The organism is Janibacter terrae NBRC 107853, assembly GCF_001591405.1.
GTDB classification, from domain to species: Bacteria; Actinomycetota; Actinomycetes; order Actinomycetales; family Dermatophilaceae; genus Janibacter; species Janibacter terrae.
The window spans coordinates 1,235,818-1,349,200 of record NZ_BCUV01000007.1 but is presented as its reverse complement, the minus strand read 5'-3'; the positions used below and the strand labels follow the sequence as shown (position 1 = coordinate 1,349,200).

The window sequence follows — 113,383 nt, the reverse complement described above, 5'->3', positions numbered from 1 at the left end:
GGTCGCGAGGAAGTGCACCATCATCAGCACGTGGCCCGTGTGGGTGCTCATCGCCAGCTCGAAGAGCGGGCTGTAGTAGAAGATCGCCAGGCTGAAGAAGAAGAGCGCGGCCGCGACGGCCGGGTTGGCGAGCACCCGCAGGTAGGTCGAGTGGACGGTCGCGAGGACGAGCTCCCGGGGACCGAGGGTCTTGTCCCTGCGAGCCGGCAGCGCGCGCAGCGCCAAGGTGATCGGCGCCCCCGGCACCATGAGCAGCGGGGCGATCATCGCCACGCCCATGTGCTCGACCATGTGCCAGGAGAAGAGGAGCTTGCCGTAGACGGCCGGCCCCCCCGAGGTGAAGTAGACGAAGACGAGCCAGCCGGCCACCCAGCTGAGCGTGCGCAGCGTCGACCAGTGGTCACCGCGGGCGCGCAGCCGCAGGACCCAGCGCACGTAGACGAAGATCGCGATGGCCGCGACGGCCAGCCACAGCCAGTCCACCTGCCAGGCGGTGAGCCAGCTCGAGCCGGTCGGCGCCCCCGGGTCCGGGTAGCCGCTGAGGTCGTAGACGATCGCGTTCTCCGGAGCGGTGGGCGCGCTGCCGGGAGTCGGCGTGCGGCCCACCGCAACGCCCAGACCCATGGCGGCGGCCATGACGGCGACCTCGCCGACGGCCAGCCGGACGAAGGGGGCGACCCCCTCCGCGCCCGCCTCCAGGACGGCGATGGTCCGGCTGCGGTGCCACCAGCCCAGGGCGCCGAGCACGACGGCCGCGACGGTCTTGGCGACGAGGAGGACCCCGTAGCGCGACGCGAGCCCGCTGAGGTCACCGATGTTGATCCACGCGGCGAGCAGGCCCGAGCCGACGAGCAGGACGAAGCACCACGCCGCGATGCTCGAGTACCGACGGACCGTCACCGCGACGTGCGAGCCGAGCGAAGGGCGGACCACGAGGAGCGCGACGAGCCCGCCGACCCACACGGTCGCCGAGACGAGGTGGAAGGCGAGGGCGTTGACCCCGCTCATGTGGTCCAGGCTCGCCGACGAGTGCCCGGACAGGGCGAGGGGCAGCAGCGCCAGGACCGAGCCGCCGGCGCACCAGGCCAGGGCCCCCTTCGTCCTCGCCAGCGGGGCGGCGAGGGCCACGACGGCCACGACGAGCGAGGAGATGACCGCCGTGCGGGTGCTGTCGAGGTCCCAGACGAAGGCGGTGAGCTGCGAGACGTAGGCCGGGTCGGTGAGGGGGATGCCGGCCAGCGAGGCGAAGTCGGTGAGCAGGCGCCCGACGCCCGCGAGGAACCAGACGATCGCCGCCACGCCCGCGAGCTGGGCGAGCGTCTCGCGCCGAGCCGTCCTCGTCGTCTCCGGCACGAGGAAGGCACCGACCACGAGGGCACCGACGGTGACCGCGGCGGCCACGTCGTGGACGACCCGCAGCACCGGCAGCGACCAGCGCACGAAGGGACCGGGGTCGCCGAGCTCGAGCGGTGCCGCGCCGCCACCGAAAACCGTCGCGGCGAGGACCACCGCGACCGCCACGACCCCCAGGACCACCAGGGGGACGGGGGTGCTGCGGGGGGTGCTCGACGTGCTCGACATGCCCTCTAATCTAGGCAACGAGGGGGCCGGCGCCCGCATCGGTGCGCGGGGCCCCCTTCGTCGACCTGAGGAGGACCGGTGCCCACCACCCCACGCCAGCTGAGCCTGAGCGTCATCCGGATGCTGCGGATGCTGCACGCGACGCGTGCCCGCGCTCCACGCGTGCACCCCTCGGTCGAGCCGAGCCACCACTCCGTGCTCGTCGCGGTGCGCGACGCCCCGAGCCGCGTGGGCGACATCGCCGAGCGCAACCTCTCCGACGCCTCGACCGTGAGCCGGCAGGTGAGCCACCTCGTCGGCCTCGGGCTGCTGGAGAAGGTCCCGGACCCCGACGACGGCCGCGCCCAGCTCGTGGCCCTCACGCAGGAGGGCACGGCCCTGCTCGACGACCTCGTCGCCCGCCGCGAGGCCTGGTTCGGCGAGCTGCTCGCCGACTGGAGCGACGAGGACCTCGACGCCTTCATCGGGTACGTCGACCGGTTCTGCGACGCGGTCGCCGCGGACCAGCGACACCGTCCCTGAACCGCGCGGCGCAACCGGGCCCGTCCCCCCCTGCGTCTGGGATGATGTCCGCGTCGCACCGCCACCCAGGGGGATCCACCATGTCGCACCGCCGCGCCGTCCTCACGGCCCTCGCACTCAGCACCTCCGTGGCGCTCGCCGCCGCCCCGGCGACCGCCGTGCCGGGGGACGTCACCGCTCCCCAGCCGGTCGAGCTCGACGTCATCTGCGACGGCATCGGCGCCGACACGGTGACCGTCACCGGTGACCTCGCCGACGGCGGCACCGCGAAGATCGAGCGCGGACCGCTCCGGGTCGTCGGCCGCCCGGGCTTCACCGGCACCGATGCCGACGGCGACCGGGTCGCGGTCGCGCCGAGCGGCACGGGCACCACCTGCACCGTGCAGGAGCCCACGCGCGACGAGGCGCTCGACGAGGTCCTCCCCCGAGCCCAGGCCGCCAAGGCTGCGCCCACGGGCGACGTGACCGGCGCGCTGACCTTCACCGTGACCGTCGACGACTCCGTCGCCAAGGCCACGCGGGGCGTCGACTCGACGACCGCCGCGCAGGCCGCGCTCCCCTTCGAGTCCGAGCTGCGTCGCTACCTCGGTTCCCGCCCGGGCGCCGTCGGCGTCGCCGTCCGCCTGCCCGGCACCGGCCGCTCGTGGACCTACACCAAGACCTCGTCGCGCAATGTGACTGCCAGCATCGTCAAGGTGCAGATCATGTCCGCCGTGATGATCAAGGCGCAGGAGGCCGGCCGCGGGCTCACCTCCTGGGAGAAGTCGAAGATCGTCCCGATGATCCGCTACAGCGACAACAACGCGACGACGGCCCTCTTCGACCACATCGGTGGCCGAGCCGGCCTCGACCGCGCGGGCTCGCGGCTCGGCATGACCCAGACCTACGCCGACCCGTACAACCACTGGGGGCTGACGAGCACGACCGCCTTCGACCAGGCCCGGCTCATGGAGCACTACGCCCGCCCGTCGTCGGTCCTGAGCTACAGCAACCGGGTCTACGGCCTGAGCCAGATGCGCCAGGTCACCGCGAGCCAGGACTGGGGCGTGAGCGCCGGCCCGCCCGCCGGGACCGTCGCCCTGAAGAACGGCTGGCTGCCGCGCACCGACGGCTGGCACGTCAACAGCATCGGCTGGTCGAACTACGGCTCCGCCGACTACACGATCGGCGTCCTGACGCACGACGACCCGGGATCGATGGGCACGCAGATCTCGACGATCGAGGGCGTCTCGCGCATCGTCTACAAGAACCGGCTCTCGCTGCTGCCGAGCACCCCGCCCGCGCAGCGCGGCGCACGCGGTGACCTGGACGGCGACGGCAGGGTCGACCTCATGGGCACCTCCGGCACCGGACGGGTCTACGTCATGAAGGGCAACGGCAGCGACGACTTCGGCGGCAAGACCCTCGTGAAGTCCGCGCTCTCCGACGCCACCTGGTTCGGCCACGCCGGCGACGTCAACAGGGACGGTCGCTCCGACGTGCTCGTGCGCCGTGGCGACGGCCGGCTGCAGCTCATGTACGCGACGAGCACCGGTCAGCTCGGCGTGCTGAAGACGATCGCCACGGGCTGGGGCTCGTACACCGACATCGCCTCCGGTCTCGACGTCGACGGCAATGGCCGCCTCGACGTCGTCAACCGCAAGGTCGGCGGGTACGTCGACCACTACGAGCTGAGCGACTCCGGCACCCTCAAGCGGGTTCGCTCGATGGGTCGGCCGGCGCGCTACTACCCCAACGTCGAGCTCGTCCAGGACGTCGACGGCGACGGCCGGGACGACCTGCGCGGCATCGCCTCCGGCGGCCGGATGCGCACCTGGACCTCGCAGGGCACCTCGTGGAGCCAGACGGCCGCGACGAGCACCGGCTGGGACACGTACCGCACCGTGCTCGTCCCCGGTGACGTCAACGGCTCCTCGACCCACCAGGACGACATCGTCGCCGTCCTGCCCTCCGGTCGTGGACGGGTCTGGTACGGCGCGACGGGCGGCGGCCACACGAGCAGCTACCACGTCCTCTCGGAGGGCCTGGGCAACCTGCCCTTCCTCTTCTGACCCGGCCCCCTCCCTTCCCTCCCGATGCTGCATTCCCCTAGGGCAATGCAGACCTGAACCCGCATTGCCCTAGGGGAATGCGGGTTCAGGTCTGCGGGCTCGGACCCGGGCCCTGCGGGGGGTCAGGCCCAGAGGAAGGCGGTGCCGGGGTCGTGCAGGAGGGCCCCGACATCGGCGAGGAGCTTGGAGCCGAGCTCACCGTCGACGAACCGGTGGTCGAAGGAGAGCGCCAGCTGGGTCACCCAGCGCGGCTCGATCGACTCGCTGCCGTCCGCAGCCGTGACGACCCACGGCATGCGGCGGACCGCGCCGAAGGCGAGGATCGTCGCCTCGCCAGGGTTGAGGATCGGCGTGCCCGTGTCGACGCCGAAGACGCCGACGTTGGTGATGGTCGCCGTGCCGCCGCCGAGGTCCGCCGGCTGGGTGCGACCCTCGCGCGCCGTCGCGACGAGCCCGCCGAGCGCGGCGGCGAGGTCGTGCAGCGAGAGCGAGTCGGCAGCCTTGATGTTGGGCACGAGCAGCCCGCGCGGCGTCGCCGCGGCGATGCCCAGGTTCACGTCGGCGTGCAGCACGATCTCCTGCGCCGCCTCGTCCCAGCTCGCGTTGGCCTCGTGGTTGCGGCGCAGCGCCAGGCAGAACGCCTTGGCGACGAGCAGCAGGGGCGTGACCTTGACGTCCTTGAAGGCCTTGTCCCGCTTCAGCCGCTCGACCATGTCCATCATCGCCGTGACGTCGACGGTGACGAACTCCGTCACGTGCGGCGCGGTGAAGGCCGAGGCCACCATCGCCTCGGCGGTCGCCTTGCGCACACCCTTGATCGGGACCCGGACGTCCTGACCCGGCGCTCCGCGGCCCACCTGGCCCACCGCTCCCTGAGGAGCTTGCGCAGCAGCCGTCTCGACGGGGGCGGCCGACGCACCCGACGCCGCCGACTCGACGTCGGAACGGGTGACGATGCCCCCTTCGCCGGTGGGGGTCACCGACTGCAGGTCGACGCCGAGGTCCTTGGCGAGCTTGCGCACCGGTGGCTTGGCCAGGGCGCGGGTCTGCGCCCCGGTGAGCGGCGCCGGGGCCGCAGCCACGGGCGCCGCCGGTGGCTCGGGAGCCGGCGAAGGAGCCGCCTCCGCGGCAGGGGCGACGCCTCCCCGGCGGGCACGCCGACGGGTGCTGCCCGCCTTGGCGCCGTAGCCGACGAGGTTCGGCCCGGAGGCCTCCTCGGTCTCGCCCGGCGCGGCCGGGGCACTGGCCGGGGCCGCGCCGGCGACCTCGACCGAGATGATCGGGGCACCGACGTCGACGGTGTCGCCCTCGGCGACGAGGAGCTCGACGACGGTGCCCGCGAAGGGGATCGGGAGCTCGACGAGCGACTTGGCGGTCTCGACCTCGATGACGATGTCGTTGACGGCGACCTCGTCACCGACCTGGACCTTCCAGGTGGTGACCTCGGCCTCGGTGAGGCCCTCGCCGGGGTCGGGCAGGTTGAAGAGCTGGACGGCCACGGGGGTCCTCCTGGTCAGTGGGCGAGCGAGCGGTCGACGGCGTCGAGGACCCTGTCGAGGGTCGGGAGGAACTCATCCTCGAAGCGGCTGGGCGGGTACGGGATGTTGTACCCACCGACCCGGAGGACGGGCGCCTCGAGGTGGTAGAAGCACTCCTCCTGGATGCGCGCGACGATCTCCGCGCCCAGGCCGACGAAGGTGGACGCCTCGTGGACGACGACCGCCCGGCGCGTCTTCTTGACCGACTCGATGATCGTCGGCAGGTCGAGCGGGCTGAGGCTGCGCAGGTCGACGACCTCGAGGTCGCGGCCCTCCTCTTGCGCGGCCGCAGCCGCCTGGAGACAGGTCTTCACCATGGGGCCGTAGCAGAGCAGTGTCGCGTCGCTGCCCTCCCGGACCACTCGGGCGTCGTACAGACCGAGGTCCGGGGACCCCCCTTCGTCGATCTCGGTCTCGCCACGCTCGTGGTAGCGACGCTTGGGCTCGAAGAAGATCACCGGGTCGTCGGTGCGGATCGCCTGCTGGATCATCCAGTACGCGTCCGCCGCGTTGCTGCAGGAGACGACGCGCAGGCCTGCGGTGTGCGCGAAGTAGGCCTCGTTGGACTCACTGTGGTGCTCGACCGCGCCGATGCCGCCGCCGCAGGGGATGCGGATGACCATCGGCACCCGGAGGTGGCCGAGGGAGCGGGCGTGCATCTTGGCGACCTGGCTGACGATCTGGTCGAAGGCCGGGTAGACGAAGCCGTCGAACTGGATCTCGACGACCGGGCGATACCCGCGCAGGGCCAGACCGATCGCGGTGCCGACGATGCCGGACTCGGCGAGCGGGGTGTCGAGGACACGGTGCTCGCCGAAGTCCTTCTGCAGGCCCTCGGTGATGCGGAAGACGCCGCCGAGCTTGCCGACGTCCTCACCGAGGAGGACGACCTTGGGGTCCTCCTCCATGGCGCGGCGCAGCCCGGCGTTGAGGCCCTTGGCCAGGGACAGGCGGGTGCCGGTCATGCCCGGCCTCCTTCCTCGGCGAAGCCGGCGTGGTAGGCGATGAACTCCTCGCGCTCCGCGTCGACGAGCGGGTGCGGCTCGGTGTACTGGTGGTCGAACATCGTCGACAGCTCCGGGTCCGGCATCTCCTGGCAGGCCGTGCGGATCCGGGCGGCGACCTCGTCGGCCTCCGCGTCGACGGCGGCGAAGAAGTCCGGGTCGGCGTGGCCGCGCTCGGCCATGAAGCCGCGCATCCGCTTGATCGGGTCCTTGTGCTTCCAGATCTCGACCTCGGCGTCGCTGCGGTACTTCGTCGGGTCGTCGGAGGTCGTGTGCGCACCCATGCGGTACGTGTACGCCTCGATCAGGGTCGGGCCCTGGCCGCTGCGGGCCTTGTCGAGCGCGTGCTTGGCGACCGCGTAGCTGGCGAGCGGGTCGTTGCCGTCGACGAGGACGCCGGGGAAGCCGAAGCCGCGGGCGCGCTGGTAGGGCGGGATGATGAACTGCTTGTCGTTGGGCTCGGAGATCGCCCACTGGTTGTTCTGGACGAAGAAGACGACGGGGGCGTTGCTCACGGCCGCGAAGACGAGGGCCTCGTTGAAGTCGCCCTGGCTCGTGCCGCCGTCGCCGGTGAAGGCCATGACCGCGCAGTCGCGCTCGGGGTCGCCGGTGCCCACCGCGCCGTCGGCCGTGATGCCCATCGCGTAGCCGACCGCGTGGAGCATCTGGTTGCCGATGACGATCGTGTACAGGTGGAAGTTGTTCGCGTTGGAGTCCCACCCGCCGTGGTTGACCCCGCGGAACATGCCGAAGAGGCTCACCGGGTCGACGCCGCGGCACCAGGCGACGCCGTGCTCCCGGTACCCCGGGAAGGCGTAGTCGTGGGGGCGCAGGGCGCGGCCGGCACCGACCTGGGCGGCCTCCTGGCCGAAGAGGCTCGGCCACAGACCGAGCTCGCCCTGGCGCTGCAGCGCGAAGCCCTCGGCGTCGATGCGCCGCACGAGGACGAGGTCACGGTAGATCGTGCGCGCGTCCTCGCTCGTCATGTCCTCGACGATCTGCGCGTACGGCTCGTTGGTCGCGTTGGTCGCGAGCCGGTTGCCGTCGGCGTCGACGAACTGGACCATCTCCGGGTTGTCGTCGGAGAAGTGGCCGGTGATCGCCGACGGGGGCTTCGGGCCGCTCTCCGGCGAGGGCTCGAAGGCCCCGGCCATCTGGGTACCGGCGCGGCCGGTGACCTCGTTGTCACTCACGGTTGGTGCTCCCTTCGGCCCGGCACGGGGGTCGCCCGCACCGCGGCTGTGCTGCGTGCGGCGGGTTGTGACCCGAGCCACAGATCTCTGGTGGGGGCCAACCTAGCGTCTCACCCACTGGACACCAAAAGCGCTCGCGCGGGCTCACCGGGGAGGGCGTTAGGGTGCCGCGCATGGACACCCCGCGGCTGCGCCCCGCCCTCGACCAGGTCCCTGCGTACGTGGCCGGGAAGCCGCCCGTCCCCCGCGAGGGCCTCACGGTCTACAAGGTGTCGTCCAACGAGAACCCCAACCCGCCGCTCCCCTCGGTCGTCAAGGTCATCGAGGAGGCGGCGACGCAGGTCAACCGCTACCCGGACATGGGCGTCACGGCCCTCACCGACGCGCTCGCCGCCCACCTCGCCGTGCCCCGCGAGCAGATCGCGACCGGCACCGGCTCCGTCGGCGTGCTCGCCCAGATCATCCAGTCGACGTGCGACCCGGGTGACGAGGTCGTGTACGCGTGGCGCTCCTTCGAGGCGTACCCGATCGTCGTCGCGATCGCCGGTGCGACGTCCGTCCAGGTCCCGCTGACCGCTGACCACCGCCACGACCTCGACGCCATGGCCGCCGCGATCACGGACCGCACACGGGTCGTGCTCGTCTGCACCCCCAACAACCCCACGGGCCCGTCGGTGCAGCACGCCGAGCTCGAGGATTTCATCGCCAAGGTCCCGAAGGACGTCCTCGTCGTCGTCGACGAGGCCTACCTCGAGTTCGTCGAGGGCGAAGGGGAGGTCGACGGCCTCGACCTGCGCCGGCGGCACGACAACGTCATGCTCCTGCGCACCTTCTCGAAGGCCTACGGCCTGGCGGGCCTGCGCGTCGGGTACGCGGTCGCGCCGGAGCCGGTGGCCGAGGCACTGCGCAAGACCGCGACCCCCTTCGGCGTCAACCTCATCGCGCAGGCCGCGGCCATCGCCTCGCTCGAGGCCCAGCACGAGCTCGACGTGCGGGTCAAGGAGATCGTCGCCGAGCGCGGTCGGGTCCTGGACGCCCTGCGCGAGGCGGGCTGGGAGATGAGCGAGAGCCAGGCGAACTTCGTGTGGTTCCCGCTCGGCGCGCGGACGCCCGACTTCGTCGCGGCCTGCGGCGAGGCCGGGCTGTCGGTGCGCCCGTACGGCACCGACGGCGTACGGGTGACGATCGGCGAGCCCGAGGCCAACGACCGGCTCATCGAGGTGGCTCGGGCCTTCGGCCCCGCCTGATCCGGCCGGGAGGCTGCATTGCCCTAGGGGAATGCAGACGAACGGTCGGCGTGGGGTCCGGGCACGAAGGGGGGCTCACGCCGGCCCGGCCACCGCGACGGCGTCGCGGACGCGTCCGAGCAGGATCGAGGGATTGTCGAGATCGCCCCAGCCGATCCGCACGAAGACCCACCCCTCCGCCTCGAGCGCGGTCTGCCGCGCCAGCTGCGCCTGCATCACCTCGGGGCCGGTGTACTTGACCTCGCCGTCGAACTCGATGGCGACCTTGCGACCCCGCAGCGCGAAGTCGAGCCGGTACCAGCGACCCCCGGCCCGCACCCAGACCTGCGGGTCGTACTCCCATGCGCCCAGGCGCAGGACGGCGGCGGTCAGCGTCTCCCCCGGCGACTCGTGCCGGGGGTCGACGTGGGCCAGGGCACGACGCGCCGCCGCGACACCTCGCGTCCCGGACCGCACCCGGAGGCCCTCCTCGAGGTCGGCTACCGTGCACAGCCCGTGGCGGACTGCATGGTCCGCCGCCACGAGCGCCCCCGACGGGCTGTTGGCGGCGGCCATGCCCACGATCGCCGTCGCCGGATCGACGACCCGCACCCGGCCGCCCACCAGGGGCACGTCGATGAGTCGGCAGTCCGCCCCCTTCGCCGCGAACTCGCTGACGCGCACGCTGCGGCGGGTCCGGCCGTGACCAGCACCCAGGACCGCGATCTCGACGGTCGCGAGGTCGCACCGGGCGATCGGCATCCCGTGGAGGAGCACCGCGGAGACGCGGCAGGCCGCGGCGCCGTCCCCGAGGAGTCGCAGGTTGGCGGCCACGCGCAGGACGTGGCGCTCCTCGTCCGTCGCGTCCGGGCGGCACGAGTACCACCCCGGCGCCGGCCGCCAGATCAGCTCGCGGCGGACCAGGGCGGCCAGGTCGTGGCCGGAGATCGCTGCGTCATGGGCCTGCGCGGTCGAGAAGAGCGCCAAGTCCTGGAAGGCGGAGATGTCGACGTGCCGCGGTCTGGTGGGGGCCATGGACCCACCGTGGCCGAATCCCGAGTCACGCGCGGCGACTTGTCCACAGGCAGCCCCAGAGGGGTGCATTGCCCTAGGGGAATGCGGCCTCTGGCCGACCGCTCGTCTGCATTGCCCTAGGGGAATGCAGGGGTGCGGGGCCTCAGCGGTCGAGGTCCTCCTTGTCGGGGAGGACCCAGTTGAGGACCATCGAGACGATCGTGATGACGAGCGCGCCGATCACGGCGTCCCACCAGAAGTCGGTGATCTCGAAGCTCAGCCCGAGCGGCGAGGCGATCCACTCCGTCAGCTGCAGCAGGAAGGCGTTGACGACGAACGTGAACAGCCCGAGCGTGAGGACGATGGCGGGGAAGGCGATGACCTTGGCGATGGGCTTGACGACCGCGTTGACCAGGCCGAAGAGCAGCGCCACGAGGACGACCGTGGCGAACGTCGAGGCGAAGGTCGCCTCGTCCTCGGCGAGGACGATGCCGTCGATGAGCCAGGCGGCGACCCACAGCGCGACCGCATTGACACCCGTGCGGATGAGGAAGTTGGTCATGCACACCAGCATGGCAGGTGGGTGACGATCCGCACACGGCGCCGACGAGGCCGTCCGGCGCGTTCCGTGGGCCATACTTGACCGGCCGGTAACCAAGCGTCCGGCAGGCACGGCACTGCACGGAGGAGAAGAGATGAGTGGCGACGGCCGCCCCGACCGCCCCACGCGGCGACACGACCTGTGGGACGAGGCAGAGTCCTCCGAGACCTCCCAGACCTCGCAGACCGCCCGGACCGCGGAGCCGCCCCGCTCCCGCCGGGAGCACCGCGCGAGGACGAAGCGCTCCCGCCGCGGCTGGCTCGTCCCCCTCGCCGTCGTCCTCGTGCTCGCCCTCTGCGGTGGCGGCGCCTTCGCCGCCCTGCGCGGCGGAGACGACGTCGCCGGCTGCGGCGGCACGACGATCACGGTCGCCGCGACCCCCGAGATCGCCGGCCCCCTCGAGGAGGCCCTGGCCACGGTGAGCGCCCGGGACGAGTGCGCGGAGTTCGAGGTGAGCTCCACCTCCGCGGCACAGGCCGCCAAGGACATCAGCGAGGGCAACGCCCCCGACGTGTGGATCCCGGACAGCTCGACCTGGATCGACGCCGTCGACTCCAGCCGGTCGCGCGGCCAGTGGCTCGAGGGCCAGTCGATCGCCTCCTCCCCCGTCGTGCTCGCCGCGGGCACCGAGCTCGACGACGAGGTCGGCCCGGTCTCGTCGTGGGGCACCCTGCTCAACACGGAGGGCAGCGTGCGCATGGCCAACCCCGATGTCGACACCGCGAGCCGACTGGCCTTCCACGCCAGCCGGATCGGTCAGCCCGGCCGCATCGGCCTGGACACCGGCAAGCGCCTGATCTTCATGTCGCGCTTCGCCGCGCCCTCGCTCGACAAGCTCTTCGCCGACTACCGGGCGGACACCAGGACGTCCGAACCCTTCCCCGCGTCCGAGCAGCAGATCGCCGCGTTCAACGACGAGAACCCGAAGGTCGCCCCCCTTCGCGCCGTGATGCCGAAGAAGGGGACGCTGACGCTCGACTACCCGTGGATCATCAACCCGGCGCTCTCGGGCGAGGCCCTCAGGACCGCCGACAGTGCGCGGACCCGGCTCGGCACGCTCGAGGTGCGGGAGGCGCTCACCGAGGCGGGCTTCCGCGACTCCAGCGGTCGGGGCGGCCCCCGGGTCGACGGCCGCCCCGCGGCCGAGCTCACCGAGCTCGAGCCGCTCGACCGCGACGAACGCCTGGCCGCCGTCGAGCAGTGGGACCTCATGCGCACCGACATGCGCATGCTCGCGGTCATCGACGTCTCCGGCTCGATGGAGTGGGACAGCCCCACCCCCGGCCTGACCCGCTGGGACGTCACCCAGGGTTCGCTGCAGAAGGGGGTCGACATCCTGCCTGCGGGCAGCCAGGTCGGCGGCTGGATGTTCAGCAGCGACCTGACCAGGACCGCCGACCACCGCGAGCTCGCGCCCATCCGTCGGCTCGACGCCACGGTCGGCAGGGGCACCCAGCGCGACACCCTGCGACGGCTCGTCGGCGACGGTGACGAGTACATCGGCGGGGACACCGCGCTGTACGACACGATCTGGGCGGCCCACCAGAAGATGGTCAAGGAGTACGACCCGGACTACGTCAACTCGATCGTCGTCTTCACCGACGGGGAGAACGACGACCCCAACGGTGGCCTGAGCCTGAAACAGCTGCTGAGGAAGCTCGACGACTCCTACGACGCCGAGCGCCCCGTCCGCGTCATCACCATCGGGATGGGCGAGGCGAACCCCACGGCCCTGCAGAGGATCGCCGACGAGACCGGCGGCACGAGCTACATCGCCGAGACGCCGGGGGACATCGAGAGGGTCTTCGTCCAGGCGCTCCTGGCGCGTGGCCGCAGCTGACCGGAGTCACGGCTGAGTGACGGTCGCGGCGGGGTGCTCCCCGTTGGGACCGGCACGATGGCACGATGTCCCGCACCGGGCACGTACCCAGTGCCCCTCGTGCATCTGGAGGACCACCATGCGCCGTGCCCACGTCGCTCTCTTCACCACCCTCGCCCTCGGGACGGCTGCCCTGTCCGCGTGCGGTTCCGACACGCTCGAGGGCAGCGGGGGCGGGTCCGACTCCCCCACGTCGGCCGCCGAGGTCTCGGTGGACGAGGACGTCGCGTCGCTGGTGCCGGAGGACGTCAAGAGCAAGGGCACGCTCAAGGTCGGGTCCGACGCCTCGTACGCGCCCAACGAGTTCCTGGGTGACGACGGCAAGACCGTCGAGGGCATGGACGTCGACCTCTTCGACGCCGCCGCGGCGAAGATGGGCCTGAAGACCGAGTGGAGCAATGCCCCCTTCGACTCGCTGATCCTGGGCGTCACCTCCGAGAAGTACGACGTCGCGGTCAGCTCCTTCACGATCAACGACGAGCGGAAGAAGTCGGTCAACATGATCAGCTACTTCGACGCCGGCACGCAGTGGGTCACGACGAAGGGCAACCCGGCCGAGGTCGACCCCAAGGACCCGTGCGGCAAGACCGTCGGCGTGCAGAAGGGCACCGTCCAGCTCGACGAGCTCGAGGCGCTCAACAAGAAGTGCGACGACAAGATCAAGCTCGTCATCGAGCAGGAGCAGTCGAAGGTCACCGCGAGCCTCGTCTCCGGCAAGACCGAGGCGATGGCGGCCGACTCCCCGATCAGCCTCTACGCCGTCAAGCAGCAGGGTGACAAGCTCGAGGCGCTCGGCGAGACCTACGACTCCGCCCCCTACGGCATCGTCGTCCCCAAGGGCCAGGAGAAGTTCGGCGAGGCCATCGCCGCCGCCTTCGAGAGCATGAAGGAGGACGGTTCGTACGAGGAGATCCTCAAGAACTGGGGCAACGAGTCCGGCGGCATCGACGAGTTCGCCGTCAACCCCTGATGACCGCGGACCACAGCGTGAGAGTCCCCCCGACGCCCGGCGAAGGGGGGACCTCCGCCGCTCTCGACACGGGCCCGATCAAGGCCGTCCCCGTGCGCCATCCCGGGCGGTGGGTCGCCCTCGTGGTCATCGGCATCGTCTTCGCGATGATCATCAGCAGCTTCGTGACCAACGAGCGCTGGGACTGGCCCTTCGCCTTCCAGGTGATGAACTACAGCCCCGTCCTCGAGGGGCTGCTCAAGGGCACGATCCTCGCGACGATCGGCTCGATGATCATCGGGGTGAGCCTGGGCATCGTCATCGGTGTCATGCGGCTGTCGGACAACCCGGTGCTGAAGCTCGTCGGGTTCGCGTACACGTGGTTCTTCCGCGGGATCCCGCGCCTGGTGCTCGTCGTGCTCTTCGGTACCGGCATCGGCTACCTGTACCCGCGCTTCGACATCGGCCCCTTCCCCTTCAGCCAGCAGCTGGCCGGGGCGCTCGGGCTGAGCAGCGACCTCACGATCCTCACGCTCAACGTCAACGACATCAGCAACACGCTCATCTGGGGCATCATCGCGATGGGCCTGTCCGAGGCGGCCTACATGGCCGAGATCGCCCGCGCCGGGATCATGTCGGTCGACGAGGGGCAGCGCGAGGCCGCCGCCGCGCTCGGCATGAAGCCGAGCCTGTCGATGCGCCGGGTCATCCTGCCGCAGGCGATGCGGGTCATCATCCCGCCCACCGGCAACGAGACGATCGCGATGCTCAAGGACACCTCGCTGCTCATGGCTCTGCCCCTGAGCACCGAGCTGTTCTTCCAGGCGCAGGCCATCGGCAACCGGACCCTGAAGATCATGCCCACGCTCATGGCGGCCTGCATGTGGTACCTGGTCATCACCTCGGTCCTCATGGTCGGTCAGTACTTCCTCGAGCGTCGCTTCGGACGCGGCTACGGCAACACCGCCACGCAGACCTCGACGGACACGACGAGGACCCGCCTCATGGGTCTGACGATCGGAGGCGGCAAGTGAGCCAGCCACTCGTGCGCGCGGCGCAGGTCCGCAAGTCCTACGGCAGCAACGAGGTGCTCAAGGGCATCGACATGGACGTCGCGGCCGGTGAGGTCGTCTGCCTGCTCGGGCCGTCGGGCTCGGGCAAGACGACCTTCCTGCGGTGCATCAACCAGCTCGAGGACATCCAGGCCGGCCGGATCTGGGTCGACGGCGACCTCATGGGCTACCGCGACACCGGGACGCCGGACGCCTCCAAGCTGCACCGGCTCAAGGACAAGGAGATCGCCGCCCAGCGCCGGGAGATCGGCATGGTCTTCCAGCGGTTCAACCTCTTCCCCCACATGACGGCGATCGACAACGTCATGGAGGCCCCGGTCAAGGTGCAGAGGCGACCGCGGGCCGAGGTGCGCGCCGAGGCGCAGGAGCTGCTCGACAAGGTGGGTCTCGCCGACAAGGCGCACGCCTACCCCAACCAGCTCTCGGGCGGGCAGCAGCAGCGCGTCGCGATCGCGCGGGCGCTGGCCATGAAGCCCAAGCTCATGCTCTTCGACGAGCCGACCTCCGCCCTCGACCCCGAGCTCGTCGGTGAGGTCCTCGAGGTCATGCGAGACCTCGCCGGGCTGGGCATGACGATGATCGTCGTCACCCACGAGATGGCCTTCGCCCGCGACGTCGCCGACCGGGTCGTCTTCATGGACGACGGCGTCGTCGTCGAGCAGGGCGTGCCCAAGGACGTCATCAACAACCCGCAGCACGCCCGGACCAAGGACTTCCTCAAGCGCCTGCGCTCGGAGCACGAAAAGGTCGCCGAGGCGGCCGCGGAGCTCATCTGACGGCGGAGCGTAGGGTGACGCGGTGCGTCGCCTCCGGGGCCTGCTGGCCGACACCCGCCCCCTCCAGGTCCCGGCGTACCGTCGTCTCTTCACCGCCCAGATCGTCACGGTCATCGGGGCGCAGCTGACGGTCGTCACCGTCCCGGCGCAGATCTACTCGATGACCGGGTCGAGCGCCTACGTCGGGCTGACCGGGCTCTTCGGGCTCGTGCCCCTGGTGGTCTTCGGGCTCTACGGCGGCTCGCTGGCCGACCACTTCGACCGACGGCGGCTGCTCACGGTGACGACGTGGGGGCTGATCCTCACCTCCGCGGCGTTCTGGGTCCAGGCGGCCCTCGGCAACACCAATGTCTGGCTGCTGCTGTCGATCTTCTCCGTGCAGCAGGCCTTCTTCGGCGTCAACCAGCCGACCCGCTCGGCGGTGCTGCCGCGGATCCTGCCGGTCGAGCTGCTGCCGTCGGCCAACACCCTCAACATGACGGTCTTCACCGGCGGCGCGATCGCCGGGCCGCTCGTCGGCGGCGCGCTCATCCCCGTCCTGGGGTTCTCGTGGCTCTACCTCGTCGACACACTCTTCCTTTTCGCCACGCTCCGCGCGGTGATCTCCCTTCCGCCCCTGCCGGTCGAGGTCGTCGCCGGCTCCTCCCCCGGCGTCCGCTCGGTCGTCGACGGGTTCGCCTACCTCGCGACGCAGCCGGTGCTGCTCATGTCCTTCGTCGTCGACCTCATCGCGATGGTCTTCGGCATGCCCCGCGCCCTCATCCCGGAGATGGCCGACGTCGACTTCGGCGGCCCCGCAGAAGGCGGTCTGGCCTTCGCCCTCCTCTTCGCGGCCATGCCGATCGGTGCCTTCCTCGGCGGTGTGATGTCGGGCTGGGTCTCCCGGGTGGAGCGGCAGGGGCTGGCGGTCACCGCCGCGATCCTCGTGTGGGGCGGCGCGATCATCGGCTTCGGTGTCGCCGTCGCGCTGGCCGACGGCCTCGTCGTGCCGTGGCTGGCGATCGCGTGCGTGTCCTTCGCCGTCGGCGGCGCGGCGGACACGGCATCCGCGGCCTTCCGCTCGACGATGCTGCAGACCTCCGCGACGGACGCGATGCGCGGACGCCTGCAGGGCGTCTTCGTCGTCGTCGTCGCCGGCGGGCCACGCGTGGCCGACGTGCTGCACGGTCTCGTCGCCGGGGAGATCGGCACCGCGGCGACGACCATCGGTGGCGGCGTGCTCGTCATCGTGCTGACGCTCGTCGCGACCGCCGTCAGCCCGGCCTTCGTGCGGTACCGGGTGCCGCGGGCCTGACTGTTCGCTGACCGGGTCTTCATGCCCGGACCACGAAGGGGGAGCGTCTGGTTCACGCGGCCTGCCCGGTGGGTTCACGTCGCTGCGGGAACGTGCCGCCATGACCCTCTCCCGTCGCCACGTCCTCGCCGGCGGTCTCGCCGCCGGCACCATCGCCACGACCACCGCGGTTGCGTCCGCCGCCCCCGCCACCTCCCTCCTCGTCGCCACCGGACCGATCCGGGTCTCCCCCTTCGCCCTCGGGATCGCGTCCGGCGACCCGACCCCCTCGGGCGTCGTCCTGTGGACCCGCCTGGCGCTCGAGCCGCTCGCCGAGGACGGGAAGGGAGGCATGCCCAGCCGTGCAGTCGCCGTCCAGTGGGAGGTCGCGACCGACGAGGGGATGGGCCGCCCGGTCGCGCGCGGCACCGCCGTCGCCCGCCCCGAGGACGCACACGCCGTGCACGTCGAGGTCGAGGGCCTGCGTCCCGGCCGCGAGTACTGGTACCGGTTCCGCGTCGACGGCCACCTGAGTCCCGTCGGACGCACGCGGACCGCCCCGGCGCGGCACGAGCTGCCCTCGTCCCTGGCGATGTCCTTCGCGAGCTGCGCGCACTTCGAGGCGGGGTACTTCACTGCCTACCGCCACCTCGCCGACGACCAGCCGGACCTCGTCCTGCACCTCGGCGACTACCAGTACGAGGGCAAGGGCAACCCGACCGCGGTCCGCACCCACGCGGGCACCGAGACCGTGACCCTCGGCGGGTACCGGCTGCGGCACGCGCAGTACAAGACCGACCCCGACCTGCAGACCGCCCACGCCGTCGCCCCCTGGCTCGTCGTCTGGGACGACCACGAGGTCGACAACAACTGGGCGGCCGGCATCCCGGAGAACGAGCGCGCCGACCAGTGGAACGACACCCCCGAGCGCTTCCTCGCCCGCCGGGCCAACGCCTTCAGGGCCTACTACGAGAACATGCCGCTGCGCCGCTCCTCCCTCCCGAACGGCCCGGACATGCGGATCTACCGGCGGATGCAGTGGGGTCAGCTGGCCAACTTCCACATGCTCGACACCCGCCAGTACCGCGACGACCAGGCCTGCGGGGACGGGTGGGACACCAACTGCGCGGAGGCGAGCGACCCGAGCCGCACGCTCACCGGCGACGCCCAGGAATCCTGGCTGCGCGACGGCTTCTCCCGCAGCCGCGCCCGCTGGGACTTCCTCGGTCAGCAGGTCTTCTTCGCGCAGCGCGACGGCAAGGTCGAGCCGGAGCTGCTCCACGCGAGCAACGACAGCTGGGACGGGTACACCGGCTCGCGCGACCGGGTGACCCAGGCCTGGGTCGACGCAGGCGTGCGCAACCCCGTCGTGCTCACCGGCGACGTTCACAAGCACTGGGCCGCGGACCTCAAGGCCGACGACGCCGACCCCGACAGCGCCGTCGTCGGGACCGAGCTCGTCACGACGTCCATCACCTCGGGCGGCGACGGCAACGGGGCGTGGTCGGACCCGATCATCGCGTGGAACCCGCACCTGAAGTTCTCCGGCAACCAGCGCGGGTACGTGCGCACGAGCATCACCCCCACCTCGATGCGCGCCGACTTCCGCTCGCTCGACAGGGTGACGACCCGCGGCTCCGCGGTGCGGACCCAGGCGAGCTTCGAGCTCGCGGACGGCCAGCGGGGGCTGCAGCGGGTGGGGTGACCCCCCTTCGCTCGACCCGACAAACCTCGCCTTCGCAAGAGTTTCAAACTCTTGCGAAGGCGAGGTTTCTCGGGTCACCCGAGAAACCTGGGACGGACGAGGTTTGGACCCGCCCCGCAACAGGCGTACCGTCTACGACGATCTGTAGTACTAGACGTCGTAGGAGATGCGATGGACGTGCTCGACCTCGCGCGGTGGCAGTTCGCGATCACCACCGTGTACCACTTCTTCTTCGTGCCGGTCACGATCGGGCTGTCGGCGATCGTGGCCTGGTACCACTCGCGGTGGATCCGCACGCGCGACGAGGGCCACCTGCGGATGGCGAAGTTCCTCGGCAAGCTCTTCACGATCAACTTCGCGCTCGGGCTCGTCACGGGCATCGTCCAGGAGTTCCAGTTCGGGATGAACTGGTCCTCCTACAGCCGCTTCGTCGGGGACATCTTCGGTGCGCCGCTCGCGCTCGAGGCGCTGCTCGCGTTCTTCCTCGAGTCGACCTTCCTCGGCCTGTGGATCTTCGGCTGGGGACGCATCCCCGAGCGGTTGCACGCCGCGACGATGTGGATCGTGCACATCGGCACCCTGCTGTCGGCGTACTTCATCCTCGCCGCCAACTCCTTCATGCAGCACCCCGTCGGCTACCGGATCAACCCGGAGACCGGCCGCGCCGAGATGGCCGACTTCCTCGCGATCCTCACCAACAAGGTCCAGCTCGTCGCCTTCCCCCACGTCATCACCGCCTGCTACCTCGTCGGTGGCGCGCTCGTCATGGCCGTCGCGCTGCACAAGCTGCGCCTCCACCAGGCGAAGGGGGGACCCGACGCCGACCGCAGGATGTACCGCCACGCGGCCCGCCTCGGCGCCGTCGTCGTCCTCGTCTCCGGGATGGGCGTCGCGATCAGCGGTGACCTCCAGGGCAAGGTGATGACCGAGGTCCAGCCGATGAAGATGGCGGCGGCCGAGGCCCTGTACGACACCCCGCCCGCGGGCGAGTGCGCCCCCTTCTCCGTCCTGACCGTCGCCGGTCTCGGCGGCGAGGACCCCACGCACGTCATCGAGATCCCCTGCCTGCTCTCCTTCCTCGGCACCGGCAGCTTCGACGGGCAGGTCCGCGGCATGGTCGACCTCGAGAACGAGTACCGAGCGACCTTCTCCGACGGCGAGCTGACGCAGGCCGGCACCTACATCCCGCCGATCGCCATGACCTACTGGAACTTCCGGCTGATGATGGCCACCGGCTTCTTCGCCATGGCCGTCGGCGCGTGGGTCCTGTGGGCCACCCGCAAGGACCGTGTCCCGATGCAGCGCTGGGTCCAGGCCCTCATCGTGCTCACCCCGATCGCGACCGTGCTCGGCCACAGCTTCGGCTGGATCTTCACCGAGGTCGGTCGCCAGCCGTGGGTCGTCTTCGGCGAGATGGCCACGCACACCGCCGTCTCCCCGAGCGTGGGCAGCGCCGACGTGTGGACCTCGATGATCGTCTTCACCCTGCTGTACGGCGGGCTCGCGGTCGTCGAGGTCAAGCTCCTCCTGTCCTACATCCGCCGCGGCGCCGACCCCTTCGAGGAACCCCGCCTCGTCGAGGACGACGAGCCGCTCGAGTTCGCCTACTGACCCGGGAGCACCGACATGGATCTCATCACCATCTGGTTCGTCCTGCTGGCCGTCCTGTGGACCGGCTACCTCGTGACCGAGGGCTTCGACTTCGGGGTCGGCATGCTGCTGCCGGTGCTCGAGGGAGAGCACGACGAGGAGGACCGCCGCCGCACGATGCTCACGACCATCGGCCCCCACTGGGACGGCAACGAGGTGTGGCTGCTCACCGCGGGCGGCGCGACCTTCGCGGCCTTCCCCCACTGGTACGCCACGATGTTCTCCGGCATGTACCTCGCGCTGCTGCTCCTGCTCGTCACGCTCATCCTGCGCAACATGGGCCTGGAGTACCGGCACAAGCGTCACGACGCGGAGTGGGTGCGCCGCTGGGACCTGGCGATCGTCGCGGGCTCGTACATCGCCCCCTTCCTCGTCGGGGTGGCGCTCACCAACCTCGTCGCCGGCCTGCCGATGACCGAGCACACGATGGGCAGCACGCGGTACACGGAGTTCGACGGGTCGCTCCTCAGCCTGCTCACGCCGACCGCGCTGCTCGGTGGCCTCACCCTCACCGTCCTGTGCATGGCGCACGGCGCGCACTTCCTCGCGCTGAAGACCGACGGGCCGATCCGGGCCGAGGCGCGCGCGGTCGCGACCAGGGCCGGCCTCGTCTCCGCCGTCCTCGCCGTCGCCCTCTTCGCCACCCTCGGCCTGCAGCGCGGGACCGCCGGCTCGTGGGTGGTCGCGGGCCTCGCCGCCGTCGCGCTCCTCGCCGCCATCGCCGCCAACGCGAAGGGGGCGGAGGGCCTGGCCTTCACCGGCACCTCCGTGACGATCGGCCTGACCGTCGTGAGCTACTTCCTCATGCTCTTCCCCAACGCGATCAACGGTCGCGGGGACAGCGCCGACCTCACCCTCGACGCCGCCGCGAGCTCGCCGCTGACCCTCGAGATCATGACCTGGGCCGCGGTCGTCTTCACGCCGATCATGCTCGCGTACACGGCGTGGACCTACTGGGTCTTCCGCCGCCGCCTGACCGTCGAGCACCTGCCGCAGCGCGTCGAGGTGCACTGACGATGCGTCCCTTCGACCCGCGCATCCTCCGGGTGGTCCCGGCCACCCGGGGGCCCGTCGCTGCCCTCGCGGGCATCGGTGTGGCACAAGGCATCTCGACCATCGCGACCGCCTTCGCGCTGGCCGCACTCGTCGTCGCCGTCGTGCGGGGGGAGGCACTGCTCGAGCCGGCCCTGTGGACCGGCGGGCTGTTCGCCCTTCGTGCCCTGCTCGGTGCGGCCTCGGAGACGATCGCCGCCCGCTCGGGTGCGCTCGTCGCGACCCGGCTGCGGGAGCAGCTGCTCGCCGTCTGGCGCGAGCGGACGATCGACGAGCGGCCCTCCCGGGACGTGGCGCTCACGCTCGCGACCCAGGGCACGAGCACCGTCGAGCCGTACATCGCGAAGTACCTGCCCGCCCTCGTCTCGGCCGTCGTGGTGCCGCCGCTCGCGATCATCTGCCTCGTCGTCGTGGACTGGCCGAGCGCGCTCGTCGTCGTCCTCACGGTGTGGCTGCTGCCGCTCTTCGCGGCACTCATCGGCGCGACGACGCAGGAGGACACCGACCGCCGCTGGGGTGCGCTGACGGACCTGGCCGGGCACTTCCTCGACGTCATGCGCGGGTTGCCGACGCTCGTCGCGTACGGGCGCGCGGACCGACAGGTGGAGACCATCGGCACGGTGAGCCAGCGCCACCGCCGGGCGACGATGCGCACGCTCCGCCTGGCCTTCATGTCGGCCGCGGCGCTGGAGCTGCTCGCGACGATCTCGGTCGCGATCGTCGCGGTCGCCGTCGGCCTGCGCCTCACCCACGGCTCGATCGCGCTCTCGGTCGGGCTCACCGCGATCCTCCTCGCGCCCGAGGCCTACTGGCCGATCCGGCGCGTGGGGACGGAGTTCCACTCCGCCGCCGACGGCGCCGCCGCCCTCGAGGAGGTCCTCGCCGAGCTCGAGCCGCGCTCGTCCGGGACGGTGCGGGCGAAGGGGGGCGCGACGGGCGGGGTCGAGGTCACCGGCGTCGACTACACCTACCCGGGCACGAGGCACCGCGTCCTCCAAGGCGTCGACCTCACCGCCGGTCCGGGTCTGACGGTCGTCACGGGCCCCTCCGGGTGCGGCAAGACGACGCTGCTCGAGGTCATCGCGGGGATCCGCCGACCCGATGCCGGCGAGGTCCGCACGGGCGAGGTGCACCTCGTGACGCAGCGGCCCTTCCTCGGGGCCGGGAGCCTGCGGGCCAACCTGACGATCGCCGGGCCGGTCGACGACCACGAGATCTGGCGCGTGCTGCGCGAGGTCGGGCTCGACGGCGCCGTCGCGGCCCTGCCCGACGGGCTCGACAGCCCCATCGGCGACGACGGCTTCGGGCTCTCCGCGGGTCAGCGCGCCCGGCTCGTGCTCGCCCGCGCGCTCCTCTCCCCCGCGCCCGTCGTGCTCCTCGACGAGCCGACCGCGCACGTCGACCCCGCCTCCGCCGCTGCCATCGGCGAGGTCATCGCCGGTCTCGCCCGTCGACGCACGGTCCTGACCGTGACGCACCAGCCCGACCTCGTCGGCCGCGCAGCCGCGCACGTCCGCCTCGGGGAGCTGGTGGCCCGATGAGCCCGCGTCTGCCCCGCCCCCTTCGCCTCGACCGCGGACTGGTCGTCGCCGGCCTCCTCGGCGGTGTCGCCACCGCCTCCGGGATCGCCCTGACGACGACCTCGGGGTGGCTCATCGTCCGGGCCGACCAGCGACCCCAGATCATGCTGCTGCTCACCGCGATCGTCGCGGTGCGCACCTTCGGCCTGGCGCGCCCGGTCTTCCGCTACTGGGAGCGCCTGCGCAGCCACGACGCCGCGCTGGCCGACCTCGCCGAGCGGCGGACGGCCACGTACGCCGCGCTCGTCCCGCTCACCCCCGCCCGCCTCGGCTCGCGGGGTCGCGCCGACGTGCTCACCGGCGTCGTCGACGACCTCACCGAGGTCGTCGAGGCCTCGGTGCGCGTCACCGTCCCCGCGCTCTCGGCCCTGCTCGCCGGGGTCCTCGCCGCGGCGCTCACCGCGCTCGTCGACCCGCGTGTCGGGCTCGTCCTCGCTGGCATGCTGCTCGCCGCCGGCGCGACCGCGCTCGTCGCCGACCGGCTCGAGTCGCGGGCGCAGACCTCCGTGCTCGCGGCGCGGGCCGAGGCCGCCCGCGTCGCCCACCTCACCGCCGAGCACGCCGACGAGCTGCGCTCGATCGGGGGTGGCGCGACCGCCGACCGCTGGCTGGCGCAGGCGCACGAGCGGCTGCGCTCGAGCATCGCCCGCCAGTCGCGTGGCCGCTCTCTCACCGCCGCGCTGGTCCTCGTCATCACCGGCGTGGCCACCCTCGCCGCGGCGGCCCTCGCCACGACCTCGGGTGCCGACACCCCGGTCATGGCGCTGCTCGTCCTCGCGCCCGTCGCGACCGGCGAGGCCCTCGGCGTCCTCACCGACGCCACCCGCGCCCTCGCCCGGGCCCGGGCCTGCCAGCAGCGCCTGGACGCGCTGCTCGACCAGGAACCGGCGGTGGCAGGAGACGGGCGCCGGCCCGTGCACCTGCACTCCCCCGAGGCGACCCGGACCCGCGCACCGCGCCTCGAGCTGCGGGGCGTCACCGCGGGCTGGACCGGGGCCCGGACCGACCTCGGTCCGGTCGACCTCCTGGTCGAGCCCGGCGAGCACGTCGCGCTCACCGGGGCCAACGGCGCCGGCAAGTCCACCGTGCTCGCCGTGCTCGCCCGCCACCTCGACCCGACCGGCGGCACGTACACCGTCGACGGCGCCGACGTCGGGGGGCTGGCGCTGCAGGACGTGCGCGGGCTCTTCGCGATCGTCGACGACGAGCCGCACGTGCTCGCGGCGACCCTGCGCAACAACCTCGCGCTCGCGGCGCCGGAGGCGGACGACGAGGTGCTCGTCGACGCCCTTCGCCAGGCCGGTCTCGGCGCCTGGCTCGACGCGCTCGAGGACGGCCTCGACACGCGGCTCGGCACCCACGGGCTCGGCGTCTCCGGCGGCGAGCGCACCCGGCTGTCGATCGCCCGCGCCATCGCGAGCGGCCGTCCCGTGATCCTCCTGGACGAGCCCGTCGCGCACCTCGACCACCCGACCGCCGACGCGGTCCTCGCGGACCTGATGCGTCACGCGCGCGGTCGATCGGTGATCATGGTGACCCACCACGACGTCGGCCTGGACCGCATGGACCGGGTCGTCACCATCGAGCAGGAGGGGGCGTCCCGTGCCCAAGAACGCATCCCTGGGTGACCTCGAGCAGGCGATCATGGACGTGCTCTGGGCCGAGGACGCCGCGCTCACCGTCCGCGAGGTGCTCGACCGGCTCGCCGGCCGCGACCCCGCGTACACGACCGTGATGACCGTCCTCTCCCGCCTCGAGGCGAAGGGGGTCACCACCCGCGAGCGCGACGGCCGTGCTTGGCGCTACCGCCCGGCCTCGAGCCGCGAGTCGCTCACCGCCGAGGCCATGCGCAGCCCGTTGCACGACCTGAGCAGCGCGGACCGGCAGGCGGCGATCCTGCACTTCCTCAACGAGGCGAGCCCTGACGACCTCGCTGCCGTCCGCGAGGCCATGGCCGAGGTCGAGGCGAAGGGGGATCGCCCCCGACGCCGCGGCAGGGGTGCGGCAGACTCGCACGGGTGATCGCCGCCCTGCTGCTGCTGTGCGCAGCGGCACTCCTCACCGCACCTCGCCTGCTCGTGCGCATCGAGCGCCTGCGCCGCAGCCCGCGCGCAGCCCTGCTCGTGTGGCAGTCGCTCTCCCTCTCCGCGGTGCTGTGCCTGCTCACCGCCGCCCCCGTCGCGTGGCTGCGGCCCCACCCCCTGCCGACCGTCCCCGGGGTCGTCGTGCTCGTCGTCGCGACGATCGCCTCGACCGGCGTGCTCGTGCGGCTGCTCGGCAACGGCCACAGCGTCGGCACGCGGATCCGGGCCGCCCGCGCCGCGCACCGCCAGCTCGTCGACATCGTCGGCCGGCACGAGGGCGACCACACGCGGGTCCTGCCCTCCCACCGGCTGTCGGCCTACTGCGTCCCCGGCGCCGGCTCCCGGCTCGTCATCACCGAGGCCGCGCTCGCCGCGCTGCCCGACGACCAGCTCACTGCCGTCGTCTCCCACGAGGAGGCCCACCTGCGCGAGCGGCACGACCTGGTGCTGGAGTTCTTCACCGTGCTGCACACGGCGACCCCCGCGTGGTTGCGCACCGACGCGGCGCTGCGCGAGGTGGCCCTGCTCGTGGAGGTCCTCGCCGACCGCGCGGCCCGCGAGGAGGCCGGTGAGGTCGCGCTGGGTCGCGCGATCCTCTCCCTCGCCGAGGCCGCCGGCGCGAGCGAGCCGGGGGTCCTCGGGGTCAGCGCGGGCGCAGGCGCCGCCGCCACCCGGATCCGGCTGCTCGTCGCCGACGACCCGGCCCCGTGGCAGACGTTCGTGCTCTACGGCATCTGCGTCGCGGCCTTCGTCCTGCCGGCCGGGCTCGCGACAACCGTCGCGGTCAGCTGACCGAGGCTCCCCCCTTCGGCCCGGTCCTACTCGTCGTCGCGGGCGCGGACGGGCTGCCAGCGCACAGGACCGGCGCTCCCCTGCTGCGGTGGGCCCCACGTGCCACCGATGCTCGGGGGCGGCGGAGGGGTCGGGCGCGGACCGGTGGTCCCGTCGGGGTCGCTCGGCGCCCACGTGCTCTCCGACGCGCGCGGCTGGCCGAGGAAGTCCCCGTGCCGGCCGGCGCGCTCCGGCGGCGGCTGCGGGATCCCGTCGGAGCCGCCGGGTCGCTGCGGGACGGGCGGCGCACCCACCGCCGGCTGCCCGGTCGTGCCGAGGACGAAGTCGCGGATCGCCCCGCGCTCCTCGTGCCCGCGCAGCACCGCGAGCAGCTGCCGCTGCGCCGCCGGGTCGACCGCCCGGCCGGTCGCGGCGAGGTACGCGAGCAGGCCGAGGTCGCGGTAGTGCCGGTCGATCTCGCCGAGCTCAGCCCCTGCGCGGGCCTTGTCGAAGAAGCTCATGCGCGTCCCTTCGCTGCGGTGGCTGTCCCCCCTGCGTCATGGGGAGCTCTCACCCTAGATGCCGCCGGGCGCGCCCTCTACAGTTTGCAGGGTCGGCGCCCACAGGGGGACGCCGCGACTGCCGAAGGGGCCCACAGACATGCCGATCCACGGTTCGCTCTTCCAGGAGTTCAAGGAGGAGCAGAGCACCGACCAGTTCTCCCTCCAGAACAAGAAGCTGCTCAAGATCCAGATGGGCCACGGCCCGGTCATGGCCCGCACGGGCTCGATGGTCGCCTACCAGGGCGACATCCGTTTCGAGAACCAGGGCTCCGGCGGCCTGGGCAAGATGCTCAAGAAGGCCACCACCGGCGAGGGCGTCAACATGATGACCTGCTCCGGCCAGGGCGAGCTCTTCGTCGCCAACGAGGCGCAGGAGATCCAGGTGATGTACCTGGAGAACGACATGATCTCGGTCAACGGCAACAGCATCCTCGCGTTCTCCTCCTCCATCGACTGGGACATCCACCGCATCCAGGCCCGCGGCGCGGCGATGACGGGCGGCCTGTACAACGTCACCCTGCGCGGCAGCGGCTACGTCGCGATCACGACGAAGGGAGAGCCCGTCGCCCTCGACGTGGGCAGCGCGCCCACCTTCGGTGACGCCCAGGCGGTCGTCATGTGGACCGGTGGCGTCCGGATGGACATCAGGGTCGACACCGGCGGCCTGAAGTCGATGATCCGCGGCGGCACGGGCGAGACCTTCCAGATGGCCTTCGGCGGGCAGGGCTACGTGCTCGTCCAGCCGGCCGAGTCGGTCACCGACGGTGGCCACCAGAGCTCCGGCGGCGGGGGTGGCAGCAGCCTGTCCGACCTGCTCGGGGGCTGATCGGCGGCACCGCCGCGCACCACCCGGGGTCGATGGGAGAGAATCGGCGGCATGACTGACCTGCCCACCGCCGGGGACTCCGGCTGGAGCGACCCCGACACCCTCGGGGCGATCCCGCCCGTCATCGCCGTCACCTACTGCGGACACTGCGGCGACTCCGCCAACCGCGGCAACCACGTCCTGTGCCGCCAGCGGTTGGCCGTCGAGCCTCCCGTGCACTGCACGACGTGCCGACGCGAGCTCGCCGTGGAGCGCGACCGGTCCGGCTGGACGGGGACGTGCAAGAAGCACGGCGAGACGAGCGGGACGCTCGAGACCGCCTGATCAGCAGGAGCCGTCACCGAGGAGCTCGGTGAGGGCCGCCCGCATCGCGGCGACCTCGTCGCCCCCGATGCGGGCGGCCCAATCCTCCTCGACCTCGACGAAGAGGCGGCGGACGACGACCTGGGCGCACTCCCCCTTCGGCGTGAGGCTCACGACCCGGGCGCGCTGGTCCTCGTCATCGCGCCCGACGGCGACGAAGCCGTTGCGCTCGAGGTGGGCGATCTGCTGGCTCACCGCCTGCTTGGTCACGCCGCAGCGGTCGACGATCTCGCGCGCGCGGCGCGGTCCGTCGGAGAGGTGACGCAGGACGTTGCTGGAGTGCGCGAGCGAGAGGTGCTCGATCTCGGAGGCGCGTAGCCGGTCGTCGAAGTCGGCGACGAAGGCCGCCTGCGCCCTGGCGAGGAGGTTGACGAGCGGGGGTGCGCCGTCCGCGCCGGCGCAGGCTGCGGGGGCGAGCTCGTCGGGGGTCATGGGCCAAGAGTAGGGCATTGGTCAAGGACTTGACATTATCGAGGACGAGCGCGCACCCTTTCTCTGGTCAAGTGCTTGACCATCAAACTTTCCACCACCTGCGGGAGTCCCCATGAACGTCCTCGTCCTCGTCGGCAGCCTGCGCGCCGGCTCCACCAACCGCACCCTCGCCGAGGCGGCCCTCGCCCACCTGCCCGAGGGGTCGACCGCGACCGTCTTCGACCGCGGCGCCGAGCTGCCCCACTACTCCGAGGACCTCGACGTCGAAGGCTCCGTCCCCGCCGTCGCCGCCGACCTGCGCGAGGCCACCGCGGCCGCCGACGCGGTCATCGTCGTCACCCCTGAGTACAACGGCACGCTGAGCAGCGTCGTCAAGAACCAGATCGACTGGCTCTCCCGCCCCCGCGGCGAGGCGGCGATCCAGGACAAGCCGGCCATCGTCATGGCCGCCTCGGGCTCCCCCTACGCCGCCAAGTGGGCGCGCCAGGACGCCGTCCGCTGCCTCCAGGTCGCCGGCGCGGCCGTCGTCGAGGACACCTTCGGCCTGGGCGCCTCGTACGAGGCCTTCGCCGAGGGCAAGCTCGTCGACACCGACCTCGACACCGAGCTGCGCGGCCTCGTCGGCCGCCTCGCGCCGGTCAACGCCTGACCCGCACCGCACCGCCCGGAGCCCGCTCCCCCACCCGGGGGGCGGGCTCCGGGCGTCTGCATTGCCCTAGGGCAATGCAGACGGTTTTGCACTGAGGGAGCCAGAGTGCAAGACTGCACTCCATGAGCATCAGTGCAAAGACGGCGAAGGGGGACAGCCGCAGCGCGATCATCGCGGCCGCCCAGAGGCTGGCCGTCGACTGCGGGTACTCGGGGTTCACCTTCGACGACCTCGCCCGCGCGGTCGGGTGCTCGCGACGCACGCTCTTCAACCACGTCTCCTCCAAGGAGGAGGCGGTCCTCGGCGCCCTGCCCCACGTCACCGACGAGCAGGTCGAGCTGCTGCGCTCCGGCGGGCCGACCGGCGACCTGCTCGAGGACCTGACCCTCGTCGTCGTCGAGGCCCTCGGTGGCGACCAGGCGACCGCCGGCGACTGGCAGCGCCTCCACGACATCGTCCAGCGCAACCCCCAGCTCCACGAGCGGGTCCAGGCCCACGTCGAGGGGCTCGCCGACGAGCTCGTCGGCCACCTCACCACCCGCGAGGGCGTCACCCCCGACCGCGCGCGCGTCGCCCTCGCGATCGTCGGCGGCATCGTCGGCCGGACGATCCAGGACCTCATCGCCCGCCCGAGCGACGTCGACCTGTCGACCGGCGTCCACGCCAACCTCGCCACCGCCCGGGAGATCTTCGCCGCCCGGGGGTGACCCCCTTCGCCCCTGCACCGCCGGCCCCGACGACGAGGCCACCCGCCCTCACCACCGACGCCTCGAAAGGCACCCCCATGGCGCACGCCCTCTACCGGCTCGGCCGGACTGCGTACCGGCGCTGGCCGGCCGTCCTCATCGGCTGGCTCGTCGTCCTCATCGGGATCGGCGTCGCCGCCGGCACGCTGTCGAAGCCGCTGAGCGACAAGTTCACGATCCCCGGCATCGAGTCCGAGCAGACCCAGGAGCTGCAGCAGGAGCTCTTCCCCGGCACCCAGGACGCCTTCGACCGGGCCACCGGCACGGTCGTCGTCCAGGCACCCGCCGGTGAGCAGCTGTCCGACCCGGCCAACACCCGCGCCGTCGAGGCGCTGCTCGCGGACCTGCGCAGGGTCCCCCAGGTGGGCGACCCGGCGCAGCTGGTCAACCCCGTCACGGCGGCGAAGGGGGTCGAGAAGACCTACCTCGACAACGCCGCGAAGAACGGGCAGCCGGAGGCCGTGGCCCGGGCCGACGCCCAGGCGGTCTCACCGCTCACCGAGGACGGCCGCACCGGCCTCGTGCAGTGGACCTTCGACGTCGAGACCGTCACGGACGTCGAGCAGGAGAGCCGGGACGCGGTCCACACGGCCGTCGACGACGCCCGCGACTCCGGCCTGACCGTCGAGGCGACCGGCACCGGCATGCAGGGCATGCCCGAGATGGGCATGACGAGCGAGCTCATCGGCGTCGCCGTCGCGCTCGTCGTCCTCGTGCTGACCTTCGGCTCGCTCGTGGCCGCCGGCCTGCCGATCCTCACCGCGCTCGTCGGCGTCGGCATCGGCATCACCGGCATCACCGCGTCCACCGCCGTGTTCGACCTCGGCACGACGACCCCGATCCTCGCGTCGATGCTCGGCCTGGCCGTCGGCATCGACTACGCGCTCTTCATCCTCTCCCGCTACCGCACGGAGCTGCGGCACACGAGCGACCGTGAGCACGCGATCGGCCTGGCCGTCGGCCGCGCCGGCTCGGCCGTGGTCTTCGCCGGGCTGACCGTGATCATCGCGCTCGTCGCCCTCGCCGTCGTCAACATCCCCTTCCTCACCGCCATGGGCCTGGCCGCGGCCGGCACCGTCCTCGCCGCCGTGCTCGTCGCGCTCACCCTGCTGCCCGCCGTGCTCGGCGCCCTCGGCCGACGCGCCTTCGCCGGCCAGCTGCGCAAGGACCGGGCCGTCGACGAGGGCCAGCACGTCGACAATGGCGGCACCCGCTGGGCCGGCGCCATCGGCAGGCACCCGGTCGCCGCCGCCCTCGTCGCGGTCCTCGCCCTCGGCGCCCTGGCGGTCCCGGCCAAGGACCTGCACCTCGCCCTGCCGAGCGACTCGACGGCGGCGGCCGACACCCCGCAGCGCCGGGCCGCCGACCTGCTCACGGCCGGCTTCGGTCCCGGCCAGGAGGCCCGCATGGTCGTCGTCGTCGACGGTCGCGACCTCGAGGACCCGCGCCGGGCGCCCAGGGCCTACGGCGAGGTCGCGCAGTGGCTCGGCGACCTCGACGGCGTCACCAACGCGCAGGTCGTCGCGATGAACGAGGAGGGCACCGGCGCCCAGGTGATGGTCACCCCCGCCACCGGGGCGAGCGACGAGGCGACCGAGGAGCTGCTCCACACGATCCGCGACGGCATCGCCGCCCAGGAGGAGGCGACCGGCACGACGATCGGGGTCACCGGACTCACCGCGATCCAGACCGATGTCTCGGAGAAGCTGCAGGGTGCCCTCGTCCCCTACCTCGCGGTCGTCGTCGGGCTCGCCTTCATCCTGCTGATGCTCGTCTTCCGCTCCGTCCTCGTGCCCCTCACCGCGACGCTGGGCTTCGTGCTCTCGACCCTCGCGACGATCGGCGCGACGGTGGCGGTCTTCCAGGAGGGCGCCTTCGGCCTCGTCGACGGCGCACCGCTCGTGAGCTTCCTGCCGATCCTCATGATCGGCATCGTCTTCGGGCTGGCGATGGACTACCAGGTCTTCCTCGTCACCCGGATGCGTGAGGCCTACGTCCACGGCGACACCGCGCGCGAGGCCGTCGTCGACGGGTTCCGCCACGGCGCCCGCGTCGTCACCGCGGCCGCGCTCATCATGATCTCGGTCTTCGCCGCCTTCATGCTGCAGCCCGACAACCTCATCAAGTCCATGGGCTTCGCGCTCGCGACGGCCGTCCTGCTGGACGCCTTCGTCGTGCGGATGGTCCTCATCCCGGCGCTCATGTACCTGCTCGGGGACCGGGCCTGGGCGATGCCCGGCTGGCTCGACAAGGTGCTGCCGAACGTCGACGTCGAAGGGGAGGCCCTCACCGAGCGCACCTCCGCCCGGGACGCGGACGAAGACCTCGTCACGACGGGCTGAGCCAGCGTCCCCTTCGTCCACGACGACGTAGGATCGCCGGACGCACCGCACGAGTCGTCAGGGGGAAGCCATGGACCGCACGCGCGTGGCCGTCATGGGAGCCGGCAGCATCGGCTGCTACCTCGGCGGGTGGCTGGCCGCAGCCGCCGACGTGACGCTCGTCGGCCGGCAGGCCACCATGGCCGCGATCGACCGCGAGGGCCTGACCGTCACCGACCTGTCCGGGCGGACGCGCACCGTGCGCCCGGACGGGCTGGCGACGGCGACCGACGCGAGCGCGGTCGTCGGTGCACGCTATGTGCTGATCACGACCAAGACGCTCGGCACGGAGACCGCGGTCCGGCAGATCGCGCCCTACCTGCAGCACGACAGCGTCGTCATCTCCTTCCAGAACGGCATGCGCAACGCGTCGCTGATCGACGAGGCACTCGCCGCGGCCTTCCCGAGCCGCGCCTCCCGCCCGCTCGTGCTGTCGGGGATGGTCCCCTACAACATCGTGCGCGACGGCGAGGCGAGCTGGACCCAGACGACGAACGGTCGGCTCAAGGTCAAGGACCACCCGCGGGTCGACCCCTTCGTCCGGGCGGCGTGCGGCGGGGGGTTGCGCATCGACGTCGAGCCGGACATGCGGGCGGTGCTCTTCGGCAAGCTCCTGCTCAACCTCAACAACGCGATCAACGCGCTCACCGGCCTGCCCCTCACCGTGGAGCTGCGCGACCGTGACTGCCGCGTCGTGCTCGCCGCCTGCCAGGACGAGGCGCTCGCGCTGGCGCGCCGCGTCGGCGTCGCGCCGGCCCGCATGACCCCGCTGCCGCCCTCGGCCCTCCCCGCGCTGCTCCGCGCGCCGACACCGCTCTACGCGAACCTCGCCCGTGCCACGCTCAAGGTCGCACCGACAGCCCGCTCCTCGATGGCCGACGACCTCGACGCCGGCCGACCCACCGAGATCTCCGAGCTCCAGGGCGCCGTCGTCCAGCTCGGCACCGACCACGGGTCCGCGGCGCCGGTGTGCGCGCGCATCGTCGAGCTCGTCCGGGAGGCGGAGGCCGGCGGCCCCGACCGTCGACGCTGGACGGGTGCACAGCTGCGCCGGGCGGTGGGCCTGTGAGCGCGCTCGCCGAGCTCTCGCTCCCCCGCGTCGTGCTCCTCGCCGACGCCCTGGGCGTGGACGAGACGGAGGCCGCCACGGCCTTCGTCGGCGCCCTGCGCGACCTGGCCCGCCCGGTCGTGGCGGTCTCCCTCGCCGGCGACCCCGGCACGCCCGTCGCCCGGCGGGCGCTGGCCGCCCTCGAGACCGCCCCGGACCTGCTCGTGCTCACCGCCCCCGGGCTGCTCAGCCGGCTCGACGCCCGGGGTGGGACGCTCGCGGACGCGGGGACCGCCCTTCGCTACAAGGGGGTCTCCACCGGCATCGTCCTCGGGACCGTGGCCGGCTCCCCCGGGCTCGGCCACGCCCTGGCCCTGCACGCCGAGGTGCTGCGCGCCCGAGAGCTGCCGCTGCTCGGGGCACTGTCAGGGGGTCCACAGGACCTCTCCTGGTCCGTCCCGGACCAGTGGGGGACGATGGCGCCATGAGCGACTACCGGATCACCGTGGTCTGCACCGGCAACATCTGCCGCTCGCCGATCGCCGAGTGGGTGCTGCGCGAGCGCTTCGAGGCGGCCGGTCTGGGCGACCGCGTCGCCATCGACTCCGCCGGGACGACCGCGTGGGAGGAGGGCAACCCCGCCGACCCGCGGAGCCTCGCGGCGATGCAGCGCCACGGTCACACGGGCGACTACACGACGCACCGGGCGCGGGTCTTCGACAAGCGGTGGTTCGCCGACCGCGACCTCGTCCTCGCCGCCGACCACGGTCACTACACCGTGCTGCGGCGCCTCGCCGGCGTGCCCGACGCCAAGGACCGCATCCGGATGATCCGCAGCTTCGACCCCAGCGGGCCGAAGGGGGACGACCTCGCGATCCCCGACCCCTGGTACGGCGACGACAGCGACTTCGACGCGACCTACGCGGCGGTCGAGGCCGCTGCGGACGGCATCGTCGAGCACGTGCGCAGCCGGCTCGAGGGCCCTCCGGACGCATGACGACGAGCGGCCCACTCCCCTGAGAGTCGACCGCCCGCCGAGCGCATCATGCCTGATCAGGCACCGTTCGTGGTGGTCAGACCAGCCTCCTGCGAGCAGACCGGCCACGCGCCCGGGCCCTGACCCTCGAGGACCTCCTGCGCGATCTCGACCTGCTGGGCGGTCGTCGCCTGGTCGGCGGTCGGGGCGTACCGGTCGCCGCCGTAGGCGAGCCACGTGTCGGGGCTGAACTGCAGACCGCCGTAGAAGCCGTTGCCGGTGTCGATGTCCCAGTCACCGCCGGACTCGCACTCGGCGACCGCATCCCAGACGGACGGGTAGCTCCCCTCGGTCGTCGTGGACTCGCTGGTCTCCGACGTGGTGGAGACCGTCTCGGTGCTGGTCTCGCTCGTCGACGTCGCGGTGTCGGTCTCGGCCTGCGCGTCGGAGGTCTCGGCGGCCGCGTCGCGCGTGAAGGATGCGTTGTCCGAGGCCCGCTCGAAGGCCTGGTCCGCGGCGTGCTCGGAGGCCTGACCGCGGTCTCCGGGCAGGTCGCCCGGCCCAGCGGCCATGGCGGTGCCGGTCCCGGCCATGGTGAGGAAACCGGCGACGGCGAGCGCCTGCGCGGCGCGGCGGGTGGTGCTGTGACGGGTGGTGGACGTCATGGGTGACTCCTCCTCGTCTGTGGGGGCGCGGCCCGGTGGGCCACGAGCGGTCATCGACCGCGTCGGTCACCCCGGCGGGCGACCCACCGGGGCGTCACCCACGGTAAGCACGCCCGGGGGGCGGATCTCAAATCGATCACGGCGCGCGGCGGATCGTGGCCTGAGGGAGGACGGGACGGGGTCCCCCTTCGCCTCTGGGAGGATGGGCGCATGCAGAGCCTCGCTGACGCCACGCCCCAGATCGCTCTCGGCGCGCTCGACGGTCGCTACCGTCCTGCCGTCTCGCCGCTCGTCGACCACCTGAGCGAGCCCGCGCTCAACCGGATGCGCGTGCACGTGGAGGTCGAGTGGCTGATCCACCTGACCACCCAGCAGGTCGTGCCGGGCGTGCGGCAGCTGACCGAGGACGAGCAGGCCGCGCTGCGTCAGGTCGTCGAGGACTTCGGGCCGGAGGCGATCGCCGAGCTCGCCGCGACCGAGAAGGTCACCCAGCACGACGTCAAGGCCGTCGAGTACTACCTCAAGGAGCGGCTGCGCAGGATCGCGCCGGCGCCCGAGGACGCGGGGCTGAGCGAGCTCATCCACTTCTGCTGCACGAGCGAGGACATCAACAACCTCGCCTACGCACTCATGGTCCAAGGGGCCGTCGAGCAGGTCTGGCTCCCCCGCGCCGACGCGCTGGCCGAGGCCGTGGGCACGATGGCCGACGAGCTGCGCGACATGCCGCTGCTCGCCCACACCCACGGGCAGCCGGCCACCCCGACGACGATGGGCAAGGAGCTCGCGGTGCTCGCCCACCGCCTGATGCGCCAGCTGCGCCGCATCCAGGCCGACGAGTACCTCGGCAAGATCAACGGCGCGACGGGCACCTTCGGGGCCCACCTGGCGGCCGTCCCCGGGGCCGACTGGGTCGAGGTCTCGCGCACCTTCGTCGAGGGCCTCGGCCTGACGTGGAACCCCCTCACCACGCAGATCGAGTCGCACGACTGGCAGGCGGAGATCTACGCCGACATCGCGCGGTACAACCGGGTGCTGCACAACCTCTGCACCGACCTGTGGTCGTACATCTCGATGGGCTACTTCGCGCAGGTCCGCGGCCAGGGCACCGTCGGGTCGAGCACGATGCCGCACAAGGTCAACCCGATCCGCTTCGAGAACGCCGAGGCCAACCTCGAGGTGAGCAACGCGCTCCTCGACGTGCTCGCCTCGACGCTCGTCACCTCGCGCCTGCAGCGCGACCTCACCGACTCCTCGATGCAGCGCAACATCGGCACGGCCCTCGGCCACTCGCTGCTCGCGATCGACAACGCAGGCCGCGGCCTCGCCGGCCTCGACGCCGTGCCGGAGGCCATGCTCGCCGACCTCGACGCCAACTGGGAGGTGCTCGGCGAGCCGATCCAGTCGGTCATGCGGGCCCTGGGCGCCCAGGGCGTCGAGGGCATGGACGAGCCCTACGAGCGGCTCAAGGAGCTCACCCGCGGGCGCCGCATCGGCCAGCCGGAGCTCGTGGAGTTCGTCCGCGGCCTCGGCCTGCCGGCCGACGTCGAGGAGCGCGTCGCCGCGATGACGCCCGCGACCTACGTCGGCGTCGCGCCGATGCTCGTCGACCTGCTCGACTGAGGCGGGGGCGCGGCCTCAGCCGAAGGCCGCGCCCATCCGCAGCACGACCGGACCGAGCAGCACGATGAAGAGCACCGGCAGGATGCACAGCATCAGCGGGAAGATCACCTTGACGGGGATCTGCATGGCCTTCTCCTCGGCCCGCTGGCGCCGCTTGGTCCGCATCTCCGCTGCCTGTGTGCGCAGCACGTCGACGATGGCGACGCCATAGGCGTCGGCCTGGATGATGGCCCGGACGAACCGTCGCAGGTCGGGGACGTCGGTCCGCTCCGCGAGCGCCTCGTAGGCCTCCCGTCGGGACTGCCCCAGCTGGATGTCCTGGAGGGTGCGCACCAGCTCTTCGGCGAGCGGCCCCTTCCCGTTCTTCCCCGCCCGCGCCATGGCGGAGTCGAAGCCGAGACCGGCCTCGACGGCGATCATCATCTGGTCCAAGGTGTCGGCCAGCTTGACGGTGATCTCCGCACGCCGTTCCATCCCGCGACTGTAGAGCAGCAGCTCCGGCACGAAGTAGCACACGAGCGTCACCAGGAGCCCCAGCAGGATCAGCACCGGCTCGCTCGCCAGGACAAGGGTCAGGACCGCCCCGAACAACGGCAGCAGGGTCTTGACCACGAGCAGCCGCTCGATGGGCCACGCCGCCGGACGTCCCGCCCGCCCGTGGAGGTGGTCCAGTCGTCGCAGGACCCCGGGCGGCGTGAGGCGGCGCGCCAGGACGGGCAAGCCGGCAGCGACCCGCTCGTGCGACTCGTCGTCGGACGTGCCGTGGGGAGTGAGGCCCCGGCGGAGATTGGCCAGGGCGCGCCGGCGCGTCATGTCCGGGCCAGCGAGAGCCGCCCAGACGAGCACGCCCCAGCACAGCGCCGTGACGAGGGTGGTCAGCGCGATCATCGCTGGCACGATCGGTCTCCTTCCATGTCCGAGACGCTCAGAACTTGATGCGGGCGGTCTTGCGGAGCCAGAGGCCGCCGACGATGAACATGACGACGGACATCGCGAGCATGCCGTAGCCGAGCAGGCTCTCGGTGAAGGGCGCCAGGTAGGCCGGGTTGGTGATCCAGAGGAACCCGGCGATGCCGACCGGCAGGGCCATGAGGACGTAGACGGAGATCTTGCCCTCCGCGGCCAGCACCTTGACCTGACGGCGGATCTGGTTGCGCTCGCGGATGGTGTCGCCCACGCCGTCGAGCACGTCGGCGAGGTTGCCGCCCACCTCGCGGTTGATGCTGATCGCCTGCGTGACCCAGTTGAAGTCCTCGCTGCCCATGCGGTCAGCCGTCTCCTCGAGCGCCTCGTTGAGCGGACGACCGACCCTCGTCTCGTTGATGATGCGGACGAACTCGGTCGAGGTCGGCTCCTCGGCCTCCGTGGCCACGGACGCCAGCGCCTGCAGCAGGCTGTGGCCCGCCCGCAGGCTGGAGGCCATGAGCTGGAGGGAGTCATCCAGCTGGTCGGCGAAGGCGACCCTGCGCCGGCTGGCGAGGACACGCAGACCGATCTTGGCGACGAAGGGGGCCGAGGCGGCGAGCGGGAGGGCGAGCAGCGGGCCGGCCAGCAGCAGACCGATCGTGGCGGCGACGAGAGCACCGATGCCCACGAGGAAGGCGAAGTCCTGGACCCGCGTGGTCAGCCCGGCGTTCTCCAGGGCAGCGGCGATCCCTTCGGTGGCGCCACGACGACGAAGGACCCGGTCGACCAGGCCCGTCATCGTGTCGGTGGCCCCGGTGAGTGCGCTGGCGTGGGCGGTCTGGGGACGACGCCGGTCCTTGCTCAGCCGGGGTGGGCCCGGGCTGAGCAGCAGGTAGGCGAGGACGAGCACGCCGAGGCCCACGGCGATGACCCCCGGAGCGACCGGAGAGGCCAGGACGCCGCTCACCGGAGGTCACCTCCGCCTGCCGGGAGGCCGAAGACGCCCGGGGACAAGGTGATGCCCAGGTCGGCGAAGCGATCGGTGAAGGTGGGCCGGATGCCCGTCGGCATGGGCTTGCCGAGGAACCTCCCTGAGGGGTCCACGCCCGCCGAGTAGTCGAAGAGGAAGGCGTCCTGCAGGGTGACGGTCTGCCCCTCCATGCCTTGCAGCTCGGTGACCGCCGTCACCCGCCGGGTGCCGTCACGCAGCCGGGTGAGCTGGACGATGACGTCGACCGCGGAGGCGATCTGCTCACGGATCGCGCGCAGCGGCAGATCCATGCCGGCCATCAGCACGAGCGTCTCCAACCGGGCCACGGCGTCGCGCGGGGAGTTGGCGTGCACGGTCGAGAGCGAGCCGTCGTGGCCCGTGTTCATCGCCTGCAGCATGTCCAGGGTCTCCCCGCCCCGGACCTCGCCGACGACGATGCGGTCGGGGCGCATGCGCAGCGAGTTGCGCACGAGCTCCCGGATGCTGACCTCGCCCTTGCCCTCGATGTTGGGCGGGCGGCTCTCCAGACGTACGACGTGCTCCTGCTGCAGCTGCAGCTCGACCGCGTCCTCGATGGTGACGATCCGTTCGCCCTCGGGGATGAAGGACGAGAGCACGTTGAGCAGGGTCGTCTTCCCCGTGCCGGTCCCGCCGGAGACGATGATGTTCAGTCGTGCCTCGACACAGGCCTGGAGCAGCTCGGCCATCTCGTGGCTGAGGGTGCCGAAGCCGATGAGGTCGTTCACCTTGAAGGGGTCCTTGGCGAACTTGCGGATCGTCAGCGTCGACCCGCTGAAGGCCAGGGGCGGGATGACGGCGTTGACGCGGGAGCCGTCCGCCAGCCGCGCGTCGACCAGGGGCGAGGACTCATCGATCCGACGCCCGACCCTGGAGACGATGCGTTCGATCACGCGACGCAGCTGCTCCTCGGAGGTGAAGCGCGCGTCGCTGCGGGTGAGCTTGCCCTGGTGCTCCACGTAGACCATGTCCGGTCCGTTCACCATGATCTCCGTGACGTCCGGGTCGTCCAGCAGTCGCTGCAGCGGACCGTGACCGAGGACGTCGTCCTGGACGTCGCGGATGAGTCTGCGGCGCTCGTCCCCCGAGAGGGGCACCTTCTCCTCCTCGACGACGTGGTTGAGCTCGTTGCGCACGATCTTGTGGAGCTGGTCCTCGTCGAGCGAGGGGTCGTTGAGTCGGGAACCGATCCGTTCGAACAACGCCGCGGTGGCCCGGTCCTTCAGCTTCGTCAGGGCGTCGTTGCCTTCCGTCCCCACGGTGGCCACGGGCTCACGGGGGGAGGGCACCGGCGGCTGCGGCGGGCGGGCGGCCGGTGGCGTGACAACGCCGCTGGACGGGGGTACGGACGAGGCGGTCGAGGGACGCGTGGTCGGCGGCGCTGCCTCGGCCGCCGGCGCGGCCCGGTGTGCGCCCTGCTCACCACGCACCGCCTGCAGTCGTTCTGACAGGTTCATCGTCCTCTCCTTCGTCCGTGGCGGGCTGGACGGTCCTGCGGGCCCGGCGGTGCGACCGCGACCTGGTCGACCACGAGTCGTTCGACGAGTCGTCGCAGCTGCTTCGTCACCGGGTCGCGCCCACCGGACTGCAGCAGTGGGACGCCCTTGTTCGTGGCGACCCGGGTCGCGGGCGAGACCGGCAGCCTGACGTCGACCTTCGTCCCGATGGTGGCCTCCACGTCCGCGATCGAGAGACCGCCTCGCTTGTCGGCGAAGTTGACGACCACGTGCTTGGAAGGGGGGAGCATCCCGAGCTGCCCCAGCGTGTCCAGCTCCTTGCGCAGGCCCCGCACGCCCGGCACGTCCATGCTGGTCAGGAGGACGTGGTCGGTGGTGCGGTCGAGCGCGGCGAGGGTGTGCTCGGACAGGCCGGGCGCGGTGTCGACGACGACGTAGCGGAACTCAAGGGCCAGCATCGCCAGCAGGTGCGAGACGTCCTCGCTCGAGATGGTGTCGGCCACCGCGGGCGAGGCGGGAGCGCAGATCGCGTACAGGCCGGTCTCGTGCAGGGTCAGGAAGGTCTTGAGGACCATCGAGTCCCGCGTCGCCGGGCCACGGACGACGTCAGCGAGGGTGAACTCCGGGGCCAGGTCCAGCGCGCTCGCGACATCGCCGAACTGCACATCGAGGTCGACGAGGACAGTGCTGCCGGGGGCGCTGCGAGCGAGACCCACCGCCAGGTTCGTGGCCACGGTGGTCTTGCCCACGCCTCCCTTGGGAGAGAGGACGCTGATCACCCGTCCCGTCGCCGGCGCGGTGTCCGGCACGGCGGGCACGTTGTGCGCGAGCGCCTGCGCGGCGAGGGCCGCCCGGTCGAGGACCGACTGGATCTCGGCGATCTCGGCCTGCGGGTGCACGATGTCGCGGACTCCGGAGCGCATGGCCGCCAGACCGAGGTCGGTGCCGTTCTCGGCCACCAGGATCACGGCCACCTGCGGGCACTGCTCGTCCAGCTGCGTCGCCAGGTCGAGGGCGCGCTGCAGGTCCGACGCTGCGTCCAGAACCACCACCTCCGGTGCGGGAGCACCATCGAGGAGCGCGAAGAGCTGCGCGGGATCGCTCGGCAACGACGGCGGGGTCAGCGAGAGGAAGGCACCTCCGGTCGCGGCCCCGAATCGGGCCTGCAGGTCCGGCGACGGGGACGTCACGAGGATGCGGGTCATTTGTACAGGTTCTCCCGGGTCACGACGCTGGTTCCCTTCGAGCCCGCCTTGGCGCCCTGCAGCGACAACCAGATCTGCTCGTACTCCGCCGCGAAGACGACCTTCTCGGCGTCGGCGGCATCCAGGGCCAGCGTGACCGTGACACTCTCGGCCGGCGGCGCCTGGTCTGCTGGTTGGTCCGCCGGCGGGGTGCTCGGCTCGGCTGCTCCCTCGGCCGGCGCGCCGACCCCTCCCTCGACCCTCGTGACCAGGACGCCGTCGACGGTCAGGTGGGTCGTGTTCTTCTCCTTGACCGCGCCGTTGGTGGAGACGAAGACGCCCACCTCCTGCCCGGCGAGCAGCTGGCCACCGAGCACGCGGGTGCGCTCCAGCTGGACAGTCACCTGGTGCTTGCCTGCCGGCACCTTGACGTCGCTCGCGACCGCCAGGACCTCGGGCTCGACGAATCTGTGGGCCAGCAGCTGCTCGCCGGGCTGCAGGCCCGTCTGCACCACCCGCCCAGAGACCTCGTCCAGGGAGGTCAGCGCACCGGGGCTCACCGCCGACGCCGGCACCTCCTTGGGGGCGACGAGGTCCGTCAGCTGGTCGACGGGCGTGCCCTCGGGGACCGGCGTGGTGACGACGAGGACCTCGACCGGGGCCATGTCGGACATGGCGCGCTCGTCCGCACCGGACACGTAGGCCACGATGACGAAGGTACCGACGAGGGCCAGGACGAGGGCAGCGACTGCGGCGACAAGGCGACGGGACACGTGGGTGCTTCCTCTTACTCGGTCAGGGAGACGACGGCGGCGCCGAGCTTCGGCGCGGTCGGGCTGTAGGTGAAGGCGCTGGACTGGTCCACGAACTGGGTGAAGTAGCCCCGGATGCATCGGGCATCACCGCTGCACGGGGCATTCCACTTGTACTCACCGTTGAAGCTGTACCCGGTGAGCGTGAAGGCGGCGTACCCGTACACCCGGTAGGTGGCCGAAGAGCCGGTGCCCGTCGTCCTGTCGAAGATCGGCAGGAGCACCGTGGCGTTCTGCAGGGCGACGAAGTCCGCCGGCGTGCACCCGCTCGAGACGGACACCCCGGTGTCCGTCAGGAGGGTCTGGAGGATGATCGAGGTGGCCTTGCAGGTCGCGCCGTCCGTCTTGAGCCAGCCGAAACCGCCCGGCACATTGCCCGAGGGCCCCGGGCACGGCGTCACCGCACCACTGGTGCCCGAGAGGTAGATGGTGCGCGCCGTCGTCCCGGACGGGGTCCCGCCACCGGTCTGGTTCCACCACTCGCAGTAGGACAGGGCCAGCGGCAGCATCGCGGTACCACCGCTCGGGTAGCCCCAGGCGGCCGAGCTCCGTGCCGAGACGACGGCGCTGTCCCCCTGCCCGATGACGGGGGCGAACACGTGCTCGCTCGTCCCGCGGTTGTCCACCGTGACACGACCGACGACGGGGTCGAAGGCGGCGATCGTGGCCGTGGGGTCGGCGTCGTTGCTGTTGGGGACGGCGAGCGCCTGCGCGGTCTGGTTGCGCTTGTCGCAGGCCGTGGACACGCGGGCGCAGTCCTGGGCGATCGCCAGGGCGGCGGCGTCGGCCCCGGTCTGCAGCTGCTGCCGCTCGGCGTACATGGCGGCCACGTCGATGGAGATGGCCGCGAAGGCGATCAGCGGGACCATGAGCAGGGCCACGACGACGGCGACGGCACCGCGGTCGTCCTCAGCACGGCGCGTCATCCGTTGCATCGCATGGTCCCCTTGCCGGTGAGCTTGACGGTGAACTTCGTCGGGAGCAACAGGTCCAGCTCCCGGGTGATCGTGACGGTGGCCGTCGCCGGCACGGCCGTGGTGGTGGTGCAGCTCGTCGGGCTGACCGCGATGTCCGCGTCGGTGAGCTCCACGGTCGGCGACGCCGAGGACTTGGCCACGGCCCGGGCGGCGGCGGGCTTGTTCTGCAGGGCCATCACCCGGACACCATCACGAGCAGCCGCGGACAGCACCGTCTGGGCGTGGTAGGCGCGTCCGAACTCCGCCACGCCGAGCACCAGGGCCAGCAGCAGAGGGAGCACGAAGGCGAACTCCACCGCCGCTGCTCCACGGTCGTTTCCCATGGGCCTCACACACACCTCCGAGAGGACGACCGGCGCAGCAGCCGCTGGCTGCTGCGCCGGTGGCTGGTCACGCGGGGATCAGGGGGTGACGGGCGCGCTCGTGGACGTGGACGCGGGCATCTTGTTCGAGACCGTCTCGAACATGCCGTTCAGCTTGGGGCCGAGGACCACGAGGGTGGCGATGATGGCCACGGCGATGAGGCCGACCAGCAGGCCGTACTCGACGGCGGTGGCGCCGCGGTCCTTGCGACCCTCGATGCGCTCGCCGATGAGCGTGTACATGGTGACCAGGTAAGCAGCTGCGTGGTTCATGAAATCTTCCTTCACTGGATTTTCGGACCGTTTGGCCCGGTCAGGGGGGCTCAGGTCCTCGTGAACCAGTGCCAGAACCATGGTGGCAGATCATTGCTGTATCTGCAAGATCGCGCGTCGTGCGACTATTCGGACTGTGCAGATGTCCGGATCTTGGCCGAAAACTGCCCCTACCGCCTGCTGCCGGGGCGACGGTTCAGAGCCTTGGCGCCCGGCGACTCGTTCGTGCGTTAGGGTCGGGCGGCATGGTCGAGATTTTGCGCGTTGCGCAACCTCACACATCAGGCAATTGCGGGGTATGGTAAGCAAATGGTCAAGGAAGAGTTAGGTCTCCGGGAGCTCAAGAAGCAGCTGACGCGTGAGTCGATCGCCGACGCGGCGTTGCAGCTCACCCTGGAGAAGGGTCTGAGCGACGTCACGATCGAGGAGATCGCCCAGGTGGCCTTCGTGTCGCCGCGAACCGTCTCGAACTACTTCTCGTGCAAGGAGGAGGCGATCGTGACTGCCGGGGGCAGCGCGTCAGCGGCCCTCCTCGACGAGTTCGCCCTCCGACCGGCAGAGGAGGCCCCGCTCGACTCCCTGCGCGAGGTCATCGTCGCCTCCGTCTCCTCGAGCACCCCGGAGCAGCTGCGGCTCAGCGTGCAGAAGATGCGGCTCGTCGACGAGAACCCGTCCCTGCGCCCGTACCAGGTGGCCCAGCACGCCCACCTCGAAGAGGTCCTCCGCACGCAGATCGCCGAGCGCAACGGGTGCGACGTCGAGAAGGATCTCTACCCGTGGCTGGTCGCAGGTGCTGCGGTGACCGCGGTGACCGCAGCCATGCGGCTCTGGGCCCACCAGGATGCGCCGCCGGAGCGGCTCGTCTCCCTCGTGGAGGACGCCTTCACGCTGACCTCCCGGGGACTGCGCCTGCCGTCGCACGAGCACACGAGCGCACGCCTCGACGACGCCCCCGCAGCAGAGTCGGTGGGCGACTCCGCGGCGCGCGCGGGCTGACCCCCGAGCCGACGGGCACAGCGCCTCTGCTCCGGCTCACACCTCGTCGTCCGGGGCCATCCGGCCGGCCCACGGCCACCAGATCCGGTTGCCGAGGTCCGAGGCGAGGGCCGGTACGAGGATCGACCGTGTGACGATCGTGTCGAGCAGCACGCCGAAGGCGACGATGAAGGCGATCTGCGCGAGGAAGAGCAGCGGGATGATCGCCAGCGCGGAGAAGGTCGCGGCGAGCACGACACCAGCGCTGGTGATGACCCCTCCGGTGACGGCGACAGCGCGCCGGATGCCGCGCCACGTGCCGACCTGCAGTGACTCCTCACGTGCCCTCGTCATGAGGAAGATCGAGTAGTCGACGGCGAGCGCGACGAGGAAGACGAAGCCGAGCACGGGGGTCGACGGGTCGGCGCCCGGCTGGTCGAGGACCTGGGTGAACAGGACCGCGGAGACCCCGAGCGTCGCCGCGAAGGTCAGGACGTTGACCACGACGAGCAGCACGGCGGCGGCCACCGACCGCAGCAGCGCGATGAGGATCAGCGTCACGACGAGCAGGATGGCGGGCACGACGACGCGGTAGTCGCGGGTGCTCGCGTCGTCGGTGTCGACCGCCGTGGCGGTCGTGCCGCCGACGAGGATCTCCCCGTCGACCGCGTGCAGCTCCTCGCGCAGGTCTCGCACGACCTGCCGCGCCTCCTCCGACTCCGAGCCGACCGTGAGGGTCGCCGAGAGCAGCGTCGTCCCGGCCCCGCTCGTCGACCCCTGCGCCTGCACCCGCTCGGCGACGTCCTCGTGGCCGGTGAGGACCCCCTTCGCCTCCTCGACCGCCGCGTCGGGCGCGACGACCTGGACCGGCTGCTGGTCACCGCCGTCGAAGTGCCGGTCGAGCACACCCTGGCCCTCGACGGACTCGACGTCGGTGGTGAAGAACTGCGCCTGCGTGATCCCCGAGGTCGGGAAGGTCAGGGCCGCCACGGCCGCGACGAGCAGCAGGGCGGTGGTCACCACCCACGTGATCCGCGGTCGCACCGTGACGCGTCGGGCGACGCCGGACCAGAAACGGTGCCGGGGCTGGGTCCCCCTCCGGGGGACGGAGGGCCAGAAGGCCGCGCGACCGAGGAGGGCCAGGGCCGCCGGCAGCAGCGTGAGCGCGGCGATCATCGCGCCAGCGATGCCGAGGGCGCCCACCGGCCCGAGGCCGGAGATGTTGCCGAGGTCGGACAGCAGCAGGCAGAGCAGACCGGCGATGACCGTGCCGCCGCTGGCAGCGACGGGTCCGAGCGTCTGCCGCCAGGCCACCTTGAGCGCAGGGAGCGGGTCGGCGGAGTGCAGCTCCTCGCGGTAGCGGGCGACGAGCAGCAGCGAGTAGTCCGTCGCGGCACCCACGACGAGGATGAAGAGGATCCCCTGGCTCTGCCCGGACAGCTGGATCCAGTCCGCGTCGGCCATCGGGTAGATGACGAGTGCGGCGAGCGCCAGGCCGAAGATGCTCGTCAGCAGCACGACGAAGGGGAGGACCGGGCTGCGGTAGACGACGAGCAGGATGACGAGGACGACGGCGAGCGTGACGAGCAGGAGCAGCCCGTCGATGCCGGCGAAGGCCTCACCCAGGTCTGCGGCGAAGCCCGCCGGACCGGTCACCGCGACGCTCGCCCCGTCGACCTGGGGGGCGAGGTCGCCCCGCAGGTCCTCGACGAGCAGGTTGGAGATCGCGGTCTCCTCGACTGTCTCCTGCACCGCGTCGGCGTCGAGGCTGAGGACGACGAGCGCCGCCTGACCGTCCTCGGACGGGATGACCGGGATGCGTTCCTGCGCCAGGTAGTCCCCGAACGTGCCGGGGACGTCGGCCACGCGCTGGGCGGGCAGTTGCTTGGCCCAGGCGTTGAGCTCGCCGAGGGCGGCCCGGCCCAGCCCCCCTTCGTCCTCGACGGCGAGGATCAGGGGCAGGGTCGCGTCCGCGTCGAAGTCCGCGAGCTGCTCGGCCACCCGCGTCGACTCGGCCGACTGCGGGAGGAAGGAGGCCTGGTCGTTGTCCTGCACGCTGGACAGCTGGCCGACGAGCGGCCCGCCGATCCCGGCCAGCGCGAACCAGAGGACGACGACGATGCCGGCGAGGACCCGCAGACGGAGACCTGAGCGCGCTCGAGAGACCATGCCCAAACCTTAGACGAACATTGGACGATCTCGGACCACGAGGCCGGGGTCATCGGCGAACGGCCTCTGGCGGCCGTCAGTCCATCGCTGCCGCGAGCGCACGGGCCGACGCGGCGTAGCCGTCCTGGGTCGGGTGCGCCCACTCGGGCGCCGCCCGGCCCGGGGCCAGCACTGGCACGAGCCAGGCCCGGGAGTTGTCCGGCACCGAGCGCGGGTCGAGGCCGTGGGTCCGACCGTCCCAGGCGGGCTTGACGTCGACGAAGGTGAACCCGCCCGGGCCCTTGGCCGTGTCGTCGAGCTCCGCGACGGCCTCGCGCTGGACCCGGTCGCCCCTGAGCTGGAGCGCGTCGAGCGCCGCGCCGGCGTCGTAGGTCGGGGCGGCCTCGGGGATGGAGTAGCTGTCGGTGTTGATGAGGTGCGGGTAGCCGAGCAGGTACACCTGTGCGTGGCCGCCGGAGCGCTCGTGGACGGCGTCGAGGGCCTGCTTGGTCTGCTGCTGCAGCCGCGGCAACCTGGCATCGGCGGTGTCGAGGCTGCCCTCGCAGGAGCTCGCGCTGCGCAGCACGAGGCAGCTGAGCACGATCGAGGAGAAGCCGATGTCGTTGCCGCCGATGGTGAGGAAGACGGCGTCGGTGTCCCGGGTGACGGCGTCGATCTGCGGGGCCGCGGTCAGCTGGCAGCTGACCGTCGCGGTCCGCGTGCGCCCGACCTGCGACGCCGAGGTCACCGTGTACTCGTAGGACCAGTCGGCCTGGGCCGGCGCCCCGCAGAGCTCGGCGGCCTTGGCCTGGCGCAGCCAGTGGTGGGCGGCGTTGGGCGCCCTGCCGGGGATCTCGTAGGTCGCGGTGCGCGTCGTCGGCGCGCCGAGCGGGCGCGGGTTGAGGATGTCGGCGACGACCCCGCCGCTGCACGCGACGTCGGTGTAGCTCGCGCCGTCGGCCCGAGCCACCCGCGAGCCGTAGTTGTCCGGCGAGCGCCAGCACGTCTTCTCGTCGTAGGTGCCCGCGCCGTTGCCGGCCGAGTAGGAGTCACCGAGCTGCACGTACTCCAGCGCCGGGTCGGCGCCGGCCGTGGGAGCGGCCAGCCCCACACCACCTCCCATCGCGGCGACGGCGGTGATCAGGGCGAGGGTGCGACGACGGTGGCGCATGGGTACCTCCAGGTGGACGAAGGGGGATCAGAGACTACCCATGAGGTTCTCCATCAGTCTGATCGCTCCAGGGCCGATGATGACGACGAAGAGCGCCGGGAAGATGCAGAGCAGGAGCGGGAAGAGGATCTTGACGGTGACCTTCTGTGCCTTCTCCTCACCCTTCTGCCGGCGGGTGACGCGCATGGCCGAGGTCTGCTCGCGCAGGACCTTGGCGATCGGGATGCCGAGCCGGTCGGCCTGGACGATCGCCGAGATGAAGTTCTTCACCTCGGGCAGCACCATCCGCTCACCCAGCGAGGAGAAGGCGTCGGCGCGCGTCTTGCCGAGCTGGATCTCCGAGAGCACGCGGGCGAACTCACCCGACATCGGACCGTCGGTGCCGCGGGCGACCCTCAGGAGTGCGGCGTCGAAACCCTGCCCGGCCTCGACGCAGACGGTGAGCACGTCGAGCGTGTCCGCGAGGTCCCTGGCCGTGCGCTCCTGACGATGCAGCCCGGCGTTGTGGACTAGCAGGTCGGGGACGAAGAGGCCCACGGCGCCGAGCACGACGGCGACCAGGGTCCCCCCGAGGTCAAGACCCGCATAGAGGATGCCGAAAGCAACGCCCAGGAGCAGGGCCAAGCCCTTGACCCCCATGAGTCGGTCGACGGTCCACGGTGCGGGGTTTCCCGCACGGTCCAGCGACTTGGCGATCCGCTCCACCGTGCCCGCGGGGGACAGCCGGACCGCGAGGCGACGGCACCCGTCGATCAAGGGCGTGACGAATCGCTCCTTGACGGGCAGCTCGCTGCGGCTCACCGCGTCCGGGCTGATGCCGCCATTGATCATCACGAGGCTCCTGGCGACGCCGGTGGGTCCCGAGCTGAAGCCGAGCACCACGACGGCCACGACGAGCACGAGCGCCAGGGCGATGAGTCCGATACCGATGAGAGCGATGGTCATGTCACACCTCGATCTTGACGACGCGACGCATCCAGACGACCCCGACGATCATCTGCGTGACCGCACCGATGAGCATGATCAGTCCGATGGACGTGGTCCACAGGAGCTGGATGTAGTCGTAGTTGACGTAGAGCATGTACAGGAACATCCCGATCGGCAGGCCGATGAGGATCTGCGCCGAGAGACGCCCTTCCGCTGACAAGGTGGCGATCTGCCGCTTGAGGGTCTCGCGCTCGAGCAGGGTGCGTGCGGTGGTCTCGAGGGTCTCGGCAAGGTTGCCGCCGACCTCGCGCTGGATCCGGATCGCCATGACCGCCATGTGCATCGCGTCGCTGCCCATGCGATCGGCCATGCGCTCCAGCGCGTCGCCGATGTCGGTGCCGATCCGGGTCTCGGCGAGAGCTCGTGAGAACTCACGGTCGACGGGGGGAGCAGAGTCCTGCGCCACGGCGCTCAGCGCCTGCGGCAGCCCGAACCCGCTCCGCAGGGTGGTCGCGACGAGCGTGAGCGACTGGGGCAGGACCCGTTCAAAAGCCTTCGCCCGGCGCGCCGCGAGGTAGCGCAGCACGAGCTGCGGCAGGAAGACGCCCGCGACGAGCCCCACCACGATCCCGAGCAGCCAGGGTCCGGGCAGGAGGAGCGCACCGATGACGAGCCCCCCGAGGGTTGCGCCCAGGCGGATGACGAACCACTCCCCCGCCCGCAGCGGCAGGTCCGCGCGGTTGATGAGCTGCATGGTCCGGGTCGTCGAGCTGCGACCGTGCATGGTGCGCTCACCGAAGGCGACGAGCTGCTCCCGCACCGGGGGGCTCGCCGCCCGGGCATCCGCGCGGGTCGCCATGCCCGGCACGACATAGGTGTCGATCGCGGCAAGACGCCGCTCACGACGGGTCAGCAGCGTGGGCGTCAGCATGCCGTAGGCGAAGAGCGAGATGGCCAGACCGAGGCTCAGGGCCCCGAGCCAGGGCCACAGCGACGAGGTCATGCCCGGTGCGGCGATCTGGCCGAGGGCACCATCCCCCGGGTCGAGGGTGGGCGCCACGGCGGCGGGGCCGGCTCCGGCACCCAGGTCGAAGCGCTGCTCGACGACGAAGGGCTCACCACCCGCGGTCCCCTCGAGGCGGATGACGTGGCTGCCGACGAGCGGCTCGGGCGTCGTGATCTCGAAGGAGGACTGGGACTGCAGCGCGCGGGCCGACCCCTCGAAGGCTCGACCGACCTCCTGGGCGTCCCCTGCGGAGATGACGGAGCCACCCCCCGCACGAGCGAACCCCTGCAGTGCGGTCGTGGCGTCCGGGTCGTCGGTGTTGAAGCGCACGACGTCCACGCGGATCCCCCTGTCACGCAGGGCCTTCGTCGCCTTCTTGCGGTCCGAGGTGCGGGCCGTGCTGATCGTGTCGGCGCCGTCGCTGAGCAGCACGATGCTGCGGTCACCTTCGTCGCCGAGGGCCTTCGCCGCGGCGGTGACGCCCGCGTAGAGGCTGGTGTCGCCGTAGCTGACGAGTCCGTCGACGACCCGCTGGACACGTCCGCGGTCAGCGGTGGGCGCCTGGTCCACACCGGCGGTGTCGGCGAAGGTGGCGACTCCCACGCGCACGTCCTTAGGCGCCTCGGCGAGATAGGCCTTGGTCGCCGAACGCACCGTGCGCATGCCGTCTGCACCCATCGAGCCGCTCGTGTCGATGACGAGCATCGAGGTCCGCTTGATGCTCGAGGACTCCGATGCCACGACCTCTCGCGCCTCGCCGTCGACCTTCGCCACGAGCCCGCGGGGGTCGACCTCGACGACCTCGGCGCTGCGGAAGGTGAGGACGCCGGTCACCGAGGTGCCATCGACCTCGACATTGCCGATGGACACCTTGGTCACGGCTGCGGCGGGCGCGGCCCCGAGTGCGGCGACGACCAGGAAGGCGAGCACCGATCCGAGGAGCCGGGCGAGGAATCTCATCATGATGAGTACCGCACGAAGAGCTGCGGTGGCAGCGCGATCCCGAGGTCCTCGAGCTCGTGGACGAAGCCCGGACGGATGCCGGTCGGCACGAGCGAGCCGAGGTACCGGCCGTCGACGTCGCGACCTGCGGCGTAGTCGAAGGTGTACAGATCCTGCAGCGTGACGATCTCGCTCTCCATCCCGATCACCTCCGTGATGGCGACGATGCGCCGCGTGCCATCGCTGAGACGGGACTGCTGGATGATGAGGTCGACGGCACCGGCGACCTGCTCACGGATGGCGCGGACCGGCAGCTCGATGCCGGCCATGAGCACCATCGTCTCGAGCCGGGCGAGGCTGTCACGGGCAGAGTTGGCGTGGACGGTCGTCAGCGACCCGTCATGGCCGGTGTTCATCGCCTGCAGCATGTCGAGGGCGGCGGCGTCACGGACCTCCCCGACGATGATGCGGTCGGGGCGCATGCGCAGGGCGTTGCGCACGAGGTCACGGATGGAGATCTCCCCGCGCCCCTCGATGTTGGGCGGGCGCGACTCCAGGCGCAGCACGTGCCGCTGGTGGAGCTGGAGCTCCGCGGCGTCCTCGATGGTCACGATGCGCTCGTCCTCGGGGAGGAAGCTGCTCACGACGTTGAGCGTCGTCGTCTTGCCCGAGCCGGTACCACCGGAGACGACCATGCTGCGCCGGCCGCGCACGCAGGCGTCGAGGAAGTCCCGGACCTGCCGCGACATCGTCCCCATGCCGACGAGGTCGTCATCGGTGAAGGGGTCCGCGGCGAACTTGCGGATCGTCAGCATCGAGCCGTCGATGGCGACGGGGGGCAGCACCGCGTTCACCCGGGAGCCGTCGGGCAGACGGGCGTCGACCATGGGGCTCGACTCGTCGACGCGCCGCCCGACCCGGGAGACGATCTTGTCGATCGTGCGTCGCAGGTGGGCATCGTCGACGAAGCTGGTCGGCGCCGGGAAGAGGCGACCGGCACGCTCGATGTAGATGTCGTCCGGCCCGTTGACCATGATCTCGGTGACCTCGGGGTCACGCAGGTAGGGCTCGAGCGGCCCGTGACCGAGGATGTCGTCGGAGACGTCCTGGGCGATCTTGGTGCGGTCGGCCTGCGAGAGGGGTGTGTGCTCCGAGTCGATGACCGACTGCAGGGTCGCTCGTACCTGTGCGGCGAGCTCGTCCTCGGAGAGGTGCGGGTCGTAGAGGCGCGGTCCGAGGGACTCGACGAGCTCCTGGTGGACGCGTGCCTTGACGTCGGCGTGCGGGTCAGCGCGGTGGTGGGCCCCGGCCCGTCGCGTGCGTGGCCCGGCGCTCGGATCCCCGCCCGAAGAGGGGTTGCGCACCTGGTCGAGACGATCGGCGAGACTGCTCATGCCCTGCTCCTCTTCAGCCCGAGGCTGCGCCGCGGACTCTCCTCGACCAGCTCGCCGAACCGACGGCGGACCTCACGATCGGTCAGGTCGCGGATCGCCAGGGTCGCCGGTCCCTTGGGGTCCTGGACGAGCAGCGGGACGCCACGGTTGGTGGCCGCCGGCACGCTCAGGCTGTTGGGGATGCTCACGGCGATGGCCTGCTTGAGCACGTCCTCGACGTCGCCGCCGTCCAGACCGACCTTGAGCCCCGAGCGGTTGAGGACGACGACCCGGTTGTCCCTGGACCCACCCAGGGTGTCCAGGGTGTTCATCGCGATGCGCAGGTTCTTCACCGCGGGGATGTCGAGCGTCGTGATGAGCACCGCGAGGTCACTGATGTCCAGGGCGGTGAGGACGTGGTCGGTGAAAGCGGGCGGGGTGTCGATGACGATGTAGTCGTACATCGTGCGTGCGGTGCGCAGCATCTCGAGGACGACATCGGCGGGGACGCGCTCCGCGTCCCCCGGGTCGCTCGAGGGCGCGATGACGTCGAGCCCAGTGCCCTCGTGGGTGACGACGATGGACTCGAGCCCTGCCCGGTCGATGTGGCCCCGCATGGTGACGAGATCGGTGACCGTGCCGTTGGGGACGAGCTGGAGGCTGATGGCGACGTCGCCGAACATCAGGTCCAGGTCGACCAGGAGCGTCCGCGCCCCGCTCGTCGCGAGATGAGCCGCGAGGTTCGTCGACACGGTCGTCTTGCCCACTCCTCCCTTGGCCGAGAAGACGGTGATGATCCGCCCCTGCTTCTGACGGGTGGAGTCACCGCCGAGGCGGGCGGAGAGCTGCTCGTTGCGTCGCATGGCGTCGGCGAGCGCGGTCTGGTCGTCTGCCTGGACGACCTCACGGATGCCGCTGCGCAGGGCGAAGCCCATGACGTTGACGTCGAGGCGGTGCCGCAGCAGCAGGACGCCGACCTCGGGGCGCTGGACGCGCAGGTGCTCGGCCAGGTCGCAGGCGGCCTCGACGGGGATGTCGGGGCCGATGACGACGAGTCGGTGACGTGACGACTGCTCGAGCTCGCGCACGACCTGTGGCCCGTGGGTCATCACGTCCGCCGACTCGCCGAGGGCGAAGGAGTAGGTGTCGATGGCCCGCGGGTCCGGGTCCCAGAGGATGGTCATGACGCGTCCTTCCGTAGCAGGTCGGCCGCGACGTCCTCGTCGAAGACCGTCATGTCGTTGGTCGAGGACCCGTCGTCCATCTTGACGTCCGACCCGCGCAGACCGGCGTAGAGCTGGTACTCGGTGATGCCGTGGGCGAGTCGAGGGGCGTCCTTGGGGTCGACCGCGACAGTCACGAGGAAGCTCTGCTGCTCGGTCGCCTGGGCGTCGCTCTCCTCTTCGTCGTCGGGAGAGGCCTGCTGTGTCGGGGCAGCCAGGGGCTTGGTCCCCATGGCGATGACCTGGACGTCGGGCAGCAACACGCTCGTGCCGGAGACGTCGAGCTCGTTGATCTGCTTCACCTTGGCCCCGTCCCCGATGACCTTGATCTTGTGGGTGGCGTAGATCGCGATGCGGGAGCCCGGGGTCACGAACTCGCCGACGCGCGCCGGGTCGGAGAGCTCGACCGACATCGCGAGCTTGCCGGGCGGCACCTCGATCGCCTTGGTCCCGGTCGGTGTGGTGCCGAAACGCGAGGTCATGAGGAACTCGCCCGGCTGCACGTCCGAGAGCGCGAGCAGTGCGTTGTTGTCCGGGCCGACCCACTCGAGCGCACCATCCGGTCGCGCCTCGGAGGCGACCTTGGTCCGCACGATGAGGTCATTGCGCTGCGCGTCCTTGAGGGTCGTGCCTGCGGGGACGGGCTGCTCGGCGACGTAGACGTAGACCGGCTGTGCTCCTGCCACGGCTCGCGCATCCGCCCCGCGGACATAGGTCAGGACCATGACGGACCCGCCGAGCGCCAGGAGGACTGCGACGATGACGGCGATGACTCGACGTTTCATGGGTCTCTTCTCTCAGTGTTTCGTGGGACGCTGGTCAGCCGGCCGGGACGATGCTGCGAGCACCGCGGTCCTCGCCGCCCAACCCGCCGGAGTCGACGGGCTTGAGGCTGGAGGTGAACCAGCCCCAGATGTAGCTGACGGAGTCGTTGCACTTGCCCGTGCACACCGTCGCCGGTCGCTGGTAGATGTCGTAGCTCTTGGTCGGGGCGGCCGAGGACACGCCGTTCCACCCCGCGAAGTAGAAGGACGCGACGCCGGAGATCTTGTACTCCGCACCCCCACCCGTGCCCTTGGTCTCTACGTAGATCGGGATGAAGACCTCGGTCCCGATGTACTTCTTCAGCTCGTCGGCAAGGCATCCCTCGCTCGTGCCGGGGCCGCCGCCCACCCAGCCGTCCGAGACGTCGGCCACGCAGCCCTCGTTGTCGAGCCAGGAGAAGCCGCCCGGGTAGGTCGCGCCCGGGCTGCCCTCGCACTTGTGGTCGGCGCTGTCGTGGGTGAAGATGCCCGTCGCGTAGTCCCCGGACGAGATGGAGGTGGGCAGGACCGGCGGGGCGCTCCCGTTGGGCGCCGGCGTGTACGGAGGGGACGGCGCGTACTTGGAGCCGGGCACCCCGCCGACCGAGGTCTTGTTCGCCCAGTCGCATGCCCCGATCGTGATGGGCAGCGTGTTTCCGGTGCTTCCGGCAGGGCCGTACGCCGCACGGGCGCACGCAGTCGTCCCCGAGTCCCCGTCGCTCCCGCCGGTCAGGACCCGCGAGAAGGGGAGGAAGAGCTCGTCGTCGCCCGACGTCGTGAGCGTGCGGGTGTAGGTCTCGACGTAGGGGATGCTCGCGCCGGTCCCGGTGAGCCAGGACGGCAGGGGCGGGCACTCGCCCAGGTCCCCGATCGAGCCCGTGGCGAGGCAGGTGGGGAGCGACCCGATCCCGCGGCCGCACGCGCCGTTCGGCGCGCCGTTCACGGTCCGGTTGTCGTACTGCATGCGCTCGTCCCCGGCATTGGGGTTCAGCAGGTCGGACACCGCGGTAGGAGCGCACCCGGCCGCGTCCTCAGCGCACTCCTGGGCGAGAGCCAGCGAGGTGGCGTCCGCGCCGTTCTGCAACTGGCGGCGCTCGTAGGTGAGGTTGCCGAGGTCGACACTCACGGCCAGCATGCCGATGATCATCAACCCCGAGAAGAGGACGGCCACGATGACCGCCGCGCCGCCGCGCTCACCCTGCAGACGCCGTGAAGCGTGCGAACGGATACGAGTCAGCCACCGCACCTCATCACCGCCTTGGCCCGTGCCGGCGGCAGGGTCCCGCTGGCACCGAACAGGCTCATGGCCGGGTCCAGGAGGATCCACTCGAAGGTGCCAGTGGCGACGACCTCGGCGTCACCTCCCACACCTGCGGTGCACAGTTGCGGTGTCGTGACCGCCAAGCCTTGGACCACGCCGGCGGCCTTCTCGGTCCGCAGGACAATATTCGGCTGGGACTCACCCAGCACCGCGACGCGGGCACCCTCGCGGACCGCGTTGGTCAGCTGGATCTCGGTCAGGAAGTATCGGCCGAAGTCGACGATGCCGGCGATCATCAGGAACAGCAGGGGCAGGACGAGTGCCATCTCGACTGCGGCAGCGCCCCGTTGGCGCCAAGCAGGACGGGAGTGTCCGGTGCGTGCCATGGTCCACCCCTTCGAGGCGTCGTCGTCATGGAGGTTGGGACCACTCATGGGTCCGGGTCATGGATCGGATGGCATCCGCGGCGGGGGTGGGCAGGAACGGCACCCCCGCCGGGGACTGCCACCGGGCTCTATCAGGGGGTGACGGTGATCGCCTTCTCGACCTTTTCGAAGGCCGCGTTGATGTCGGTGCCGAGCGTGGTGACGGCGAGCACGATCACGGCCGCGATGAGCGCGACGATCATGCCGTACTCCACGGCGGTCGCCCCCTTCTCGCGCTGGACCGTGAGCAGGGACTGGAGGCGGACGTAGAGCTCGATCATGGTTCTCTCCTTGTGAAAAGGCGCCGAGGAGCCCCGGACGGGCACGGCGTGTGGCGGGTGGTGCTGTGGTCGTCAGACCAGGTCCGTCGACGACGGGCCGAAGAAGGGCCGGCGGCCCGGTGCGGGCTGGCGGCGAGAGCCGTTGCGGCTGAAGGGACCTCGTGAACGACCGAGGTGCAGGGACGTGGTGCAGGGACGGCAGGACCAAGGCATGGCACTGCCGTACAACTGGTTGGATCTGGTCTTCCCCCGAAGTGCTGTCTCAGGAATTCCTGGCCAACTGATTCGTAACCGTAAGGGCTTGGTCAGGTTTTTGCCAGAGTTTCTTCAGTAAAATTTTCAAGGGGTCCGAATCGACGAGTCCCGCGGCCGCCGGTAGGGTCGATTTCGTGCCCGACATCGCCGCCCTCTCCGTGACCCTGCTCGGCGTCCTCGCGGGGGTCGCGCTGCGGTTCCGGCTGACGCGCCTGAGCTACCGGCTGGACGACGAGCGCGAGCTGTCGCGCCCCCCTTCGTGGTGGGTCGTCCCGATCACGGCGATCGCGAGCGTCCTTGTGTGGCAGTCGATTTCGCCCGAGAACCCGCCCGTCGTCCCGGCGGTCTACGTGCTCGCCAGCTGGGTCATGGTGGCGCTCGCCTTCATCGATCTCGACGTGCACCGACTGCCCGATCGCATCCAGCTGCCGGCCTACCCGACCGTGCTGGTGCTGCTCGTGGCATGCAGCATCGCGAGCAGCGACTGGGGTGCGCTCGTCCGCGCGCTCGTCGCGGGCGTGGCCCTGTTCGTCCTTTACCTTTTCCTTGCACTTCTACCCGGAGGCGGCATCGGCTTCGGTGACGTCAAGCTCGCCGGCCTGCTCGGGATGCTCCTCGGGTGGCTCTCGTGGACCCACGTGATGCGCGGGACGGTCGCGGCGTTCCTCATCGGCGGCCTTGTCGCGGCGCTCCTACTGGTACTGCGCAGGGTGAAGCGGGACGACGAGTTCCCTTACGGCCCACCGATGCTCGTCGGCGCGGTGGGCGCGCTCATCGCGCCCTTCGCGCTCGGGGCGATCGGCTGATCAGGCCAGACGCACGAGGGCGTCCGGGTCCTCCTGGGGCAGACGCCCCTCGGTGAGCACGGCTGTGACGGCCTGCCGGTTGAAGTTCATCCGGCCCCCACGAGTGGTAAGGAAGGCCGTGTCCGCGGCGTCGCGGCCGGTCGCGATGCGGACCATCGCCTCACGCGGAGCGAGCCGGGTCGCGTCGACGATGTGCCACGCGTCCTCGACCCAGGCCTCGGCGACGGCGTGGAAGTCCATGGGCTGCAGGCCCGGCGCGTAGACCGAGACGAGCCGTGCCGGCGTGCCCAGCGCGCGCAGCAGTGCGACGACGACGTGCGCGAAGTCCCGGCACACCCCTGACGCCTGGAGGATCGAGTCGACCGCACCGTCGGTGCCGCGGCTCGAACCGGAGACGTAGGCCATGTGCGAGTTCACCCACTCCGCGACCGCACGCACGCGCTCGACCCCGGTCTGCGACGGGAAGAGCTGGGCGGCCATGGGCGCCAGGCGATCCGACTCCGCGTACCGGCTCGGGCGGGTGAAGGCCCAGCGGTCGAAGTCGATCTCGGGCCCGACCTGGTCGCCCACCGGACGGGTGATGTCGACGAGCGCCGAGTAGGTCACCTCGAGCCAGCCGCTGCCCACGTCCTCGACGAGGTGCAACCGCGTGCCGTGGTTGCCCGCGAGCTCGCGGGCCTCGACCCGACGACCGGCCGCGTGGATGAGGATCTCCTCCTCGAGGATGTCGTGCGCGCTGGACACCGCGAAGGACAGCAGTGCCTCCCGGACGCCGTTGGTCCCGTAGGCGAACTTGGTCCCCACCCGCGCCTGGAGCGGGGTGGAGTCGGCGTCGACGATCGCGAGGTCGGTCATGGGTCCATCCGACCCCGCCCGGGCACCCCAGGTCAAAGCGAAGGGAGCGCCGCTCGCCTCACACCGTCGCCGGCACGGCCAGGAAGGCCGAGAGCGCGCCGAGGGTCTCCGGCGCGATGCGGTACCAGACATAGGTCCCGCGACGCTCCGACGTGACGATCCCGGCCTCGCGCAGGGTCTTCAGGTGGTGCGAGATCGTGCCCGCGGACAGGGCGAAGGCCGGGGTGATGTCGCAGACGCACACCTCGGGCTGGGCCGCGATGAGGCTCGCCAGGCGCAGGCGCACCGGGTCGCCGAGGGCCTTGAACACCGGCGCCATGCTCACCGCGTCGGCCTCGCTGACCGGCGCCTCGGTGAGGCCGCCACACGTGACGACCGGCTCGACGGCGAGGTGGGTGCGGGAGCTCATGGAGCCATCTTGACATATGTCAAAACAGCCTTCACGCTGGGACCGCTGATTGGCCAACCATCAAAGCAGGAGCTCACCGTGACCCGGCAGGACATCCACGACGTGGTCCGCGAGCGCTACGCCTCCGCCGCCCGCGCCGCCCTCGACCCGACGACGACCTCGACCTGCTGCGGCAGCACGGCGACCGACCCGATCACGGTCGGGCTCTACGAGGGGACGGACTCCCCTTCGGACACCGCACTGGCCGCCTCCCTCGGGTGCGGCAACCCGACCGCACTGGCCGACCTCTCGCCCGGTGAGGACGTGCTCGACCTCGGATCCGGCGGGGGCCTCGACGTCCTGCTGTCCGCGCGACGGGTCGCCCCCGGCGGCACCGCCCTCGGTCTCGACATGACCGACGAGATGCTCGAGCTCGCTCGTCGCCACCAGGCCGAGGCCGGCATCGACAACGCGCGCTTCCTGAAGGGGATGATCGAGCAGATCCCGCTGGCGGACGCCTCCGTCGACGTCGTCATCTCCAACTGCGTCATCAACCTCTCGCCCGACAAGGACGCCGTGATCCGCGAGGCACACCGCGTGCTGCGTCCCGGTGGCCGCTTCGCCGTCTCCGACGTCGTGCTCCTCCGCGAGATCCCCGACGCGCTGCGGGGCGTCGTCGGCCTGTGGACCGGGTGCATCTCCGGCTCGCTGCTCGACACGGACTACGTCGCCAAGCTCACCGCCGCCGGCTTCGCCGACGCGGGCGTCGAGGTGACCCGACGGTTCGACCGCTCCGACCTGGAGGACATGTCCGACCTGGTCGGCGAGCGGCTGCCGCCGGGCTGGACCCTCCCAGGTGTGCTCGACGCGCTCGACGGCTCCTTCGCCAGCGCATTCGTCCGTGCCCGGAAGGCAGCCCGCTGATGACCACCACCACCGCCCGACCCCAGTCGCCCGCTCGTCTGTCGACCCTGGACCGCTGGCTCCCCCTGTGGATCGGCCTGGCCATGCTCGCCGGCCTTCTCCTCGGACGACTCGTCCCCGGCCTCGGCGGAGCGCTGAGCGCGATCGAGGTCGACGGCATCTCGCTCCCGATCGCCATCGGTCTGCTCGTCATGATGTACCCGGTGCTCGCCAAGGTCCGCTACGACCGGCTCGACACGGTCACGAGCGACCGGCGCCTGCTCGGTTCCTCTCTCGTGCTCAACTGGCTCGTCGGGCCTGCCCTGATGTTCGCCCTCGCCTGGTTGATGCTGCCCGACCTGCCCGAGTACCGCACCGGTCTGATCATCGTCGGGCTCGCCCGGTGCATCGCCATGGTGATCATCTGGAACGACCTCGCCTGCGGTGACCGCGACGCAGCCGCGGTGCTCGTGGCCATCAACTCGCTCTTCCAGGTCGTCGCGTTCGCCGCGCTCGGCTGGTTCTACCTGTCGGTCCTGCCCGGCTGGCTCGGTCTCGACCAGGCGGCGCTCGACGTCTCCGCGTGGCAGATCGCCAAGTCCGTGCTGATCTTCCTCGGCATCCCGCTGCTCGCGGGCTACCTGACCCGCCGGGGTGGCGAGCGCCGGTGGGGCCGTGAGCGCTACGAAGCCTCATTCCTGCCGAGGATCGGCCCGTGGGCGCTGTACGGGCTGCTCTTCACGATCGTCCTGCTCTTCGCCCTGCAGGGCGAGGCGATCACCTCCAAGCCCGGTGACGTCGCCCGCATCGCGCTGCCGCTGCTCGCGTACTTCGCGATCATGTGGGGCGTCGGCTACCTCACCGGTCGGCTGCTCGGGATGTCGTACGAGCGCACGACCACCCTCGCCTTCACCGCCTCGGGCAACAACTTCGAGCTGGCGATCGCCGTGGCGATCGCGACCTTCGGCGCCACGAGCGGGCAGGCCCTCGCCGGGGTCGTCGGTCCCCTGATCGAGGTCCCCGTCCTCGTCGGCCTGGTCTACGTCAGCCTCGCGCTGCGCCACAGGTTCCCTCACGCCTCGCCCGGGGGCGCGGCCCGCCCCGCCGAGGAGCTGTCATGAGCGCCCACGCCCACGACCCGTATGCCGACATCGTCGACGACCTGACGTACGCGTACGACGGCGTCTTCTCCCCGGAGACCGTCGCCACGGTCGTGCGCGAAGCCCGCGAGCTGCTCGAGCCCCGCGCGACGATCACGCGGTACCTGCCGATCTTCGTGGCCCGTCAGGCCCGCGAGCAGCTGATGACGGTCGCCCAGGCCGAGGGGCGGGTCGCCAAGCAGGTGCCCGAGGTGCTCTTCGTCTGCGTGCACAACGCGGGTCGCTCCCAGATGGCTGCGGCTCTCACCGAGCACCTCTCGGCCCGTCGCGTCCACGTCCGCTCTGCCGGCTCGCAGCCCGCCGACGAGGTCAACCCCGTCGTCGTGGAGGCCCTCGCCGAGCGCGGCATCGCCCTCACGACGCCGTACCCCAAGCCGCTCAGCCACTCCGCCGTGCAGGCCGCCGACGTCATCGTGACGATGGGCTGCGGCGACGCCTGCCCGATCTTCCCCGGCAAGCGCTACGAGGACTGGGACGTCGCCGACCCGGCCGGACAGCCCCTGGAGGCGGTCCGGGACATCCGCGACGACATCCAGGGCCGCGTGACCGCGCTGCTGCGCGCCGTCCTCTCCTGACCCACCGCCCACCCGGAGGCATCGTGACCGACCACCCTTCCGTTCTCTACGTCTGCGTCCACAACGCCGGCCGCTCGCAGATGGCCGCCGCCTACACGCGCGCGCTCTCCGGCGGGGCCGTCGAGGTCCGCTCCGCCGGTTCGGCGCCTGCCGACTCGATCAACCCCGCTGTCCACGGGGCCATGCTCGAGGAGGGCATCGACCTGTCGGCCGAGCGGCCGAAGGTGCTGACCACCGACGCGGTGCAGTCCTCCGACGTCGTCATCACCATGGGGTGCGGCGACGCCTGCCCGATCTTCCCCGGCAAGCGCTACGAGGACTGGCAGCTGGAGGACCCGGCCGGTCAGGGCGTCGAGGCCGTCCGTCCCATCCGTGACGAGATCCGGGGCCGCGTCGTCGCGCTCCTGTCCTCGCTCGACGTGCCCGTGCAGGACTCCTCGCGATGAGCCGCCCGTCGGTGCTCTTCGTCTGCGTCAAGAACGGCGGGAAGTCGCAGATGGCCGCGGCCCTCATGCGCCAGCGTCACGGCGCCGACGTCGACGTGCACTCCGCGGGCACCCGACCGGGAGACGCACTCAACGATGGCTCGGTCGCCGCACTCGAGGAGGTCGGTGCCGACGTCGGGGGCGAGCACCCCAAGCCCATCGACCCGGCGCTGCTCGACGCCGTCAGCCTCGTCGTCGTCATCGGCGACGAGGCCCGGATCGACGCCCCCGGCCGCGCGCCGGTCGACCGGTGGGTCACCGTCGAGCCGTCGCTGCGCGGCATCGAGGGCGAGGAGCGGATGCGCCTCATCCGTGACGACCTGACCGAGCGGGTCGACGCCCTCGCCGCACAGATGACCCGCTCCGTCTCCCCGTGAGGAAGGGGGTCGGACCCCCCTTCGTCAGTGGTCGGCGACCAGGCGCCCGCTGAGCCGATCGTGACGGTCCGCCGACGCCTGGTTGAGCCCGACGATCTCCACGCTCTTGCCCAGCCGCTCGTACTTGGTGCGGATGCCGTCGAGCGCGGCCACGGTCGAGGCGTCCCAGATGTGGCTGTCGGACAGGTCGATGACGACTCGAGCAGGGTCCCCGGCGTAGTCGAACTGGTAGACGAGGTCGTTGCTCGTGGCGAAGAACAGCTCACCGTTGACCTTGTAGACCCTCACGTCGACCGCGCCGTCCCCGTCGACATCGGTCTCCGCGATCCGCTCGACGTACGCGAAGTGGGCCACCCGCCGGGTGAAGAAGATCATCGCCGCGACGACACCGAGGATCACCCCGTAGGCCAGGTTGTGCGTGACGACCGTGACGGCCACGGTTGTCGCCATGACGAGGTTCTCGCTCTTGGGCATGCGCCGGAGCGTGGCGGGGTGGACGCTGTGCCAGTCGAAGGTCGCCACCGACACCATGACCATCACGGCGACGAGCGCGGCCATCGGGATCATGCCCACGAGCGGTCCCGCACCGACGACGAGCGCCAGCAGGAAGGCCCCGGCGAGGAATGTCGAGATCCGGGTCCGGGCTCCCGAGACCTTGACGTTGATCATCGTCTGGCCGATCATCGCGCAGCCGCCCATGCCGCCGAAGAGGCCGGAGGCCATGTTGGCCACGCCCTGGCCCCAGGTCTCCCGGGTCTTGTCCGAGTGGGTGTCGGTGATGTCGTCGACGAGCTTGGCGGTCATGAGCGACTCGAGGATGCCGACGAGGGCCATGGCCAGTGCGAAGGGGCCGATGACCTGGAGCGTCTCGAGGGTGACCGGGACGTCGGGCAGGAGCAGCTGGGGCAGCGACTCCGGCAGCTCGCCCTGGTCGGACACGTCCGGCAGGGTCCATCCGCCGGCCCAGACGACGGCGGTGACGGCGACGATCGCCACGAGGGGCGCCGGCACCAGGGTCGTCAGTCGGGGCAGGCCGATCATGATCAGGATGCCGGCCGCGACCATGGGGTAGACCAGCCACGGCACACCGACCAGGTAGGGCAGCTGCGCCATGAAGATCAGGATGGCCAGGGCGTTGACGAAGCCGATCATCACCATCCGCGGGATGAAGCGCATGAGCTTCGCCACGCCGAGCAGGGACAGGACGATCTGCAGCACGCCCGCGAGGATCACGGTCGCGAGGAAGTAGTCCATGCCGTGATCCCGGGCGACGGGGGCGATGACGAGTGCGACCGCGCCCGTCGCCGCCGAGATCATCGCGGGCCGGCCACCGACGAAGGCGATCGTCACGGCCATGACGAAGCTGGAGAACAGCCCCACTCGCGGGTCGACGCCCGCGATGACCGAGAACGAGATCGCCTCGGGGATCAGGGCGAGCGCCACGACCAGACCGGCAAGGACCTCGGTCCTCAACCGGCGAGGATCGCGAAAGGCAGCGCGGGTGGAGGTCTCGCGTTCACAGGCCTCGGGCACTGCCGATAGGCCGGAGCCGGCGGGCGCGGTACTGACGGCAGGGTCGGGCACGGGGATCCTTCAGGACGAGGCACGGAGAGCACGGCAACCCTACCGTGACGTTAGGGTAGCCAGATCCCGGTCGCGAGTCCGTGTCGACCTGCCACGGTGGGGCGGCTGCCAGACGGTAGCCTTCCGCCCATGCCTGCTGTCGCTGACGGGATGAGGACGTGAACGACGACCCCCACGTCCACATCGGCCAGGTGGCCTCCCGCACCGGCCTGTCGCACCGCACCCTGCGCTACTACGAAGAGATGGGGCTGCTCACTCCCAGCGCGCGCACCGAAGGTGGATTCCGCCTCTACGGCCAGGCTGACGTCGAGCGCCTCCTGCTGATCAAGCCGATGAAGCCGCTCGGGTTCTCGATCGAGGAGATGCGTCAGCTCGTGGACGCCCTTGATGTCCTCGCAGACCCCACCGCGAACGCGGCAGACACATCGTCGGCCCGAGCGCAGGTCGATGCGATCCACGCGGACGCACTCACACGGGTGACCGAGCTGAGAGCGGCCACCGCGCGTGCAGAGGCCTTCACCGACGCCTTGGCTCAGCTCGCTCTGCCCAGGCCACCGACGAACGACCCTGCCGGTCCGTGAGCGTAGTGTCGTGTGCAGTCCAACGCACCGCTGAGCACGCCCCCGAGGAGATCACATGAGCCACCCGCACCTCGAGCTGGGCGCACCACCTGCACTCCCCAAGGGCGCCCTGCGGGTCATCCCCCTGGGTGGCCTCGGCGAGGTGGGGCGCAACATGACGGTCCTGGAGCACCGGGGCAAGCTGCTGGTGATCGACTGCGGCGTCCTGTTCCCCGAGGAGCACCAGCCCGGCGTCGATGTCATCCTGCCGGACGTCACCTTCCTGAAGGATCGCATGGACGACGTGGTGGGCATCGTCCTGACCCACGGCCACGAGGACCACATCGGCGCCGTGCCCTACCTCCTGAGGCACCGCAACGACATCCCCCTGATCGGCTCGCGACTCACCTTGGCGCTGATCACCGCAAAGCTCAAGGAGCACCGGATCAAGCCCACGACCCTCGAGGTCGTCGAGGGCGACCACCGAGACCTGGGCCCCTTCGGGTGCGAGTTCGTGGCGGTCAACCACTCCATCCCCGACGGCCTGGCCGTCGCAGTGCGCACCGCAGCAGGCTTGCTGCTCCACACCGGCGACTTCAAGATGGATCAGTTCCCGCTCGACAAGCGGCTGACCGACCTCCCCGCCTTCGCCCGGCTGGGGGCGGAGGGCGTCGACCTCTTCCTCACCGACTCCACCAACGCGGAGGTGCCCGGCTTCACCACCTCCGAGAAGGACCTCGCGCCGGCCATCGAGACCGTCTTCCGCACCGCCCCGGGACGGGTCATCGTCTCCAGCTTCGCCAGTCACGTCCACCGCATCCAGCAGGTGCTGGACTCGGCACATCGCAACAAGCGCAAGGTCGCCTTCGTCGGCCGATCAATGGTGCGCAACATGGACATCGCACGACAGCTCGGCTATCTCGATGTCCCACGCGGGCTCGTCGTCGACGTCAAGGAGCTCTCGAAGTTGCCCGACCGCAAGGTCACCCTGGTGTGCACCGGGTCGCAGGGTGAGCCCATGGCCGCGCTCTCCCGGATGGCCAGCGGCGACCACCAGATCCGTATCGGGGACAACGACACGGTGCTGCTGGCGTCCTCGCTCATCCCGGGCAACGAGACCTCGATCTCGCGCGTCATCAACGGCCTGATCCGGCGGGGCGCCGACGTCGTGCACAAGGGCAACGCCAAGGTGCACGTCTCCGGTCACGCCAGCGCCGGCGAGCTGGTCTACTGCTACAACCTCGTCAAGCCGCGCAATGTCATGCCGGTCCACGGGGAGTGGCGCCACCTGCGCGCCAACGCCGACCTGGCGATCGCCACGGGCCTCGACCCCGAGCACGTCGTCGTCGTCGACGACGGAGTCGTGGTCGACCTGCAGGACGGCGAGGTGCGCGTCACCGGCAAGGTCCGTGCCGGGTATGTCTACGTCTCAGCCGGCACCGTCGGCGGCGTGACCGAGGAGAGCCTGCGCGACAGGGTCACGCTGAGCCAGGAAGGCATCGTCACGGTGCTCGCGCTGATCGACATCGACACGGGCAAGCTCGTCGAGCCGCCGGAGTTCCTCACGCGGGGCCTGGGTGCCGACGAGTCCCTCTTCGACGAGGCGATCCCGGCCATCGAGAAGGCGCTCACGGCCGCAGCGGCAGACGGTGTCGGTGACCCGATCGATCTCGAGAAGCGGATCGGGCGCGCCGTCTCCCAGTGGGCCGGGCGCAAGCACCGTCGCAATCCCCTGGTCATCCCCGTGGTCGTCGAAGCGTGAGCTGAAGCACCTCGGCGCCCTGCAGCCCGGCCAGCTCGGCGGCGTCGACGAGCAGCTTCGAGCCGCGCACCCCGGAGCCGATGACGACCTCGCCGGCCGCGACGACGGCCTCGTCGACGAGGACCGGCCAGTCCTCCGGGAGCCCGACGGGCGTGATCCCGCCGTACTCCATCCCCGACAGCTCGACCGCCTCGTCCATCGGCGCGAAGGAGATCTTGCGCGCATCGACGTGCCGGCGCACGACGCCGTTGACGTCCGCCCGGTCCGTCGCGAGGACGAGGACGGCGGCGTGCCGCGTCTCCCCTCCCCTTCGGCCTGCGACGACGACGCAGTTGGCGGACAACTGCGGCGGCGACGCATAGGCCTCGCAGAAGGCGGCGGTGTCCGCCAGCTCGGGGTCGATCTCGGCCACGCGGGCCGAGGGGACCGCCGCGATCGCGGCGGCGACGGGCGCGGCGAGCAGGTCGGTGCGCTCGGCCGCCGGAGTCCAGGTCAGGGTGCCGGCTGCGGTGCTCATCCCTCGACTCTAGGCCCCGCCCGGTCTACCCTGACCGGGGACCACGAGGAGGTGGCCGATGGTGGAGTCGGGCCGACGGCGCACGCTGCAGCGCGCCTGGGAGCACTGGCGCGAGGGCAGTGCCCCCGAGCAGGTGCGCCCCGAGATCCTCTCGTCGTGGGAGCGGTCCGCCGAGCACCTGCCCGCCAGCGTCGACGCGGCCCCCCTGGCCGACGAAGGGGAGACCGCCAGCCTCTTCGCGGAGTCACCGCTGTCGGCCGCGGTCGCCCGGCTCGAGGGGGCGCTGCGGTCCGCGGCCGAGGACGGCGACCTCGTCGTCGCTGTCACCGACCCCCAGACACGGATCCTGTGGACCTATGGCGGGCGGGTCATGCGCAGCGCTGCCGAGCAGGTCAACTTCGTCGCCGGCGGCCGGTGGGACGAGGGCAGCGTCGGGACCAATGCGCTCAACCTCGCGCTGCGCACGGACTCCGTCTCAACCGTCTTCGCCGCCGAGCACTACGCCCCGATCATCCACAACTGGGTCTGCTGGGCCGCGCCCGTCCACGACCCGGTGACCGGTGCCCAGCTCGGGGTGCTCGACCTGTCGACGACGTGGGACCGCAGCCACCCCATCGGCGCCGCCACCGCCCAGGCGCTGGCGCGTCTCCTCGAGACGGCGATCCCCGCCTCGTCGATCGCCTCGACGCTGACCGTGCCAGCGCAGCAGGGGCTGCACCTACGGCTGCTCGGCGCGAGCGAGGTCCACCTCGACGGCTCGCGCCTGCTGCTCACCCGCCGCCAGGTCGAGATCCTCGCGATCCTCGCGCTGCACCCCGACGGGCTCTCGCTCGGCGAGCTGCACGCCCACCTCTACGGCGACGAGCGGGTCTCGACGAGCACCCTGAAGTCGGAGGTCAGCCACCTGCGCTCGGCCCTCGGCGGCCGGCTCGCATCGCGCCCCTACCGACTCGACCTGCCGGTGACGAGCGATGTCGACGCCGTCCGGGCCGCCGTGCGGCGCGGTGACGCCCGGGCCGCCGTCGACGCCTACGGCGGCGACCTCGTCCCCGGGACCAGCTCGCCGCTGCTCACCGAGACGGCCGACTACCTCGCCGTCGCCGTCCGCGAGTGCCTGCTCACCGACCCCGACCCCTCGGCGGTCCTCGCCTACAGCGAGGTCGTCGCCGACACCGAGGTGCTGCAGCGGGCGCTCGACGAGCTGGGCGATGGGCGCCACCCGGCCCGGGCACCGCTCACCGCGCGGCTGGCGGCGGTGCTGCGGTAGGGCGGTAGCGTCGCACCATGAGCGCAGCCGATCGCGCGGGCCAGCCCGCACTGCCCGAGGACCTCATCGACGTCAGCCACGTCGTCACCGCCTACTACGCGGTCCAGCCCGACCCCGAGGACGTCGACCAGCAGGTCGCCTTCGGCACGAGCGGGCACCGGGGCTCCTCGCTCACCGCGTCCTTCAACGAAGCCCACATCCTCGCCACGACCCAGGCGATCGTCGACCACCGCCGCGCGGCCGGCATCGACGGCCCGCTCTTCCTCGGCCGCGACACCCACGCCCTCTCCGAGCCGGCGTGGACCACCGCCCTCGAGGTCCTCGTCGCCGGCGGCGTCACCGTCCTCGTCGACTCCCGCGACGGCTACACCCCGACGCCCGCGATCTCGCACGCGATCCTCACCGCCAACCGGGGCAAGGACCTCACGGCGAAGGGGGGTGGCCTCGCCGACGGCATCGTCGTCACCCCGTCGCACAACCCCCCGAGCGACGGCGGCTTCAAGTACAACCCGCCCCACGGCGGCCCCGCCGACACCGACGTCACGAGCGCCATCGCGGACGCGGCCAATGCACACCTGCGCGATGGGCTGCGGCAGGTGCGGCGGACTCCCTTCGCCCGGGCCCGGGCCATCGCGACCGACCACGACTACCTCGACGCCTACGTCACCGACCTGCCCGATGTGGTCGACCTGCAACGGATCCGGGACGCCGGCGTGCGGATCGGTGCCGACCCGATGGGCGGCGCGGCCGTGCACTACTGGGGCGAGATCGGCGAGCGGCACGGCCTCGACCTCACGGTGGTCAACCCGCTCGTCGACCCGACGTGGCGGTTCATGACCCTCGACAAGGACGGCAGGATCCGGATGGACTGCAGCTCGCCGTCCGCGATGGCCAGCCTTGTTGCACAACGCGATCGGTACGACATCGCGACCGGCAACGACGCAGACTCCGACCGGCACGGCATCGTCACGCCCGACGCGGGGCTGATGAACCCCAACCACTACCTCGCCGTCGCGATCCAGTACCTGCACGGCGGCGCGCGAGCGGGATGGACGAGCCGGCGCATCGGCAAGACGCTCGTGTCGAGCTCCATGATCGACCGCGTCGCGGCCGACCTCGGCATGGACCTGTGGGAGGTGCCGGTCGGCTTCAAGTGGTTCGTCCCCGGCCTGCTCGACGGCTCGGTCGGCTTCGGCGGCGAGGAGTCGGCCGGCGCCTCTTTCCTCCGCCACGACGGGTCGGTGTGGACCACTGACAAGGACGGCATCATCCTCGCGCTGCTCGCCTCCGAGATCCTCGCGACCACCGGTCGCTCTCCCAGCGAGCACTACGCCGACCTCGTCGCGCGGCACGGCGAGCCCGCCTACGCCCGCGTCGACGCGCCCGCGACCCGTGAGCAGAAGGTTGCCCTCAAGGCCCTCACCCCGGCCGCTGTCTCCGCGGACTCCCTTGCAGGAGAGGCGATCACGGCCAAGGTCACCGAGGCCCCTGGCAACGGCGCGGCCATCGGTGGGCTCAAGGTCACCACCGAGTCGGCGTGGTGCGCCGCCCGCCCGTCGGGCACCGAGGACGTCTACAAGATCTACGCCGAGTCCTTCCGCGGGCCCGAGCACCTGGCGCAGGTGCAGGCGGACGCCAGGGCCATCGTGGACGCGGCACTGGGCGGCGCCTGACCACCCGCCTGACCGACCCGGGCAGGCCACGGACTACCCGTTAGGGCAGTTACGGCCGTCCTCTCACGTCACTAACTTGGGCCGAACCAGACAGCGACGTCGGAAGGACAACACCATGGCAGACGAGCAGCACGACGGTCTCGAGCAAGACGCTCAGGTCGACGCAGTCGCCGATGACCTCGTGGAAGAGGTCTCCATCGACGGCATGTGCGGCGTCTACTGATCCGCGCCTCGACCAGAGATCGATGATCGCGATGAACGCGGAAACGCCACGGATGCTGATGCGGCCCTGGGAGCTGTCGGCATCCGTGGCGCTTCGCCCCGAACCCTTCGGGGCCCTGGCCTACAACTTCCACAACCGCAAGCTGTCCTTCCTCAAGCGACCGGAGCTCGTCCGCGTCGTGGAGCACCTCGCCGACCACCCGGACGTGCAGAGCACCCTGGTCGCCGAGGGCATCCCGCAGGAGCAGCACGACGGGTACCTGCGTGCGCTGCAGGGTCTTGCCGCCAACGGCATGATCCGCCCACGCACCGACTCCTGAGGAGCCAGCATGACCCTCACCACCGACCGACCCGCGGCCCGGCAGGCACCAGCCCGCCCCGAGGGCGGCACGCTCGTCGAGCAGTTCGAGTTCGGCCTCGACGCCCCGATCTGCCTGACCTGGGAGCTGACCTACGCCTGCAACCTCGAGTGCGCCCACTGCCTCTCCAGCTCGGGTCGGCGAGACCCGCGCGAGTTGAGCACCGAGCAGTGCAAGGCCGTCATCGACGAGTTGCAGCGGATGCAGGTCTTCTACGTCAACATCGGCGGTGGTGAGCCGACGATCCGCCCCGACTTCTGGGAGCTGCTCGAGTACGCGGTCGCCCACGACGTGGGCGTGAAGTTCTCGACGAACGGCGCCCGGATCACCCCCGAGCGCGCGGCCTTCCTCGCCGCGACCGACTACGTCGACGTACAGATCTCCCTCGACGGCGCGACCGCCGAGGTCAACGACTACGTCCGCGGCCCCGGCTCCTACGACATGGCGCTGCGTGCCCTCGACAACCTGCAGGCCGCCGGGTTCGGTGACGCCAAGATCTCCGTCGTCTGCACCCGACAGAACATCAGCCAGCTCGACGACTTCAAGGCCATCGCCGACCGCTACGGCGCCACGCTGCGCCTGACCCGGCTGCGTCCCTCGGGCCGCGGCGCCGACGTGTGGGACGAACTGCACCCGTTGCCGGAGCAGCAGCGGGTGCTCTACGACTGGCTCATGGCTCACGGAGAGGACGTGCTCACCGGCGACTCCTTCTTCCACCTTGCGGCCTTCGGCGAGTCCCTGCCCGGGCTCAACCTCTGCGGCGCCGGCCGCGTCGTCTGCCTCATCGACCCCGTCGGTGACGTCTACGCGTGCCCCTTCGCGATCCACGACCAGTTCCACGCCGGGAACCTGCTCACCGACGGCGGCTTCGGCGGGGTGTGGCGCGACTCCGAGCTCTTCCGCGAGCTGCGCTCCCCTCAGACCGGTGGCGCCTGCTCGAAGTGCGCCCACTTCGACAGCTGCCGCGGCGGCTGCATGGCCGCGAAGTTCTTCACCGGCCTGCCGCTCGACGGCCCCGACCCGGAGTGCGTCCAGGGCTACGGCGAGTCCGCCCTCTCGGGCGAGCGCACCGTGCCCGCCGCCAGCCAGGACCACTCCAAGGCCAACCCCACCCGCAACGAGCCCGTGATGCTCAAGCTCATGCGCCGCCGGCCCGAAGGGGAGACCGCTGCCCCGCCGCGTCCGGTCTCGCCGTGCGCCGAGAGCCCGCTCGCTGGCTTCGACCCTCGATGACGAGGACGAGACGATGAACAAGCCCGAGTGGCTCACCAACCCCTGGAAGCAGAACCCCTGGTTCGAGTCCGTCGCCGTCGCCCAGGAGCGCGCCCGCAAAAAGCTGCCCGCTCCCGTCTACGGCGCACTCGTCGCCGGGTCGGAGCGCGGCCAGAGTCGCGACGACAACCAGAGCGCCTTCGCCGAGATCGGCCTGGCACCGCACGTCGTCGGCCAGCAGCCCGAGCGTGACCAGTCGACGACCGTCTTCGGCCAGCAGATCGGCTCGCCGGTCATCATCAGCCCCACCGGCGTCCAGGCGGTCCACCCCGACGGCGAGGTCGCCGTCGCCCGGGCCGCCGCGGCCCGCGGCACGATCATGGGCCTGTCCAACTTCGCCTCGAAGTCCGTCGAGGAGGTCTGCGACACCGGAGCGACGACCTTCTTCCAGATGTACTGGACCGGCGACCGCGACACGATGATCCAGCGGATGACCCGCGCCCACGAGGCCGGCGCCAAGGGCCTCATCGCCACCCTCGACTGGTCCTTCTCCATCGGCCGTGACTGGGGCAGCCCGGAGATCCCCGAGAAGGTCGACCTCAAGGCGATGATCCGGCTCGCCCCGCAGGTCGCGACGAAGCCTCGCTGGCTCGTCGACTTCGGCCGCCAGTTCATCGACACCGGCAAGCTGCCCGACCTCACCGCGCCCAACCTCACCCCGCCCGGAGGGGAGGCGCCGACCTTCTTCGGTGCCTACTACGAGTGGATGACCACGCCGCCGCCCTCCTGGCAGGACGTCGCGTGGATGCGGGAGCAGTGGTCGCAGATCAGCGGCACCCCCTTCGTCCTCAAGGGTGTCTCCCGCGTCGACGACGCGCTGCGCGCGGTCGACGTCGGCGTCGCCGGCATCTCGGTGTCCAACCACGGCGGCAACAACCTCGACGGTACCCCCGCCGCGATCCGCATGGTCCACCCGATCTCGCAGCGGGTCGGCCACCAGGTCGACGTCGTCATGGACGGCGGCATCCGCCGCGGCTCCGACGTCGTCAAGGCCCTCGCCCTCGGCGCCAAGGCCGTCCTCATCGGCCGGGCCTACCTCTGGGGGCTCGCCGCCAACGGCCAGGCCGGGGTGGAAAACGTCCTCGACCTGCTCAACGGCGGCGTCGACTCCGCGCTGCGCGGCCTCGCCCTCTCCTCCGTCGCCGAGCTGGGCCCCGAGCACCTGCTCGTCCCCGAGGGTTTCCACCGCGAGCTCGGTGTGCCCACGGCCGCGACGACGCGCTGACGGGCATGCCCTCCCCCGACCGGCCGCGCGAGCTGGCCCACCTTGCCTCCGCGGAGGCCGAAGGGGTGGACCTCCTCGTCGTGCCGGTCGGGTCGATCGAGCAGCACGGCCCGCACCTGCCGCTCGACACCGACGCGCTCATCGCCACCGCCGTCGCCCAGGGCGTGGCCGAGCGGCTCACCGCCGCGGGGACGACGGCGTGGGTCGCGCCCGTCGTCGCGCTCGGGTCGAGCGGCGAGCACCAGCACTTCCCCGGGACCATCTCGATCGGCACCGAAGTCCTGCGCCAGGTCGTCGTCGAGCTCGTCCGCTCGGCCCGCACCTGGGCCCCACGGGTGCTGCTCGTCAACGGGCACGGCGGCAACGGCCAGGCGCTGACCGCCGCCGTGGGGCAGCTCGTCGACGAGGGCCACGACGTCGGCTGGGCCGCGTGCGCCACCGAGAGCGTCGACCTGCACGCCGGGCGGACCGAGACCTCGCTGCTGCTCCACCTGCGCCCCGAGACCGTCCGCCTCGACCGCGCCGAACCCGGCGACACCCGGCCCCTCGCCGAGATCCTGCCCACGATGATGGCCGGCGGGGTCATCGCCGTCTCGCCCAACGGCGTGCTCGGCGACCCGACCGGCGCGAGCGCCGCCGAGGGCGCGCTGGTCCTCGCCGCGATGGTCGACGACGTCGTCGCGCAGGCGCTGCAGCCCACCCTGGAACCCTCGTCATGAGCCGGGTCGCCCTCGTCACCGGGGCCGCCCGCGGGATGGGGGCGGCGACCGCCCTTCGTCTCGCGGAGGAGGGCTACGACGTCCTCGCGCTCGACGCGTGCGCCGGCCCCACCGCCCACCCCTACCCGATGCCGACGGTCGACGACCTCGAGTCGGTCGCCGCCGACCCGCGAGCCGGCGGCCGGGTCGTCACCCGGGTCGCCGACGTGCGCGACCCCGCGGCCGTGGCCGACGCGGTCGTCGACGCCGTCGAGCGGTGGGGGCGGCTCGACGCCGCGGTCGCCGCCGCCGGGATCGTCGCCGGAGGCCAACCCCTCTGGGAGACACCGACCGACCAGCTCGACCTGCTCTGGCAGGTCGACGCGCTCGGCGTCTGGCACACCGCGGCCGCCGCCGTCCCCGCGATGCTCGCTGGGCCGGACCCCTCGGGCGGCCGGTTCGTCGCCATCGCCTCCGCGGCCGGAGGGCGCGGCCTCTTCCACCTCGCCGCCTACAACGCCGCCAAGCACGCCGTCGTCGGCATGGTGCGCGGGCTCGCCGCCGACCTCGTCGGCACCGGCATCACCGCCGTCGCCGTGAGCCCCGGCGGCACCGACACCCCGATGCTCGCGGCGACGGCCGCCCTCTACGGCACGACGAGCGAGCACCTCGCCGAGCACCAGCTGCTCCGCCGCCCCCTCGACCCCGACGAGATCGCCGCCACCGTGAGCCTGTGCTGCTCCCCCGCCGGAGCCGCGCTCAACGGCGGCGTCGTCGCCGCCGACGGGGGGTTCAGCGGATGACCACCCGGTTTGCCCCCGGCTACGAGGCCCGGATCCGCCACGACGTGCGGGCCTACGACGACGGCCTGCTCGTCGGCGGCTCCCCGCTGCGGGCCGTGCGCCTGGGCGCCGCCGCCCGCGAGCGCGTCGTCGACGGTCGCCTCGTCGTGCGCGGCCCCGCCGACGAGCCCCTCGTCGCCCGCCTCGTCGACGGCAACCTCGCCGACCCCGTGCTCCACGGCGCCGGCCCCGACCCGTCGGAGATCACCGTCGTCACCCCGATCCGCGACCGGCCCGAGCAGCTCGCGCGAGCCCTCGACTCCCTCGACGGGTTGCGCTGCATCGTCGTCGACGACGCCTCGCACGACCCCGAGGTGGTCGCGCAGGTCGCCGCCGACCACGGCGCGCGGGTCATCTCCCTGCCCGTCAACCTCGGCCCCGCCGGGGCACGCAACGCCGGCGTGCTCGCGGTGGACACTCCCTTCGTCGCGCTCGTCGACTCCGACGTCCAGGCCGATACCGCGATGCTGCGCCGGCTCGCCCGGCACTTCGCCGACGACCAGGTGGCGCTCGTCGGGCCCCTCGTGCGCAGCCGGGCCCGCGCCGACGACCCCGCGTGGTTCGAGCGCTACGACGAGCAGGTCTCCTCGCTCGCCCTCGGACGCCGCGCCTGCTCCGTACGGCCGGGAGCCGCCGTCGGGTGGCTGCCCAGCGCCTGCCTCGTGGCACGCGTCGAGCGGCTGCGCGCCGCCGGCGGCTTCGCCGAGGACATGCGCGTCGGCGAGGACGTCGACCTCGTCTGGCGGCTCGTCGACGCCGGGCAGACCGTGCGCTACGACCCCGACGAGATCGCCTGGCACGACACCCGTGCCACCGTCGGCGGCTGGCTCGGCCGCAAGTTCCTCTACGGCACCGGCGGCGCCGGGCTCGCCGCGCGCCACGGGCGCAAGGGCGCCCCCGCCGTCATGTCCGCGACGATGGCCGTCGCCGCCGCCGCGGTGCTCGCGCGTCGCCGCTGGTCGCTGCCCGTCGCCGGCCTCGGCCTGCTCTGGGGCGTGCGCTCGCTCGACCGGCGGCTGCCCGAGGGACCGCAGCGGCGCGAGCTGGCCGTGCGCCTCGGCGCCCAGGGCCTGGGCTGGGCCGTCCGGCAGGAGACCGCGCTGCTGCTGCGCCACTGGTGGCCGCTCGCCGCAGTCGCCGCGACCCGAAGCAGCACCGTGCGGCGCGCCCTCGTCACCTCACTACTCGTCGACGTCGTCGTCGCCCGGACCGACCACCCCGAGGCGACCTACGCCCCGATCAGCCGCCGCCTCGACGACCTCGCCTACGGCGCCGGCCTCTGGGTCGGCGCCGCGCGAGCACGCTCCTTCGGAGCCCTCCTGCCCCGCCGTCCCGGCGGCTGACGGCGGCCCTCCCTGCGCCCCACGCGCCGAGCCGGCACCGCGGGGCGATGGCCCACGTCCGGACGCTCTCGGGGGCCCTGCCCGATCGGACAGGTGGGCACCTGCCTCGGGGGTGGGGATCTGGACTCTGGACTGTCCGGCCAGTGCGCCGCCGCCCTAGGTTCCGAGAGCAACCCACCCCGGTCAAAGGAGACCCGCCATGCAGGTTGATGATCTGCTCAAGCCATTCCCGATCAAGGAGTTCCACCCCTTCCCGCGCGCCATGATGGGCCCCGGCGCCTGGGAGATGATCGGTCCGGAGGCCCTCAAGCTCGGCTTCCGCAAGACGCTCGTCATGACGACCGGCTTGCGCGGCACGGACATCGTCAAGAACATCGTCGAGTCGATGAGGTACCACGGCCTCGAGGTCGTCGTCTACGACAAGGTCGAGTCCAACCCCAAGGACTACAACGTCATGGACTCCGTGGCGCTCTATCAGGAGAACTCCTGCGACTCCTTCGTCTCCATCGGCGGCGGCTCCGCGCACGACGCCTGTAAGGGCGCGCGCATCTCCGTCGCGCACGACGGTCGCAATGTCAACGAGTTCGAGGGCTTCAACATGTCCGAGAACCCGAAGAACCCGCCGCACATCGCGGTCTCCACCACGGCCGGCACCGGCTCTGAGACCTCGTGGGCCTACGTCATCACCGACACGACGACCGATCCGGACAACCCGCACAAGTACGTCGCCTTCGACGACGCGTCCGTCGCCAGCCTCGCCGTCGACGACCCGGTGCTCTACTACGACTGCCCGGTCGACTACACCGCACAGTGTGGCTTCGACGTCCTCGCGCACGCCTCCGAGCCCTACGTCTCGCGGCTGAACTTCGAGCCCTCGCTCGGCAACGCGATCCGCGCCATCAAGCTCACCTCCGAGAACCTGCGCGAGGCGGTCTGGAACGGTCAGGACCTCAAGGGCCGCGAGGGCATGATGTACGCCCAGTACATCGCCGCCCAGGCCTTCAACTCCGGTGGCCTCGGCATCATCCACTCGATCAGCCACGCGGTGAGCGCCTTCTACGACACGCACCACGGGCTCAACAACGCCATCGCCCTGCCGCGCGTGTGGGCCTTCAACATGCCCGCCTGCTACGGCCGCTTCGCCGACATCGCGGAGGCCATGGGCATCGACACCCACGGCATGACCAAGGTGCAGGCCGCCGACGCCGCGCTCGAGGCGTCGATCCGGCTGCTGCGCGACGTGGGCATCCCCGAGCGCTTCGTCGACGTCACCCAGGACAGCTACTCCAAGAACCGCCTGGGCACCGGGCCGACGGAGTACTACAAGAACTCCCCGGAGATCAAGGGTGACGCCGCGGACGTCGACCGCATCACCAACCACGTCCTCGGCGACGCCTGCACCCCGGGCAACGCCAAGGAGTGCACCTTCGAGACCGTGCGCCCCGTCGTCGAGCACTGCATGACCGGTGACCTCGACGACCTCATCAGCTGACGCACCTCACCAAGCCGCGGCGGTCCCCCTTCGTCCCCACCGGGTAGGAGGACGAAGGGGGACCGCCGCACCCCCGGACGAACCACCGACAGGAGCGCCATGTCCACCACCACGACGGACGCCGTGCCCGCCCTCGCGAGCGTCGAGGACACCATCGAGAAGTTCCGCGAGCACGGGTACCTCGCCGACCGCAAGCTCGCGACCACCGTCTTCCTCCAGACCCGCCTGGAGAAGCCGGTCCTCCTCGAGGGGCCGGCCGGCGTGGGCAAGACGCAGCTGGCCCAGAGCCTCGCCGAGGTGACCGGACGCCGCCTCATCCGCCTGCAGTGCTACGAGGGCCAGGACGAGTCGAAGGCCCTCTACGAGTGGGACTACGGCAAGCAGCTGCTCTACACGCAGATCCTGCGGGAGAAGATCGGGCAGGTCGTCTCCGACGCCGCCGACCTCACCGAGGCCGTCGACCAGATCTCGGCGCACGACAGCATCTTCTTCTCCGAGCGCTTCCTCGCCGCCCGCCCGCTCCTCGAGGCGATCACGAGCGAGGAGCCCGTCGTGCTGCTCATCGACGAGGTCGACCGCGCCGACGAGGCCCTCGAGGCGGTCCTGCTCGAGCTGCTCTCCGAGTTCCAGATCTCCATCCCCGAGATCGGGACGATCGAGGCGACGCACCTGCCGCTCGTCGTGCTGACCTCCAACAACACCCGCGACCTGTCGGCCGCGCTCAAGCGCCGCTGCCTGCACCTCTTCCTCGACTACCCGAGCCCCGAGCGCGAGCTGGACATCCTGCGCTCCAAGGAGACCGGGCTGCAGGACGCGCTCGCCGCGCGCCTCGTCGAGATCGTCCGCGGCCTGCGCGAGCTCGAGCTGCGCAAGGCGCCGAGCATCTCCGAGACCATCGACTGGGCGCGCACGCTCGCCGTCCTCGGGGTCGACGAGCTCGACGCGACCCTGCTGTCGGACACGCTGAGCGTCGTCGTCAAGTACGACCGCGACCTGCGCCGTGCCGGCGAGGCGCTGCCCAAGCTCGTCGACCCCAATGCCGTCGTCCCCGAGGGGCACGACCACGGGCACGGGCACGACCACACGCACGACCACCCTCATCCCCACGGCTCCGACCACGGGGACGACGACGTCGACGGGCGCGAGGCCCGCAAGGCGAAGGACGCCCCCGGCCGCCACGACACCGACTACTACGGAGCACCCGGGGGTCTCGGGACCTCCCGCAAGGTGACACCGGGTCAGGGCGACCGCTCCTTCGCCGGTCGGGGCGCGCGCAAGCGCCCCCTGTGAGGAGGGAGCGACGATGGAGACCACCCTCCACCGCTTCGTGCGGATCCTGCGGCTGCGCGGTGTCCCGGCGAGCGTCGCCGAGGCCATCGACGGGCTGAAAGCCGCCGCGCAGCCGGGCGTCCTGGAGGACCGCGAGGTCCTCCGGGCCGCCCTCGCGGTCAGCCTCATCAAGGACCGCCGGGACATGCCGGTCTTCGACGAGACCTTCGACCGCTTCTTCTCGCTGCGGCCGGTGCTCACCCAGGACCCCGAGCACGGGCACAGCCACGACGACCTCTCCGACGACGGCGAGCTCACCGAGTTCTCCCTGTCAGAGGAGCCGGGCGACATGCCTCAGGACGGTCACTCGCACGGCAAGCCGGTCGACCTGCACGACTTCTTCCGGCCCGAGGACATGGCGCAGCAGTACAACCTGCACCAGGAGGCCAACCGCCTCGACATGGCCAACCTCACCGACGAGATCGTCCTGTCCGACGGGACCCAGGCCGGTCCCGACGAGGCCGCGCGCGTGCAGATCTCCACCTCGCGGCTGCACAACCCCGGGGCACCGGGCGACCTCGCCCGCCGACCGGGCATGCAGGTCGACGCCGAGCTGAGCGTCGCGCAGGAGATGGCCCTGCTCGCGTGGCTCGACGAGTCCTCCGACCTGCCCGAGGGCGACGAGGACGAGGGACCGGAGATGGCGGCGCTGCGCGAGGCGCTGCAGCCCTTCCTCGACGCGCTGCCCGAGCGGCTCAAGGGGTTCCTCGAGGAGCTCATGGCCCGCGAGGCCGAGCTGGAGATGCGCGAGATCGAGGCGGCCCAGGCCGAGACCGTCGACGAGGCCGACCGGGCCGCGCTCGAGGACTCGATCCGCCGGCTGCTGCGCTCGCTGCACGGCGCGCCCCGCCCCCGGCGGCACACCGCGGCCCGCGGGACGATCGACGGCCGGCTGACGATGCGCCGCAACATGCGCTACGACGGCGTGCCCTTCCGCCCCGTCACGGTGAGCAAGGTCGAGGACCGGCCGCGGCTGCTCGTGCTGTGCGACGTCTCGCTGTCGGTGCGGCAGACCTCGCGCTTCATGCTCCACCTCGTCCACTCGCTGCAGTCCGTCGCGGCCAAGGTGCGCTCCTTCGCCTTCGTCCAGGACTGCGTCGAGATCACCGACCTCTTCGCCGACCACCCCGTCGAGGAGGCGCTGTCGCTCGTCATGTCCGGCCTGCCCGCGGGTGGGGTGCTCGACGTCGACGCCGACTCCGACTTCGGGTCCGCCTTCGAGGTCTTCCTCGAGCAGTACGGCGGCGCGCTCAACCGGCGCACGACGGTCATCGTCCTCGGCGACGGGCGCAACAACGGCAACGACCCGCGGATCGAGGTCTTCGAGGAGATCGCCCGGCGGGTGCGCTCGGTCATCTGGCTCACGCCCGAGCCGCGCTACTCGTGGGGCCTCGGCAGCTGCGACCTGCCCCTCTACGCCGAGTCGTGCGACCGCGTGCAGGTGGTGCGCAGCCTCGGCGGGCTCGAGCGCGTGTCCGCCGCGACCGTGGGGGCGGGGACGTGATCCCCGTCGTCGCGAGCGCCGAGCCGCGGCCCATCGACCCGCTCGCCCCCGGGCGGCCCGCCTACGTCGACGACCTCGTCCGGGTCGTGCGCACCGACGGCGAGCTGCCGCGGCGCACCCTGCGGACCGTGCGGACCGAGCACTTCGACATCAGCCACGAAGGGGGCCGGGTCGCCATCGCGCACCGCGTCCCCCTCGAGGAGGTGCACGCCGGTCTCGCGGAGCTGCTCTCCCGGGAGATCTTCGGCCCCGGGTGGCTGCGCGGCGCCGACGTCTTCGAGCGGATCATGACGGGCATCGTCCTGACGTCCGCCGACGACCCGCTGAGCGCGTGGGAGCACTTCTACCGCACGAGCCTGCGCACGATCGAGGCCGCGACCGACCTCGCCGACTCGCCCTCCGCGGGGATGCACGGCGCGGTCGCCGGGTACGCCCCCGTCTACGCGCGCGCCGAGGAGGTGCTCGTCGGCGACTCGGTCGTCGAGCTGGGCTCGTGCTTCGGGTTCTTCTCCCTGCGCCAGGCCGGGACCCGCGAGGTGACGGCCATCGACGTCTCCGCAGGGTCGATCCGCCTGCTCGAGCAGGTCTCGGCGCAACTCGGCACGCCGGTGGAGGCGCTCACCGCGGACGCCGCCCACGTGCCGCTGCCCGACGGGTGCGCCGACACCGTCGTCGCGCTCCACCTGCTCGAGCACCTCGAGCCGCAGCACGGCTGGCGGGTCGTCACCGAGGCGGTCCGCCTCGCCCGCCGCCGCGTCGTCATCGCCGTTCCCTACGAGGACGAGCCCGAGGAGCTGTGGGGTCACGTGCGCACCCTCACCCGCGAGGACCTGGCCGCCTACGGCCTGCGCACCGGCCTCCCCTTCGCCGTCGAGGAGCACCACGGGGGCTGGCTCGTGCTCGACCTCGCCTGAGCGAAGGGGGTCAGAGCAGGCCGGCCTTGGAGGCCGCGTACACGGCCTCGGCCCGGCGCGAGACGCCGAGCTTGCGCAGGATGTTGCCGACGTGGAACTTCGCGGTCGTCTCGGAGATGAAGAGCTCGGCGCCGATCTTGCTGTTGGACAGGCCCGACGCGAGCAGCCGCAGGACCTCGAGCTCGCGGCTCGTCAGCTCCTTGGGCTGCTCCTCCTCCGCCCCGTGCAGCCCGCGGACCATCGCGGCCGCCGACCGGGCATCGAAGGCGCTGCCCCCGCGGCTCACGTCACGGATCGCCCGGACGAGGCCCGAGGTGTCGACGTCCTTGACGACGTAGCCACGCGCGCCGGCCCGGATCGCCCGCAGCACGAGCCGCTCGTCGAGGAAGGTCGTCAGCACGAGCACCGCGATGTCGGGGTGGAGCGTCGTGAGCTCCTCGCACAGGGCGATGCCCTCGCTGTCGGAGGAGGTCGAGAGCTTGAGGTCGAGGCAGACCATCTGCGGGGAGAGCTCGGCCACGAGCTCCTTGGCCCGGGCCGCGTCCTCGGCCTCGCCGACGACCCGGATGCCCTCCTCGCGCTGGAGCACCGAGCGCAGGCCCTGGCGCACGATGGCGTGGTCGTCGACGAGGAGCAGCCGGATCTCGTCCTCGTCGGTGGTGCTCGTCGCTGTCGTCATGCTCGTCCCCTCTCACCGGTCCGGTCACCCTGCGCGAGCTGCTCGATGAGGCTGTGCCGCTCGCCGTCCGACGGGACGGGCACCCGGATCTCGACCCGCACTCCCCCGATGCGGGCGCGGCGGAACCGCACCCGCCCGCCGAGGTCGGCCACCCGCGCCTCGATGTTGGCCAGGCCGCGGTGGCTGCCGTCGGTGCTGCGACGCTCGACGCGCAGCAGCCGCCCGAGCACGACCGGGTCGCCGCAGCCGTCGTCGGCCACCGACGCGACGACCTCGTCGGGCCGGTAGTGCAGGCGCACCACCGCCCGCGTCGCCTGCGCGTGGAGCGCGACGTTGAACATCGCCTCGCCGACCGCCCGGGCGATGTCGTGCTCGGCGTCGGCGCCCAGCGGCTCGGCCTCGCCCGCGACGCGGACCTTGACCTGCAGGTGGCTGCGGTGGTGCTCGGCGACCTCGCGGACGAGGTCGGGCAGCGAGGCGAGGGTCTCGCCCTGGGAGCGGCTCAGCGCGTAGATCGCCCGGCGCAGCTGGCTCACGGCCTGCTGGGTGAGGTCCTTGGCGGTGACGAGCTGCTCGTGCATCGGGTCGGCGGTCCCCGACCGTGCCTCGACCTCGCCCCGCGCGATCTCGACCGCCATGCCGGCCGAGAGGACGTACTGCGTCACCGAGTCGTGCAGCTCGCGGGCGATCCGGCCGCGCTCGGTGTCGATGAGCTCGCGCTGCCGGGCCAGCTCGAGCCTCTTTTCGAGGCGGTGCAGCTCGTGGGTGCGCTGTTCGAGGTCGCGGGCCTGCGCCTGCACCTCGTCGTAGAGGCTCTGCGCCCGGCGGTGCTGGCGCTGGCCCTCGAGATACTGCTCCGACGTGTGCAGCGAGACGGCGGCCTGGTTGGCGAGGATCCGCAGCACCGCGAGGTCGCCGGGCTCGGGGTCCGCGGCCAGGCCGTGCAGCCCGGCGAGCGCGCCGACGGGGGTCCCGGCGAGCACGACCGGCACCCGCACCCACGGCCCCTCGTCGGCCGTGCGCACCGCGAGACCCGCACGGATCGCGCCCAGCTCGCGGCGCACCATCGGCGGCAGTTGCTCCTCGTCGTCGACGGGGGTGGTCTCCCCCTTCGCCAGGGCGAGGACGCGGGGCCGGGCCCCGATGAGCCGGCCGTCGGCGATCGCGAGGATCATCCACTGCGCCTCGAGGTGGGACGCCGCCGCGCGCACGACCTCTTCGAGGAGTCCTCGCGGACCCTCGTGGGTGCGCACGAGCGCCCGGGAGATCGAGTCCATCGCCCGCACGGCCCGCTGGGTGCGCTCGTCGGAGCGGACGTAGGCGCGGTAGTAGGACCCCTTGCCCGAGCGGACACCGGTGAGCGCCTCGAGGTCGTGGGCCGACCGCGGGGTGCTCACAGCGCGCCCCGGAAGAGCGCCCGGATGTCGTCCTGGTCGGCCGCCCGCGGGTTGGTCGTCAGGCAGGCGTCCTCCAGGGTGGTCGCCGAGAGGGAGTCGAGGTCCTCCTCCCGCACGCCGAGGTCGCGCAGGCCCCGCGGGACGCCGACGTCGTCGGCCAGCCGGCGCACGTGGTCGGCGAGCAGCTCGGCGGCCTCGTCGCCCGGCACGTCGCCGACGGTCAGCCCGGCCGAGCGCGCCAGCCCGACGAAGCGGTCGGGCGCCGCACGGGCGTTGTAGCGGATGACGTGCGGCAGCAGCACGCCGTTGATCACCCCGTGGGGTGCGTCGAGGAGGCCGCCGACCTGGTGGCTCATCGCGTGCGTCGCGCCGAGGATCGCGTTGGTGAAGGCCATGCCGGCCTGCAGGCTCGCCTGCGCCATCTTGCCCCGCGGCCCGAGGTCGAAGGGGTGGTCCATCGTCTCGCGCAGGTGGCCGCAGACGAGCCCCACGGCGCTCAGCGCCTGACCGTCGGCGATCGGGTTGTGCGCCCGGGAGACGTACGACTCGACGGCATGGGTCAGCGCGTCGAGACCGGTCGCGGCGTTGAGGTCCTCGGGCATCGTCGTGAGCAGCCGCGGGTCGGTGATCGAGATGTCCGGGACGAGGGCGCGGCCCATGATCGTCAGCTTCACCCGGCGGTCGGTGTCGGTGACGATGCAGAACTGCGAGACGTCGGCGCCCGTGCCCGAGGTGCTCGGGATGATGAGCACCGGCGGGATCGGCGCGTCGACCTTGTCGATACCCGCATAGTCGCGGATGTCGCCGCCGTTGCCCGCAAGGACCGCGACCCCCTTCGCCGCGTCGGCACAGGAACCCCCTCCGATGGCGACGATGACGTCACCACCCACCTCGAGGTAGCGCTCGTAGGCGGCGGCGATCTCGTGGTCCTTGGGGTTGGGAGTCACCGAGGTCCACACCGTCGGCTGGAGACCCTCGGCCCGGAGGAGCAGGACGAGCTCGTCGACCCAGCCCGCCTCGACGATGCCCGGGTCCGAGACGACGAATGGACGCTGCGCGCCCAATCGCGCTGCGGCACGGCCGGATTCGTCGAGCGAGCCGGGGCCGAAGAGGATCTCCGGGGCGTGGAACTTCAGGAGGAAGGGGCCGTCGGACGGACCGGTCACCTCGGACGCGGACTCCGGGTCCGCGTGTCGGTGTCGGCTCGTCGTCGTCGACGTGATCCCTCCCGGTCTCATCCGGTCACCGTAGCCCCACGTCGGGGTGCACGGTAGGTCGACGGAGCAGACCTACCCGATCGGGTAGGTGGGTGCGCACGCGACCAACCTTCGACCAACCTCCCCCGTCCTACGGTCGGCCCAGGACGACGGCGCGACGGAGCGTCGTCGGTTGACTCTCAGGAGGCAGACAGACATGGCCGTCTACAGCCAGCCGGGCAGCTCGGACTCGACCATCGAGGTCAAGGCGCAGTACGACAACTTCATCGGTGGCGAGTGGGTCGCCCCGGTGAACGGAGAATACTTCGACAACATCACGCCGGTGACCGGGCAGGTCTTCACCCGCGTCGCACGCAGCACCGCCGAGGACGTCGACAAGGCCCTCGACGCGGCCCACGCCGCCAAGGACGCCTGGGGCCGCACCTCGATCACCGAGCGGTCCAATATCCTGCTCAAGATCGCCGACACCATCGAGGCCAACCTCGAGGACATCGCGGTCATCGAGACCTGGGACAACGGCAAGGCCGTGCGCGAGACGCTGGCCGCGGACATCCCGCTGGCAGTTGACCACTTCCGCTACTTCGCCGGGGCCATCCGCGCCCAGGAGAGCGGCAACACCGAGATCGACAACGACACCATCGCGTACCACTTCCACGAGCCGCTCGGCGTCGTCGGGCAAATCATCCCGTGGAACTTCCCGATCCTCATGGGCGTCTGGAAGCTCGCGCCCGCTCTGGCCGCCGGCAACTGCATCGTCCTGAAGCCGGCCGAGCAGACCCCGTGGTCGATCCTCAAGGTCATGGAGCTCATCGGCCACCTGCTGCCCGCCGGCGTCCTCAATGTCGTCAACGGCTTCGGCCTCGAGGCCGGCAAGCCGCTCGCGTCGAGCCCGCGCATCGCCAAGATCGCCTTCACCGGTGAGACGACGACCGGCCGGCTGATCATGCAGTACGCCAGCCAGAACATCATCCCCGTCACGCTCGAGCTCGGTGGTAAGTCGCCGAATGTCTTCTTCGACGACGTGGCCGCCCAGGACGACGCCTTCTACGACAAGGCACTCGAAGGCTTCTCGATGTTTGCGCTCAACCAGGGCGAGATCTGCACGTGCCCGTCGCGGGCGCTGGTCCAGAAGGGTATGTACGAGAAGTTCGTCCCCGACGCCATCAAGCGGGTCGAGGCCATCGTCCAGGGCAACCCCCTCGACACCGAGACGATGATGGGCGCCCAGGCGAGCAATGACCAGTTCGAGAAGATCAAGAGCTACCTCGACATCGGCCGCGAGGAGGGCGCCAAGGTGCTCACCGGCGGTGAGGTGGTCGACCTCGGCGGTGACCTCTCGGGCGGGTACTACATCGCCCCGACGGTCTTCGAGGGCACCAACAAGATGCGCATCTTCCAGGAGGAGATCTTCGGCCCGGTCGTCTCGCTGACCTCCTTCACTGACGAGGAGGAAGCCCTGTCGATCGCCAACGACTCGCTCTACGGCCTCGGCGCGGGCGTCTGGTCGCGCAGTGCCCACACCACCTACCGCATGGGCCGGGGCATCCAGGCCGGCCGGGTCTGGACCAACTGCTACCACCAGTACCCCGCGGGTGCTGCCTTCGGTGGCTACAAGGCGTCCGGCATCGGACGTGAGAACCACAAGATGATGCTCGATCACTACCAGCAGACCAAGAACCTGCTGGTGAGCTACGACCAGAACAAGCTCGGCTTCTTCTGATCGAGCCCGATCACCGACACGAAGGGAGTTCCCCGCCATGGGTACACGCGTCGACCTCACTGACGAGGCAGCAACAATGCTCGCGACGCTGGAGCGGCGGCACGGACCGCTGATGTTCCACCAGAGCGGCGGCTGCTGCGACGGGTCATCGCCGATGTGTTACCCGGCGGGGGACTTCATCACGAGCGAGGCCGACATCAACCTCGGCACGCTCACCGGCGAGGGCTTCACACCGATCGAGTTCTGGATGAGCGTGTCACAGTACGAGTACTGGAAGCACACCCACCTCACGGTCGACGTCGTCCCGGGGCGCGGTTCCGGCTTCTCGGTCGAGGCACCCGAGGGCGTGCGCTTCCTCATCCGGTCGCGCCTGATGACCGAGGACGAGCTGCGGGAGTTCGACCTCCTCTGAGCGGGGTGGGGGCGGCGGAGCGAGCAGGTCTACCGTGGGGTCGTGACCGCTCCCCTCCTCACCGCAGCCGCCGTCGACGAGGCGGCAGCCCTGCTCGCCGATGTCCTGCCGCCGACCCCGCTGCACCGCAGCGAGCGCCTGTCGACCGCGACCGGCGCCGACGTCTGGCTCAAGCGCGAGGACCTGCAGCCGGTGCGGTCGTACAAGGTGCGCGGGGCCTACACCTTCATCGCCCACCTCTCCGACGAGCAGCGGGCGAAGGGGGTCGTCGCCGCCTCCGCGGGCAACCACGCGCAGGGTGTCGCGCTCGCCGGTCGCCGGCTCGGCGTACGTGCCCGGATCTACCTGCCGCGCAACACCCCCCGGCAGAAGCGGGAGCGGGTCGCTGCGCTCGGTGGCGACCTGGTCGAGGTCATCGTCACCGGCGAGGTCTACGACGACGCGGCGGCTGCGGCGGCCGCGGATGCGGCACGCAGCGGCGCGGTCATGGTGCCGGCCTTCGACGCCCTCGACACGATGGCCGGGCAGGGGTCGGTCGCGGTCGAGATCGTCCGGCAGCTCGGCCGCACCCCCGACCTCGTCACCGTGCCCGTCGGCGGCGGCGGGCTCCTCGGCGGCATGGCCACGTGGCTCGCCGCCAACTCGTCCACGACCCGCCTCGTCGGGGTGGAGCCGGAGGGGGCGGCCTCGATGGCCGCGGCCCTCGCCGCGGGCCGGCCGGTCGAGCTCGAGGAGGTCTCCCCCTTCGTCGACGGGGCCGCGGTCCGGCGCGCCGGCGACCTCACCCACGCGGCCGTCGCCGCGACCGGCACCCACCTCACGTCGGTCTCCGAGGGGGCGCTGTGCGTGGAGATGCTCGCGATGTACCAGTCCGACGGGATCATCGCCGAGCCCGCGGGTGCCCTGGCGACGGCGGTCCTGCCGGACCTGCGGATCGAGCCGGGCGCCACCGTCGTCGCCGTCGTCTCCGGCGGCAACAACGACGTCTCGCGGTACGCGGAGATCGTCGAGAAGGCGCTCATCCACGAGGGTCGCAAGCACTACTTCCTCGTCGACTTCCCCCAGGAGCCGGGCGCGCTGCGACGCTTCCTCGACGAGGTGCTCGGGCCCGACGACGACATCGCGTACTTCGAGTACGTCAAGCGGAGCAACCGGGAGACCGGCCCGGCGCTCGTCGGCCTCGAGCTCGGTCACGCCGACGACCTGCTCCCCCTGCTCGCCCGCATGGACGCCTCGCCGCTGACGATGGAGCGGGTCGACCCCTCGAGCCCGCTCTTCCGGTTCATCGGCTGACGGACCCGCCGAGGGGCTGTCCATCGGGGCCGGGCCGGCGCATACTCGAGGGGTGCCCTCCGACCTCGGGTTCGCCGGCTCCGTGCCGTACGTCTACGACACCCTCCTGGTGCCGCTGATGTTCCTCGACTACGCCGAGGACGTGGCGCTCGCGGTCGCCGCCACCGCTCCCGACGAGGTCCTCGAGACCGCGGCCGGCACCGGTGTCGTGACCCGGGCACTGCACCGGGCCCTCCCCTCCGCCCGGATCACCGCGACCGACCTCAGCCCGGCCATGCTGGACCGCGCGGCCCACCATCTCCCGGCCTCCGAGTCCGTGACCTGGGCACCCGCCGACGCGCACGACCTCCCCTTCGACGACGACTCCTTCGACGCGTTGGTGTGCCAGTTCGGGGTGATGTTCCTCGACCGCCCCCGCGCCCACGCCGAGGCCCGGCGCGTCCTTCGGCCCGGAGGACGGCTCGTCCTCGCCGCATGGGGACGCCTCGAGGACAACGAGGCCGCGCTCGGCGTGCAGGAGGCCCTCGAGGCCCTCCTCCCGGACGACCCACCCCTCTTCCTGCGGCGGGTCCCCTTCGGCTACACCGACGTGGGCGTCATCCGGGCCGAGCTCGAGGACGCAGGCCTCACCGACGTGGACGTCCGCGTGGTCGCCCACCGCAACCGGCCCGCGTCCGCCCACGACATCGCCCTCGCGCACTGCCAGGGCACGCCAGTCGCCAACATCCTCGCCGAGCTGCAGCTCGACGCCGAGCAGGTCACCGAGGACATGGCGCGGCTGCTCCGCGAGCGGTGGGGTGACGAGCCGGTCAGTGGCCCCATCACCGCGCACCTCGTCACGGCGACGGCCTGAAATACCCTGCCGGGGTATGGTGTTGACCTCTGGAGACCATCAGGAGGACGACATGGCCGGCTACAGCGGCAGCAAGGACGACTACCTCAAGCGGTTGCGCCGCGTGGAGGGCCAGATCCGCGGCATCTCGCGGATGGTCGAGGAGGACACCTACTGCATCGACATCCTGACCCAGGTGGCCGCCGCGACCAAGGCCCTGCAGGCCGTGAGCCTCGGGCTGCTGGAGGACCACGTCGGCCACTGCGTCGTCGATGCCGCCCGCGAGTCCGACGAGGCCGCGGCCGCCAAGGTCGCCGAGGCCAGCGCGGCGATCGCCCGGCTCGTCCGCTCCTGAGTCGACCGGTCGTCGTCAGCCCCCCGATCGAGGTACAAGGGGTCGATGGGCCAGCGACCGGATAAGCGGTCGCGAATACCTCGATCCGGGCAGACGGCACCGGCGACGCGCCACCCCGGCCTCCCTCGGGAGCCACCCGCCGGACGGGACAATGAGGCATGAGCACCACGACCACCCCCCGCCCCGAGGCCGACGTCGAGCCGGCCACCGGGGACGAGGGCAGCATCGCGCCCGGCCCCCGACTCGCTCCCCCGACGCACACCGCGCTCGAGGGCACCGACCTGCAACGGCGCACCGCCGTGGCCGTCGTGCTCTCGCTCGCCGTCGTCGTCCTCGCACTCGGGCCGTGGGACGGGCCGGCCATCCCGTGGGTCCAGTGGCTGCTCGCCACCCCGGTCATCGGCTGGGCCGCCTGGCCGCTGCACCGAGCCGCGGTCCTCGCCGCCCGCCGCCGCAGCACCACCACCGACACCCTCTCGAGCCTGGGTGTCGTCCTCGCCTGGCTGTGGTCCACGGTCACCCTGCTGACTGGCGCCGGAGCAGAGGCCACCTACTTCTTCGCTCCGGCCGCCGTCGTCACCGCCTGCCTCCTCGTCGGCCGCTGGGTCGAGGCCCGGGCCATGGACGCGGCCCGGGCGGACCTCGACGAGCTCACCGGGCTGGGCGCCGACGGGGTCGCCGTGCAGCGCATCGACTCCCGCACCCGGGCGACGACCGAGGTCCTCCTGCCGCTCGGCGACCTGCGGGTCGGCGACCACTTCATCGTCCGGCCCGGCGAGCGGGTCGCCACCGACGGCGTCGTCGTCGACGGCACGAGCTCGATCGACACCTCCTTGCTCACCGGCAGCACGGTCCCGCTCGACGTCCGCAGCGGGGACCACGTCGACGCCGGCACGGTCAACACCTCCGGCCGCCTCGTCGTCGAGGTCACGGCGCTCGGCGCCGACACCACCCACGCCGAGATCGTGCGCCGCGTCGAGCGGGCGCAGACCGGGTCGTCCGACGCACAGCGGCTCGCCGACCGGGGCGCCTCGGCGCTCGTGCCCGCCGTCCTTGGCCTCGCCGTGCTGGCCTTCTTCGGCTGGTGGGTCGGCAGCGGCTCGACGGTGACCGCGCTCGGCGTCGCCGTCGCCGTCCTCGTCATCGCCTGCCCCCTCGCGCTCGCCCTGGCGACCCCGGCGGCCGTGCTCGTCGGCACGACCCGCGGCGCCCAGCGCGGCATCCTCGTCGCCGGCCCGCACGTCCTCGACGGGGTCGGTCGCATCGACACCCTCGTCCTCGACAAGACCGGCACGATCACCACCGGCGACGCCCAGGTGACCGACCTCGCCGCCGCCCCCGGCCTGCATCCCGCCGCTGTCCTCACCGCGGCCGCGGCGGTCGAGTCCGGCAGCGACCACCCCATCGCGCGGGCGATCGTGCGCCGGGCGCAGGACCAGGGCATCAAGATCCCCGTGGTCCGCGACTTCGAGGCGCTGCCCGGCTCCGGTGCCGTCGCGTCGATCAAGGACACCCGCGTCACGGTCGGCCGGGCCGACCTCTTCGACGAGGTGCCGGCCGAGCTCGCAACGCTCGAGCGTCCCGGGACGACGGTCTTCGTCGGCTGGGGCGGCACCGCCCGCGGCGCGCTCACCGTCGCCGACCCGGTGCGCGACTCGTCCGGGGACGCCCTGCGCTCCCTGCGCGCCGCCGGTCTGGAGATCTGGCTCGTGAGCGGCGACAACGCGCACAACGCCACCGAGATCGCGGCGAAGGTCGGCATCGAGCCCGAGCACGTCATCGCCGACGTGCGCCCGCAGGACAAGCACGACGAGATCGCCCGGCTCCAGGAGGCCGGCCGGGTCGTCGCCGTCGTCGGTGACGGCAGCCACGACGGCACCGCCATCGAGCGGGCCGACCTCGGCCTCGCCCTCGGCACTGGCGCCCCGTTGGCTGCGGACTCGGCCGACATCGTCCTCGTCCACGGTGACCTCGAGTCCGTGCCGCGGGCGGTCGCGCTCACCCGGCGTACCCACACCGTGAGCCGGCACAACGTGCTCTTCGCGATCGGCTACAACGTCGTCGCGCTCCTGCTCGCGCTCACCGGTCTGGTCCCGCCGGTCGTCGCCGGTGCACTGACCGCGGTGGCGTCGGTCGCGGTGGTGCTCAGCTCCCTTCGCCTGCGGCGCGCTGCCGACTGACCCGAGACGAACGTCGGCCCGGGTACGCCCCCTGCGGGTACCCGGGCCGACGCGTGACCGGCAGAGGTGTCACACCTCCGCCCGCCACGCCTCCCTGTAGAGAGCGAGCCGCGGGTCTGCATGAGCGGCCGCCGGTGGATCCGCTCGGCGACGAGACGCATCGGCTGCAGGATCGCGGAGAAGGGGGGCACCCAGCCGGGTACGTCGGCCACCGTCCCCGAGAGGGGGGCAGGCGACGAACCACGCGGCGATGAGCTTGCTGAGGAGCGACTCGCCGACGTGGTCGAGCCGGGAGGCCACGGTGGTCAGAGGGTGACCGGACCGCCGGGGGTGTTGAAGGTGACCGACATCAGGCCCGGCGTGCCGTGCGGCGCGACGAACTCGAAGTCGATGACGGAGGAGGTCTCCTCGGGCGGCAGGCCACCGAGCCAGTCGGTGACGCGCGCCGGGTCGCCGGCGATCATCAGCGCGGAGATGGTCACCTCGGTCTCGGCCTCGGCCGAGGGGTGCGGGGAGTCGTCGTTCCACTTGACGAAGAAGGGCAGCTGCGGGTCGGCGAGGGTGCCCTTGATGCCGATCTGCTTCCAGGTGAACTCGCGGCCGTCGGCGAGGCGACGGTTACCGTCGACGGCCGGGCGGTCGAGGCGCGCCTCGACGGCCTCGAGGTCGTCGTCGACCCGGATGACCCAGCCCATCCAGCCACCACCGGCCTCGGAGCGGGCACGGACGACCTGGCCGAAGGGGGCCTTGTCGGAGCTCGGGTGGTCGAGGACCCCGACGACCTCGACGTAGCGCTCGTGGGCGAGCGGCAGGATCATGTTGCGCGTGCCGAAGCGCGGGTGGATACCCCCGTCGACGGGGGTCACGCCCAGTGCCTCGCCCAGACGCTGGGCCGTGGCCTTGACACCGGACTTGTCTGCTGCAAAGGAGACATGGTCGACGCGCATGCAGGCATCGTGACACAGGCCGCACCCGGGCCAGTAATCGGGGTGGTCAGACCCGTCGCTGGCGGACCGCCTCGTAGACGACGACGGCAGCAGAGGTGGCGACGTTGAGCGAGTTGGCGCGTCCGACCATGGGGATGCGGACGCGGTGGCGGGCACCGGCGAGGGCGGTGTCGGTGAGACCGTACTTCTCCGAACCCACCGCCAGCGCCACGGGACCGGTGAGGTCGACGTCGGTGTGCTCGACGTCGGTGTCGGGCGTCGTGGCGACGACCCCGATGTCGCGCTCGGCGAGCCACGCGAGGGCGTCGTGCGTGCTCGCGGCGGCGACCGGCACGGAGAAGACGGTGCCCTTGCTCGACCGGATGACGTTGGGGTTGCCCCAGTCCGTCACCGGGTCCGCGGAGATGACGAGGGAGACGCCGGCCGCGTCGGCGGTGCGCAGCATCGCGCCCAGGTTGCCTGGCTTCTCGACGCCCTCGCACAGCAGGACGAGCGCGCCGTCGGGCAGGTCGACCTCGTCGAGCCGGAGGCCTGGTGCGGGCACCTTGGCGAGGATGCCGTCGGGCCCCTCCCGGTAGGCGACCTTCTCGAAGGCGGCGCGCCCCAGCTCCACGACCTCGGCGCCGGCGGCGCGGGCGCCCTCGACGAGCGCGGCGCCGACGGAGGGGTCGAGCATGAGCTCGGGGCAGTGGAAGAGCGCGATCGGCGCGACCCCGGCGTCCAGCGCGAGGGTGGTCTCCTCGAGGCCCTCGACGAGGGTCGTGCCGGTGCTCTCACGGGCACGACGGCGCCGGAGCGTGACGAGGTCCTTGAGCCGCTGGTTGGCCGGGGAGGTGATGACGAGATCGGACATGGCGGGACAAGCATGCCCCACAATCGGGTGGTGCCTGCCGACCACCACCCCACGTCTCTGCGTGCCGTGGCCGCCCTCGTGACGATGACGCTCATCATGCTCTGCGTCGCGGCCCTCGGTCGCTGGGTGCTCATCCCGTCCGGGTGGGCACGGCGGATGGACGAAGGGGGCCTGGCTGCGGGCACCGACCTCGTCCTCTCGGCGCCGTGGCTGGCCGATGTCGCGCAGGTGTGGTCCGACCTCAGCGGTCCGTGGGTCGTGCACCCGCTCGTCATCGCCGTCACCCTCGTCCTCATCGCACGGGGCTGCGTCGGGCGCTGGGCGCTCGTCGTGCCCGCGATCGGGCTCGTCGGCTGGGGGCTCGGCGCCCTGTGCAAGGAGGTCGTGCAACGGGCCCGGCCCGAGGACGCGGTCGTCGCCTTCGGCAGCTGGTCGTACCCGAGCGGGCACGCGAACAACGCGGCCCTCGGCGCGGTGCTGCTCGTGGCACTCCTGGCGACCGTGCGGACCGCATGGATCCGTTGGGGCGCCACGGCGCTGGTCGTCCTGGGCGCCCTGCTGACCGCGGTCGACCGGATCGTCCTGGGGGTGCACTACGTGACCGACGTGAGCGCCGGACTGCTCCTCGGCACGGCCACGGCCCTGACGGGCCTGGCCGTCCTGCGCCCGCTCAGATCCGCTGGTGACGCGCCCGCGCGAAGCAGTACAGGCCGAAGGCGACGAGGCCGAGGGCCGCGGCGGTGAGCAGGTACGGGCCGAAGGGCTGGTCGCGCAGGGACTTCAGCGCGCCGTCCAGGCCGGTGGCCTCCTCCGACTGCTCCTGCACGGCCGCGATGATGAAGAAGACGCCGACGAGGGCGAGGACGGCCCCCTTCGCCGGGTAGCCGATCATGCCGAGCGTGCGCGCCACGGTGCCCGGGTCCTCCTCGAGGTCCTTGATGAAACGCTGCGTCACGCCCTTGTACACGTGGTACCCGCCGACCGCGATGATCCCGACGCCGAGCGCACCGACGAGCCACCGCCCGGCCGGCTGCTGCATGAGGCTCGCGGTGACATCCTGCGAGGACTGCTCGCTCGACGACGAGGAGCCCGAGCCGAGCGCGAACTTCAGCGCCGTGAAGGCCAGCGCTCCGTAGACGACGGCCTTGCCGACGGCCTTGAGCCGGTCGCCGACGCCCCCGTCACCGAGTGCGGGCGCGACGGCCACGGCCAGCTGCCAGAGGGCGAGCGCGACGAGGCCGATGACGACGACCCACATGAGCACGACGCCACCGGGGTTGCTCGCGAGCGAGGCGAGCGCGCCGGACTGGTCGGCCTGCCCGCCGCCACCGCCCCACGCGACGCGACCGGCGGTGTAGCCGATGACGATGTGCAGGACGCCGGAGACGACGAAGCCGACGCGGGCGAGGGCTTCGAGGGCGGGGTGGTCGCCCACGGTTCGGGCGGTGTCCCGGGCAGCGTCACGGGCGTCGTCGAGGTCTCGGGTGCGGCTCACCTGCCAATCATGCCCCTCCGCCGGACCCGGAGGGTTCAGGCGAGGGGGCGAAGGGCGTGCGCCAGCCCGTCCTCGTCGACGGACCCCGTGGTCTCGTCCGCGGCATCGACGACCTCGGGCGGCGCACCGCCCATGGCGACCCCGCGTGCCGCCCACCGGAGCATCTCGAGGTCGTTGCGCTGGTCCCCCGCGGCGAAGGTCAGGTGCGGCTCGACGCCGAGGCGACGGCGCACGAGCTCGAGCGCGGACCCCTTGGACACACCCTCGGGCGCGAGGTCGAGCCAGGCGGTGTAGCCGACGGCGTAGCTCACGCCGTGCAGACCGATCCGCTCGACGAGCTCGAGGAAGTCCTCGCTCGCCGCGTCGGGGTCGTGGAAGGTCACGCGGGTCGTCGGCCGGTCGACGAGCTGCTCGAAGGGGACGACGACCTGCTCGCCCTGGAGCACGCCCTCGGGGTAGGGGCGGGCGACCTTGAATCCCACGCCCACCTCCTCCACCGCGACGAGGATGTGCGGGGCGTGCTCCATGACGAGCGTGAGCGCCGCGCGCGGGTCGAAGGTCACCGTGTCGGCGATCCGATAACCCTGCGGCGCAGCGGGATCCAGCTCGAGGGTGACCGCGCCGTTGGAGCAGATCGCCCACCCGTGCGAGAGACCGAGCAGGTCGAGGACCGGGGTCGTCGCCAGGACGGAGCGGCCCGTCGAGACGACGATGTGGTGCCCCGCGTCGGCGACCGCGCGGATCGCGTCGCGGGTGGCCGGACGCAGCTCGCCGGCGTGGGTCAGGATCGTGCCGTCGACATCCAGGGCGACGAGGTGCGGCTCCATGTCGCGCAGGCTACCCGCCGCCCGCCCCGCCCCCGGAGGAGGTCGCGAAGCAACCATCTCGAAGGGCTCAGACGCGTGCGGCACCGAGCTTCCAGTAGCCGGAGAAGGTGATCGCGCGCCTGTCCATGCCGACCTCCTGCACGAGATGGCGCCGCAGGGAGGTCGCCAGCCCCGACTCGCCGCACAGCCACGCGTGGTCCAGGTCCGCGGTCGAGACGGGGGTGGCGACGAGTGCGGTGAGGACCGCGGTCCCGGGGGCGGCGTCCCCGCGCTCGTGGACCGTGACCCGGGCCGGGACGTCGAGGCCGCCCAGGACCTCGGCGGAGGGGACCTCGACGTGCGCCTCGATGTCGGCGCCGAGGCCTGGCAGGCCGCGACGGTCGCGCTCCTCGAGGATCGCGAGCAGCGCGGGCACCGCGGTCTCGTCGGCGACGAGCAGCTGGCGCGCGTGCTCGAAGCTGGAGTAGAGCGCTCCCCCGGAGCGGAAAGCGGCCCTGTCGCCGACCTGGGCGGCCGTCGCCCATGCGGAGCCCGGGCCGGAGTCGCCGTGCGTGACGATGTCGACGTCGATCTCGTGGACATCGCGACGCAGCGCGCGCACCGTGTACCAGCGCAGCCCGGGCTGCTCGTCCTCGGGCATCTCGCTGATCGCAGCCCGCACGTTGCTGCACGCGGGATCGGGCAGGTGCAGCCGGCCGTCGACACCGGGGACGAGCAGACCGAAGTACTCGTCGGGGCCGACCAGTCGGTGGTCGCGCAGCTGCGGCGCGGACAACGTGATCCGGCGCACCACGGGGTTGAGGTCCGTGACGGCGACGACCGTCACCTCGAACTGCGACTCCACCTTCGGCTCTCCTCGTGCGACCGGGACGGGTTGGTGAGGCGACCCTAACCTAGTCGTGGAGCACGGGGTCAGGCGAGCCCGAGCTCCTCGAGCCCGAAGACGTGGCGGTACTCGAGGCCGGCCTCGGCGAACCTCTCCGCCGCACCGGTCGCGCGATCGGCGATCGTCGCGACGGCGACGACCTCGGCGCCCGCCTCGCGGGCGGCGGTGGCTGCCTCGAGCGGCGAGCTCCCGGTCGTCGAGGTGTCCTCGACGACCAGGACGCGCCGCCCGGCGATCGACGGGCCCTCGATGCGCTGCTGCAGGCCGTGCGCCTTGCCCGCCTTGCGCACGACGAAGGCGTCCAGGCGCTCCCCCTTCGCCGCCGTGGCGTGGAGCATCGACGTGGCGACCGGGTCGGCACCGAGGGTGAGCCCACCGACGGCGTCGAAGTCGAGGTCCTCGACGAGGTCGAGCATGACGCGGCCGACGAGCGGGGAGGCCTCGCCGTCGAGGGTGATGCGGCGCAGGTCGACGTAGTAGTCGGCCTCCGCGCCGGAGGACAGCGTCACGCGTCCGTGGACGATGGCCTTGTCCTTGACGATCTCGAGCAGGCGGGCGCGGTCGGCAGCGATGTCAGTCACGCCTGCCAGTTTAGGTCGACCGTCGTCAGTGGGTGTCCTTGCGATGCAGCGCGGTGACGCGCGGGTTGCGCAGGAGCACCCGGGGCAGGTGGCGGACGAGCGCGACGACGGCCTTGTACTGCGGGCTCGGCACGGAGACGACGCGACCCCGCTCCGAGTCGGCGAGCGCCGCGCGCACGAGGTCGCTCGCGTCGAGCCAGAAGGGACCGGACCGGGTGCCCTTGTCGATCCCGGCGCGCTCGTGGAACTCGGTGCGCACGTAGCCGGGCAGGAGCGCGGTGACGCGGACCCCCTTCGGCCGCAGCTGTGCCGCGATGGACTCCGTGAAGGTCGTCACCCAGGCCTTGGCCGCGGCGTACGTGCCGCTCGTCAGGTGGCCGGCGACGGATGAGACGTTGATGATCCGGCCGTGCCCGCGCGCGACCATGGCGCCGGCTGCCGCGTGGCTGAGGACGAGCACCGCGCGCACGAGCACGTCGAGCAGGCGCTCCTCGTCCTCGACGTCGGTGTCGACGAAGGGGGTCCCCAGCCCGTACCCCGCGTTGTTGACGAGCAGGTCGACGGGCCGGTCGGCGGCGCGCAGCCGCTCGGCGACCCGCTCCAGCTGGGCACGGTCGGACAGGTCGGCCGCGAGCACCTCGGCGTGCACCCCGTGCGCCTCGCCCAGCTCGGTGGCGAGGTCGTGCAGCCGCGCGGTGTCGCGGGCGACGAGGACGAGGTCGTGACCCTGCGCGGCCAGCTGGACCGCGAACTCGCGGCCGATGCCGGCCGTGGCACCGGTGACGAGGGCGGTGCTCATGCGTGCTCTCCCCCGGCGTGCAGGGTCCGCGCGAAGAGCTCCTCGAGCTCGGCGAAGTGCCGCTCGGCGCCCGCCTCCTGGTAGCTCGACGTGTCGCTCATCGTGAAGCCGTGCGGGGCGTCGGGGTAGATCGCGGTCTGCGCCTGCAGGCCGTGCTCCGCGAGCGCCGCGTCGAGCCGCTCGACCATCTCCGGCGGCATCGTGCCGTCGCGGTCGGCGTGCCCGTAGACGAAGGCCGCCCGCGCGCTCCCCAGCGACAGGTGCGGGCTGTCGGGCCCGTCGGAGGCGACGTGCGCCCCGTGGAAGCCACCGCAGGCCGCGATGCTCGGGTCGACGCAGGCAGCCCGGGCCGCGTGCTTGGCCCCCATGCAGTACCCCGTGGTCCCGATCGGGCCCTCGGCGACGCCGGGCAGGGCGCGCAGCGCGGCGACGAAGGGGGCGACGTCCGCCTCGGTGCGCTCCTTCGTCAGCTCGGCGACACGCGGCAGGCTCAGCTGACCGTAGGTCGCCCGCTGCTCGGGGTCGGTCAGGTCGGTACCTGCAGGGGGCGACATCTCTGCCGCAGAGCCGAGCCGGTAGAAGGTGTTGGGCGCCAGCACGATGTAGCCCCACGAGGCGATGCGGTCGGCCATCTCCTCGATGCGGGGCCGCAGCCCGATGGCGTCCATCCACAGCAGGACGCCGGGGTACGTGCCGTCCGCGTCGGGCCGGGCGACGACCGCCTCGGCCGTGCCGTCGGCAGCGGGGATCTCGACGAGGGGTCGCATGGCCATGGGCCCATGGTGTCAGGCCGCGCTCACCCGCGGGGCAGGCCAAGGCGCCCGACTAGGGTGGCGCCGTGCGTATCGCGACCTGGAACGTCAACTCCATCCGCTCCCGCGTCGACCGCGTCGAGGCCTGGCTGCAGCGCAGCGACGTCGACGTGCTCGCCATCCAGGAGACCAAGGCCAAGGAGGAGCAGTTCCCCTTCGACCGCTTCACCGCCCTGGGCTACGAGGTCGCCCACCACGGCCTCAACCAGTGGAACGGCGTGGCGATCCTCTCCAGGGTCGGCCTGCAGGACGTCTCGATCGGGTTCGACGGTGACCCCGGGTTCGGCGATCCGCTCGCGCCCGAGGCGCGCTCGATCGGCGCGACGTGCGGGGGCGTGCGCGTGTGGTCGCTCTACGTCCCCAACGGCCGCACCCTCGACGACCCGCACATGGCCTACAAGCTCTCCTGGCTCGAGCAGCTGCGGCAGCGCGCGAGCGAGTGGAGCGCCGACGGGACCCCGACGGCGCTGTGCGGCGACTGGAACGTCGCGCCGCAGGACGAGGACGTGTGGTCGATGGCGTACTTCGCCGACAAGACCCACGTCTCGCCGCCGGAGCGGGCCGCCTTCAACGCCTTCCTCGAGTCCGGCTTCGTCGACGTCGTCCGTCCCCACACCCCCGGGCCGGGTACCTACACCTACTGGGACTACCAGCAGCTCGCCTTCCCCAAGAAGCGCGGCATGCGCATCGACTTCATCCTCGGGTCGCCGTCCTTCGCCGACCGCGTCACGGGCGCCTCCATCGACCGCGAGGAGCGCAAGGGCAAGGGCGCGAGCGACCACGCGCCGGTCATCGTCGGGCTCGACGGCGACCCGGGGAGCCCTGCGTGACCTCGACGGCCCGTCGCCTCACGGTCGCCGCCCCCGACGGGGCGCTCATCGCGGTCCTCGACCACCCGGCCGCCGGCGGCCGCCCCGAGGGCCCGACGCTCGTCCTCGCCCACGGCTGGTGCTCGACGACCGAGGTGTGGGAACCGGTCGTCGCCGAGCTGCAGCGCCGGCGCCCCCACCTGAGGGTCATCACCTACGACCAGCCGGGCCACGGCCGGTCGACGCCGGGCCGGGACCGCCGCGTCTCCCTCCTGGACCTCGGGGTCACGCTGCGTGAGGTCATCGCGGAGACCGCGCCGGAGGGCGATGTCGTCCTCGGTGGCCACTCGATGGGCGGCATGACGATCATGGCGATGGCCCAGGTCGACCCCGAGCTGGTGCGCCGCCGCGTCCGTGGCGTCGCCCTGGTCGGCACCGCCGCGCACCTCGACCGGCGGGCGATCCGGGGCGAGGCCCTCGCCATGGGGCTGCTCGGCCGTCTGCCGGCCAAGGCCCGCGGGCTGCCCTCCACGGCGCGGCTCACGGCAGCCAACCTCTTCGGTCCGGACCCCGACCCGGTCGCCGTGCGGACGACGATGCGGATGACCACGCGCACCCGGGCCAATGTCGTCTCCGACTGGCACCGCGCGATCGGCGAGCTCGACTTCCGCAAGCACCTCGCCCCCTTCGCGGACGTGCGCACGGTCGTCGTGACGGGCGGGATGGACCGGCTCACCCCGGTCTCCGCCGGCCGGCGGCTGGCCGCCGGCATCCCGGGGGCCGACTTCTGGATGGTGCCGCGCACCGGCCACATGGTCCTGCTCGAGGTCCCTGCGGTGGTCGCCGACAAGATCGAGCTACTCCTCGACGCCGAACCCGCGCGCCAACGAGCCTGAGCCCTCGCGCCGCCGGATGCCGAGGAAGACGAAGGCGAGCAGCGCGCCCACCGCGGCGGCACCGGCGGCCCCGACGAAGACCGTGTGCACCTGCAGCAGCGCGGCGTCGAGCAGCGCCCGGCCGCTCGTCTGCTGCTCGCGCGGCAGCGCCTCGACGGCCGCGTAGTAGCGGTGCAGGCCGACACCGGTGAGCAGCGCGAGCCCGACGACCATCCCGACCATGCGGGCGACGACCACGAGGCTCGAGGCGGTGCCGTGGACGTCCTGGGGCGAGTCCGCGAGCGCGGCGTCGTTGACCGGCGCGAGCGCCATGCCGAGCCCGAGCCCGACGAGCGCGAGGGTGAGGGTCGAGGTGAGCTCGGCGAGCGACCCGCGCTCCCAGCCCGACATGAGCAGCAGCCCGACGGCGGCGAGGGTGAGCCCGACGCCGGCGGCCAGACCGTCGCCGACCCAGCGCAGCACCCACCCACCGAGGAGGGCGCCGACCGGGACGGCGACGAGGAACTTCACGAGCTCCATCGCCGCGTCGGTCTGCGAGCCCTCCGTCGTCAGGCGGGAGAAGAGCGGCACGTCGACGACGACCGCGACGAGGGCCACCCCCACGGCGAGCGAGACGAGCAGCGACCAGCCCGTGCGGCCGCGGACCGTGCCCCGCGGGACGAGCGGCGCTCCGGCCGTGCGGTGCCGGACGACGTAGAGCAGCACGGCGACGACCGCGACGGGCAGCAGCGCGTAGCCGAGCGGGCCGACGACCTCGCTCTCCGGGTCCGCCGAGCTGAAGGTGAGCACGACACTCCCGAGTGCCGTCCCGAGGAGCAGCGCGCCCGGGAGGTCGCTGTCGCGCAGCGGCGCCCACCAGAGGCGGGCGGTGCGGACGAGCAGGAGCACGGCGAGGGCCGCGGTCAGCGCACCGACCGGCGTGAGCACCCGGCGGTCGCCGACGAAGGGGACGAACGGCACCCCGAGGTAGACGTCCGTGGCGAGCACCGCGGGGGCCGCGAGCGTCAGCCAGAGCAGGCCGACGGTGACGACCCCGAGGACGACCGTCCCAGTACGCCTCCCCCGCTCCCTGCCCGCAGCCGGACTCCCCCGCTCCCTGAGGAGGCCGCCCGCAGCCGGACTCCCCCGCTCCCTGAGGAGGCCGCCCGCGGCCGTCTCGAAGGGCGCCACCCGGGTGATCGACGCGATCGCGACCCAGAGGACCAGGCCGAGCACGACGTTGAGCCAGAAGATCGCCCGCCAGTCCGCGACGGCGAGGACCGCTGCCCCGAGCAGGGGGCCGAGGACCGAGCCGAGCTCCTGGACCGCGCCGACGACGCCGAGCGGCATCCCCCGGCGTCCCGGCGGCCAGAGGTCCGCGACGAGCGCGAGGGTCGCTGGGACGAGGCCGCCTCCGCCGACGCCCTGGACGACGCGGCCGGCGACGAGCACGTCGAGGTCGACCGCGAGCGCGGTGATGCCTGAGCCGACGACGAAGACGGCGAGGCAGCCGAGGAGGATCCGCGATCGGCTCACGACGTCGGCGAGGCGCCCGATGAGGGGCAGGGCCGCGACGTAGCCGAGGAGGAAGCCCGAGATGATCGGTGCGGCGCGCTGGAGGTTGTCCAGGCCGAGGCCGACGCCGTTCATCATGTCGGTCAGCGCGAGGACGACGACGTAGGTGTCCGCGGCGGCGAGCGCGACCGCCGTCGAGGCGAGCGCGAGCAGGGCCCGGGGGCTGCGCCCGGGGACGTCGAGCGTCACGGTCAGGACGCGGGCTCGGAGATCTCGACGGCCTTGCCGTAGTCCTTGATCTTGAGCGTGAAGGTCGTCTCCTGCTCCTCGTAGAAGTTGCCGGTGATCTCCGCCGAGCGCAGCTCCCCGCTCTCGGGCTCGATGCCGTACGTGACGTCGAAGTCGTCGGCGCCCTCACCGAGCGCGAACAGTCGGTGGACGTCCTCGGCCGGGACCTTGCCGGTGTACTCCTGCAGGACGGTGTCGCCGGCGCGGGTGCGCTCCCCTTCGCTCGCGTCGGTCGTGCCGGCGAGGATCTGGTCGACGCCGCTGCCGGGGCGGAAGAACTCGGCCGGGTTGGGCGCGCCGAGGTCGGACATGTCGACCGGGTTGAAGTCCTTGGTGAAGAAGGACATCCACGTCTTGTCGTCGACGGCGATGATCTCGACGCCTGCGGAGTTGCCCCGGATGACCCCGGTGACCTCTCCCTGGAACTTGGGCGTGGTCGTGTCGACGATGCCCGAGCCGTCCGCCGCGGACACGCCGTCGCGCCCCTTGGGGATGGCGGACTGCTTGAGGTCGAAGCCGACCGCACCGGCGTCGACGAAGGCCGTGCGCGCCGTCTCGAGGGCCTCTGCGGGCGGGGCTGCGTCCTCGAAGGCCGAGCAGCCGGCCGGCAGTGCCAGGGCGAGGGGCACGGCGGCCACCAGGAGTCGTCGTCGCATGTCGGCCAACCTAACCGCTGCGGGCACCGGTCCCGGTGCGGACGTGACCCGGGTCAACGCACCTTGTTCTTGCGCATCCAGTCCCGCAGCTCGTCGTAGGCACCATCGACGTTGGCGAACTCCACGACATTGCGCGCGGACGTGAACCACGGCCCGGTGGAGGGGCGCACCTCCCCGAGCGAGCGCTTGAGGTCGGCCATGCCGATCCAGCGCATCGTCCCGGTGCGCGCGCCCTCCATGAGGGCGAACTCGGTGGCGGTCTCGCAGACGTGCGCGATGTCGGCGCCCGAGAGGCCCTGCGACCGGCGCGCGAGCCAGGCGACGTCGACGCCCTCGACGGGCCGGTCGGCGAGGTGGTGGCGGAAGATCGCGGCCCGCGCCTCCTCGTCGGGCGGGGCGACGAAGAGCGTGCGGTCGAGTCGGCCGGGGCGGCGCAGGGCCGCGTCGACGTCCCACGGCTGGTTGGTCGCGCCGACGACGAAGACCCCCTCGTTGTCGGCCTCGACCCCGTCCATCTCCATGAGCAGCTGGTTGACGACCGTGCGCAGGCCACTGTTGTGCGTCGTCGCACGCTTGGCGCCGATGGCGTCGAGCTCGTCGAGGAAGACGACCGTCGGCGCGTGCGAGCGGGCGAACTCGAAGATCTCCGAGACATTGCGCTCGGACCGGCCCGTGTACATGTCGAGGACGTCGCTGATCCCGACGTTGACGAAGCCGGCGCCGAGCTCGCCTGCCAGGGCGCGGCCGACGAAGGTCTTGCCGCAGCCGGGCGGACCGTAGAGGAGGATGCCGCCCTTGAGCGACTTGCCGTACGCCTTGCGCAGCTCCGGATGGCGAAGGGGGGCGAGGAAGGCCGCGTCGAGCCGCGCCTTGACCTGCTGCATGCCCCCGACGTCCTCGAGCGTGATCGCGGGACGCTCGAGGTCGTGCGCGGCGACCTCGGACGCGCCCGGGTCGCCGTCGACGAACATCGGCTGCGGGGAGATGTCGCCCATCTCCCCCTCGGCGGCGCTCCAGTCGAAGCCGTCGTGGGAGCGGGCAGGCGCGGGCGTGGTGGGCCCGGGTGAGGTGGGCCCTGGCGTGAGGGCCGCGGCCATCAGCTCCCGCGCCGCGGCGTTGGCCGGGTCCTGCTGGAGGACGGTGGCGCAGTGGGTGACGGCCTCGTCGCCGCGGCCGGCGTCCACGAGCAGCTGCGCGAGGTGGAGACGCAGCGGCAGGTCCTGCGGGCTGGCTCCGACGGCGCGGGCGAGTGAGTCGATGAGGTCGCTCATGGGCCCATCCTCCACGACACCCGGCTCACCACCGGCTCCAGGCGATGACGATCGCCGCGACGCACGCGACGGTGACGACGACGGCCCAACCGGTGGCGACGCGGTGGGCACGGGAGAAGCGGCGCAGGTACGCCCTTCGTCCTCGGGGGACGGCGCGGGCCCAGGCGAGCGCGGGCAGGGCGAGCAGCAGCGGCGGGAGGAGCGAGACGGCACGCCCGACCCACGGCAGCGACCCGGTGGCCATGACCGTGACGAGCTGCCCGACGACCAGTGCGGTCCACAGCCCGAGCAGGAAGACGAGGACCAGGTCCATCGACCCCGCGGACCGGCCGTCGTCGAGCGCGGCCTGACGCACGATGCGGGAGGTGGCGCTCCCGATGCGGGCGCCGCGCAGGTCCGTGCGGGCCAGCTCGGTCATGGCCCAGGCGTGGTGGGGGTCGAGACGCAGGGCCTCCATGAGGTGCCAGCGGGCCGCGTCGCGCTGCGCCCGGGAGCCTCCGGGCGAGCTGGGCCAGAGGGTGATGCCCATCGTCACGTGGCTGTCGGGGTCGCCCGGGTCGAGCGAGAGCGCGTGCGCCGCGACGGCCACGGCTCGCTCCCGGGTCCCGATGTCCTGCACGAGCACGAGCGCGACCTGCCGGTGCGGGCCGGGGGCGAAGGGAGCCAGCCGCGTCGCCTCGACCGCCGCCTCGTAGGCGCCGGCGCGGTCGCCGCGGACGTGGAGGACCGACGAGCGGATCATGTGCAGCCCGGGCTCGTCGGGCGCGACGGCGAGGGCTTCGCCGACGGCGCGCAGGGCCTCGGCGCCGCGGTCGAGCTGGTGCAGCGCGCGGGCACGCAGGGTGAGCAGCTCGGGGTCGTCCGGTGTCGCCGCGAGGCCGGACTCGACGGTCGCGAGCGCCTGCGCCACCCGCCCCAGGCCGAGCTGTGCGTGGACCCGCTCGGCCGCTCCCCCGGCTGGCACGCCTAGCGGTTGCGGGCCCAGGCGACCCACGACAGGACCGCGCCGACGAGGAGGCAGCCGACCCCGATGCCGTAGGCCCCGGCGAAGCCGGTCGCCGCACCGAGGAGGAAGGCGAGCACGCCCACGAGGAGCAGGCAGGCCCAGATCGCGACGAGCGGCTGCCGCCGCGCGAAGCCGCGGAGGTAGGCACCGCGGGCGGTCGGCACCTCGCGCAGCAGGCGCACGACGATGAACCCGACGGCGAGGAGCGAGAGCCCGGCGATGATCCCGAAGCGGGGGCGCTCCGGGATCGCGTCGATCCGACCGATGATGAAGACCGACAGGAAGAGCGCCCAGTGCGCGATCGCCACGTTGTTGGTCAGGGCGACGTCCATGTTGGCGTGGAAGAGCTGCTCCTGAGGTGACCCCGACACGGCTCGCGCGAGGGTGCCGGCGGCCGCAGCGGGGCGCCGGCGCGCCATCTGGATGCGCGCGAGCTCGTTGAGCGCCATGGGCGACTCGGGTTCGAGGTCGAGGGCGGCGCGCACGTGGTGCTCGGCGAGCTCGAGGTCGCGCCGTCCGGGTCGGCGGCCCTGCGGGAAGACGGCGTCCACCATCGCCAGGTGGCTGTCGGCCTCACGGGGACCGAGCTCGAGGGCGCGCCCGGCGGCGAGCCGTGCCTCGGCGGACCACTGCGGACCGCCCGCCGCGTAGGCGCGAGCCAGCTGGCGCTGCGGCTCCGGCTCGAAGGGGGCCAGCCGCGCCGACTCGCCGGCGGCCGCGACGGCGTCGCCGTGGTGGCCGAGTCGCGACAGGGCCATCGACGCGAGGAGGTGCAGGGTCGGGTCGTCCGGGTCGGCGACGAGCGCGTGGTTGGCCGCGTCGAGGGCCCACTGCGAGCGACCGGAGTCGAGGAGGGCGACGACGCGCAGGCGTTGCAGCTCGGCGTCGTCCGGGGCGCTCGCCAGGGCCTGATCGACGTCCTGGAGCGCCGCGTCGTAGAGCCCTCGCGACAGGTGGAGGCGCACGCGCTCGCGCGCGACGTCCAGGTGGTCGTGGTCCACACGCCAGAGACTAGGGCACGAGGCGCAGCGCTCGGTCGCGCACACCGCGGCCGCGGCGGCTCGTCGCCGCCCGGAGGGCGACGGTCGCGGTGAGCCGCAGGACCTGGCCGGAGGCGTGGCGGCGTCTGCTGTAGGCGAGGGGGGCTCCCTTCGTCCCCCGGCGGTGGATCTCCTCGGCGAGGACGACCGCGTCCCGGAGGGCCTCGTTGGCGCCGCGGCCGAGGTTGGGGCTCATCGCGTGCGCGGCGTCGCCGACGAGGACGAGGCCGTCGTCGACGATCGTGCGCATCGGCGGCGCGAGGAGCACCCGCTGGACGTCCGCGGCATCGCCGACGCGGGCCAGGACGTCGCGGACCGTGGGGTCCCAGTCACCGAAGTGGCCCCGCGCGGCGGCGACCGCCTCCGCCGGGTCGACGGTGACGCCCCGGTGGTCGGCGCGCACCGCGCAGAACCACGCGACGCCCTGTGGGCCGGGCGTCGTCCCGAAGAGGCCGTCCGGCCCCCACCACTCCGTGGCGCTCGTCGTCGGCGGTCCGGGCAGGTGGCCGCGCAGCGCGATCCACTCCGTGACGACCGGCGCGCTGCCCTCGAAGGCCTGCTGCCGGCAGACCGAGCGCACCCCGTCGGCCCCGACGACGAGGTCGGCGCCGACCTCCGCGGCGAGCGCGCGCGGGTCGGTGACCTGCCGGGTCGTGCGCGTGACCGAAGGGGGGATCCCCGCCTCGAGCGACGTCACGAGATCGCGGCGCGGGACGAACCACAACGGCAGGTCGCGGCGGGCGACGAGGGGGGCGCCGTCCGCCGAGCGGAGCGCGGCCCGCTCGACCGGCAGCGCGGTGCGCCGGACCGTCTCGCCGACCCCGAGGTCGTCGAGGGCCGATCGGCCGCCGCGCCACAGGGCGAGGACGGTGCCGTGCCCGGCCCGCTCGGGGCGTTCCTCGACGAGAGTGACATGCACCCGGCGCGGGTCGAGGGCCGCGGCGAGCGCGAGGCCGGCGATGCCGCCCCCGACGACGAGGACGTGATGGCGTGGTCGCACGGGTCCACCCTGCCAGCAACCGGAGGTCGTCCCGACTAGCCTGACCCCATGCATCGACGCCTCTCAGCCGACGACTCGGCCTTCCAGCAACGGCTGCGTGAGTACTTCACGACGACCTTCCCCCAGGATCTCCGCGACAAGGTCGGGGCGGGCGAGAAACTTGGACCAGAGGACATCCGACGCAGTCAGGCAGCCCTCGCCGAGGCGGGTCTCGCCACGCCCGGGTGGCCGACGGAGTGGGGCGGTCAGGACTGGACCGCGTTGCAGAAGCACATCTGGAACACCGAGCTGCAGGCAGCGGGTGTCCCGCCGCCGCTCCCCTTCAACGCGTCGATGGTGGGGCCGGTCATCGCGACCTTCGGGTCCCAGGAGCTCAAGCAGAGGTTCCTCCCCAAGACGGCCACCGCCGAGATCTGGTGGTGCCAGGGGTTCTCCGAGCCGGGTGCCGGGTCGGACCTCGCGTCCTTGCGCACGACCGCTGTGCGCGACGGTGACGTGTACGTCGTCAACGGCCAGAAGACCTGGACGACCCTCGCGCAGCACGCCGACTGGATGTTCGCCCTCGTCCGCACCGACCCCGCGGCACCCAAGAAGCAGGCCGGGATCTCCTTCCTGCTGCTCGACATGCGCAGCGAGGGGGTGACGGTCCGGCCGATCCGCACGCTCGACGGGGGCCAAGAGGTCAACGAGGTCTTCTTCGACAACGTCCGCGTACCGGCCGACCAGCTCGTCGGCGAGGAGAACAAGGGCTGGGACTACGCGAAGTTCCTGCTGGGCAACGAGCGCGTGGGCGTCGCCAACACCGGGCTCGTCAAGCGCTGGCTCGTCGAGCTCAAGGAGCACGCTCGACAGGTGCGCCTCGGCGACGGCACCCTCCTCGACGACCCGGGCACGGCCGCGCGATTCGCCGACCTCGAGTCGCGGCTCATGGCGCTCGAGCTGACCGTCGTGCGGGTCTCGGGCACCTCGGAGGACGGCCGGCCCAACCCGGCGTCCTCGATCCTCAAGCTGTGCGGCTCCCAGCTCCAGCAGGAGGTCCTCGAGCTGGCGGTGGACATCAGCGGCCCGATGGGCCTGGTCTGGGACGAGCTCGACTCCGTGCCGGCCTGGGCCGCGCGCAGCGTCCCCACCTACCTCAACTACCGCAAGGCGACGATCTACGGCGGATCCAGCGAGGTCCAGCGCGGCATCGTGGCCGCGACCATCCTCGGACTGAAGGGCTGACCCATGGACTTCACCCCCACCGACGAGCAACGTGCCCTGGCCGATGCCGTCCGCGGCGTGCTGCGCCGCCACGGCTCCCCTGCGGCCGAGCGCGGCGACTCCGCCGCCCCTGCTCACCATGACGAGACCGTCTGGTCGGGTCTGGTCGAGACAGGCGTGCCGGCTCTGCTCTGGTCCGAGGAGGACGGAGGGGTAGGCGCCGGTTTCGCCGACCTCGCCGCCGCCGCCACCGAGGTCGGCCGGTCCCGAGTGCAGGTACCGCTCGCCGAGACGGTCGTCGCCGGGTCGCTCGTCCGCTCCCTCGCCACCGACGAGGTCCGCCGCGAGGTCCTCGCCGGCCTGTCGTCAGGAGAGGTCCTGGCGGTTCCCGCGCTCGCCGAGCCGATGCGCGCGTGGTCCCCCGTCCCGACCGACGTCACCGCGACCGGCGCCGACGGTGCGTGGACCCTCACCGGCACCAAGTCGCCCGTGCGCTACGCCCCGTCCGCGACCCACCTGGTCGTCACGGCAGCCACGGACGCGGGGACCGGGGTCTTCCTCGTGTCGACCACGGGTGCGACCACGCAGGAGGTCGTGCTCGACGCCACCCCTGCGACCCTGCTCGGGCAGGGGCCGGCCGCCGACACCGCGCTCCGTGAGGCGCTCGCCTCCGGCCACACGGTCCTGTGCGCCGAGGCGATCGGCGCCATGGACGAAGCCCTGCGCCTCACGACGGAGTACCTGCGCACCCGGACCCAGTTCGGCCGCAGCCTCGCCAGCTTCCAGACCCTGACCCACCGGGCCGCCGACATGTACGCCGAGCTGGAGCTGGCCCGCAGCGCGACGCTCTACGCCGCGATGGTGGTCGACGAGTCACCCCTCGACGTCGACACCGTCCTGCGCGCCCTGGTCGTCGTGGACAGGGCAGCCCGGCTCGTCGGCCAGGAGGCCATCCAGATGCACGGAGGCATCGGGGTCACCGCTGAGCACCCGGTCGGGCACCTGACCTCCCGGCTGACGATGATCACCCGCACGTGGGGTGACCGGCGAGCACACCTCGCGGACCTGTCCGAGCGCATCGCCGACCACGCCGGCGTCGACGTCCTCGCGTGAGCCACGAGGGCCCACGGACTCCTGGTCCGTGGGCCCTCGTCGACCGTGCCGGCGGTTCGGCCCTCAGCGAAGGGAGAGCCGCCCCCCTTCGTCATCGACGTCCACGACGACGGTCGAGCCGTCGCGCACGTCACCGGCGAGCAGGGCGGTGGCCAGCCGGTCACCGATCTCCTTCTGCACCAGGCGACGCAGCGGTCGGGCGCCGTAGGCGGGGTCGTACCCGGTCTCGGCGAGCCACTCGCGTGCGGCCGGGGTGACCTCGAGCCCGATCCGCCGGTCGGCCAGGCGGGTGGTGAGCTCACGCACCTGCAGCTCGACGATGTGGCCGAGCTCGTCACGGGTCAGTGCGTCGAAGATGACGATCTCGTCGAGCCGGTTGAGGAACTCCGGCTTGAAGGACTGCCGCACGAGGCCCATGACCGACTCGCGTCGCGCCTCCTGCTCGATGAGCGGGTCCGTGAGGAACTGGCTGCCGAGGTTGGAGGTCATCACGAGGATGACGTTGCGGAAGTCCACCGTGCGCCCCTGACCGTCGGTCAGGCGGCCGTCGTCGAGCACCTGCAGCAGGATGTCGAAGGTCTCGGGGTGCGCCTTCTCCACCTCGTCGAGGAGCACGACGGAGTACGGACGGCGCCGCACGGCCTCGGTGAGCTGGCCGCCCTCCTCGTACCCGACGTAGCCGGGAGGCGCACCGATCAGGCGCGCGACCGCGTGCCGCTCGGCGTACTCCGACATGTCGATGCGCACCATCGCACGCTCGTCGTCGAAGAGGAAGTCCGCGAGCGACTTGGCCAGCTCCGTCTTGCCGACACCGGTCGGGCCGAGGAAGAGGAAGGAGCCGGTCGGCCGGTTCGGGTCGGCGATGCCGGCCCGCGAGCGGCGCACCGCGTCGGAGACCGCCCGCACGGCCGCGGTCTGGCCGATGAGGCGTGAGCCGATGATCGACTCCATGCTCAGCAGCTTCTCCGTCTCGCCCTGGAGCAGGCGCCCGGCCGGGATGCCGGTCCAGGCGGAGATGACCTCGGCGATGTCGTCGGCCCCGACGCGCTCCTTGACCATGAGGTCGTCGTCGCGGTTGGCCTCGGCCTCGCTGGCCTGCGCGAGCTCGGCCTCCAGCGCGGGGATGTCGCCGTACATCAGGCGCGACGCCCCCTCGTAGTCACCCTCGCGCTGCAGCCGGTCGGCCTGGGTGCGCAGGTCGTCGAGCCGCGCCTTGAGGTCACCGACGGCGTTGAGGCCGGTCTTCTCCGCCTCCCACCGCGCGGTGAGCCCGGCGAGCTCCTCGCTCTTGTCGGCGAGGTCCTGGCGCAGCCGCTCCAGGCGCTCCTTCGACGCGTCGTCGCTCTCCCGGGCGAGGTGCAGCTCCTCCATCTTCAGCCGGTCGACGGCGCGGGAGAGCTCGTCGATCTCGACCGGGCTGGAGTCGATCTCCATGCGCAGCCGCGAGGCCGCCTCGTCGACGAGGTCGATCGCCTTGTCGGGCAGCTGCCGACCGCTGATGTACCGGTCGGACAGGGTCGCGGCCGCGACGAGCGCAGTGTCCTCGATCTCGACCTTGTGGTGCGCCTCGTAGCGCTCCTTGAGACCGCGCAGGATCGCGACGGTGTCCTCGACGCTCGGCTCGCCGACGAAGACCTGCTGGAAGCGTCGCTCCAGCGCCGGGTCCTTCTCGATGTGCTCACGGAACTCGTCGAGCGTCGTCGCGCCGACCAGCCGCAGCTCGCCGCGGGCGAGCATCGGCTTGAGCATGTTGCCCGCGTCCATCGCGCCCTCGCCGGTGGCGCCGGCGCCGACGACCGTGTGCAGCTCGTCGATGAAGGTGATGATCTGCCCGTCGCTGCTCTTGATCTCCTCGAGCACCGCCTTGAGCCGCTCCTCGAACTCACCCCGGTACTTCGCACCCGCGACCATGGCCGCGAGGTCGAGGCTGACGAGCCGCTTGTCCCTCAGCGACTCGGGCACGTCGCCGTCGACGATGCGCTTGGCCAGGCCCTCGACGACGGCGGTCTTGCCGACGCCGGGCTCGCCGATGAGCACGGGGTTGTTCTTCGTCCGACGAGAGAGCACCTGGACGACGCGGCGGATCTCGGCGTCGCGACCGATGACCGGGTCGAGCTTGCCGTCACGAGCGACCTGGGTGAGGTCGGTGCCGTACTGCTCGAGCGACTCGCCACCCTCGCTCGGGGTCTCGGAGGTGACCTTGCGTCCACCGCGCAGCTCGTCGATCTTCGCCTCCATGTCGGCGGCACCGCGCTTCTCGACCGCCGCGAGGTGGCCGCCCTCGGCGAGCGCGAGGAGGAGCAGGTCGAGGGCGAGGTGGGTGTCCCCCTTCGCCCGCATGAGGGTGTCGGCCTGCTGCAGGACGGCCAGCGCCTCCCGGCCGAGCGAAGGGGAGGCCGCGGCACCGCTCGTGGTCGGCAGCGCCGCCACGGCCCGGTCGGCCTGGCCGAGCACGTGGGCGGCGCCGGTCCCGGCGGCCTGCAGGAGGGTGTCGCACTGCGGGGTGTCGAGGCGCACGAGGGCGCTCACGAGGTGGGCGGGGGTGATCTCCGGGTGCCCCTCGGTCTGCGCGGCGCGCTGCGCGAGGGCGATCGCCTCGGCCACCTTGGCGGTCGGCTTGAGCTCCATGGGTCTCCTTCACGGCTGGTGGGGGTCTCTGCTGGGAGCAACCTCTCCAGAGTTGAGTCTATTCCGCTCAACCCTCTGCCGTGAAGGGCCGGGTCAGGGTCGGCCGCGCCCGGCCGCCCCGAGGACCCGGCGGGCCCGGTCGACGACCGGCTTGTCGACCATCGTGCCGTCGAGCGCCACCGCCCCGGAGGTCGCGGACTCCCAGGCCTCGACGACCCGCTGCGCCCACGCCACCTCCTGCGCCGAGGGGGCGAGCGCCGCCGCCACGACGGGCACCTGCCGCGGGTGGATGCACAGCTTCGCGGCGTACCCACCGCGGAGCGCGTCGCGCGTGTCCGCCTCGATCGCCGCGGCGTCGTCGATGGCGCCGCTCACCCCGTCGACCGGCGCGGGCAGACCGGCCGCCGCGGCGGCCACGACGAGCTGGGTGCGCAGCGAGCGCAGCGTGTCGCGATCGTCCGGGTGGAGCCCCAGCTCCGTCGCGAGGTCGAAGTTGCCGAAGGCCAGGCGCACGACGCCCGGCACCGCCGCGGTCGCAGCTGCGGCGAGCACCCCCGCGGCGGTCTCGACCAGCGCGAGCACGCCGGCGTCCGGACGCTCCCGGCGCAGGCGGGCGACGAGCTCGGACACCACGGACGGGTCCTGCGCCTTGGGCAGCAGCACCACGTCGACGTGCGGCGCGAGCGCCGCGACGTCGTCCTCGAACCACGGGGTGTCGGGCGCGTTGACCCGCACGATGCCGGCCCCTCCCCCGGCGAACCAGCGGACGACCTCGGCGCGCGCCCCCTCCTTCGCCTCGGGGGCGACGGCGTCCTCGAGGTCGACGACGACCACGTCCGCACCGGAGTCCACCGCTTTGGCGAACCGCTCCGGGCGGTCTCCGGGCACGAAGAGCATGGTCTGCGCGGCCGCGACCTCGGCGACCCGGGAGGCTGCCACGATCAGACCCCCGCCGGCTCGGTCACGAGGAGCCCGGACAGCCGCTCGGCGATCACCCCGGCGGCGTCGTCGACGATGCGATCGACGAGCTCCGCCACGGTCGGGACGTCCGTGACGAGTGCCTGGACGAGGCCGACGCTCCAGATGCCCGCGTCGAGGTCACCGGTCTCGTACACGCCTCGGCCGCGGGCGCCGGCCACGAGCTCGCGCACGTCGGCGAAGTCGGCCCCCGCCTCCAGTCGCGCGACGACCTCGCGGCTCACGGCGTTGCTCGCCACCCGGGAGGTGTTGCGCAGCTGGCGGAGGATCAGCTCTGTGGCGTGCTCGTCACCGGCGACGACCGCCTGCTTGACGTTGTCGTGCACCGGCGCCTCGACCGTCGCCATGAACCGCGTGCCCATGTTGATGCCGTCGGCGCCCAGGGCGAGGGCCGCAGCCAGACCCCGCCCGTCGCCGAAGCCTCCGGAGGCGATGAAGGGGATCGTCAGCGCGTCGGCCGCCCGCGGGATGAGCACGAGACCGGGCACGTCGTCCTCGCCGGGGTGCCCCGCGCACTCGAAGCCGTCGATGCTCACCGCGTCCACCCCGAGCGCCTGCGCCTTGAGCGCGTGCCGGACCGTCGTGCACTTGTGCACGATCTTCACTCCGTGCGGCTGCAATGCCTCGACGTGCTCGGCCGGCAGGTTGCCCGCCGTCTCGACGATGCGCACGCCGCCCTCGACGATCGCCTGCCGGTACTCGTCGTACGGCGGTGGGGTGATCGTCGGCAGGATCGTCAGGTTGACGCCGAAGGGCCGGTCGGTCATCTCCCGCGTGCGGGCGATCTCCGCCGCGAGGGCCTCCGGCGTCGGCTGGGTGAGGGCGGTGAGCATGCCGAGGGCGCCGGCCTCGGCGACGGCCGCGACGAGCTCGGCCCGGCCGACCCACTGCATGCCGCCCTGGACGACGGGGTGGTCGATGCCGAAGAGCTCGGTGAATCGGGTCCGGATGCGGGTCGAGGTCACTGCGTGCTCCTGGGGGTGGGGACGAAGGGGGATCGGTCGGGTGAGCGGTCGGGGGGCCTACAGGCGCCAGCGGCCCTCGAAGACCGGCTCGGTCTTGTCGAGGAAGGCCTGCTTGGCGACCGGCCCGTCGGTGCCCTGGTTGACGACCTGGGCGACGGCCTCGCGCTCCAGCGCCTCGCGCAGGGACGAGCCGCTGCCGGCGTGCAGCATCTCCTTGGTCTGGGCGAGGGCGATCGGTGGGCCTGCGGCCAGCCCGGCGGCGAGATCCTCGACGAACTCGTCGATCTCGTCGGGCTCCTTCAGCCAGGTGACCAGGCCGAGCCGCTCCGCCTCCGGCCCCTCGATGATCTCACCGGTCAGGGCCAGTCGCTTGGCCTGCTGGATCCCGACGATGCGGGGCAGCAGCCAGGTGCCACCGAAGTCGACCGACAGCCCGCGCTTGGCGAAGATCTGCGAGAAGCGTGAGCGCGGGGTCGCGACGACGAGGTCGCAGCCGAGGGCGAGGTTGCAGCCAGCGCCGACCGCGACCCCGTCGATCCTGGCGACGACCGGCTTGGGCAGCTCGTAGAGCGTGGCCGCGATGTCACCCAGCGCACGCATCCGGGTGAGGGCGTGGCGGGGGTCGGGCGGTCCGCCGAGGTCGGAGCCGGCGCACAGGTCGCCACCGGTGCCGCACAGGACGACGGCCCGGACCTCCGGGTCGACGCGCACGGCCTCGACGACCTCCCCGAGGAGCTCCCAGGAGGCGGTCGTCATGGCGTTCTTGCGACGGGGGCGGTTGATGGTGATCGTGGCGACGCCGTCGGCGACGTCGAGGAGCACCTCGGGCTCGATGACGTCCGGGAGCGGCTCGCTGGTCTGCGCGGTCATCGGGTACCTCCGTCGGTCGTCCGGGACAGGGTCGCACTCGCGGTGGTGCGCCCGTGGACGTCGAGCACGCGCACCGCGTCGTCGACGGACCCGGCCTCGTCGGCTCCCTCCTCGTCGACTCCTGCCGGGGCAGCGGTCACCGTCTGGGTGCCCACGAGGGGCGCCACGAGGCGGTAGTCGAAGACGCGGCCGAGCAGCCCGGCGCCC

Annotated in this window: 110 protein-coding genes (2 of these 110 running past the window's edge); 57 read left to right on the top strand and 53 right to left on the bottom strand. The window is 72.0% G+C overall.

All coding sequences use genetic code 11. The features are described 5' to 3' along the window. Positions 1-1,581 carry the 5' portion of a bifunctional copper resistance protein CopD/cytochrome c oxidase assembly protein gene (locus JT1_RS16215; RefSeq protein ID WP_068328918.1) on the bottom strand. The gene continues 396 nt to the left of window position 1, outside the view, so the window shows 1,581 of its 1,977 coding nt (coding positions 1-1,581); it begins with the start codon at positions 1,579-1,581; the stop codon falls past the left edge of the window. A gap of 78 nt (positions 1,582-1,659) precedes the next feature. Between JT1_RS16215 and JT1_RS16210 the strand changes: the two genes are divergently transcribed. Beyond that, positions 1,660-2,103, top strand: a complete 444-nt coding sequence (locus JT1_RS16210) for a MarR family winged helix-turn-helix transcriptional regulator (protein ID WP_068328915.1) — start codon at positions 1,660-1,662, stop codon at positions 2,101-2,103. A gap of 80 nt (positions 2,104-2,183) precedes the next feature. Then, positions 2,184-4,154 carry an FG-GAP-like repeat-containing protein gene (locus JT1_RS16205; protein WP_068328912.1) on the top strand — a complete coding sequence of 657 codons (1,971 nt, stop codon included), beginning with the start codon at positions 2,184-2,186 and terminating at the stop codon, positions 4,152-4,154. A 122-nt stretch (positions 4,155-4,276) separates the two neighbouring features. On the opposite strand, the gene JT1_RS16200 is transcribed toward JT1_RS16205, so the two are convergent. The 3 genes from JT1_RS16200 to pdhA are packed head-to-tail and all read right to left on the bottom strand — an operon-like array spanning position 4,277 to position 7,889. Next, complete coding sequence (locus JT1_RS16200) at positions 4,277-5,653, bottom strand: dihydrolipoamide acetyltransferase family protein (RefSeq protein ID WP_068328909.1); 1,377 nt, start codon at positions 5,651-5,653, stop codon at positions 4,277-4,279. Positions 5,654-5,667: 14 nt separating this feature from the next. Then, entirely contained in the window at positions 5,668-6,657 is a 990-nt protein-coding gene (locus tag JT1_RS16195; RefSeq protein ID WP_068328906.1) for an alpha-ketoacid dehydrogenase subunit beta, read from the bottom strand. Then, the gene (pdhA, locus tag JT1_RS16190) at positions 6,654-7,889 is read right to left on the bottom strand and encodes a pyruvate dehydrogenase (acetyl-transferring) E1 component subunit alpha (RefSeq protein WP_169702040.1); all 1,236 of its coding nucleotides are present in this window, start codon (positions 7,887-7,889) and stop codon (positions 6,654-6,656) included. Before pdhA ends, JT1_RS16195 begins: the two co-directional genes overlap by 4 nt. Positions 7,890-8,062: 173 nt before the next feature. On the opposite strand from pdhA, the gene hisC reads away from it, so the two are divergent. Then, positions 8,063-9,136: a histidinol-phosphate transaminase gene (gene hisC, locus JT1_RS16185; RefSeq protein WP_068328903.1), complete on the top strand. Its 1,074-nt coding sequence runs from the start codon at positions 8,063-8,065 to the stop codon at positions 9,134-9,136. Positions 9,137-9,211: 75 nt separating this feature from the next. On the opposite strand, the gene JT1_RS16180 is transcribed toward hisC, so the two are convergent. Both JT1_RS16180 and JT1_RS16175 read right to left on the bottom strand, forming a co-directional pair. After that, complete coding sequence (locus JT1_RS16180; RefSeq protein ID WP_068328900.1) at positions 9,212-10,150, bottom strand: hypothetical protein; 939 nt, start codon at positions 10,148-10,150, stop codon at positions 9,212-9,214. A 142-nt stretch (positions 10,151-10,292) separates the two neighbouring features. Next, the gene (locus JT1_RS16175) at positions 10,293-10,691 is read right to left on the bottom strand and encodes a phage holin family protein (RefSeq protein WP_068329411.1); all 399 of its coding nucleotides are present in this window, start codon (positions 10,689-10,691) and stop codon (positions 10,293-10,295) included. 133 nt (positions 10,692-10,824) lie between these two features. Between JT1_RS16175 and JT1_RS16170 the strand changes: the two genes are divergently transcribed. The 12 genes from JT1_RS16170 to JT1_RS16115 all read left to right on the top strand — a co-directional run bounded on the left by JT1_RS16170 (position 10,825) and on the right by JT1_RS16115 (position 25,544). Beyond that, positions 10,825-12,570, top strand: a complete 1,746-nt coding sequence (locus JT1_RS16170) for a substrate-binding domain-containing protein (protein WP_068328898.1) — start codon at positions 10,825-10,827, stop codon at positions 12,568-12,570. Between the two features lie 118 nt (positions 12,571-12,688). Beyond that, complete coding sequence (locus JT1_RS16165) at positions 12,689-13,579, top strand: ABC transporter substrate-binding protein (RefSeq protein WP_068328894.1); 891 nt, start codon at positions 12,689-12,691, stop codon at positions 13,577-13,579. Positions 13,580-13,596: 17 nt separating this feature from the next. After that, entirely contained in the window at positions 13,597-14,592 is a 996-nt protein-coding gene (locus tag JT1_RS16160; RefSeq protein ID WP_068329410.1) for an amino acid ABC transporter permease, read from the top strand. Then, positions 14,589-15,407 carry an amino acid ABC transporter ATP-binding protein gene (locus JT1_RS16155; RefSeq protein ID WP_068328891.1) on the top strand — a complete coding sequence of 273 codons (819 nt, stop codon included), beginning with the start codon at positions 14,589-14,591 and terminating at the stop codon, positions 15,405-15,407. The genes JT1_RS16160 and JT1_RS16155 overlap by 4 nt, the downstream gene beginning before the upstream one ends. A 22-nt stretch (positions 15,408-15,429) precedes the next feature. Further along, positions 15,430-16,701 carry an MFS transporter gene (locus JT1_RS16150; protein ID WP_068328888.1) on the top strand — a complete coding sequence of 424 codons (1,272 nt, stop codon included), beginning with the start codon at positions 15,430-15,432 and terminating at the stop codon, positions 16,699-16,701. A gap of 100 nt (positions 16,702-16,801) precedes the next feature. After that, positions 16,802-18,385 (top strand): alkaline phosphatase D family protein, encoded by a 1,584-nt coding sequence (locus JT1_RS16145; protein WP_068328884.1) that lies wholly within the window; start codon positions 16,802-16,804, stop codon positions 18,383-18,385. Positions 18,386-18,556: 171 nt separating this feature from the next. Further along, positions 18,557-19,996 carry a cytochrome ubiquinol oxidase subunit I gene (locus JT1_RS16140; protein WP_068328881.1) on the top strand — a complete coding sequence of 480 codons (1,440 nt, stop codon included), beginning with the start codon at positions 18,557-18,559 and terminating at the stop codon, positions 19,994-19,996. Positions 19,997-20,011: 15 nt separating this feature from the next. Beyond that, positions 20,012-21,049, top strand: a complete 1,038-nt coding sequence (gene cydB, locus JT1_RS16135) for a cytochrome d ubiquinol oxidase subunit II (RefSeq protein WP_068328879.1) — start codon at positions 20,012-20,014, stop codon at positions 21,047-21,049. 2 nt (positions 21,050-21,051) lie between these two features. Beyond that, positions 21,052-22,629 carry a thiol reductant ABC exporter subunit CydD gene (gene cydD / locus JT1_RS16130; RefSeq protein ID WP_068328876.1) on the top strand — a complete coding sequence of 526 codons (1,578 nt, stop codon included), beginning with the start codon at positions 21,052-21,054 and terminating at the stop codon, positions 22,627-22,629. Then, entirely contained in the window at positions 22,626-24,296 is a 1,671-nt protein-coding gene (cydC, locus tag JT1_RS16125; RefSeq protein WP_068328873.1) for a thiol reductant ABC exporter subunit CydC, read from the top strand. Before cydD ends, cydC begins: the two co-directional genes overlap by 4 nt. Then, positions 24,271-24,690, top strand: a complete 420-nt coding sequence (locus JT1_RS16120) for a BlaI/MecI/CopY family transcriptional regulator (protein WP_082807726.1) — start codon at positions 24,271-24,273, stop codon at positions 24,688-24,690. The genes cydC and JT1_RS16120 overlap by 26 nt, the downstream gene beginning before the upstream one ends. Further along, positions 24,687-25,544, top strand: coding sequence for a M56 family metallopeptidase (locus JT1_RS16115; protein WP_068328870.1), 858 nt, complete (start codon positions 24,687-24,689; stop codon positions 25,542-25,544). Before JT1_RS16120 ends, JT1_RS16115 begins: the two co-directional genes overlap by 4 nt. Before the next feature lie 26 nt (positions 25,545-25,570). On the opposite strand, the gene JT1_RS16110 is transcribed toward JT1_RS16115, so the two are convergent. Beyond that, positions 25,571-26,044: a hypothetical protein gene (locus tag JT1_RS16110; protein WP_068328867.1), complete on the bottom strand. Its 474-nt coding sequence runs from the start codon at positions 26,042-26,044 to the stop codon at positions 25,571-25,573. 139 nt (positions 26,045-26,183) lie between these two features. On the opposite strand from JT1_RS16110, the gene JT1_RS16105 reads away from it, so the two are divergent. Then, the gene (locus JT1_RS16105; RefSeq protein ID WP_068328865.1) at positions 26,184-26,912 is read left to right on the top strand and encodes an AIM24 family protein; all 729 of its coding nucleotides are present in this window, start codon (positions 26,184-26,186) and stop codon (positions 26,910-26,912) included. 51 nt (positions 26,913-26,963) lie between these two features. Beyond that, the gene (gene bsaP / locus JT1_RS16100) at positions 26,964-27,236 is read left to right on the top strand and encodes a biotin synthase auxiliary protein BsaP (protein ID WP_082807725.1); all 273 of its coding nucleotides are present in this window, start codon (positions 26,964-26,966) and stop codon (positions 27,234-27,236) included. Here bsaP and JT1_RS16095 read toward each other — a convergent pair whose 3' ends face one another. Next, positions 27,237-27,707 carry a MarR family winged helix-turn-helix transcriptional regulator gene (locus tag JT1_RS16095; RefSeq protein ID WP_068328862.1) on the bottom strand — a complete coding sequence of 157 codons (471 nt, stop codon included), beginning with the start codon at positions 27,705-27,707 and terminating at the stop codon, positions 27,237-27,239. A 112-nt stretch (positions 27,708-27,819) separates the two neighbouring features. On the opposite strand from JT1_RS16095, the gene JT1_RS16090 reads away from it, so the two are divergent. The 6 genes from JT1_RS16090 to JT1_RS16065 all read left to right on the top strand — a co-directional run bounded on the left by JT1_RS16090 (position 27,820) and on the right by JT1_RS16065 (position 33,528). Then, positions 27,820-28,356, top strand: a complete 537-nt coding sequence (locus JT1_RS16090) for an NADPH-dependent FMN reductase (RefSeq protein ID WP_068328859.1) — start codon at positions 27,820-27,822, stop codon at positions 28,354-28,356. A 122-nt stretch (positions 28,357-28,478) separates the two neighbouring features. Next, the gene (locus tag JT1_RS16085) at positions 28,479-29,063 is read left to right on the top strand and encodes a TetR/AcrR family transcriptional regulator (RefSeq protein WP_068328856.1); all 585 of its coding nucleotides are present in this window, start codon (positions 28,479-28,481) and stop codon (positions 29,061-29,063) included. A 77-nt stretch (positions 29,064-29,140) separates the two neighbouring features. Continuing rightward, positions 29,141-31,444, top strand: a complete 2,304-nt coding sequence (locus JT1_RS16080) for an MMPL family transporter (protein ID WP_068329400.1) — start codon at positions 29,141-29,143, stop codon at positions 31,442-31,444. Positions 31,445-31,514: 70 nt separating this feature from the next. Beyond that, positions 31,515-32,552, top strand: coding sequence for a 2-dehydropantoate 2-reductase (locus JT1_RS16075; RefSeq protein ID WP_068328851.1), 1,038 nt, complete (start codon positions 31,515-31,517; stop codon positions 32,550-32,552). After that, positions 32,549-33,019 carry a hypothetical protein gene (locus tag JT1_RS16070; RefSeq protein WP_068328848.1) on the top strand — a complete coding sequence of 157 codons (471 nt, stop codon included), beginning with the start codon at positions 32,549-32,551 and terminating at the stop codon, positions 33,017-33,019. Before JT1_RS16075 ends, JT1_RS16070 begins: the two co-directional genes overlap by 4 nt. Then, on the top strand, positions 33,016-33,528 hold the full coding sequence (locus tag JT1_RS16065; protein ID WP_068328845.1) for a low molecular weight protein-tyrosine-phosphatase: 513 nt from the start codon (positions 33,016-33,018) through the stop codon (positions 33,526-33,528). The genes JT1_RS16070 and JT1_RS16065 overlap by 4 nt, the downstream gene beginning before the upstream one ends. Before the next feature lie 56 nt (positions 33,529-33,584). Here the strand turns inward: JT1_RS16065 and JT1_RS19190 are convergent, their stop codons facing one another. After that, positions 33,585-34,172, bottom strand: a complete 588-nt coding sequence (locus JT1_RS19190) for a transglycosylase family protein (RefSeq protein ID WP_068328841.1) — start codon at positions 34,170-34,172, stop codon at positions 33,585-33,587. 210 nt (positions 34,173-34,382) lie between these two features. Between JT1_RS19190 and purB the strand changes: the two genes are divergently transcribed. Beyond that, positions 34,383-35,792: an adenylosuccinate lyase gene (gene purB / locus JT1_RS16055; RefSeq protein ID WP_068328836.1), complete on the top strand. Its 1,410-nt coding sequence runs from the start codon at positions 34,383-34,385 to the stop codon at positions 35,790-35,792. 15 nt (positions 35,793-35,807) lie between these two features. Here the strand turns inward: purB and JT1_RS16050 are convergent, their stop codons facing one another. The 8 genes from JT1_RS16050 to JT1_RS16015 form a co-directional block, all read right to left on the bottom strand. Beyond that, positions 35,808-36,680, bottom strand: coding sequence for a type II secretion system F family protein (locus JT1_RS16050; RefSeq protein ID WP_068328831.1), 873 nt, complete (start codon positions 36,678-36,680; stop codon positions 35,808-35,810). 37 nt (positions 36,681-36,717) lie between these two features. After that, positions 36,718-37,665, bottom strand: a complete 948-nt coding sequence (locus JT1_RS16045) for a type II secretion system F family protein (protein ID WP_068328828.1) — start codon at positions 37,663-37,665, stop codon at positions 36,718-36,720. Beyond that, positions 37,662-39,164, bottom strand: a complete 1,503-nt coding sequence (locus tag JT1_RS16040) for a TadA family conjugal transfer-associated ATPase (RefSeq protein WP_068328826.1) — start codon at positions 39,162-39,164, stop codon at positions 37,662-37,664. Before JT1_RS16040 ends, JT1_RS16045 begins: the two co-directional genes overlap by 4 nt. Next, the gene (locus tag JT1_RS16035) at positions 39,161-40,369 is read right to left on the bottom strand and encodes a CpaE/TadZ family protein (RefSeq protein WP_082807723.1); all 1,209 of its coding nucleotides are present in this window, start codon (positions 40,367-40,369) and stop codon (positions 39,161-39,163) included. Before JT1_RS16035 ends, JT1_RS16040 begins: the two co-directional genes overlap by 4 nt. Beyond that, entirely contained in the window at positions 40,366-41,121 is a 756-nt protein-coding gene (gene cpaB / locus JT1_RS16030) for a Flp pilus assembly protein CpaB (protein WP_068328824.1), read from the bottom strand. Before cpaB (JT1_RS16030) ends, JT1_RS16035 begins: the two co-directional genes overlap by 4 nt. 14 nt (positions 41,122-41,135) lie before the next feature. Then, entirely contained in the window at positions 41,136-42,086 is a 951-nt protein-coding gene (locus JT1_RS16025) for a pilus assembly protein TadG-related protein (protein WP_068328822.1), read from the bottom strand. Then, positions 42,083-42,460 (bottom strand): TadE/TadG family type IV pilus assembly protein, encoded by a 378-nt coding sequence (locus JT1_RS16020; RefSeq protein ID WP_068328820.1) that lies wholly within the window; start codon positions 42,458-42,460, stop codon positions 42,083-42,085. Before JT1_RS16020 ends, JT1_RS16025 begins: the two co-directional genes overlap by 4 nt. 78 nt (positions 42,461-42,538) lie before the next feature. Next, entirely contained in the window at positions 42,539-42,772 is a 234-nt protein-coding gene (locus tag JT1_RS16015; protein ID WP_068328817.1) for a Flp family type IVb pilin, read from the bottom strand. Positions 42,773-43,081: 309 nt separating this feature from the next. Between JT1_RS16015 and JT1_RS16010 the strand changes: the two genes are divergently transcribed. After that, positions 43,082-43,768: a TetR/AcrR family transcriptional regulator gene (locus JT1_RS16010; RefSeq protein ID WP_068328815.1), complete on the top strand. Its 687-nt coding sequence runs from the start codon at positions 43,082-43,084 to the stop codon at positions 43,766-43,768. Positions 43,769-43,804: 36 nt separating this feature from the next. Here JT1_RS16010 and JT1_RS16005 read toward each other — a convergent pair whose 3' ends face one another. The 10 genes from JT1_RS16005 to JT1_RS15960 all read right to left on the bottom strand — a co-directional run bounded on the left by JT1_RS16005 (position 43,805) and on the right by JT1_RS15960 (position 55,307). Further along, positions 43,805-45,916: an MMPL family transporter gene (locus JT1_RS16005; protein WP_068328813.1), complete on the bottom strand. Its 2,112-nt coding sequence runs from the start codon at positions 45,914-45,916 to the stop codon at positions 43,805-43,807. A 76-nt stretch (positions 45,917-45,992) separates the two neighbouring features. Next, positions 45,993-47,066 (bottom strand): SGNH/GDSL hydrolase family protein, encoded by a 1,074-nt coding sequence (locus JT1_RS16000; protein ID WP_169702039.1) that lies wholly within the window; start codon positions 47,064-47,066, stop codon positions 45,993-45,995. Positions 47,067-47,093: 27 nt separating this feature from the next. Beyond that, positions 47,094-48,011 (bottom strand): type II secretion system F family protein, encoded by a 918-nt coding sequence (locus JT1_RS15995; protein WP_068328811.1) that lies wholly within the window; start codon positions 48,009-48,011, stop codon positions 47,094-47,096. Position 48,012: 1 nt separating this feature from the next. Then, positions 48,013-49,962 (bottom strand): type II secretion system F family protein, encoded by a 1,950-nt coding sequence (locus tag JT1_RS15990; protein ID WP_068328808.1) that lies wholly within the window; start codon positions 49,960-49,962, stop codon positions 48,013-48,015. After that, a complete protein-coding gene (locus JT1_RS15985; protein ID WP_068328805.1) occupies positions 49,959-51,335 on the bottom strand; it encodes a TadA family conjugal transfer-associated ATPase in 1,377 nt (458 codons plus the stop codon). The genes JT1_RS15990 and JT1_RS15985 overlap by 4 nt, the downstream gene beginning before the upstream one ends. Further along, positions 51,332-52,498 (bottom strand): CpaE/TadZ family protein, encoded by a 1,167-nt coding sequence (locus JT1_RS15980; RefSeq protein ID WP_068328802.1) that lies wholly within the window; start codon positions 52,496-52,498, stop codon positions 51,332-51,334. Before JT1_RS15980 ends, JT1_RS15985 begins: the two co-directional genes overlap by 4 nt. Beyond that, complete coding sequence (gene cpaB, locus JT1_RS15975; RefSeq protein ID WP_068328799.1) at positions 52,495-53,322, bottom strand: Flp pilus assembly protein CpaB; 828 nt, start codon at positions 53,320-53,322, stop codon at positions 52,495-52,497. The genes JT1_RS15980 and cpaB (JT1_RS15975) overlap by 4 nt, the downstream gene beginning before the upstream one ends. A 34-nt stretch (positions 53,323-53,356) precedes the next feature. Continuing rightward, the gene (locus JT1_RS15970) at positions 53,357-54,586 is read right to left on the bottom strand and encodes a pilus assembly protein TadG-related protein (protein ID WP_068328797.1); all 1,230 of its coding nucleotides are present in this window, start codon (positions 54,584-54,586) and stop codon (positions 53,357-53,359) included. Next, a complete protein-coding gene (locus tag JT1_RS15965) occupies positions 54,574-54,987 on the bottom strand; it encodes a TadE/TadG family type IV pilus assembly protein (RefSeq protein ID WP_169702038.1) in 414 nt (137 codons plus the stop codon). The genes JT1_RS15970 and JT1_RS15965 overlap by 13 nt, the downstream gene beginning before the upstream one ends. Positions 54,988-55,118: 131 nt before the next feature. Continuing rightward, entirely contained in the window at positions 55,119-55,307 is a 189-nt protein-coding gene (locus tag JT1_RS15960; protein WP_068328791.1) for a Flp family type IVb pilin, read from the bottom strand. Positions 55,308-55,696: 389 nt separating this feature from the next. On the opposite strand from JT1_RS15960, the gene JT1_RS15955 reads away from it, so the two are divergent. Continuing rightward, complete coding sequence (locus tag JT1_RS15955) at positions 55,697-56,368, top strand: prepilin peptidase (RefSeq protein WP_068328787.1); 672 nt, start codon at positions 55,697-55,699, stop codon at positions 56,366-56,368. Here the strand turns inward: JT1_RS15955 and JT1_RS15950 are convergent, their stop codons facing one another. Further along, positions 56,369-57,223, bottom strand: coding sequence for a transglutaminase-like domain-containing protein (locus tag JT1_RS15950; RefSeq protein WP_068328784.1), 855 nt, complete (start codon positions 57,221-57,223; stop codon positions 56,369-56,371). It abuts the gene before it with no gap. Positions 57,224-57,281: 58 nt separating this feature from the next. Further along, entirely contained in the window at positions 57,282-57,632 is a 351-nt protein-coding gene (locus JT1_RS15945) for an ArsR/SmtB family transcription factor (RefSeq protein WP_068328781.1), read from the bottom strand. A gap of 78 nt (positions 57,633-57,710) precedes the next feature. Here JT1_RS15945 and arsM point away from each other — a divergent pair, with 78 nt between their 5' ends. Genes arsM through JT1_RS15920 form a run of 5 tightly spaced genes read left to right on the top strand, consistent with a single transcriptional unit; the run spans position 57,711 to position 61,111 of the window. Next, positions 57,711-58,535: an arsenite methyltransferase gene (gene arsM / locus JT1_RS15940; protein WP_068328779.1), complete on the top strand. Its 825-nt coding sequence runs from the start codon at positions 57,711-57,713 to the stop codon at positions 58,533-58,535. Further along, a complete protein-coding gene (arsB, locus tag JT1_RS15935; protein ID WP_068328776.1) occupies positions 58,535-59,635 on the top strand; it encodes an ACR3 family arsenite efflux transporter in 1,101 nt (366 codons plus the stop codon). The genes arsM and arsB overlap by 1 nt, the downstream gene beginning before the upstream one ends. Next, positions 59,632-60,249 (top strand): arsenate reductase ArsC, encoded by a 618-nt coding sequence (locus JT1_RS15930; protein ID WP_068328772.1) that lies wholly within the window; start codon positions 59,632-59,634, stop codon positions 60,247-60,249. The genes arsB and JT1_RS15930 overlap by 4 nt, the downstream gene beginning before the upstream one ends. A 23-nt stretch (positions 60,250-60,272) precedes the next feature. After that, positions 60,273-60,695, top strand: a complete 423-nt coding sequence (locus JT1_RS15925) for an arsenate reductase ArsC (RefSeq protein WP_068328769.1) — start codon at positions 60,273-60,275, stop codon at positions 60,693-60,695. Beyond that, positions 60,692-61,111: an arsenate-mycothiol transferase ArsC gene (locus JT1_RS15920; protein WP_068328766.1), complete on the top strand. Its 420-nt coding sequence runs from the start codon at positions 60,692-60,694 to the stop codon at positions 61,109-61,111. Before JT1_RS15925 ends, JT1_RS15920 begins: the two co-directional genes overlap by 4 nt. 24 nt (positions 61,112-61,135) lie before the next feature. On the opposite strand, the gene JT1_RS15915 is transcribed toward JT1_RS15920, so the two are convergent. Continuing rightward, positions 61,136-62,644 (bottom strand): SulP family inorganic anion transporter, encoded by a 1,509-nt coding sequence (locus tag JT1_RS15915; protein ID WP_218005627.1) that lies wholly within the window; start codon positions 62,642-62,644, stop codon positions 61,136-61,138. Positions 62,645-62,853: 209 nt separating this feature from the next. Between JT1_RS15915 and JT1_RS15910 the strand changes: the two genes are divergently transcribed. Together JT1_RS15910 and JT1_RS15905 are read left to right on the top strand one after the other, a co-directional pair. After that, positions 62,854-63,276 (top strand): helix-turn-helix domain-containing protein, encoded by a 423-nt coding sequence (locus JT1_RS15910; protein WP_068328758.1) that lies wholly within the window; start codon positions 62,854-62,856, stop codon positions 63,274-63,276. 55 nt (positions 63,277-63,331) lie between these two features. Beyond that, a complete protein-coding gene (locus JT1_RS15905; RefSeq protein WP_068328755.1) occupies positions 63,332-65,017 on the top strand; it encodes a ribonuclease J in 1,686 nt (561 codons plus the stop codon). Here the strand turns inward: JT1_RS15905 and JT1_RS15900 are convergent. Beyond that, on the bottom strand, positions 64,992-65,534 hold the full coding sequence (locus tag JT1_RS15900; RefSeq protein ID WP_068328752.1) for a YbaK/EbsC family protein: 543 nt from the start codon (positions 65,532-65,534) through the stop codon (positions 64,992-64,994). The genes JT1_RS15905 and JT1_RS15900 overlap by 26 nt on opposite strands. Before the next feature lie 58 nt (positions 65,535-65,592). Between JT1_RS15900 and JT1_RS15895 the strand changes: the two genes are divergently transcribed. The 13 genes from JT1_RS15895 to mftM all read left to right on the top strand — a co-directional run bounded on the left by JT1_RS15895 (position 65,593) and on the right by mftM (position 79,674). Then, positions 65,593-66,801, top strand: coding sequence for a sigma-54-dependent transcriptional regulator family protein (locus JT1_RS15895; protein ID WP_068328749.1), 1,209 nt, complete (start codon positions 65,593-65,595; stop codon positions 66,799-66,801). A 17-nt stretch (positions 66,802-66,818) separates the two neighbouring features. Further along, a complete protein-coding gene (gene pgm / locus JT1_RS15890) occupies positions 66,819-68,474 on the top strand; it encodes a phosphoglucomutase (alpha-D-glucose-1,6-bisphosphate-dependent) (RefSeq protein WP_068328746.1) in 1,656 nt (551 codons plus the stop codon). A gap of 115 nt (positions 68,475-68,589) precedes the next feature. Beyond that, positions 68,590-68,697: a mycofactocin precursor MftA gene (gene mftA / locus JT1_RS18045; protein ID WP_082807721.1), complete on the top strand. Its 108-nt coding sequence runs from the start codon at positions 68,590-68,592 to the stop codon at positions 68,695-68,697. A gap of 22 nt (positions 68,698-68,719) precedes the next feature. Beyond that, positions 68,720-69,016, top strand: a complete 297-nt coding sequence (gene mftB / locus JT1_RS15885) for a mycofactocin biosynthesis chaperone MftB (RefSeq protein ID WP_068328743.1) — start codon at positions 68,720-68,722, stop codon at positions 69,014-69,016. A gap of 9 nt (positions 69,017-69,025) precedes the next feature. Next, a complete protein-coding gene (gene mftC / locus JT1_RS15880) occupies positions 69,026-70,288 on the top strand; it encodes a mycofactocin radical SAM maturase (RefSeq protein WP_068328741.1) in 1,263 nt (420 codons plus the stop codon). Positions 70,289-70,301: 13 nt separating this feature from the next. Next, positions 70,302-71,552, top strand: coding sequence for a pre-mycofactocin synthase MftD (gene mftD, locus JT1_RS15875; RefSeq protein WP_068328739.1), 1,251 nt, complete (start codon positions 70,302-70,304; stop codon positions 71,550-71,552). A 5-nt stretch (positions 71,553-71,557) separates the two neighbouring features. Beyond that, positions 71,558-72,271, top strand: a complete 714-nt coding sequence (gene mftE, locus JT1_RS15870; protein ID WP_068328737.1) for a mycofactocin biosynthesis peptidyl-dipeptidase MftE — start codon at positions 71,558-71,560, stop codon at positions 72,269-72,271. Continuing rightward, entirely contained in the window at positions 72,268-73,053 is a 786-nt protein-coding gene (locus tag JT1_RS15865; protein WP_068328734.1) for a mycofactocin-coupled SDR family oxidoreductase, read from the top strand. The genes mftE and JT1_RS15865 overlap by 4 nt, the downstream gene beginning before the upstream one ends. Beyond that, positions 73,050-74,435, top strand: coding sequence for a mycofactocin biosynthesis glycosyltransferase MftF (gene mftF, locus JT1_RS15860; RefSeq protein WP_068328731.1), 1,386 nt, complete (start codon positions 73,050-73,052; stop codon positions 74,433-74,435). Before JT1_RS15865 ends, mftF begins: the two co-directional genes overlap by 4 nt. Positions 74,436-74,634: 199 nt before the next feature. Continuing rightward, entirely contained in the window at positions 74,635-75,927 is a 1,293-nt protein-coding gene (mdo, locus tag JT1_RS15855; protein ID WP_068328728.1) for an NDMA-dependent methanol dehydrogenase, read from the top strand. A gap of 99 nt (positions 75,928-76,026) precedes the next feature. Continuing rightward, the gene (locus tag JT1_RS15850) at positions 76,027-77,217 is read left to right on the top strand and encodes an AAA family ATPase (RefSeq protein ID WP_068328725.1); all 1,191 of its coding nucleotides are present in this window, start codon (positions 76,027-76,029) and stop codon (positions 77,215-77,217) included. Positions 77,218-77,230: 13 nt separating this feature from the next. After that, positions 77,231-78,760 carry a VWA domain-containing protein gene (locus tag JT1_RS15845; protein ID WP_068328723.1) on the top strand — a complete coding sequence of 510 codons (1,530 nt, stop codon included), beginning with the start codon at positions 77,231-77,233 and terminating at the stop codon, positions 78,758-78,760. Continuing rightward, positions 78,757-79,674 carry a mycofactocin oligosaccharide methyltransferase MftM gene (mftM, locus tag JT1_RS15840; protein WP_068328720.1) on the top strand — a complete coding sequence of 306 codons (918 nt, stop codon included), beginning with the start codon at positions 78,757-78,759 and terminating at the stop codon, positions 79,672-79,674. Before JT1_RS15845 ends, mftM begins: the two co-directional genes overlap by 4 nt. Before the next feature lie 10 nt (positions 79,675-79,684). Here mftM and JT1_RS15835 read toward each other — a convergent pair whose 3' ends face one another. From JT1_RS15835 to JT1_RS15825, 3 genes are read right to left on the bottom strand one after another with little or no spacing between them, the layout of a single operon-like run. Then, positions 79,685-80,353 carry a MadR family response regulator transcription factor gene (locus JT1_RS15835; protein ID WP_068328717.1) on the bottom strand — a complete coding sequence of 223 codons (669 nt, stop codon included), beginning with the start codon at positions 80,351-80,353 and terminating at the stop codon, positions 79,685-79,687. Then, entirely contained in the window at positions 80,350-81,750 is a 1,401-nt protein-coding gene (locus JT1_RS15830; protein WP_082807720.1) for a MadS family sensor histidine kinase, read from the bottom strand. Before JT1_RS15830 ends, JT1_RS15835 begins: the two co-directional genes overlap by 4 nt. Then, positions 81,747-82,988 (bottom strand): iron-containing alcohol dehydrogenase, encoded by a 1,242-nt coding sequence (locus tag JT1_RS15825; protein WP_068328714.1) that lies wholly within the window; start codon positions 82,986-82,988, stop codon positions 81,747-81,749. Before JT1_RS15825 ends, JT1_RS15830 begins: the two co-directional genes overlap by 4 nt. Positions 82,989-83,163: 175 nt before the next feature. On the opposite strand from JT1_RS15825, the gene exaC reads away from it, so the two are divergent. From exaC to JT1_RS15795, 6 genes are all read left to right on the top strand, one after another. Continuing rightward, on the top strand, positions 83,164-84,687 hold the full coding sequence (exaC, locus tag JT1_RS15820) for an acetaldehyde dehydrogenase ExaC (RefSeq protein ID WP_068328711.1): 1,524 nt from the start codon (positions 83,164-83,166) through the stop codon (positions 84,685-84,687). Positions 84,688-84,724: 37 nt separating this feature from the next. Next, positions 84,725-85,099 carry a DUF779 domain-containing protein gene (locus JT1_RS15815; protein ID WP_068328708.1) on the top strand — a complete coding sequence of 125 codons (375 nt, stop codon included), beginning with the start codon at positions 84,725-84,727 and terminating at the stop codon, positions 85,097-85,099. Positions 85,100-85,141: 42 nt separating this feature from the next. Then, positions 85,142-86,392, top strand: coding sequence for a threonine ammonia-lyase IlvA (gene ilvA / locus JT1_RS15810; protein ID WP_068328705.1), 1,251 nt, complete (start codon positions 85,142-85,144; stop codon positions 86,390-86,392). A 52-nt stretch (positions 86,393-86,444) separates the two neighbouring features. Continuing rightward, positions 86,445-87,245, top strand: coding sequence for a class I SAM-dependent methyltransferase (locus JT1_RS15805; protein ID WP_068328702.1), 801 nt, complete (start codon positions 86,445-86,447; stop codon positions 87,243-87,245). Between the two features lie 52 nt (positions 87,246-87,297). Then, complete coding sequence (locus tag JT1_RS15800) at positions 87,298-87,579, top strand: metal-sensitive transcriptional regulator (protein WP_068328699.1); 282 nt, start codon at positions 87,298-87,300, stop codon at positions 87,577-87,579. Between the two features lie 158 nt (positions 87,580-87,737). Beyond that, entirely contained in the window at positions 87,738-89,759 is a 2,022-nt protein-coding gene (locus tag JT1_RS15795) for a heavy metal translocating P-type ATPase (protein WP_082807719.1), read from the top strand. Between the two features lie 305 nt (positions 89,760-90,064). Here the strand turns inward: JT1_RS15795 and JT1_RS15790 are convergent, their stop codons facing one another. Continuing rightward, the gene (locus JT1_RS15790) at positions 90,065-90,706 is read right to left on the bottom strand and encodes a VOC family protein (protein ID WP_068328697.1); all 642 of its coding nucleotides are present in this window, start codon (positions 90,704-90,706) and stop codon (positions 90,065-90,067) included. Positions 90,707-90,752: 46 nt separating this feature from the next. Next, on the bottom strand, positions 90,753-91,559 hold the full coding sequence (locus tag JT1_RS15785) for a TrmH family RNA methyltransferase (protein ID WP_068328695.1): 807 nt from the start codon (positions 91,557-91,559) through the stop codon (positions 90,753-90,755). 30 nt (positions 91,560-91,589) lie between these two features. Here JT1_RS15785 and JT1_RS15780 point away from each other — a divergent pair, with 30 nt between their 5' ends. Next, a complete protein-coding gene (locus tag JT1_RS15780; protein WP_169702037.1) occupies positions 91,590-92,303 on the top strand; it encodes a phosphatase PAP2 family protein in 714 nt (237 codons plus the stop codon). Here JT1_RS15780 and JT1_RS15775 read toward each other — a convergent pair. The 6 genes from JT1_RS15775 to JT1_RS15750 all read right to left on the bottom strand — a co-directional run bounded on the left by JT1_RS15775 (position 92,230) and on the right by JT1_RS15750 (position 96,920). Beyond that, positions 92,230-93,054: a DUF1206 domain-containing protein gene (locus JT1_RS15775; protein ID WP_255218342.1), complete on the bottom strand. Its 825-nt coding sequence runs from the start codon at positions 93,052-93,054 to the stop codon at positions 92,230-92,232. The genes JT1_RS15780 and JT1_RS15775 overlap by 74 nt on opposite strands. Before the next feature lie 35 nt (positions 93,055-93,089). Next, a complete protein-coding gene (locus JT1_RS15770; RefSeq protein WP_068328689.1) occupies positions 93,090-93,881 on the bottom strand; it encodes an HAD family hydrolase in 792 nt (263 codons plus the stop codon). A 67-nt stretch (positions 93,882-93,948) separates the two neighbouring features. Further along, positions 93,949-94,725 carry a siderophore-interacting protein gene (locus JT1_RS15765; RefSeq protein ID WP_245634789.1) on the bottom strand — a complete coding sequence of 259 codons (777 nt, stop codon included), beginning with the start codon at positions 94,723-94,725 and terminating at the stop codon, positions 93,949-93,951. Positions 94,726-94,793: 68 nt separating this feature from the next. Beyond that, on the bottom strand, positions 94,794-95,348 hold the full coding sequence (pyrE, locus tag JT1_RS15760) for an orotate phosphoribosyltransferase (RefSeq protein WP_068328686.1): 555 nt from the start codon (positions 95,346-95,348) through the stop codon (positions 94,794-94,796). Positions 95,349-95,373: 25 nt separating this feature from the next. Then, entirely contained in the window at positions 95,374-96,147 is a 774-nt protein-coding gene (locus JT1_RS15755) for an SDR family NAD(P)-dependent oxidoreductase (protein ID WP_068328683.1), read from the bottom strand. Then, entirely contained in the window at positions 96,144-96,920 is a 777-nt protein-coding gene (locus tag JT1_RS15750) for a dienelactone hydrolase family protein (RefSeq protein WP_068328680.1), read from the bottom strand. The genes JT1_RS15755 and JT1_RS15750 overlap by 4 nt, the downstream gene beginning before the upstream one ends. A 65-nt stretch (positions 96,921-96,985) precedes the next feature. Between JT1_RS15750 and JT1_RS15745 the strand changes: the two genes are divergently transcribed. After that, positions 96,986-97,789, top strand: a complete 804-nt coding sequence (locus tag JT1_RS15745; RefSeq protein WP_068328677.1) for an exodeoxyribonuclease III — start codon at positions 96,986-96,988, stop codon at positions 97,787-97,789. Then, the gene (locus JT1_RS15740) at positions 97,786-98,664 is read left to right on the top strand and encodes an alpha/beta fold hydrolase (RefSeq protein WP_068328673.1); all 879 of its coding nucleotides are present in this window, start codon (positions 97,786-97,788) and stop codon (positions 98,662-98,664) included. Before JT1_RS15745 ends, JT1_RS15740 begins: the two co-directional genes overlap by 4 nt. Here the strand turns inward: JT1_RS15740 and JT1_RS15735 are convergent. Genes JT1_RS15735 through JT1_RS15710 form a run of 6 tightly spaced genes read right to left on the bottom strand, consistent with a single transcriptional unit; the run spans position 98,626 to position 105,419 of the window. After that, positions 98,626-100,407: an MFS transporter gene (locus JT1_RS15735; RefSeq protein ID WP_082807716.1), complete on the bottom strand. Its 1,782-nt coding sequence runs from the start codon at positions 100,405-100,407 to the stop codon at positions 98,626-98,628. The two genes, JT1_RS15740 and JT1_RS15735, sit on opposite strands and share 39 nt — an antisense overlap. Before the next feature lie 2 nt (positions 100,408-100,409). Next, positions 100,410-101,102 (bottom strand): LppX_LprAFG lipoprotein, encoded by a 693-nt coding sequence (locus tag JT1_RS15730; RefSeq protein ID WP_082807715.1) that lies wholly within the window; start codon positions 101,100-101,102, stop codon positions 100,410-100,412. Between the two features lie 53 nt (positions 101,103-101,155). Beyond that, positions 101,156-102,373 (bottom strand): AAA family ATPase, encoded by a 1,218-nt coding sequence (locus tag JT1_RS15725; protein WP_068328664.1) that lies wholly within the window; start codon positions 102,371-102,373, stop codon positions 101,156-101,158. A 25-nt stretch (positions 102,374-102,398) separates the two neighbouring features. Beyond that, positions 102,399-103,337 (bottom strand): tetratricopeptide repeat protein, encoded by a 939-nt coding sequence (locus JT1_RS15720; RefSeq protein ID WP_169702036.1) that lies wholly within the window; start codon positions 103,335-103,337, stop codon positions 102,399-102,401. Positions 103,338-103,339: 2 nt separating this feature from the next. Next, positions 103,340-104,380, bottom strand: coding sequence for a tetratricopeptide repeat protein (locus JT1_RS15715; protein ID WP_068328656.1), 1,041 nt, complete (start codon positions 104,378-104,380; stop codon positions 103,340-103,342). Between the two features lie 10 nt (positions 104,381-104,390). After that, the gene (locus JT1_RS15710; protein WP_068328646.1) at positions 104,391-105,419 is read right to left on the bottom strand and encodes an FAD-dependent monooxygenase; all 1,029 of its coding nucleotides are present in this window, start codon (positions 105,417-105,419) and stop codon (positions 104,391-104,393) included. 48 nt (positions 105,420-105,467) lie between these two features. Between JT1_RS15710 and JT1_RS15705 the strand changes: the two genes are divergently transcribed. After that, positions 105,468-106,643, top strand: coding sequence for an acyl-CoA dehydrogenase family protein (locus JT1_RS15705; protein ID WP_068328643.1), 1,176 nt, complete (start codon positions 105,468-105,470; stop codon positions 106,641-106,643). A 3-nt stretch (positions 106,644-106,646) separates the two neighbouring features. Then, entirely contained in the window at positions 106,647-107,735 is a 1,089-nt protein-coding gene (locus JT1_RS15700; RefSeq protein WP_068328640.1) for an acyl-CoA dehydrogenase family protein, read from the top strand. A 63-nt stretch (positions 107,736-107,798) separates the two neighbouring features. Here JT1_RS15700 and clpB read toward each other — a convergent pair whose 3' ends face one another. From clpB to JT1_RS15675, 5 genes are all read right to left on the bottom strand, one after another. Further along, positions 107,799-110,363 (bottom strand): ATP-dependent chaperone ClpB, encoded by a 2,565-nt coding sequence (clpB, locus tag JT1_RS15695; protein WP_068328636.1) that lies wholly within the window; start codon positions 110,361-110,363, stop codon positions 107,799-107,801. 93 nt (positions 110,364-110,456) lie between these two features. Then, the gene (locus JT1_RS15690; RefSeq protein WP_218005612.1) at positions 110,457-111,302 is read right to left on the bottom strand and encodes an HpcH/HpaI aldolase/citrate lyase family protein; all 846 of its coding nucleotides are present in this window, start codon (positions 111,300-111,302) and stop codon (positions 110,457-110,459) included. Between the two features lie 2 nt (positions 111,303-111,304). Continuing rightward, positions 111,305-112,306, bottom strand: a complete 1,002-nt coding sequence (locus tag JT1_RS15685) for an NAD(P)H-dependent flavin oxidoreductase (RefSeq protein ID WP_303621118.1) — start codon at positions 112,304-112,306, stop codon at positions 111,305-111,307. A 57-nt stretch (positions 112,307-112,363) separates the two neighbouring features. Continuing rightward, complete coding sequence (locus tag JT1_RS15680; protein WP_068328634.1) at positions 112,364-113,176, bottom strand: enoyl-CoA hydratase/isomerase family protein; 813 nt, start codon at positions 113,174-113,176, stop codon at positions 112,364-112,366. Beyond that, positions 113,173-113,383: the 3' end of an FAS1-like dehydratase domain-containing protein gene (locus JT1_RS15675; protein ID WP_082807711.1), read on the bottom strand. 659 nt of this gene lie beyond the right edge of the window; only the last 211 of its 870 coding nucleotides appear in the window; its start codon lies off the right edge, out of view — the gene reads right to left on this strand; its stop codon occupies positions 113,173-113,175. Before JT1_RS15675 ends, JT1_RS15680 begins: the two co-directional genes overlap by 4 nt.

Bases quoted from the DNA above. Each gene is read 5' to 3' on its own strand.
- JT1_RS16205 (WP_068328912.1), top strand. From the start codon at position 2,184: ATGTCGCACCGCCGCGCCGTCCTCACGGCCCTCGCACTCAGCACCTCC.
- JT1_RS16195 (WP_068328906.1), bottom strand. From the start codon at position 6,657: ATGACCGGCACCCGCCTGTCCCTGGCCAAGGGCCTCAACGCCGGGCTG.
- hisC (WP_068328903.1), top strand. From the start codon at position 8,063: ATGGACACCCCGCGGCTGCGCCCCGCCCTCGACCAGGTCCCTGCGTAC.
- JT1_RS16180 (WP_068328900.1), bottom strand. From the start codon at position 10,150: ATGGCCCCCACCAGACCGCGGCACGTCGACATCTCCGCCTTCCAGGAC.
- JT1_RS16175 (WP_068329411.1), bottom strand. From the start codon at position 10,691: ATGACCAACTTCCTCATCCGCACGGGTGTCAATGCGGTCGCGCTGTGG.
- JT1_RS16170 (WP_068328898.1), top strand. From the start codon at position 10,825: ATGAGTGGCGACGGCCGCCCCGACCGCCCCACGCGGCGACACGACCTG.
- JT1_RS16165 (WP_068328894.1), top strand. From the start codon at position 12,689: ATGCGCCGTGCCCACGTCGCTCTCTTCACCACCCTCGCCCTCGGGACG.
- JT1_RS16145 (WP_068328884.1), top strand. From the start codon at position 16,802: ATGACCCTCTCCCGTCGCCACGTCCTCGCCGGCGGTCTCGCCGCCGGC.
- JT1_RS16140 (WP_068328881.1), top strand. From the start codon at position 18,557: ATGGACGTGCTCGACCTCGCGCGGTGGCAGTTCGCGATCACCACCGTG.
- cydB (WP_068328879.1), top strand. From the start codon at position 20,012: ATGGATCTCATCACCATCTGGTTCGTCCTGCTGGCCGTCCTGTGGACC.
- cydD (WP_068328876.1), top strand. From the start codon at position 21,052: ATGCGTCCCTTCGACCCGCGCATCCTCCGGGTGGTCCCGGCCACCCGG.
- cydC (WP_068328873.1), top strand. From the start codon at position 22,626: ATGAGCCCGCGTCTGCCCCGCCCCCTTCGCCTCGACCGCGGACTGGTC.
- JT1_RS16110 (WP_068328867.1), bottom strand. From the start codon at position 26,044: ATGAGCTTCTTCGACAAGGCCCGCGCAGGGGCTGAGCTCGGCGAGATC.
- JT1_RS16105 (WP_068328865.1), top strand. From the start codon at position 26,184: ATGCCGATCCACGGTTCGCTCTTCCAGGAGTTCAAGGAGGAGCAGAGC.
- bsaP (WP_082807725.1), top strand. From the start codon at position 26,964: ATGACTGACCTGCCCACCGCCGGGGACTCCGGCTGGAGCGACCCCGAC.
- JT1_RS16095 (WP_068328862.1), bottom strand. From the start codon at position 27,707: ATGACCCCCGACGAGCTCGCCCCCGCAGCCTGCGCCGGCGCGGACGGC.
- JT1_RS16090 (WP_068328859.1), top strand. From the start codon at position 27,820: ATGAACGTCCTCGTCCTCGTCGGCAGCCTGCGCGCCGGCTCCACCAAC.
- JT1_RS16085 (WP_068328856.1), top strand. From the start codon at position 28,479: ATGAGCATCAGTGCAAAGACGGCGAAGGGGGACAGCCGCAGCGCGATC.
- JT1_RS16080 (WP_068329400.1), top strand. From the start codon at position 29,141: ATGGCGCACGCCCTCTACCGGCTCGGCCGGACTGCGTACCGGCGCTGG.
- JT1_RS16075 (WP_068328851.1), top strand. From the start codon at position 31,515: ATGGACCGCACGCGCGTGGCCGTCATGGGAGCCGGCAGCATCGGCTGC.
- JT1_RS16065 (WP_068328845.1), top strand. From the start codon at position 33,016: ATGAGCGACTACCGGATCACCGTGGTCTGCACCGGCAACATCTGCCGC.
- JT1_RS19190 (WP_068328841.1), bottom strand. From the start codon at position 34,172: ATGACGTCCACCACCCGTCACAGCACCACCCGCCGCGCCGCGCAGGCG.
- purB (WP_068328836.1), top strand. From the start codon at position 34,383: ATGCAGAGCCTCGCTGACGCCACGCCCCAGATCGCTCTCGGCGCGCTC.
- JT1_RS16050 (WP_068328831.1), bottom strand. From the start codon at position 36,680: ATGATCGCGCTGACCACCCTCGTCACGGCGCTGTGCTGGGGCGTGCTC.
- JT1_RS16040 (WP_068328826.1), bottom strand. From the start codon at position 39,164: ATGAACCTGTCAGAACGACTGCAGGCGGTGCGTGGTGAGCAGGGCGCA.
- JT1_RS16035 (WP_082807723.1), bottom strand. From the start codon at position 40,369: ATGACCCGCATCCTCGTGACGTCCCCGTCGCCGGACCTGCAGGCCCGA.
- JT1_RS16025 (WP_068328822.1), bottom strand. From the start codon at position 42,086: ATGACGCGCCGTGCTGAGGACGACCGCGGTGCCGTCGCCGTCGTCGTG.
- JT1_RS16020 (WP_068328820.1), bottom strand. From the start codon at position 42,460: ATGGGAAACGACCGTGGAGCAGCGGCGGTGGAGTTCGCCTTCGTGCTC.
- JT1_RS16015 (WP_068328817.1), bottom strand. From the start codon at position 42,772: ATGAACCACGCAGCTGCTTACCTGGTCACCATGTACACGCTCATCGGC.
- JT1_RS16010 (WP_068328815.1), top strand. From the start codon at position 43,082: ATGGTCAAGGAAGAGTTAGGTCTCCGGGAGCTCAAGAAGCAGCTGACG.
- JT1_RS16005 (WP_068328813.1), bottom strand. From the start codon at position 45,916: ATGGTCTCTCGAGCGCGCTCAGGTCTCCGTCTGCGGGTCCTCGCCGGC.
- JT1_RS16000 (WP_169702039.1), bottom strand. From the start codon at position 47,066: ATGCGCCACCGTCGTCGCACCCTCGCCCTGATCACCGCCGTCGCCGCG.
- JT1_RS15995 (WP_068328811.1), bottom strand. From the start codon at position 48,011: ATGACCATCGCTCTCATCGGTATCGGACTCATCGCCCTGGCGCTCGTG.
- JT1_RS15990 (WP_068328808.1), bottom strand. From the start codon at position 49,962: ATGATGAGATTCCTCGCCCGGCTCCTCGGATCGGTGCTCGCCTTCCTG.
- JT1_RS15985 (WP_068328805.1), bottom strand. From the start codon at position 51,335: ATGAGCAGTCTCGCCGATCGTCTCGACCAGGTGCGCAACCCCTCTTCG.
- JT1_RS15980 (WP_068328802.1), bottom strand. From the start codon at position 52,498: ATGACCATCCTCTGGGACCCGGACCCGCGGGCCATCGACACCTACTCC.
- cpaB (WP_068328799.1), bottom strand. From the start codon at position 53,322: ATGAAACGTCGAGTCATCGCCGTCATCGTCGCAGTCCTCCTGGCGCTC.
- JT1_RS15965 (WP_169702038.1), bottom strand. From the start codon at position 54,987: ATGGCACGCACCGGACACTCCCGTCCTGCTTGGCGCCAACGGGGCGCT.
- JT1_RS15960 (WP_068328791.1), bottom strand. From the start codon at position 55,307: ATGATCGAGCTCTACGTCCGCCTCCAGTCCCTGCTCACGGTCCAGCGC.
- JT1_RS15950 (WP_068328784.1), bottom strand. From the start codon at position 57,223: ATGACCGACCTCGCGATCGTCGACGCCGACTCCACCCCGCTCCAGGCG.
- JT1_RS15945 (WP_068328781.1), bottom strand. From the start codon at position 57,632: ATGAGCTCCCGCACCCACCTCGCCGTCGAGCCGGTCGTCACGTGTGGC.
- arsB (WP_068328776.1), top strand. From the start codon at position 58,535: ATGACCACCACCACCGCCCGACCCCAGTCGCCCGCTCGTCTGTCGACC.
- JT1_RS15930 (WP_068328772.1), top strand. From the start codon at position 59,632: ATGAGCGCCCACGCCCACGACCCGTATGCCGACATCGTCGACGACCTG.
- JT1_RS15920 (WP_068328766.1), top strand. From the start codon at position 60,692: ATGAGCCGCCCGTCGGTGCTCTTCGTCTGCGTCAAGAACGGCGGGAAG.
- JT1_RS15905 (WP_068328755.1), top strand. From the start codon at position 63,332: ATGAGCCACCCGCACCTCGAGCTGGGCGCACCACCTGCACTCCCCAAG.
- JT1_RS15900 (WP_068328752.1), bottom strand. From the start codon at position 65,534: ATGAGCACCGCAGCCGGCACCCTGACCTGGACTCCGGCGGCCGAGCGC.
- JT1_RS15895 (WP_068328749.1), top strand. From the start codon at position 65,593: ATGGTGGAGTCGGGCCGACGGCGCACGCTGCAGCGCGCCTGGGAGCAC.
- pgm (WP_068328746.1), top strand. From the start codon at position 66,819: ATGAGCGCAGCCGATCGCGCGGGCCAGCCCGCACTGCCCGAGGACCTC.
- mftA (WP_082807721.1), top strand. From the start codon at position 68,590: ATGGCAGACGAGCAGCACGACGGTCTCGAGCAAGACGCTCAGGTCGAC.
- mftB (WP_068328743.1), top strand. From the start codon at position 68,720: ATGATCGCGATGAACGCGGAAACGCCACGGATGCTGATGCGGCCCTGG.
- mftC (WP_068328741.1), top strand. From the start codon at position 69,026: ATGACCCTCACCACCGACCGACCCGCGGCCCGGCAGGCACCAGCCCGC.
- mftD (WP_068328739.1), top strand. From the start codon at position 70,302: ATGAACAAGCCCGAGTGGCTCACCAACCCCTGGAAGCAGAACCCCTGG.
- mftE (WP_068328737.1), top strand. From the start codon at position 71,558: ATGCCCTCCCCCGACCGGCCGCGCGAGCTGGCCCACCTTGCCTCCGCG.
- JT1_RS15865 (WP_068328734.1), top strand. From the start codon at position 72,268: ATGAGCCGGGTCGCCCTCGTCACCGGGGCCGCCCGCGGGATGGGGGCG.
- mftF (WP_068328731.1), top strand. From the start codon at position 73,050: ATGACCACCCGGTTTGCCCCCGGCTACGAGGCCCGGATCCGCCACGAC.
- mdo (WP_068328728.1), top strand. From the start codon at position 74,635: ATGCAGGTTGATGATCTGCTCAAGCCATTCCCGATCAAGGAGTTCCAC.
- JT1_RS15850 (WP_068328725.1), top strand. From the start codon at position 76,027: ATGTCCACCACCACGACGGACGCCGTGCCCGCCCTCGCGAGCGTCGAG.
- JT1_RS15845 (WP_068328723.1), top strand. From the start codon at position 77,231: ATGGAGACCACCCTCCACCGCTTCGTGCGGATCCTGCGGCTGCGCGGT.
- JT1_RS15835 (WP_068328717.1), bottom strand. From the start codon at position 80,353: ATGACGACAGCGACGAGCACCACCGACGAGGACGAGATCCGGCTGCTC.
- JT1_RS15825 (WP_068328714.1), bottom strand. From the start codon at position 82,988: ATGAGACCGGGAGGGATCACGTCGACGACGACGAGCCGACACCGACAC.
- exaC (WP_068328711.1), top strand. From the start codon at position 83,164: ATGGCCGTCTACAGCCAGCCGGGCAGCTCGGACTCGACCATCGAGGTC.
- JT1_RS15815 (WP_068328708.1), top strand. From the start codon at position 84,725: ATGGGTACACGCGTCGACCTCACTGACGAGGCAGCAACAATGCTCGCG.
- JT1_RS15800 (WP_068328699.1), top strand. From the start codon at position 87,298: ATGGCCGGCTACAGCGGCAGCAAGGACGACTACCTCAAGCGGTTGCGC.
- JT1_RS15795 (WP_082807719.1), top strand. From the start codon at position 87,738: ATGAGCACCACGACCACCCCCCGCCCCGAGGCCGACGTCGAGCCGGCC.
- JT1_RS15790 (WP_068328697.1), bottom strand. From the start codon at position 90,706: ATGCGCGTCGACCATGTCTCCTTTGCAGCAGACAAGTCCGGTGTCAAG.
- JT1_RS15785 (WP_068328695.1), bottom strand. From the start codon at position 91,559: ATGTCCGATCTCGTCATCACCTCCCCGGCCAACCAGCGGCTCAAGGAC.
- JT1_RS15770 (WP_068328689.1), bottom strand. From the start codon at position 93,881: ATGGAGCCGCACCTCGTCGCCCTGGATGTCGACGGCACGATCCTGACC.
- JT1_RS15755 (WP_068328683.1), bottom strand. From the start codon at position 96,147: ATGAGCACCGCCCTCGTCACCGGTGCCACGGCCGGCATCGGCCGCGAG.
- JT1_RS15750 (WP_068328680.1), bottom strand. From the start codon at position 96,920: ATGGCCATGCGACCCCTCGTCGAGATCCCCGCTGCCGACGGCACGGCC.
- JT1_RS15730 (WP_082807715.1), bottom strand. From the start codon at position 101,102: ATGCGACGACGACTCCTGGTGGCCGCCGTGCCCCTCGCCCTGGCACTG.
- JT1_RS15725 (WP_068328664.1), bottom strand. From the start codon at position 102,373: ATGAGCGACCTCATCGACTCACTCGCCCGCGCCGTCGGAGCCAGCCCG.
- JT1_RS15705 (WP_068328643.1), top strand. From the start codon at position 105,468: ATGCATCGACGCCTCTCAGCCGACGACTCGGCCTTCCAGCAACGGCTG.
- JT1_RS15700 (WP_068328640.1), top strand. From the start codon at position 106,647: ATGGACTTCACCCCCACCGACGAGCAACGTGCCCTGGCCGATGCCGTC.
- clpB (WP_068328636.1), bottom strand. From the start codon at position 110,363: ATGGAGCTCAAGCCGACCGCCAAGGTGGCCGAGGCGATCGCCCTCGCG.
- JT1_RS15680 (WP_068328634.1), bottom strand. From the start codon at position 113,176: ATGACCGCGCAGACCAGCGAGCCGCTCCCGGACGTCATCGAGCCCGAG.